This is a genomic window from Shewanella yunxiaonensis (assembly GCF_018223345.1).
In the GTDB taxonomy this organism is placed as follows: domain Bacteria; phylum Pseudomonadota; class Gammaproteobacteria; order Enterobacterales; family Shewanellaceae; genus Shewanella; species Shewanella yunxiaonensis.
Genome location: NZ_CP073587.1, coordinates 35,001 through 150,343 on the forward strand (window position 1 = coordinate 35,001; position 115,343 = coordinate 150,343).

The 115,343-nt window shown below is 49.8% G+C and carries 102 protein-coding genes, 2 tRNA genes, 2 rRNA genes, 2 pseudogenes and 2 riboswitches (2 of these 110 cut by a window edge); of the genes and pseudogenes, 55 read left to right on the top strand and 53 right to left on the bottom strand.

The window, feature by feature from the left end; genetic code table 11:
- From KDN34_RS00170 to KDN34_RS00190, 5 genes are all read left to right on the top strand, one after another.
- Positions 1 to 2,330, top strand: a 23S ribosomal RNA gene (locus KDN34_RS00170); it begins 559 nt to the left of the window's first position.
- 87 nt (positions 2,331 to 2,417) lie between these two features.
- Positions 2,418 to 2,533, top strand: a 5S ribosomal RNA gene (gene rrf / locus KDN34_RS00175).
- A 55-nt stretch (positions 2,534 to 2,588) separates the two neighbouring features.
- Positions 2,589 to 2,665, top strand: a tRNA-Asp gene (locus KDN34_RS00180).
- Between the two features lie 349 nt (positions 2,666 to 3,014).
- Complete coding sequence (locus tag KDN34_RS00185; RefSeq protein WP_212594976.1) at positions 3,015 to 3,266, top strand: YkgJ family cysteine cluster protein; 252 nt, start codon at positions 3,015 to 3,017, stop codon at positions 3,264 to 3,266.
- Positions 3,267 to 3,280: 14 nt separating this feature from the next.
- Entirely contained in the window at positions 3,281 to 3,733 is a 453-nt protein-coding gene (locus KDN34_RS00190; protein ID WP_212594977.1) for an Rrf2 family transcriptional regulator, read from the top strand.
- Between the two features lie 20 nt (positions 3,734 to 3,753).
- On the opposite strand, the gene KDN34_RS00195 is transcribed toward KDN34_RS00190, so the two are convergent.
- From KDN34_RS00195 to gpmM, 4 genes are read right to left on the bottom strand one after another with little or no spacing between them, the layout of a single operon-like run.
- Positions 3,754 to 4,509, bottom strand: a complete 756-nt coding sequence (locus KDN34_RS00195; RefSeq protein WP_407695779.1) for a divergent polysaccharide deacetylase family protein — start codon at positions 4,507 to 4,509, stop codon at positions 3,754 to 3,756.
- A 4-nt stretch (positions 4,510 to 4,513) separates the two neighbouring features.
- Positions 4,514 to 5,725, bottom strand: a complete 1,212-nt coding sequence (locus tag KDN34_RS00200) for a S41 family peptidase (RefSeq protein ID WP_212594979.1) — start codon at positions 5,723 to 5,725, stop codon at positions 4,514 to 4,516.
- A gap of 24 nt (positions 5,726 to 5,749) precedes the next feature.
- Entirely contained in the window at positions 5,750 to 6,886 is a 1,137-nt protein-coding gene (locus tag KDN34_RS00205) for a murein hydrolase activator EnvC family protein (protein WP_212594980.1), read from the bottom strand.
- 10 nt (positions 6,887 to 6,896) lie between these two features.
- On the bottom strand, positions 6,897 to 8,438 hold the full coding sequence (gpmM, locus tag KDN34_RS00210; RefSeq protein WP_212594981.1) for a 2,3-bisphosphoglycerate-independent phosphoglycerate mutase: 1,542 nt from the start codon (positions 8,436 to 8,438) through the stop codon (positions 6,897 to 6,899).
- Positions 8,439 to 8,671: 233 nt separating this feature from the next.
- Between gpmM and KDN34_RS00215 the strand changes: the two genes are divergently transcribed.
- From KDN34_RS00215 to gpsA, 3 genes are all read left to right on the top strand, one after another.
- Positions 8,672 to 9,106, top strand: coding sequence for a rhodanese-like domain-containing protein (locus KDN34_RS00215; RefSeq protein ID WP_212594982.1), 435 nt, complete (start codon positions 8,672 to 8,674; stop codon positions 9,104 to 9,106).
- A 149-nt stretch (positions 9,107 to 9,255) separates the two neighbouring features.
- Positions 9,256 to 9,735 carry a protein-export chaperone SecB gene (gene secB / locus KDN34_RS00220; RefSeq protein WP_212594983.1) on the top strand — a complete coding sequence of 160 codons (480 nt, stop codon included), beginning with the start codon at positions 9,256 to 9,258 and terminating at the stop codon, positions 9,733 to 9,735.
- A 3-nt stretch (positions 9,736 to 9,738) separates the two neighbouring features.
- Positions 9,739 to 10,755 carry an NAD(P)H-dependent glycerol-3-phosphate dehydrogenase gene (gpsA, locus tag KDN34_RS00225; RefSeq protein WP_212594984.1) on the top strand — a complete coding sequence of 339 codons (1,017 nt, stop codon included), beginning with the start codon at positions 9,739 to 9,741 and terminating at the stop codon, positions 10,753 to 10,755.
- 55 nt (positions 10,756 to 10,810) lie between these two features.
- Here the strand turns inward: gpsA and KDN34_RS00230 are convergent, their stop codons facing one another.
- The 5 genes from KDN34_RS00230 to KDN34_RS00250 form a co-directional block, all read right to left on the bottom strand.
- Positions 10,811 to 13,957, bottom strand: coding sequence for an efflux RND transporter permease subunit (locus tag KDN34_RS00230; protein WP_212594985.1), 3,147 nt, complete (start codon positions 13,955 to 13,957; stop codon positions 10,811 to 10,813).
- Positions 13,938 to 15,677, bottom strand: coding sequence for an efflux RND transporter periplasmic adaptor subunit (locus KDN34_RS00235; RefSeq protein WP_212594986.1), 1,740 nt, complete (start codon positions 15,675 to 15,677; stop codon positions 13,938 to 13,940). Before KDN34_RS00235 ends, KDN34_RS00230 begins: the two co-directional genes overlap by 20 nt.
- Positions 15,678 to 15,704: 27 nt before the next feature.
- Positions 15,705 to 16,049: a heavy metal-binding domain-containing protein gene (locus KDN34_RS00240; RefSeq protein WP_212594987.1), complete on the bottom strand. Its 345-nt coding sequence runs from the start codon at positions 16,047 to 16,049 to the stop codon at positions 15,705 to 15,707.
- 109 nt (positions 16,050 to 16,158) lie between these two features.
- Positions 16,159 to 16,587: a hypothetical protein gene (locus KDN34_RS00245; RefSeq protein ID WP_212594988.1), complete on the bottom strand. Its 429-nt coding sequence runs from the start codon at positions 16,585 to 16,587 to the stop codon at positions 16,159 to 16,161.
- 660 nt (positions 16,588 to 17,247) lie between these two features.
- Positions 17,248 to 17,607 carry a hypothetical protein gene (locus tag KDN34_RS00250; RefSeq protein ID WP_212594989.1) on the bottom strand — a complete coding sequence of 120 codons (360 nt, stop codon included), beginning with the start codon at positions 17,605 to 17,607 and terminating at the stop codon, positions 17,248 to 17,250.
- 337 nt (positions 17,608 to 17,944) lie between these two features.
- Here KDN34_RS00250 and KDN34_RS00255 point away from each other — a divergent pair, with 337 nt between their 5' ends.
- Positions 17,945 to 18,508: a NapC/NirT family cytochrome c gene (locus KDN34_RS00255; protein ID WP_212594990.1), complete on the top strand. Its 564-nt coding sequence runs from the start codon at positions 17,945 to 17,947 to the stop codon at positions 18,506 to 18,508.
- A 165-nt stretch (positions 18,509 to 18,673) separates the two neighbouring features.
- A complete protein-coding gene (locus KDN34_RS00260) occupies positions 18,674 to 21,025 on the top strand; it encodes a Tex family protein (RefSeq protein WP_212596463.1) in 2,352 nt (783 codons plus the stop codon).
- A gap of 47 nt (positions 21,026 to 21,072) precedes the next feature.
- Here the strand turns inward: KDN34_RS00260 and KDN34_RS00265 are convergent, their stop codons facing one another.
- Both KDN34_RS00265 and bioH read right to left on the bottom strand, forming a co-directional pair.
- A complete protein-coding gene (locus KDN34_RS00265; RefSeq protein ID WP_212594991.1) occupies positions 21,073 to 21,573 on the bottom strand; it encodes a hypothetical protein in 501 nt (166 codons plus the stop codon).
- Positions 21,574 to 21,610: 37 nt separating this feature from the next.
- Positions 21,611 to 22,396 carry a pimeloyl-ACP methyl ester esterase BioH gene (gene bioH / locus KDN34_RS00270; RefSeq protein WP_212594992.1) on the bottom strand — a complete coding sequence of 262 codons (786 nt, stop codon included), beginning with the start codon at positions 22,394 to 22,396 and terminating at the stop codon, positions 21,611 to 21,613.
- Positions 22,397 to 22,420: 24 nt separating this feature from the next.
- Between bioH and KDN34_RS00275 the strand changes: the two genes are divergently transcribed.
- Together KDN34_RS00275 and nfuA are read left to right on the top strand one after the other, a co-directional pair.
- Complete coding sequence (locus KDN34_RS00275) at positions 22,421 to 23,152, top strand: ComF family protein (RefSeq protein ID WP_228730385.1); 732 nt, start codon at positions 22,421 to 22,423, stop codon at positions 23,150 to 23,152.
- Positions 23,153 to 23,294: 142 nt separating this feature from the next.
- A complete protein-coding gene (nfuA, locus tag KDN34_RS00280; RefSeq protein WP_212594993.1) occupies positions 23,295 to 23,873 on the top strand; it encodes a Fe-S biogenesis protein NfuA in 579 nt (192 codons plus the stop codon).
- A gap of 72 nt (positions 23,874 to 23,945) precedes the next feature.
- Here the strand turns inward: nfuA and KDN34_RS00285 are convergent, their stop codons facing one another.
- Positions 23,946 to 25,301, bottom strand: a complete 1,356-nt coding sequence (locus KDN34_RS00285) for an MATE family efflux transporter (protein ID WP_212594994.1) — start codon at positions 25,299 to 25,301, stop codon at positions 23,946 to 23,948.
- 20 nt (positions 25,302 to 25,321) lie between these two features.
- Between KDN34_RS00285 and KDN34_RS00290 the strand changes: the two genes are divergently transcribed.
- The 4 genes from KDN34_RS00290 (at position 25,322) to KDN34_RS00305 (ending at position 29,709) form a co-directional block, all read left to right on the top strand.
- The gene (locus tag KDN34_RS00290; RefSeq protein WP_212594995.1) at positions 25,322 to 26,377 is read left to right on the top strand and encodes a polysaccharide deacetylase family protein; all 1,056 of its coding nucleotides are present in this window, start codon (positions 25,322 to 25,324) and stop codon (positions 26,375 to 26,377) included.
- Between the two features lie 203 nt (positions 26,378 to 26,580).
- Positions 26,581 to 27,306 (top strand): glycosyltransferase family 2 protein, encoded by a 726-nt coding sequence (locus KDN34_RS00295; RefSeq protein ID WP_212594996.1) that lies wholly within the window; start codon positions 26,581 to 26,583, stop codon positions 27,304 to 27,306.
- The gene (locus tag KDN34_RS00300; protein WP_228730386.1) at positions 27,290 to 27,991 is read left to right on the top strand and encodes a TVP38/TMEM64 family protein; all 702 of its coding nucleotides are present in this window, start codon (positions 27,290 to 27,292) and stop codon (positions 27,989 to 27,991) included. Before KDN34_RS00295 ends, KDN34_RS00300 begins: the two co-directional genes overlap by 17 nt.
- Positions 27,988 to 29,709, top strand: coding sequence for an ArnT family glycosyltransferase (locus KDN34_RS00305; protein WP_212594997.1), 1,722 nt, complete (start codon positions 27,988 to 27,990; stop codon positions 29,707 to 29,709). The genes KDN34_RS00300 and KDN34_RS00305 overlap by 4 nt, the downstream gene beginning before the upstream one ends.
- 92 nt (positions 29,710 to 29,801) lie before the next feature.
- On the opposite strand, the gene KDN34_RS00310 is transcribed toward KDN34_RS00305, so the two are convergent.
- The gene (locus tag KDN34_RS00310) at positions 29,802 to 30,287 is read right to left on the bottom strand and encodes a cell division inhibitor SulA (RefSeq protein ID WP_212594998.1); all 486 of its coding nucleotides are present in this window, start codon (positions 30,285 to 30,287) and stop codon (positions 29,802 to 29,804) included.
- On the bottom strand, positions 30,284 to 30,904 hold the full coding sequence (gene lexA, locus KDN34_RS00315; protein WP_212594999.1) for a transcriptional repressor LexA: 621 nt from the start codon (positions 30,902 to 30,904) through the stop codon (positions 30,284 to 30,286). Before lexA ends, KDN34_RS00310 begins: the two co-directional genes overlap by 4 nt.
- 151 nt (positions 30,905 to 31,055) lie before the next feature.
- Between lexA and plsB the strand changes: the two genes are divergently transcribed.
- The 4 genes from plsB (at position 31,056) to KDN34_RS00335 (ending at position 35,776) form a co-directional block, all read left to right on the top strand.
- Entirely contained in the window at positions 31,056 to 33,476 is a 2,421-nt protein-coding gene (plsB, locus tag KDN34_RS00320; protein ID WP_212595000.1) for a glycerol-3-phosphate 1-O-acyltransferase PlsB, read from the top strand.
- Positions 33,476 to 34,723: a tryptophan permease gene (mtr, locus tag KDN34_RS00325; protein WP_212595001.1), complete on the top strand. Its 1,248-nt coding sequence runs from the start codon at positions 33,476 to 33,478 to the stop codon at positions 34,721 to 34,723. The genes plsB and mtr overlap by 1 nt, the downstream gene beginning before the upstream one ends.
- A 113-nt stretch (positions 34,724 to 34,836) precedes the next feature.
- Positions 34,837 to 34,910: transfer RNA gene (locus KDN34_RS00330), tRNA-Gly, on the top strand.
- 92 nt (positions 34,911 to 35,002) lie between these two features.
- Positions 35,003 to 35,776, top strand: coding sequence for a VOC family protein (locus tag KDN34_RS00335; protein ID WP_212595002.1), 774 nt, complete (start codon positions 35,003 to 35,005; stop codon positions 35,774 to 35,776).
- Here KDN34_RS00335 and KDN34_RS00340 read toward each other — a convergent pair.
- The 3 genes from KDN34_RS00340 to KDN34_RS00350 form a co-directional block, all read right to left on the bottom strand.
- A complete protein-coding gene (locus KDN34_RS00340; RefSeq protein ID WP_212595003.1) occupies positions 35,773 to 36,789 on the bottom strand; it encodes a ribonuclease T2 family protein in 1,017 nt (338 codons plus the stop codon). The genes KDN34_RS00335 and KDN34_RS00340 overlap by 4 nt on opposite strands.
- A 220-nt stretch (positions 36,790 to 37,009) precedes the next feature.
- Positions 37,010 to 37,504 carry a transcription elongation factor GreB gene (greB, locus tag KDN34_RS00345; protein WP_212595004.1) on the bottom strand — a complete coding sequence of 165 codons (495 nt, stop codon included), beginning with the start codon at positions 37,502 to 37,504 and terminating at the stop codon, positions 37,010 to 37,012.
- Between the two features lie 34 nt (positions 37,505 to 37,538).
- Positions 37,539 to 38,318 (bottom strand): TOBE domain-containing protein, encoded by a 780-nt coding sequence (locus tag KDN34_RS00350; RefSeq protein WP_212595005.1) that lies wholly within the window; start codon positions 38,316 to 38,318, stop codon positions 37,539 to 37,541.
- A gap of 169 nt (positions 38,319 to 38,487) precedes the next feature.
- Between KDN34_RS00350 and modA (KDN34_RS00355) the strand changes: the two genes are divergently transcribed.
- The 5 genes from modA (KDN34_RS00355) to envZ all read left to right on the top strand — a co-directional run bounded on the left by modA (KDN34_RS00355) (position 38,488) and on the right by envZ (position 43,288).
- On the top strand, positions 38,488 to 39,255 hold the full coding sequence (gene modA / locus KDN34_RS00355) for a molybdate ABC transporter substrate-binding protein (RefSeq protein WP_212595006.1): 768 nt from the start codon (positions 38,488 to 38,490) through the stop codon (positions 39,253 to 39,255).
- Positions 39,256 to 39,268: 13 nt separating this feature from the next.
- Positions 39,269 to 39,967 carry a molybdate ABC transporter permease subunit gene (gene modB, locus KDN34_RS00360; RefSeq protein WP_212595007.1) on the top strand — a complete coding sequence of 233 codons (699 nt, stop codon included), beginning with the start codon at positions 39,269 to 39,271 and terminating at the stop codon, positions 39,965 to 39,967.
- Positions 39,961 to 41,049 (top strand): molybdenum ABC transporter ATP-binding protein ModC, encoded by a 1,089-nt coding sequence (gene modC / locus KDN34_RS00365; protein WP_212595008.1) that lies wholly within the window; start codon positions 39,961 to 39,963, stop codon positions 41,047 to 41,049. Before modB (KDN34_RS00360) ends, modC begins: the two co-directional genes overlap by 7 nt.
- A 197-nt stretch (positions 41,050 to 41,246) precedes the next feature.
- Complete coding sequence (gene ompR / locus KDN34_RS00370; RefSeq protein ID WP_212595009.1) at positions 41,247 to 41,972, top strand: osmolarity response regulator transcription factor OmpR; 726 nt, start codon at positions 41,247 to 41,249, stop codon at positions 41,970 to 41,972.
- Complete coding sequence (gene envZ / locus KDN34_RS00375; RefSeq protein WP_212595010.1) at positions 41,969 to 43,288, top strand: two-component system sensor histidine kinase EnvZ; 1,320 nt, start codon at positions 41,969 to 41,971, stop codon at positions 43,286 to 43,288. The genes ompR and envZ overlap by 4 nt, the downstream gene beginning before the upstream one ends.
- Here the strand turns inward: envZ and KDN34_RS00380 are convergent, their stop codons facing one another.
- From KDN34_RS00380 to KDN34_RS00390, 3 genes are read right to left on the bottom strand one after another with little or no spacing between them, the layout of a single operon-like run.
- A complete protein-coding gene (locus tag KDN34_RS00380; RefSeq protein ID WP_212595011.1) occupies positions 43,289 to 43,762 on the bottom strand; it encodes a peroxiredoxin in 474 nt (157 codons plus the stop codon).
- 28 nt (positions 43,763 to 43,790) lie between these two features.
- The gene (locus KDN34_RS00385; protein WP_212595012.1) at positions 43,791 to 44,312 is read right to left on the bottom strand and encodes a DUF2937 family protein; all 522 of its coding nucleotides are present in this window, start codon (positions 44,310 to 44,312) and stop codon (positions 43,791 to 43,793) included.
- A 24-nt stretch (positions 44,313 to 44,336) separates the two neighbouring features.
- Positions 44,337 to 45,038: a class I SAM-dependent methyltransferase gene (locus tag KDN34_RS00390; protein ID WP_212596466.1), complete on the bottom strand. Its 702-nt coding sequence runs from the start codon at positions 45,036 to 45,038 to the stop codon at positions 44,337 to 44,339.
- A 192-nt stretch (positions 45,039 to 45,230) separates the two neighbouring features.
- On the opposite strand from KDN34_RS00390, the gene KDN34_RS00395 reads away from it, so the two are divergent.
- The gene (locus tag KDN34_RS00395; RefSeq protein WP_212595013.1) at positions 45,231 to 46,079 is read left to right on the top strand and encodes a 23S rRNA (adenine(2030)-N(6))-methyltransferase RlmJ; all 849 of its coding nucleotides are present in this window, start codon (positions 45,231 to 45,233) and stop codon (positions 46,077 to 46,079) included.
- Position 46,080: 1 nt separating this feature from the next.
- On the opposite strand, the gene KDN34_RS00400 is transcribed toward KDN34_RS00395, so the two are convergent.
- From KDN34_RS00400 to KDN34_RS00415, 4 genes and pseudogenes are all read right to left on the bottom strand, one after another.
- Entirely contained in the window at positions 46,081 to 46,734 is a 654-nt protein-coding gene (locus KDN34_RS00400) for a lytic transglycosylase domain-containing protein (RefSeq protein ID WP_407695787.1), read from the bottom strand.
- A 790-nt stretch (positions 46,735 to 47,524) separates the two neighbouring features.
- Positions 47,525 to 48,559 (bottom strand): annotated as a pseudogene (locus KDN34_RS00405) (IS110 family RNA-guided transposase).
- 104 nt (positions 48,560 to 48,663) lie between these two features.
- On the bottom strand, positions 48,664 to 51,780 hold the full coding sequence (locus KDN34_RS00410) for an efflux RND transporter permease subunit (protein WP_212595015.1): 3,117 nt from the start codon (positions 51,778 to 51,780) through the stop codon (positions 48,664 to 48,666).
- A 13-nt stretch (positions 51,781 to 51,793) separates the two neighbouring features.
- On the bottom strand, positions 51,794 to 52,933 hold the full coding sequence (locus KDN34_RS00415; RefSeq protein WP_212595016.1) for an efflux RND transporter periplasmic adaptor subunit: 1,140 nt from the start codon (positions 52,931 to 52,933) through the stop codon (positions 51,794 to 51,796).
- 421 nt (positions 52,934 to 53,354) lie between these two features.
- On the opposite strand from KDN34_RS00415, the gene KDN34_RS00420 reads away from it, so the two are divergent.
- On the top strand, positions 53,355 to 54,389 hold the full coding sequence (locus tag KDN34_RS00420; protein ID WP_212595017.1) for a LysR family transcriptional regulator: 1,035 nt from the start codon (positions 53,355 to 53,357) through the stop codon (positions 54,387 to 54,389).
- Between the two features lie 141 nt (positions 54,390 to 54,530).
- On the opposite strand, the gene KDN34_RS00425 is transcribed toward KDN34_RS00420, so the two are convergent.
- Entirely contained in the window at positions 54,531 to 55,190 is a 660-nt protein-coding gene (locus KDN34_RS00425; protein ID WP_212595018.1) for a 7-cyano-7-deazaguanine/7-aminomethyl-7-deazaguanine transporter, read from the bottom strand.
- Between the two features lie 102 nt (positions 55,191 to 55,292).
- Positions 55,293 to 56,651: an isochorismate synthase gene (locus tag KDN34_RS00430; RefSeq protein WP_212595019.1), complete on the bottom strand. Its 1,359-nt coding sequence runs from the start codon at positions 56,649 to 56,651 to the stop codon at positions 55,293 to 55,295.
- Positions 56,652 to 56,999: 348 nt separating this feature from the next.
- On the opposite strand from KDN34_RS00430, the gene KDN34_RS00435 reads away from it, so the two are divergent.
- The 8 genes from KDN34_RS00435 to KDN34_RS00470 all read left to right on the top strand — a co-directional run bounded on the left by KDN34_RS00435 (position 57,000) and on the right by KDN34_RS00470 (position 64,635).
- Positions 57,000 to 59,069, top strand: coding sequence for a TonB-dependent receptor (locus KDN34_RS00435; protein ID WP_212595020.1), 2,070 nt, complete (start codon positions 57,000 to 57,002; stop codon positions 59,067 to 59,069).
- Between the two features lie 2 nt (positions 59,070 to 59,071).
- Positions 59,072 to 60,418 (top strand): ATP-binding cassette domain-containing protein, encoded by a 1,347-nt coding sequence (locus tag KDN34_RS00440; RefSeq protein WP_212595021.1) that lies wholly within the window; start codon positions 59,072 to 59,074, stop codon positions 60,416 to 60,418.
- Complete coding sequence (locus KDN34_RS00445) at positions 60,408 to 61,094, top strand: energy-coupling factor transporter transmembrane component T (protein WP_228730387.1); 687 nt, start codon at positions 60,408 to 60,410, stop codon at positions 61,092 to 61,094. Before KDN34_RS00440 ends, KDN34_RS00445 begins: the two co-directional genes overlap by 11 nt.
- Complete coding sequence (locus KDN34_RS00450; RefSeq protein ID WP_212595022.1) at positions 61,078 to 61,635, top strand: core component of ECF transporter; 558 nt, start codon at positions 61,078 to 61,080, stop codon at positions 61,633 to 61,635. Before KDN34_RS00445 ends, KDN34_RS00450 begins: the two co-directional genes overlap by 17 nt.
- Positions 61,636 to 61,642: 7 nt before the next feature.
- Positions 61,643 to 62,374, top strand: coding sequence for a DNA-binding protein (locus KDN34_RS00455; protein WP_212595023.1), 732 nt, complete (start codon positions 61,643 to 61,645; stop codon positions 62,372 to 62,374).
- Complete coding sequence (locus tag KDN34_RS00460) at positions 62,374 to 62,604, top strand: hypothetical protein (protein WP_212595024.1); 231 nt, start codon at positions 62,374 to 62,376, stop codon at positions 62,602 to 62,604. The genes KDN34_RS00455 and KDN34_RS00460 overlap by 1 nt, the downstream gene beginning before the upstream one ends.
- 138 nt (positions 62,605 to 62,742) lie before the next feature.
- Positions 62,743 to 63,921, top strand: coding sequence for an HD-GYP domain-containing protein (locus tag KDN34_RS00465; protein WP_212595025.1), 1,179 nt, complete (start codon positions 62,743 to 62,745; stop codon positions 63,919 to 63,921).
- Between the two features lie 75 nt (positions 63,922 to 63,996).
- The gene (locus tag KDN34_RS00470) at positions 63,997 to 64,635 is read left to right on the top strand and encodes a paraquat-inducible protein A (RefSeq protein WP_212595026.1); all 639 of its coding nucleotides are present in this window, start codon (positions 63,997 to 63,999) and stop codon (positions 64,633 to 64,635) included.
- Between the two features lie 432 nt (positions 64,636 to 65,067).
- Here the strand turns inward: KDN34_RS00470 and KDN34_RS00475 are convergent, their stop codons facing one another.
- From KDN34_RS00475 to KDN34_RS00490, 4 genes are read right to left on the bottom strand one after another with little or no spacing between them, the layout of a single operon-like run.
- Complete coding sequence (locus KDN34_RS00475; RefSeq protein ID WP_212595027.1) at positions 65,068 to 65,373, bottom strand: DUF3240 family protein; 306 nt, start codon at positions 65,371 to 65,373, stop codon at positions 65,068 to 65,070.
- On the bottom strand, positions 65,370 to 68,423 hold the full coding sequence (locus KDN34_RS00480) for an efflux RND transporter permease subunit (protein WP_212595028.1): 3,054 nt from the start codon (positions 68,421 to 68,423) through the stop codon (positions 65,370 to 65,372). The genes KDN34_RS00475 and KDN34_RS00480 overlap by 4 nt, the downstream gene beginning before the upstream one ends.
- Position 68,424: 1 nt before the next feature.
- Entirely contained in the window at positions 68,425 to 69,441 is a 1,017-nt protein-coding gene (locus tag KDN34_RS00485) for an efflux RND transporter periplasmic adaptor subunit (protein ID WP_212595029.1), read from the bottom strand.
- Positions 69,438 to 70,616 carry a metal transporter gene (locus KDN34_RS00490; RefSeq protein ID WP_212595030.1) on the bottom strand — a complete coding sequence of 393 codons (1,179 nt, stop codon included), beginning with the start codon at positions 70,614 to 70,616 and terminating at the stop codon, positions 69,438 to 69,440. Before KDN34_RS00490 ends, KDN34_RS00485 begins: the two co-directional genes overlap by 4 nt.
- Positions 70,617 to 70,770: 154 nt before the next feature.
- On the opposite strand from KDN34_RS00490, the gene KDN34_RS00495 reads away from it, so the two are divergent.
- Positions 70,771 to 71,292, top strand: a complete 522-nt coding sequence (locus tag KDN34_RS00495; RefSeq protein ID WP_212595031.1) for a helix-turn-helix transcriptional regulator — start codon at positions 70,771 to 70,773, stop codon at positions 71,290 to 71,292.
- Positions 71,293 to 71,302: 10 nt separating this feature from the next.
- Here KDN34_RS00495 and KDN34_RS00500 read toward each other — a convergent pair whose 3' ends face one another.
- Both KDN34_RS00500 and KDN34_RS00505 read right to left on the bottom strand, forming a co-directional pair.
- The gene (locus KDN34_RS00500) at positions 71,303 to 72,244 is read right to left on the bottom strand and encodes a YeiH family protein (RefSeq protein ID WP_212595032.1); all 942 of its coding nucleotides are present in this window, start codon (positions 72,242 to 72,244) and stop codon (positions 71,303 to 71,305) included.
- 181 nt (positions 72,245 to 72,425) lie between these two features.
- A complete protein-coding gene (locus KDN34_RS00505; RefSeq protein WP_212595033.1) occupies positions 72,426 to 72,944 on the bottom strand; it encodes an aldolase/citrate lyase/malate synthase family protein in 519 nt (172 codons plus the stop codon).
- Between the two features lie 129 nt (positions 72,945 to 73,073).
- Between KDN34_RS00505 and KDN34_RS00510 the strand changes: the two genes are divergently transcribed.
- Positions 73,074 to 74,570: a DUF3612 domain-containing protein gene (locus KDN34_RS00510; RefSeq protein ID WP_212595034.1), complete on the top strand. Its 1,497-nt coding sequence runs from the start codon at positions 73,074 to 73,076 to the stop codon at positions 74,568 to 74,570.
- A 12-nt stretch (positions 74,571 to 74,582) separates the two neighbouring features.
- Here the strand turns inward: KDN34_RS00510 and KDN34_RS00515 are convergent, their stop codons facing one another.
- Together KDN34_RS00515 and KDN34_RS00520 are read right to left on the bottom strand one after the other, a co-directional pair.
- Entirely contained in the window at positions 74,583 to 76,499 is a 1,917-nt protein-coding gene (locus KDN34_RS00515; protein ID WP_212596468.1) for a methyl-accepting chemotaxis protein, read from the bottom strand.
- Positions 76,500 to 76,663: 164 nt separating this feature from the next.
- Positions 76,664 to 78,310 carry an electron transfer flavoprotein-ubiquinone oxidoreductase gene (locus tag KDN34_RS00520; RefSeq protein WP_212596469.1) on the bottom strand — a complete coding sequence of 549 codons (1,647 nt, stop codon included), beginning with the start codon at positions 78,308 to 78,310 and terminating at the stop codon, positions 76,664 to 76,666.
- Between the two features lie 190 nt (positions 78,311 to 78,500).
- Positions 78,501 to 78,639: riboswitch (molybdenum cofactor riboswitch) on the top strand.
- Here KDN34_RS00520 and moaA point away from each other — a divergent pair.
- From moaA to KDN34_RS00580, 12 genes are all read left to right on the top strand, one after another.
- Complete coding sequence (gene moaA, locus KDN34_RS00525) at positions 78,627 to 79,610, top strand: GTP 3',8-cyclase MoaA (protein WP_212595035.1); 984 nt, start codon at positions 78,627 to 78,629, stop codon at positions 79,608 to 79,610. Its footprint overlaps the riboswitch before it by 13 nt.
- A 98-nt stretch (positions 79,611 to 79,708) precedes the next feature.
- Positions 79,709 to 80,140 carry a cyclic pyranopterin monophosphate synthase MoaC gene (moaC, locus tag KDN34_RS00530; RefSeq protein ID WP_407695788.1) on the top strand — a complete coding sequence of 144 codons (432 nt, stop codon included), beginning with the start codon at positions 79,709 to 79,711 and terminating at the stop codon, positions 80,138 to 80,140.
- Positions 80,141 to 80,144: 4 nt separating this feature from the next.
- Positions 80,145 to 80,396 (top strand): molybdopterin synthase sulfur carrier subunit, encoded by a 252-nt coding sequence (moaD, locus tag KDN34_RS00535; protein WP_212595037.1) that lies wholly within the window; start codon positions 80,145 to 80,147, stop codon positions 80,394 to 80,396.
- Complete coding sequence (gene moaE / locus KDN34_RS00540; RefSeq protein WP_212595038.1) at positions 80,396 to 80,860, top strand: molybdopterin synthase catalytic subunit MoaE; 465 nt, start codon at positions 80,396 to 80,398, stop codon at positions 80,858 to 80,860. The genes moaD and moaE overlap by 1 nt, the downstream gene beginning before the upstream one ends.
- Entirely contained in the window at positions 80,860 to 81,636 is a 777-nt protein-coding gene (gene modA, locus KDN34_RS00545) for a molybdate ABC transporter substrate-binding protein (protein ID WP_212595039.1), read from the top strand. The genes moaE and modA (KDN34_RS00545) overlap by 1 nt, the downstream gene beginning before the upstream one ends.
- Positions 81,636 to 82,301: a molybdate ABC transporter permease subunit gene (gene modB, locus KDN34_RS00550; RefSeq protein ID WP_212595040.1), complete on the top strand. Its 666-nt coding sequence runs from the start codon at positions 81,636 to 81,638 to the stop codon at positions 82,299 to 82,301. Before modA (KDN34_RS00545) ends, modB (KDN34_RS00550) begins: the two co-directional genes overlap by 1 nt.
- Positions 82,298 to 83,419 (top strand): ABC transporter ATP-binding protein, encoded by a 1,122-nt coding sequence (locus KDN34_RS00555; protein WP_212595041.1) that lies wholly within the window; start codon positions 82,298 to 82,300, stop codon positions 83,417 to 83,419. The genes modB (KDN34_RS00550) and KDN34_RS00555 overlap by 4 nt, the downstream gene beginning before the upstream one ends.
- Positions 83,420 to 83,501: 82 nt before the next feature.
- A complete protein-coding gene (locus KDN34_RS00560) occupies positions 83,502 to 83,831 on the top strand; it encodes a YgiW/YdeI family stress tolerance OB fold protein (protein WP_212595042.1) in 330 nt (109 codons plus the stop codon).
- Between the two features lie 56 nt (positions 83,832 to 83,887).
- Positions 83,888 to 84,409, top strand: coding sequence for a PepSY domain-containing protein (locus KDN34_RS00565; RefSeq protein WP_212595043.1), 522 nt, complete (start codon positions 83,888 to 83,890; stop codon positions 84,407 to 84,409).
- Positions 84,410 to 84,412: 3 nt separating this feature from the next.
- The gene (locus KDN34_RS00570) at positions 84,413 to 85,090 is read left to right on the top strand and encodes a response regulator transcription factor (RefSeq protein WP_212595044.1); all 678 of its coding nucleotides are present in this window, start codon (positions 84,413 to 84,415) and stop codon (positions 85,088 to 85,090) included.
- A gap of 49 nt (positions 85,091 to 85,139) precedes the next feature.
- A complete protein-coding gene (locus KDN34_RS00575) occupies positions 85,140 to 86,405 on the top strand; it encodes a sensor histidine kinase (protein ID WP_212596470.1) in 1,266 nt (421 codons plus the stop codon).
- A gap of 11 nt (positions 86,406 to 86,416) precedes the next feature.
- On the top strand, positions 86,417 to 87,124 hold the full coding sequence (locus KDN34_RS00580; protein WP_212595045.1) for a TIGR01621 family pseudouridine synthase: 708 nt from the start codon (positions 86,417 to 86,419) through the stop codon (positions 87,122 to 87,124).
- A gap of 67 nt (positions 87,125 to 87,191) precedes the next feature.
- On the opposite strand, the gene KDN34_RS00585 is transcribed toward KDN34_RS00580, so the two are convergent.
- From KDN34_RS00585 to ribB, 5 genes are all read right to left on the bottom strand, one after another.
- Positions 87,192 to 87,692, bottom strand: a complete 501-nt coding sequence (locus KDN34_RS00585) for a hypothetical protein (RefSeq protein ID WP_212595046.1) — start codon at positions 87,690 to 87,692, stop codon at positions 87,192 to 87,194.
- Positions 87,693 to 87,953: 261 nt separating this feature from the next.
- Complete coding sequence (locus KDN34_RS00590) at positions 87,954 to 88,613, bottom strand: Bax inhibitor-1 family protein (protein WP_212595047.1); 660 nt, start codon at positions 88,611 to 88,613, stop codon at positions 87,954 to 87,956.
- Between the two features lie 73 nt (positions 88,614 to 88,686).
- Complete coding sequence (moeB, locus tag KDN34_RS00595) at positions 88,687 to 89,451, bottom strand: molybdopterin-synthase adenylyltransferase MoeB (protein ID WP_212595048.1); 765 nt, start codon at positions 89,449 to 89,451, stop codon at positions 88,687 to 88,689.
- 13 nt (positions 89,452 to 89,464) lie between these two features.
- Positions 89,465 to 90,709, bottom strand: coding sequence for a molybdopterin molybdotransferase MoeA (gene moeA / locus KDN34_RS00600; protein ID WP_212595049.1), 1,245 nt, complete (start codon positions 90,707 to 90,709; stop codon positions 89,465 to 89,467).
- A gap of 178 nt (positions 90,710 to 90,887) precedes the next feature.
- A complete protein-coding gene (gene ribB, locus KDN34_RS00605; RefSeq protein ID WP_212595050.1) occupies positions 90,888 to 91,541 on the bottom strand; it encodes a 3,4-dihydroxy-2-butanone-4-phosphate synthase in 654 nt (217 codons plus the stop codon).
- A 114-nt stretch (positions 91,542 to 91,655) separates the two neighbouring features.
- Positions 91,656 to 91,838: riboswitch (FMN riboswitch) on the bottom strand.
- A gap of 182 nt (positions 91,839 to 92,020) precedes the next feature.
- Between ribB and KDN34_RS00610 the strand changes: the two genes are divergently transcribed.
- Together KDN34_RS00610 and KDN34_RS00615 are read left to right on the top strand one after the other, a co-directional pair.
- Positions 92,021 to 94,159 carry a S9 family peptidase gene (locus tag KDN34_RS00610; RefSeq protein WP_212595051.1) on the top strand — a complete coding sequence of 713 codons (2,139 nt, stop codon included), beginning with the start codon at positions 92,021 to 92,023 and terminating at the stop codon, positions 94,157 to 94,159.
- A 5-nt stretch (positions 94,160 to 94,164) separates the two neighbouring features.
- Positions 94,165 to 94,419 (top strand): annotated as a pseudogene (locus KDN34_RS00615) (GIY-YIG nuclease family protein); the annotation flags it as partial.
- Positions 94,420 to 94,746: 327 nt separating this feature from the next.
- Here the strand turns inward: KDN34_RS00615 and KDN34_RS00620 are convergent.
- From KDN34_RS00620 to KDN34_RS00655, 8 genes are all read right to left on the bottom strand, one after another.
- Positions 94,747 to 95,217, bottom strand: a complete 471-nt coding sequence (locus tag KDN34_RS00620; protein ID WP_212595053.1) for a GNAT family N-acetyltransferase — start codon at positions 95,215 to 95,217, stop codon at positions 94,747 to 94,749.
- 15 nt (positions 95,218 to 95,232) lie between these two features.
- Positions 95,233 to 95,616, bottom strand: coding sequence for a GFA family protein (locus KDN34_RS00625; protein ID WP_212595054.1), 384 nt, complete (start codon positions 95,614 to 95,616; stop codon positions 95,233 to 95,235).
- Positions 95,617 to 95,702: 86 nt separating this feature from the next.
- Entirely contained in the window at positions 95,703 to 96,227 is a 525-nt protein-coding gene (locus KDN34_RS00630; RefSeq protein WP_228730388.1) for an O-acetyl-ADP-ribose deacetylase, read from the bottom strand.
- A 39-nt stretch (positions 96,228 to 96,266) separates the two neighbouring features.
- Positions 96,267 to 96,701 (bottom strand): GNAT family N-acetyltransferase, encoded by a 435-nt coding sequence (locus tag KDN34_RS00635; RefSeq protein WP_212595055.1) that lies wholly within the window; start codon positions 96,699 to 96,701, stop codon positions 96,267 to 96,269.
- 17 nt (positions 96,702 to 96,718) lie between these two features.
- Entirely contained in the window at positions 96,719 to 97,102 is a 384-nt protein-coding gene (gloA2, locus tag KDN34_RS00640) for an SMU1112c/YaeR family gloxylase I-like metalloprotein (protein ID WP_212595056.1), read from the bottom strand.
- 228 nt (positions 97,103 to 97,330) lie between these two features.
- Positions 97,331 to 99,445 carry a M13 family metallopeptidase gene (locus KDN34_RS00645; RefSeq protein ID WP_212595057.1) on the bottom strand — a complete coding sequence of 705 codons (2,115 nt, stop codon included), beginning with the start codon at positions 99,443 to 99,445 and terminating at the stop codon, positions 97,331 to 97,333.
- Positions 99,446 to 99,565: 120 nt separating this feature from the next.
- Positions 99,566 to 99,859, bottom strand: coding sequence for a hypothetical protein (locus KDN34_RS00650; protein ID WP_212595058.1), 294 nt, complete (start codon positions 99,857 to 99,859; stop codon positions 99,566 to 99,568).
- Between the two features lie 143 nt (positions 99,860 to 100,002).
- On the bottom strand, positions 100,003 to 101,583 hold the full coding sequence (locus KDN34_RS00655) for a tetratricopeptide repeat-containing sulfotransferase family protein (protein WP_212595059.1): 1,581 nt from the start codon (positions 101,581 to 101,583) through the stop codon (positions 100,003 to 100,005).
- 862 nt (positions 101,584 to 102,445) lie between these two features.
- Between KDN34_RS00655 and KDN34_RS00660 the strand changes: the two genes are divergently transcribed.
- The gene (locus KDN34_RS00660; RefSeq protein ID WP_212595060.1) at positions 102,446 to 104,689 is read left to right on the top strand and encodes a TonB-dependent receptor; all 2,244 of its coding nucleotides are present in this window, start codon (positions 102,446 to 102,448) and stop codon (positions 104,687 to 104,689) included.
- A gap of 115 nt (positions 104,690 to 104,804) precedes the next feature.
- On the opposite strand, the gene KDN34_RS00665 is transcribed toward KDN34_RS00660, so the two are convergent.
- From KDN34_RS00665 to hslR, 6 genes are all read right to left on the bottom strand, one after another.
- Positions 104,805 to 105,212 carry a Fur family transcriptional regulator gene (locus KDN34_RS00665; RefSeq protein WP_212595061.1) on the bottom strand — a complete coding sequence of 136 codons (408 nt, stop codon included), beginning with the start codon at positions 105,210 to 105,212 and terminating at the stop codon, positions 104,805 to 104,807.
- 24 nt (positions 105,213 to 105,236) lie between these two features.
- On the bottom strand, positions 105,237 to 105,833 hold the full coding sequence (locus tag KDN34_RS00670) for a PadR family transcriptional regulator (protein WP_212595062.1): 597 nt from the start codon (positions 105,831 to 105,833) through the stop codon (positions 105,237 to 105,239).
- Positions 105,834 to 106,121: 288 nt separating this feature from the next.
- Positions 106,122 to 106,856, bottom strand: coding sequence for an SDR family oxidoreductase (locus KDN34_RS00675; protein ID WP_212595063.1), 735 nt, complete (start codon positions 106,854 to 106,856; stop codon positions 106,122 to 106,124).
- A gap of 526 nt (positions 106,857 to 107,382) precedes the next feature.
- Positions 107,383 to 109,164 carry a M14 family metallopeptidase gene (locus KDN34_RS00680; RefSeq protein ID WP_228730463.1) on the bottom strand — a complete coding sequence of 594 codons (1,782 nt, stop codon included), beginning with the start codon at positions 109,162 to 109,164 and terminating at the stop codon, positions 107,383 to 107,385.
- A 191-nt stretch (positions 109,165 to 109,355) separates the two neighbouring features.
- Positions 109,356 to 110,216 (bottom strand): Hsp33 family molecular chaperone HslO, encoded by an 861-nt coding sequence (gene hslO / locus KDN34_RS00685; RefSeq protein ID WP_212595065.1) that lies wholly within the window; start codon positions 110,214 to 110,216, stop codon positions 109,356 to 109,358.
- Between the two features lie 14 nt (positions 110,217 to 110,230).
- Positions 110,231 to 110,623 (bottom strand): ribosome-associated heat shock protein Hsp15, encoded by a 393-nt coding sequence (hslR, locus tag KDN34_RS00690; RefSeq protein WP_407695780.1) that lies wholly within the window; start codon positions 110,621 to 110,623, stop codon positions 110,231 to 110,233.
- Positions 110,624 to 110,892: 269 nt separating this feature from the next.
- Here hslR and gspC point away from each other — a divergent pair, with 269 nt between their 5' ends.
- The 3 genes in view from gspC to gspE are tightly spaced (at most 24 nt apart) and all read left to right on the top strand, a layout consistent with a single transcriptional unit that may run on beyond the window.
- A complete protein-coding gene (gene gspC, locus KDN34_RS00695) occupies positions 110,893 to 111,804 on the top strand; it encodes a type II secretion system protein GspC (protein ID WP_212595066.1) in 912 nt (303 codons plus the stop codon).
- A gap of 24 nt (positions 111,805 to 111,828) precedes the next feature.
- The gene (gspD, locus tag KDN34_RS00700; protein ID WP_212595067.1) at positions 111,829 to 113,955 is read left to right on the top strand and encodes a type II secretion system secretin GspD; all 2,127 of its coding nucleotides are present in this window, start codon (positions 111,829 to 111,831) and stop codon (positions 113,953 to 113,955) included.
- Positions 113,948 to 115,343, top strand: partial view of a type II secretion system ATPase GspE gene (gene gspE, locus KDN34_RS00705; RefSeq protein WP_212595068.1) — the 5' portion only. The gene runs 170 nt beyond the window's last position; the window shows 1,396 of its 1,566 coding nt (coding positions 1-1,396); it begins with the start codon at positions 113,948 to 113,950; its stop codon lies off the right edge, out of view. Before gspD ends, gspE begins: the two co-directional genes overlap by 8 nt.

Genomic DNA, 115,343 nt, shown 5'->3' on the forward strand with positions numbered 1-115,343 from the left:
GTATAATGGGTCAGCGACTTACATTTAGTAGCGAGGTTAAGCGAATAGCGGAGCCGTAGGGAAACCGAGTGTTAACTGCGCGAATAGTTGCTAGGTGTAGACCCGAACCCCGGTGATCTAGCCATGGGCAGGTTGAAGATTGAGTAACATCAATTGGAGGACCGAACACACGTCTGTTGAAAAAGACGGTGATGACCTGTGGCTGGGGGTGAAAGGCCAATCAAACCGGGAGATATCTGGTTCTCCTCGAAAGCTATTTAGGTAGCGCCTCGAGCGAATACCATTGGGGGTAGAGCACTGTTAAGACTAGGGGGTCATCCCGACTTACCAACTCTTTGCAAACTCCGAATACCAATGAGTACTACTCGGGAGACAGACGGCGGGTGCTAACGTCCGTCGTCAAAAGGGAAACAACCCAGACCGTCAGCTAAGGTCCCAAAGTTATTGCTAAGTGGGAAACGATGTGGGAAGGCTTAGACAGCTAGGATGTTGGCTTAGAAGCAGCCATCATTTAAAGAAAGCGTAATAGCTCACTAGTCGAGTCGGCCTGCGCGGAAGATGTAACGGGGCTAAGCAATACACCGAAGCTACGGGTTCATACTATGTATGAGCGGTAGAGGAGCGTTCTGTAAGCGGATGAAGGTGAAGGGGTAACCCACACTGGACGTATCAGAAGTGCGAATGCTGACATGAGTAACGATAATGGGGGTGAAAAACCTCCACGCCGAAAGACCAAGGGTTCCTGTCCAACGTTAATCGGGGCAGGGTGAGTCGACCCCTAAGGCGAGGCCGAAAGGCGTAGTCGATGGGAAACGGGTTAATATTCCCGTACTTCTGCTAACTGCGATGGAGAGACGGAGAAGGCTAGGCCAGCGCGGCGACGGTCGTCCGCGTTTAAGGTTGTAGGTAGTGTGCTTAGGCAAATCCGGGCACATAATACTGAGGGCTGATGACGAGTCACTAAGGTGATGAAGTGGTTAATGCCAAGCTTCCAGGAAAATCTTCTAAGCTTCAGGTTAGCAGGAATCGTACCCCAAACCGACACAGGTGGTCGGGTAGAGAATACCAAGGCGCTTGAGAGAACTCGGCTGAAGGAACTAGGCAAAATGGTACCGTAACTTCGGGAGAAGGTACGCTCTTGTTGGTGATGAGACTTGCTCTCTAAGCTGACGGGAGTCGCAGATACCAGCTGGCTGCAACTGTTTATCAAAAACACAGCACTGTGCGAACTCGCAAGAGGAAGTATACGGTGTGACGCCTGCCCGGTGCCGGAAGGTTAATTGATTGGGTCATCTTCGGAGAAGCTCATGATCGAAGCCCCGGTAAACGGCGGCCGTAACTATAACGGTCCTAAGGTAGCGAAATTCCTTGTCGGGTAAGTTCCGACCTGCACGAATGGCGTAATGATGGCCAGGCTGTCTCCAGCCGAGACTCAGTGAAGTTGAAATTGCGGTGAAGATGCCGTATACCCGCGGCTAGACGGAAAGACCCCGTGAACCTTTACTATAGCTTGGCACTGAACATTGACCCTGCATGTGTAGGATAGGTGGGAGACTAAGAAGTTGGGACGCTAGTCCTGATGGAGTCGACCTTGAAATACCACCCTTGCAGTGTTGATGTTCTAACCTTGGTCCCTTATCGGGATTAGGGACAGTGCCTGGTGGGTAGTTTGACTGGGGCGGTCTCCTCCTAAAGAGTAACGGAGGAGCACGAAGGTTGGCTAAGTACGGTCGGACATCGTACGGTTAGTGTAATGGCACAAGCCAGCTTAACTGCGAGACAGACACGTCGAGCAGGTGCGAAAGCAGGTCATAGTGATCCGGTGGTTCTGAATGGAAGGGCCATCGCTCAACGGATAAAAGGTACTCCGGGGATAACAGGCTGATACCGCCCAAGAGTTCATATCGACGGCGGTGTTTGGCACCTCGATGTCGGCTCATCACATCCTGGGGCTGAAGTCGGTCCCAAGGGTATGGCTGTTCGCCATTTAAAGTGGTACGCGAGCTGGGTTCAGAACGTCGTGAGACAGTTCGGTCCCTATCTGCCGTGGGCGTTGGAAGATTGAGGGGGGTTGCTCCTAGTACGAGAGGACCGGAGTGAACGAACCGCTGGTGTTCGGGTTGTCATGCCAATGGCATTGCCCGGTAGCTATGTTCGGAATTGATAAACGCTGAAAGCATCTAAGCGTGAAGCGAGCCCCAAGATGAGTCTTCCCTTGGACCTTGAGTCCACTGAAGAGCCGTTCGAGACCAGGACGTAGATAGGCAGGGTGTGTAAGCGTTGTGAGGCGTTTAGCTAACCTGTACTAATGACTCGAGAGGCTTAACCATACAACCCAGATGGGTTTTAACCTTGAATGAATATGAATGCTTGGTTGAAGTAGAGAACGAAGCAGCTTTCCGAATTGACCGAATTTGCTTGGTGACAATAGCATTGTGGTCCCACCTGACTCCATTCCGAACTCAGAAGTGAAACACAATCGCGCCGATGGTAGTGTGGGGTCTCCCCATGTGAGAGTAGGTCATCGCCAAGCGCCTATTTAGTCAGATGCGCAGCGTCTGGCAGTAAGAATTGGGCTTCGGCCCAGTGGGGTGGTAGTTCAGTTGGTTAGAATACCGGCCTGTCACGCCGGGGGTCGCGGGTTCGAGTCCCGTCCATCCCGCCACTAATAGCAAGGCCTCGTCTCACGACGAGGCCTTTTGCTTTTTACTCTCTTGCGTTATCTCTGTGAACTTTCTTATTACTAGCGCTATCGGATTTGTCATAATTTAAATGACACAGTGTGATATTTTTTGCTTTTATTACAACAGTTATGGCGTCATTAGCACTAATTTAGTGCGAATTTTCAGCATATTATTGGATGTGTATCTATTCTTGCCTAGAAATGATTAAAAAATCTTCTGTTACAAAAGATGGCACTTCTTGACGTATGTAATATAACAACACTGTGATTTGCATAGTTATCCGCTAATTTAAAGTCGCTATAATATGCAATCTGAATAAAGGTAATAGATGTGAACTGTAGAGTTGGATGTGGCGCTTGTTGTATTGCGCCGTCAATCACTAGTCCCATTCCGGGTATGCCTGAAGGTAAGCCAGCAGGTGTAAGATGTATCCAATTGGATCAGCATAATCTTTGCCTATTATTTGGCAAGCCTGAGCGTCCTCAGGTATGTAGTCAGTTTCATGCAACTCCAGATGTATGTGGTGATAACCGGGAGATAGCGATATGGTTGATAACCAGTTTGGAACAGCAAACATCTTAACGGTAGGGTGAGCCATGCAATTAACACGTTATACAGATTTTGGCGTGCGCACTCTGATGTATCTCGCCATGCAACCAGAGCGGGAGACCCTGTTCAGGATTGCGGAGATTACAGACGTCTTTGATCTATCGCCAAATCATGTTTCCAAGATAGTGCACCATCTTGGCAAGTTAGGCTATTTGCAGACAGTTCGTGGCAAGAGCGGTGGTTTTCGTCTAGGAATGGCGCCAGAAGCGATTAATGTTGGGCAGTTGGTGCGTTCATTAGAGCATTCGCTGGCACCGATCGACTGTGGCAAGCCTTACTGTCGGTTTGCGCCAGCCTGTAAATTGCAGGGAGTGTTAGGTAGAGCGGTTAAAGCGTACCTCGCGGTTTTGGATCAGTATACGCTTGCCGATGTTGTCTCTAATCGTAATGAATTGGTCGCGTTGTTACCTGAATTTACATTAGCGGATATTGAGGACTAGCATCGCCCACTTTTCGCTTGTCATAGCTGCTTTTTAGCTTCCGTAGCCATGTCGGCTTTTTGCGCGAGTTGCAGCGGCAATAAACTGGATGCGTGCACCAACTGCACGCCTTCTTCTGGCAATTGTTTAAGCTGCTTTTTCAGGAAGGCGATGGTTTCAGGATAAGGGTGTGCGATTAATACCACTTGCCCTTCTTTTCTTGCCAAGTGCACCGCTTCTTTTAATTGATGTTTTAGCGCTGCTAATGATGTTTGGTTATCCAGGAATACCTGGCGTTTCAATAACGGCACATCGTGTGTCTCTGCTTCATCTCCGGCCTTGGTATAGCGGGTTGTGACACTGTCTACGAAGTAAAGATTTTGTTGCTTTAGGACTGACATCAGCCATCCCATGGGTCTATCAAGCTGAGTTAACAGACTGCCCATATGATTATTCGTACCTTTGGCGAAGGGGATGCTTCCGATAGCGTCTTCGACAGCTTGCTTGAACTGAGTTTCTGACATCTGGTTATTCAGACCGCCTGGTCCCATCGTCCTGCCATCCAACGCCTGCATTGGTATATGTACCATGATTTCATGACCTTTAGCGTGCGCAGCTCGGGCCATTTTTTCACCAAGAGGAGTGTGCGGTAATATTGAAAAAGTGATCCCGGGCGGCAAAGACAGTGCCGCTTCATCTGTATGACGATAACCAATGTCATCCATGATAATGGCTAGTTTGGCGGCCATGGTTTGCGAACTAAAGCATAGTAGTATTGAGAGGAGTAATGAGCGCACGCGTCTAATTATGGTTATGGGTTTCAATCCAGCTGATAGCGGCGTCAAACTGATGGTCGTGATTAGGTTGACCGGCAGTTTTGGCTACATCTTTTGCCACTTCCAATGAATTGTCTCCGTTTTCTTGTGTCACTTTTATATCAGGTTCAATCCCCTTGGTGTCAAGCATTTTACCGTTTGGTGTGGTGTATCTGGCGGTTGTCAGCTTAATCATGGAACCACGGTCATAAAGATTTGGGATCAGACTCTGTACCGTGCCTTTGCCAAAGCTTTTTTCGCCAACAACGGTTGCTCGTTGATGATCACGTAAGGCCGCGGTAAGAATTTCTGCCGCAGATGCAGAATCTTGATTGATAATAACCACCAAAGGTACATTTGCTAATAAGCGGCCAGTAGTGGCATAGAAGGTCTCGTTGGCATTGATATAGCGTCCTTGCGTTGCAACGATGACGCCTTGATCTAAAAACATATCGGCAATCGCGACTGCCTGTTCCAGTAGTCCACCGGGATTATCCCTGACATCGATGATCAGACCATTAATCTCAGTTTGCTGCCAATGTTCCAGCCAAGACTTTACGTCCTTAGCGGTATCTTGCTGAAAATGAGTGATCCGCAGATAGCCAATGTTATCGGCCAGTAATTTGGCTTGCACTGAGTGCAAGCGAATATCCGCAGGTTGCAGCGTGACCGTAAAAGTTGAGTTTTGGCGTTTAACCTCTAGCGCAATGGCTTGCCTGCCCTGTGACGCTTGTTTGATGAGATCCAGAACTTGTGGTTGATTGGCTGCGGTGACGCGGTGTTGATTTAAGGTAAATAAGATATCTCCCTTTTGTAGTCCTGCATTAGCTGCCGGTGAGCCTGGGAACGCCGTTTGAATGACTAATTGCGTTTGATCAGGGCTGACTTCAAAACCGAAACCGTAATATTGGCCGCGATTACTGCTCTGGAGGTCATTAGCCTGATCTACGTTGAGGAAGGTGGAATGGCTATCGAGCGTTTTGAATATGCCGTCAATTGCGGCACTCACCAGTTGCTCACGGCTGATCTTGTCGACATAGTAAGTTTCAACGGTTTCAATCACTTCATGCAGCAAAATTAAATCGGAGTGATCCTCTTTCACTGGATGATTGTAGCGCGAATAGCTGGCAACGCTTAAGGAAACCCCAATGATGATCCCTATCAGCAGAATGAGCATATTGCGTATCAATTTTGTCATATGCTCCTCCTGCGATTTATCAGGTTATCGACGACAATATTGGGCGGGGTCGATCGCTTCCCCTTTATGGCGTATCTCAAAGTATAGGCCAGGTTCAGACTGACCACCTGAGCGTCCGACCAGTGCTACTGTTTCACCTTTACGGACGATATCCCCCACATCCTTGAGTAAGGCTTGCGCATGACCGTAAAGACTCATATAGCCCTTGCCATGGTCAACCACCAGTAGCAGACCAAAACCGCGTAACCAGTCGGCGTAAATCACTTTTCCAGGTGCGATAGCTTTAATCGGTTGGCCTTCAGCGGCACCAATCATCACGCCTTTCCAGTTAACATTTCCGGAACGACGACTACCAAAACTGCTGTTCATCGTGCCATTCGTTGGCCAGGAAAGCTTACCGCTAACATTGCCTAGCCCGTCCATTGATGGCATATCCCGCATCGCTTTCATCGCGGCGTCTACCACGCGTTTTAACGAGGCTTCTTCAATTTGTAGCTGTTCAAGATCAGAAGCTTTACTGTTAATGACTCGCTGCAGTTCGCTTAACGTATTTTGTCGCTGTCGCTGCTCCTGCTTTAGCTGTGCGGATTGCGCCCGTTGATCCATCGCCAATTGGTTAAGCCGATCATTTTCCTGTTGCTGTTGCTGCTGCACGGCAACCAATTCTTCACGCGTTTTCTTTAATTCGTTGATCGCATCCATACGTGCTTTGTTCAGCAGGTCATAATAGGCGAGCATCCGCTCAACTGTGGCTGGATCTTCTTGATGTAATAACAGTTTGGTGTAATCGTGGTTACCCGCAAGGAAGGCACTTTTAAGTTGTTTGGCAAGGGTTTGTTGTTGTGTCTTTTGTAGGCGTGCCAGATCTGCTTCTCGCTGATCTAAAGCCATCAATTTCTTCTGGCTGTCTGCCAGTCGTGATTCGGTTTCTGTTACCTGGCGAGCCGCCGTGCCAATCGCTTGTTCATCCTGCTTCAATAGTGACAGCAACTTTTCGCGTTGCTTACTGCTGTCTTGCAGATCATTTTGCTGGGCAGCAATCTGCTGCTGAATTTGCTTCAGTTCCGATTGCCGCCGCTCCAGATCAGATGCCAGTAGCGTTTGGCTGAATATAAGAAAGCCAGCAACAATGCTGGCTTTGGCGATCACATGCTTATGCACCAGTCTGTATTTACTCTTCTGTGTGGATCAAAGGGTGTCCGGTCATTTCCGCCGGTATCTGTTGCCCCAGTAACGTCAGCATGGTCGGCGCGATGTCACTTAAGCGACCACCTTCATCGATATGCGCTTTTCTGCCTACATAGATGAAAGGTACCAAATCGCTCGTGTGAGCTGTATGTGGCTGTCCGGTTGTATCATCTACCATTTTTTCGGCGTTGCCATGATCAGCGGTAATAATGCATTCCCCGCCGACCTGTTGCAGTGCTGATACGACTCGACCGATACAAGCGTCTACAGCTTCACATGCTTTCACCGCCGCGTCGAAATTGCCAGTATGGCCGACCATATCGCCGTTGGGGTAATTACAGATGATGACATCATATTGAGATGATTCAATGGCTTCAACTAGCTTATCGGTCAATTCTGTGGAACTCATCTCCGGTTGCAGATCATAGGTTGCCACTTTCGGTGAGTTAATCAAAATCCGGTCTTCGCCGTTGAAGGGCTGTTCCAGACCGCCATTGAAGAAGAAGGTCACATGGGCATACTTCTCGGTTTCGGAGATCCGTAGCTGACGCATACCGAGTTTTTGCAACGTTTCCCCCAGGGTATTGACCAATTCTTCCTTTGGAAAAGCAATCGGGGCTTTGATATCGGCAGCATATTCCGTGAGTGTGACAAAATTCACCTTACGTACTACGTGGCGCGGAAAACCGTCAAAGTCGGCGTTGATAAATGCGCGGGTCAACTGGCGCGCGCGATCGGCGCGGAAGTTCATAAAAATCAGCGCATCATTATCGTGTAATGTTGCGACTTGACCATTATCTGATATCGCTGTCGCTGCAACGAACTCGTCGTTTTCGTCGCGGTCATAAGCTTGTTGCAACGCTTCAATGGCGTTGTTACAAGTGTATTTGCCTTTACCTTCGGTGATCAGTGCATAAGCTTGAGCAACCCGATCCCAGCGGTTGTCGCGATCCATGGCATAATAACGCCCGATAATAGAGGCAATGCGACCAGTGCCTAACTGAGAAAATAGCGTTTCAAACATTTCCAAGCTCTGTTTGGCACTACGCGGCGGCGTGTCGCGACCATCTAGAAACGCATGCAGATAAACCTGTTTGGCTCCACGTTGTACTGCCATGCGACAGATGGCGGCAATGTGCTCTTCATGGCTATGTACACCGCCGGGCGACAGCAATCCCATAACATGAACCGCGCCATTAGCCTTCACGGCATTATCGATCGCGGCAATCAGTACTGGGTTTTCGAAGAAATCGCCCTCTTCTATCGCTTTTCCAATTCTGGTCAGCTCCTGATAGACGATACGGCCAGAACCGATATTGATATGGCCGACTTCGGAATTGCCCATCTGTCCATCGGGTAATCCGACGTCTGTTCCTGATCCGGAAATCAGACTGTGGGCATACTCAGTATTGAGTTGGTCCAGCACGGGCGTGTGTGCATGGAAAATGGCATTGCTATTGGTGTGCTCAGAATAGCCCCAGCCATCCAGGATCAACAGCGCCAGAGGACCTTTGATTGTCTTCATGTGGATTACCCGTTAACAGTGAAATCAAAATCTAAATGGAAATTGATTAGATGGTACTACAGTCATAGCGCAGGAAAAAAGTCATGGTGAAGCGATTGTCTTGATAGTTTCCCTCTGTTGACCAGTGAGCTTGCCCGCCATTCTGTGGTCGAAACAGCTGCAATCTGCTATGGCTATGGGTATACTCTGCGCTGGTTCTTAGCTGCCCAATAACAATACAGGCTGTCAAAAACATGCAGGAATATATCGAATTTTTTAAAGCTCATCCGGTACTGACACTGGCGTGGGTGGGATTATTTATCGCAGTGCTCGTTACTTGGTTGAAGGGTGCGGTGTCAAAAGTAAAAAATGTTAACGCTCAGGAAGCCACGTTATTGATCAACAAGCAGGATGCCCAAGTGGTCGATGTACGTTCCAAAGAGGAATTTCGTAAGGGACACATTGTTAACGCTGTTAACATTCCGATGGCAGAAATTAAAAATAAAACCAACACTAACCTTGAAAAGTATAAAGCGAAACCCATTATACTGGTATGCAACGCTGGCATGACTTCAGTGCAAGCCGGTGAATTGCTTGTGAAAGACGGCTTTGAGCAAGTATTCAGCCTCAAAGGCGGTATGGGCGAGTGGCAATCCGCCAATATGCCGATATCAAAAGCCAAGCGTTAAATTTTGTCGATGGTCGTTTTCATAACGACTGGCGTCTCGAGCTGTTCCGCTAATCCGGAATAGATAATTCAAGAGATAGTGAAATGAATCACCATCTCCCGCAATAACAACGGCTCATGAAGGCCGGGACCAATTGGATAGGTAGCATTATGGCTGAAGTAGCAAATAACGAACAACAAGCCCCACAGTTCAGCATTCAACGTGTTTATATTAAAGATGTGTCTTTCGAAACACCTAACAGCCCAGCCGTGTTCCAGAAAGAATGGACGCCGGAGATTAAACTGGATTTGGACACCCGCAGCGCCAAACTTGCTGATGATGTCTATGAGGTGATCCTGTCATTGACTGTGACTGCACAAAACGGCGAAGAAGTTGGCTTTCTGTGTGAAGTACAGCAAGCCGGCATCTTTGGTATTTCCGGCCTGACTGAACCACAATTGGCTCATTCACTAGGCGCTTTCTGCCCTAACGTCTTGTTCCCTTATGCTCGTGAAGCTGTGTCCAGTCTGGTCTCTCGTGGTACCTTCCCGCAATTGAATTTGGCACCAGTGAATTTCGACGCACTGTTTGCCCAGTATGTGCAGTCTCGCCAAGCTCAGGCATCACAAACTGAAGCGGCTGAAGCTTAAGTCATGACTGATTCTGCTGAAATCTCGGTGCTTGGCGCCGGTTCTTATGGAACTGCACTGGCGATTTCCCTAGCGAGTAATGGTCACAAAACCGTGTTATGGGGACATGAGCCCGAGCATGTCGCCCGTCTTGGTGCCTCGCGCAGCAACGAAGAGTTTTTGCCTGGCATTCCGTTCCCAGACAGTCTGGTGATGGAAGCCGATCTTGGCAAAGCGCTTGCGGCTTCCCGTAATGTGCTGCTAGTAGTACCCAGCCATGTGTTTGGTGAGGTACTGCGAACTGCTAAGCCACTGTTGCGTAAGGATGCCCGCATTGTTTGGGCGACCAAAGGATTAGAGCCTGATACCGGCCGGTTGTTGCAGGACGTGGCGCGAGATGTGCTAGGCGATGATTATCCGTTGGCGGTACTCTCTGGGCCGACGTTTGCAAAAGAGCTCGCAGCCGGTTTGCCAACGGCGATATCTATTGCGGGTACAGATCCCGAATTTACCGAAGATCTCGTCGGTCTGCTGCATAGTCCTAAAAGCTTGCGAGTGTATGCCAACGATGACTTCATTGGATTGCAGTTGGGTGGCGCCGTAAAAAACGTTATCGCAATTGGTGCGGGAATGTCTGATGGCATCGGTTTCGGTGCCAACGCAAGAACGGCACTCATTACCCGCGGACTGGTAGAGCTCACACGCCTTGGTTGTGCGTTAGGTGCTAAAAGTGACACCTTTATGGGCATGGCTGGCTTGGGTGACTTAGTGCTGACATGCACTGATAACCAGTCACGCAATCGTCGGTTTGGCTTGGCGCTTGGCCAAGGTTGTGATGTGGCAACGGCGCAGCAACAGATTGGTCAGGTGGTTGAGGGATATCGCAACACCAAAGAGGTCTTTACCCTGGCGCAGCGATTGGGCGTAGAAATGCCAATCACCGAGCAGATCTATCAGGTGCTATATCAAGGTAAATCACCACTGGATGCTGCCAAAGAACTGTTAGCGCGTGACAAAAAATCAGAAACGACCGACGACTAATCCCGTTTTTGCCGACAAAAGGATGCCTAATGGCATCCTTTTTTAATCGCGATATTTACGCCGAGGTTTCTGAATTAGCTAACTTACGACGATATATCAGCAGATATAACGCTGGCAGTACAAACAAGGACAATACCGGCGCGGTGATCATGCCGCCAACCATAGGTGCAGCAATTTTCTGCATCACATCATTGCCCGAACCTGCCCCCCACATGATAGGTAACAAGCCAAAGAAGATGGTCGCTACCGTCATGGCTTTGGGGCGTACGCGCATTACTGCGCCTTCAATCAAGGCCGCTTTCAGGTCGCTGACACTTTGATACATACCATTGTCCTGACGATGCTTAATTGCATTGTCCAGATACACTAGCATCACCACCCCAAATTCTGCCGCCACACCGGCGAGCGCGATCATCCCCACCGCGACCGCAACAGACATGTTGTAATGAAGGGCATAAAGCACCCAGGTACTGCCGACCAATGCAAATGGCAGCGATAACATGATCATGCTGGCCTGTAATGCGGAGTTAAAGGTCAGCATCAACAGAATAAAGATGACGGCGAGCGCCATCGGAATAACCTGTTTTAACTTGTCGGCAACCCGCTGCATATATTCATACTGACCGGCAAAACTGTAGCTGTAACGCGGCGGCAGTTTCACTTGGCTGGCCAGAATGGGCTTCACGGTGTTGATGTATTCACCGATAGACGTGCCACTGATATCCACAAATACCCAGGAGATCAGTCGTCCGTTTTCACTTTTGAGCATCGGCGCGCCGTCGGTGATTTCGATATCCGCAAGATTGCGCAGTGGCAGATAGTTACCGGATTTGGTGATGACCGGCAAATCGCGTAACTTTTCAATATTGTCACGTAAATCTCGGGGATAGCGCAGGTTGATCGGATAGCGCTCAGCGCCCTGCACCGATTCGCCAACATCGGCACCACCAATGGCGTAACGTACAATGTCCTGAATGTCGCTCAGGGTCATGCCATAGCGTGAAGCGACATCGAGCTTTGGCGTAATGTCGATGTAACGACCACCGCCAACGCGTTCTGCATATGCCGAGCGAGTATGCGGTTGTTGCGACAAAATGGCTTCAATTTGTGCGCCGATACGTTGTAGTTCATCGACACTGTCACCGGTGATTTTGATGCCAACCGGTGTCTTGATCCCGGTAGACAGCATATCAATACGCGTCTGGATGGGTTGTACCCAGGCATTGGTTAAGCCGGGGACTTTGACCGTTTTCTGTAATTGCGTAATCACGTCTTCCAGTTTGACGCCGGGACGCCATTCCTCCTTGGGCTTCAGCATAATGGTGGTTTCCAGCATCGTCAGTGGTGCTGGGTCAGTGGCGGTTTCTGCGCGGCCAACTTTACCAAATACCCGTTTTACTTCGGGGACGGTTTTGATCAGCCGGTCCGTCTGTTGTAGCAGTTCTGCGGCTTTACCGGCACTGATCCCCGGCAGCGTGGTGGGCATGTACAACAGATCGCCTTCTTCCAGGCTGGGCATAAATTCACTGCCCATTCGGGTGGCGGGATACCAGGCACTTGCGAGCGCCACTAGGGCGGCCAGGATCGTCACCTTAGGAAAGCGCAATACCAGATTTAATGCCGGTTTATAGCCGGCGATTAACACCCGGCTGATGGGGTTGGCCGTTTCAGAAGGAATTTTGCCACGAATAAATAGCCCCATCAGAATGGGCACTACCGTGACTGAAAGTATCGCCGCTGACGCCATAGCAAAGGTTTTGGTGTAGGCCAGCGGTGTGAATAGCCGACCTTCCTGATCTTCCAACGCAAACACCGGTAAGAAGCTCAAGGTAATAATCAGCAGTGAGAAAAATAACGCCGGCCCCACTTCCTTGGAAGCTTCCGCCACTATTTGCCAGTGTTCAGGGCCTTGCGGTGCACGATCATGTTCATGCCGGAAATGTTCCAGATGTTTGTGCATGTTCTCGATCATGACAATGGCACCATCGACCACCGCACCAATCGCAATGGCAATGCCGCCTAGGCTCATAATGTTGGCGTTCACTCCCATGTGATTCATGACGATAAAGGCCATCAGAATCGACATTGGCAGCGTAAAAATGGCAACCAGGGTCGAACGGGCATGCAGCAAAAACAGCAGGCAGACTAAACTGACGACCACCATCTCTTCAATGACCTTGTGGACCAGGTTATCGACAGAATTCTGGATCAGGTGTGAACGATCATAGGTTGGGACGATTTCGACGCCTTCCGGTAAACCAGCTTTCAACTGTTCCAGTTTGGCCTTGACGGCTTTAATGGTTGCCAGGGCATTTTCGCCATAACGCATCACGATAATGCCGCCGACAGTTTCGCCTTCACCATCAAGTTCGGCAATTCCACGGCGGGCCGCGGGACCTTTACGAATGGTGGCAACATCGCGCAGCAACAGTGGGGTTCCGGATGGACTGGCAATACCTAACGGAATTTCACCAAAATCTTTCAGGGTCTGACGATAACCTTTGGCGCGCACCATATATTCTGCTTCCGCCATTTCGACCACTGAGCCACCGACTTCGCTGTTGGCCTTGGTAATGGCAGATTTCACGCTGGCAATGTCTAGCTTATAGATGGCCAGTTTGTCCGGGTCGAGCACGATTTGATAGGTCTGCTCCATACCGCCAACGGTGGCGACTTCGGAAACCCCAGGGACACTCTGTAATTCCAGCTTCAAGTACCAGTCTTGTAAACTCTTGAGTTGCGACAGATCCAGCTTGCCGGTCTTATCGACTAATGCATATTCGAAAATCCAGCCGACACCGGAAGCATCGGGCCCCAGCGACGGCTGGACGCCATCCGGTAGCCGACTACTGATTTGACTCAGGTATTCCAGCACGCGTGAACGCGCCCAATAGATGTCGGTACCATCTTCAAAAATCACATACACATACGAGTCGCCAAACATGGAATAACCGCGGACGGTCTTCGCCCCCGGGACGGCTAACATGGCGGTCGACAACGGATAAGTGATCTGATCTTCTACCAGCTTGGGGGCCTGACCGGGATAAGAGGTTTTGATGATGACCTGCACATCCGAGAGATCCGGCAAGGCATCCAGCGGCGTTTTTTGTAACGCATGAATGCCCAGCACTGCCACAATCAACGCGATGATGAGGACCATCACGCGCTGACGGATAGCCATATCAATGATGGTCTTCAGCATTATGTGCCTCCTGATGCTGGCTGCTCAGACGCATCAAACTGCCTTTGAGACTGGCTTCAGAATCCAACAGGAACTGGCCGGAAATCACCACGTTTTCACCGTCACTGAGACCGTTGAGGATCTGCACCATGCCGCGGCTCATCATCCCTACATCCACCCGGCGTGCGACAAAATCGTTGTCTGCGGTTTTCACAATGACGCGGTTTTCTTTACCGGTCTGGATCAGTGCTTCTTGTGGCACGACCAGCGCATTTTCGTTCGCGCCGCCAAACAGGGATACCTTGGCGAGGGTATTGGGGCGCAGATGTTCGCCTTTATTTGGCAACACGACGCGCACCCGCAGACTGCGGGTCACCGGATCCAACTCGGGATAGATATAATCAATTTTCCCTTGCAGGCCCTTTATCCCCATGGCGGGAATGCTGACTTCCGCCGGTTGACCTACCGCCAGCCAGCTCTGTTCATTTTCAAACACGTCGGCTATCACCCAGACCTTATCCAAATCCACCATTGACAGAATTTCAGTTGATGGCTGCAAATACATACCGTCACGAATATCGAGATTTTTCACGTAACCATTGGACTCGGCATAAAAAGGTACGCGGAATTGCGTTTTGCCCGTTTTAGCTAACTGCTTAATCTGCTCTGGATTTAATCCCAGCAGCTCCAGTCGCGTTCCTGCTTTACGCAATAATTCCTGATAACGGTCGCTGTTACCGGAGCGCTTGAGCGTATCTTGCGCCAACAGATAATCGTCCTGTGCGTTAACTAAATCCGGCGAATAGATTTCGTAGAGCAGTTGTCCTTTTTTAATCTCGTCACCTTCAGATTGCACTGTGAGCTTCTCTACCCAGCCAGTAACGCGCGAGTGAATGTGGGTGATCTGGCTTTCGTCATAGCCGACTTCGCCGACGGTATCGACAAAGCGCCACATGGTTTGTCGGGTGGCTTTGGCGACTTTGAGTGCCAGCGCTTGCTGCATCTGGCCTGACACGTTGACTTGAACCGTATCCTGATGTCCCCCCATCTCCACTTTTTCTAGGGTCATGCCGCAGATAGGACAGGTTCCGGGGGTATCACTGACAATCTGTGGATGCATCGGGCAGACATATTTAATGGTGCCACCGTGAGAGGGCTGCGCTTTGTCGACACTACTGAAGACCTTTTGCACATTGGCCACTTGTTTGGCAGTTGTTGGCTTTACGGACATATCCATCGTCGCGGTTTTATCCTTGCCCTGTGACATGTCCATCTGCATCTTGGCATGATCATCGGGATCTGCTGGGGCCGAGGTCTGTGGTTGTGCCATGTCCATTTGAGGTTTGGCATCTGCATCAGCGTCCTTTTCGACCAGAAACATACCGCAAATCGGACAGCGTCCCGGCTCATGACTCACGATTTGTGGGTGCATGGGACAGACATAGGTTTTCTGGTGCTCTGCTGTAGTTGTAGCACTCGGCTTGGCCGGTGATTGTTTGGGTTCAGTTGCTTCGTCCTTTACCAGAAACATGCCGCATATAGGACAGCGTCCCGGTTTGTCGCTGCGTTCTTGCGGATGCATTGGGCAATAATATGCTCCCTGCGCAGCCGTCGTTGTCTGGTGCTGGTGATCTTGGTGCTCATCGGTAACCGCCAGGGCTTGTAGACTCCACTGTGACCCCGTGGCCAGCGCCAGACTGAGGACGCAAGCCAGGTTTCGACGTGTTTGTTTAGTACTCATATGCCTCATCTCCACCTGCGCCTAAATTTATTGTTGCTGCATGTGCATCGCGTGCATAGCACTGTCACCCTGCGATTGTGCTGGCACCAGCTTCATACCACATTTCGGGCAGCTGTCGCCTTTATGTCCAGTCACTTCTGGATGCATTGGGCAGTGATACACCACAGCATCAGCTTTGGCTTTCACTAGCTTCATGCCACATTTCGGGCAGGAATCGCCTTTGTGTCCGGTCACTTCCGGATGCATTGGGCAGTGATAAACCTCGGCTGTGTCAGCAGCTTTAGTTTGTTGAACGGCTTCACCAGCGTAACTGTAGCTGGTTAGGCCAAGACTTAACATTAGGGCAAAAAACAGGGTAAAAAGGATTTTCATAAGTCACTCCATAGCGGGCAAGACTGAGATCGCTAAGACATCAGTAACAGACCCAAAAATTAATTCAGCTTGTGTTTAGTAGATTTCGGGCACAGGTGTGCCGTAGCAGTTATGCAATGGGGGGTTTTAAACTGGGATTAACGTCAACAGAGTGGAAATGAGGCATAGGGGTTGCAACGGCAACTTCAGGCTGCTTGGCTGTCGGCCAGGAAACGGCTGCCAGAAGAGTACCTGTCACGGATATCACTAAACAATGACCACCTTTACAGAGTCCCTTGCCGTCACAGCAGTGATGGGTTGCAGTGTCGGGAAGCACTTGTGCAACATGGTGCCCATCACAACAGTCGGGAGTCATAGTCTTTTGAGTGTGACAATCCATTGAAGCAGCCATTGGCTGGCTGCTTGTCGCCGACATCATCATTGTGGGTTCTGTAGCATTAGCAGATGGAATCATCCAATGGTCATTAGATAGCAACCCCTGCCCGATAAACGCGAGCATGGTGAGTATCAATCCCATATGACGACGCAGCCGTTGCATAAGATGTCCCAAAATAATGATCGCCTAAATTTTAACACGTCCTAAACAGACTAACTTGATTAAATTCACAATTATCTGAATCTATTCTAAAACTTTAGGCAATCTCAACGCCTATCTTCATGGTTCCTCAATAATTGACCTTGAGTGGTCAGCAAGTTGGCGATAATGCCAGCTTCGCGTTGTAGCGGTAACGTGATGATATTGTTATTGATATCGATGACGTTAACGAATGGTCGTCGCAGATAGGCTTTTGCTGTCGCTGCATCATTCAGGTGGGTAAGTTTAGTGAGACCTGCTTTTTGATCCCCAACGTTTACCTGTAAATGCAGCGGTTCTGACGTGACCCAAGTGCTGGCGTCATCTGCGCTGTAACGAAATAAATTACGGTACCACCAGGAGATTCGAACCTCTGGTCAGTTGTAGCCTGTCGCTGTGGTTTGTATTGGGGAGACCATCAACGCCGCCAAGTTGTAAAACCTCGGGCCATGAGAGTTGTGCCGCTTGCAGTTGTGTGGCGATAAGTACGGTTGATGTCGCGAGAAAGGCGGCGACAGTCGCTGTTAAGGAGACTTTCGTAAACATAGTCATTACTCCAAAATATCGGTAACCAATAATAAGATGTGATGAAGTCGTTTAGACTTAGATACGCGTTATTGATGATTACAGCGAATCTGGAGGCGGAGTTTTTAGGCCGTTGATAACGGTTTGCACACTCCAGCTATTATGGGAAATGGCTTGAGTAGCCGTATCGTCTAGCGTCGCTAAGCCAATGGGGAGTGGTGCCGATATCAAATTAGCACAGTGAGTCACACAGGTTCCTGCCGGGCTACAGTTGGCTGTAACGGCACTGCATTGCCGACCGTGCATTTGTCCCTGACAGCAATGCTTCATTGTCTGCGGCTCAACTAACATTTGGGCAAATGTGTGCTGAGCCACTGGCATCGCCACCGCTTGTCGCGGCGAAAGCGCCTGACTGAACAGCATCATCAGTACAGTGATGGTTAACAGCAAATTTCGCATTATTGGCATGATGTCAGTATGACAAACCTGTTATTAAGAGGCGTTGTATCGGAAAAAGTTGCATTGAAGAAAAAACCTTAACCGGGATTAAATTGAGCAGGATCAAGGAATAATTTTGCGATTAAGCCATTTGCGCAGAATTGCCAAAATAAAAAAATAGTGGGCAGCAATAGATGCGCTAAATTAGCTAAGTTGATTAAGCAGAGTTAGACCTCCGTCGCATTTTAGCTTATTAAGGTCAGATTAATTAAATAAAGTTGGTTTATAATCCGTTTCGGAAAAAGGTATTGTTAAATACTAAAAAAAGAAATTGCATATTCCATATTGGAGAAGAGTGATGAATTGGCGTGCACTATTCAAACCCAGCGCAAAGTATTCCATCGTTTCACTGTTGATTGTCGGTGTAGTGATCGGTGTCATTGGTTACTTTGCCACACAGCAGACATTACATTTTACTAGCTCAGATGCTTTCTGTATGAGCTGCCACAGCCACCATTCTATTCAGAAAGAGTTGATGGCATCGCCTCACGGCAGCAACCCTCAGGGTATCACCGTGACCTGTGAAGATTGTCACTTGCCACATAACCCTATCAAATACCTGATGAAAAAGATCGTGGTATCTAAGGATCTGTATGGCTTCCTGACTATCGATGGTTTTAATACTCAGGCATGGTTGGACGCAAACCGCAAAGAACAGGCAGATAAAGCTCTGGCTGACTTCCGCGCCAATGATTCTGAAAACTGTCAGCACTGCCATACTCGTATTTTCGAAAATCAGCCTGAATCTATGAAGAAGATTGCGGTAACCATGCACAGCATGAACTTCAAGAAAGATCCGGATAAGCGTAAAACTTGTGTGGATTGCCACAAGGGTGTAGCGCATTTCTATCCAAAGGGCTAAGTAATCGTCGCTCTTCATTGAAAGCCGGTGCAGCGCACCGGCTTTTTTTATGTCGTTATCGACTAAAAGCCAACACCTTGTAGGCTAACAGGTCATAAACCTTTATGGCGCTCTGTGGTATTGTTGGCGCATTTAACGCTAGTGAACAAACTGATTGTTGGATTTATGCACAATATTGCTCAAATCATCGCTCAGGAACTGGATGTTCGTGAGCAACAGGTAGCAGCAACCATAACGCTGCTGGATGAAGGTTCTACGGTGCCATTTATTGCCCGTTACCGTAAGGAAGTTACCGGAGGCCTAGACGATACCCAGTTGCGTACCCTTTATAGCCGCCTCGGTTATTTGCGGGAACTGAATGAGCGCCGCGAAGTCATTCTGAAGTCAATTAGCGAGCAGGGCAAGATGACGCCGGAATTGGAAAAAGCGTTGCATGACGCGGATACCAAAACTCGCCTCGAAGATCTTTACCTGCCCTTTAAGCCTAAACGCCGAACCAAAGGACAGATTGCGATTGAAGCCGGTATTGAACCGCTGGCTGAGCAATTGTTTGCGGCTGTGGGGGATCACCATCTCGACCCAGAGCAATTAAGCAGCGCATACCTTAATGCTGACGCTGGCTTTTCTGACGAGAAGGCGGTACTGGATGGTGCCCGCTATATCCTGATGGAACGTTTTGCAGAAGATGCAGATCTACTCGCGAAAGTAAGACGCTATTTGACAGAAAATGCGTTGCTGGAAAGTAAAGTGATCAGCGGTAAGAAGCAGGAAGGGGCTAAATTCCGCGATTATTTTGAACATAGAGAACCCGTCAGTCAGGTGCCCTCACATCGCGCGCTGGCGATGCTACGCGGTCGCAATGAAGGTGTGCTCAGTTTGGCACTAAATGCTGATCCCGGCACTGAGGCTAAAGAAGGCAGTTACTGTGAGCAGATAATTGCCGCGCATCTGGGTTGGCAATTATCTGACTGCGCGGTTGATCGTTGGTTACGAACTGTAGTGACTGCAACCTGGCGCATTAAAATTGCACTGCAGATGGAAACCGAATTTATCGCGCAGATGCGTGAAGCTGCGGAAACGGAAGCTATCAAAGTGTTCGCCCGTAATCTTGGCGATTTGTTGATGGCAGCGCCGGCAGGTGCCAAAGCGACAATGGGATTAGATCCCGGTTTGCGTACCGGTGTGAAAGTGGCTGTAGTGAACGATACCGGTAAGCTGGTGGCTCACACCACCATTTTCCCACATGCGCCACAAAACCAGTGGGACAAGTCGGTAAGAACCTTGGCAACGCTGGCTAACATGCATCAGGTGGAGTTGATCGCTATCGGTAATGGCACTGCTTCTCGGGAAACGGATAAATTGGCGGCAGATGTTATCGCCGCAGTTAAAGAACAGCGCCCACATCTGACCAAAGTGGTGGTGAGTGAAGCCGGGGCTTCGGTGTATTCAGCTTCCGAATTTGCGGCCAATGAATTCCCGGATTTAGACGTGTCACTGCGGGGCGCGGTGTCTATTGCCCGCCGTTTGCAGGACCCGCTTGCCGAACTGGTAAAAATTGAACCCAAATCAATTGGGGTGGGTCAGTATCAGCATGATGTCAGCCAAAGTCAGTTGTCCACGTCACTGGAAGCGGTGGTAGAAGACTGTGTAAACAGTGTCGGTGTAGACGTGAATATGGCGTCGGTTCCATTATTGAGCCAGGTGGCAGGACTTAACCGCACATTGGCAAAAAATATCGTCGATTATCGCGATGAAAATGGCCGCTTCAATAATCGTAAAGCGTTACTTAACGTGCCTCGCCTTGGGCCGAAAGCGTTCGAGCAGGCGGCTGGCTTCTTGCGTATTCATGGTGGCGATAATCCATTGGATGAGTCAGCTGTGCATCCTGAAGCCTACATGCTGGTGGAAAATATCTCGCAAGCCAAAAGCACGCCATTAGCAGCGATCATCGGTAACTCCGCACTGCTAGCCAGTCTGAACCCACAGGATTTCACGACTGCAGATTTTGGGCTGCCAACGGTTACCGATATTCTCAAAGAGCTGGATAAACCGGGTCGTGACCCGCGCGGAGAATTTAAAACCGCGAGCTTTAAAGATGGTGTTGAAGCTATCACCGATCTAAATCCAGAAATGGTGCTGGAAGGGGTTGTCACCAATGTGACTAACTTTGGTGCGTTTGTGGATATCGGGGTGCATCAGGATGGACTGGTACATATCTCGTCGCTCACGGATAAATTTGTGAGCGATCCACACACAGTTGTGAAAGCCGGTGATGTGGTCAAAGTGAAGGTGCTGGAAGTAGACGTACCGCGCAAACGCATTAGTCTTACCATGCGACTCGATGAGAAGGCCGAACCTAAAGTGGTGCAGCCAAAAGCCAATTCGCAGCCGCCTGTGCATAAACCTGCCGCGAAAGCCAATAAGGCCCCTGCACATAAAGCACAGGAAAAAGCTAAGCCGTTAAATGCGGCGATGGGAAACGCTTTTGCTGAGGCATTTGCCAAACTTAAAAAATAGTTCAGCAACCCAAAGCCGAAGTAAATACTTCGGCTTTTTGACCGCTGTCATGCCAATGCCTCTAAATTTGCGGTAGTCAATGGCGAGGTTTGCTGTTGGTAATATTCCGCAATACGGTTACCCAACGCCCGGTAAAAATCGTCAGATTCATCGGGCATTGGATGTTCACTACTGTCTGACGTGGCGGTTTGGCGGTTGTTCAGCGGCGTTGGGTCTACCCGATTACGGATATCTTTGCGATCCAATGCCGGTTTGATAAAGACCGCCGCTAATAGAGATTTCCCCTGCTGCTTTTGTTGCTGGGAACTCTGCTGCTGTTGCTGATTTGATTGTTGCTGTTCATGTACCAGCGTTGCTTGCTTGGCATTTTGTTGCGCGGCATCTGCTGTTCGTTCATTTTGCGCGTTAAAGGCTCTTTCTTCATGGCCTTTAGCGGGCTCTTGTGGCGGGATGACCGGCGGCCGTTGCTGACCCTCAACCCTTGCAGCATCTGTCGCTGGGTTGCTGGTTGCAAGTGGCACTTGTGGATAATTGGAAACAAGTTGCATGGCAAATCCTTTCGGTCATTGCACAAATTGTAAGCAACTATCGGCTGGAATTAAACCCCTTTTCGTACAACCAGCTACGCAAATACCGTAAAAAATCCTCCGGATGGGAAATAAAAGGCGCGTGAGACGACTTGGGTAATATTACGTCTTCGATTTGCGGTGTCACCGGCAACAACGGCACAATTTTTTGCGGTACTAAGCCGTCCAGTCGCCCCCAAACCCTTAACCACGGTAATGTTAAAGAGGATAAGCTGTCACGCAGGTCGACCTGTTTGAGCATAGAAAGCCCCTGAGCGAGGGCGAAAGCGTCGGGCAATGGCTTGGATAGCACCAATTCCTTGAGATGGCGAATATCTTCGCGCGCTGTGTCGCTACCCATCGCCTGGATCGCTAAAAAGCGTTCTACGGTGCGTTGCAGATCCTGCTGCAGTTGCGATTCAAACTGTTGCAGTACCGAGGGCGCAATGCCTGGCCACGCATTATCGGGACGCGCCATAAAACAGGGTGAAGAGGCTACCGTTACTAGCGCTTTGACTTTGTCTGGCCATCGCTGAGCAACGCGTGTCGCCAATAAGCCACCCAGCGACCAACCGATCCAGATGGCATTGCCGGGCAGTTCGGCAATTAATCTCTCCGCCCAATCATCCAAAGTGCCGAACTGAGGTTGGCTGTCACCAAATCCCGGCAAATCAACACAGTAACTTCTATACTGGGGAAGTTGCGTCACCGTTGGCAGGAACACACTGCCGTTAACTCCCCAACCATGAAGCCATACCAGAGGTTGACCATCACCAGCTATGTGGCAAAACAGGGACGATGTCATTAATCACAGCCTGAATTCAATAAAGTGAACAAATTTAGCCCTTTCCTGGCAGGATGCCGGGCGTTAATAGCCGCCAGTTTACCTAATCGTTGTCTGCTGTGTCATCAGCGGCTGCTGTCTGCAAGCTCCGGTATCTGCGACGTCTGCCTGCAAAGTTGTCTGTATCAGACGCCGGTTTGTCTGGGCTGTGGTCTGCCATTAACAACCCCCTGCCGCTACTGTGGCAGTTGTCTGTCCAGACAGCCAATACCGGTGGTGGCTCCTGCGAGTTATCACTCATTGCTGGGACCGTTAATTCCACAAATCAAATACCACGCTCAGTTCGCCGCATTGCCACCGTTGGTGAAGGCACTGGCAGACCGCGTAACACAAGCGCTAAGCGATGAGTTGATCATCTTGCCGCAAGTGCTAGTGCCTGTGCCCCTGCATCCGCATCGATTACGTCAGCGTGGCTTTAATCAGGCCACCGTGATTGCCAAATTATTGGGACAGTACTTACAGTTGCCAGTGGACGAACAACTTGTGCAGCGGCAAACTGAAACATTACCGCAAGCCGGGTTGGACGGGCAGGCGCGCCGAAGCAATTTGCAGGGAGCGTTCCTGGTGACACAGGCGGTGTCGTGGCAGCGGATTGCGCTGATCGATGATGTGGTCACTACCGGAACCACAATCAATGAACTTGCACGTTCACTTTCACCTTGGACCCCTGATTTGCAGGTCTGGTGTCTGGCGCGAGCAGAAGCCCCGGGAATGTGATCCAGATGCCAAGATAATTTAAACCGCCACCTTAAAAACTTAACCTGTAGATGGGGGGACTACAAAGCTGGCTTCATCAGGAGTATCATAAGCCTAATTCTTACCAATTCACTCAGGTTTATCCTGACGGAGCAGGTTTTTCATGATTAGCATTTCTGAATCAGCACAGGCCCACTTTGTCAAACTGCTGGCCGATCAGCCGGAAGGCACTAACATCCGTGTATTTGTTATCAGTCCTGGTACCCCACAGGCCGAGTGTGGCGTTTCATACTGCCCGCCAGATGCCATTGAAAGCGACGATATTGAACTGGAGTTCAATGGCTTCAACGCAATGGTTGATGAAAAAAGCGCTCCATTTCTGGAAGATGCCAGCATCGATCTGGTAACTGATCAGTTGGGTTCACAGTTAACCCTGAAAGCCCCTAACGCTAAAATGCGTAAAGTCGCTGATGATGCGCCGCTGCGGGAGCGGGTGGAGTATCTAATCCAGTCAGAAATCAATCCACAACTGGCCAGTCATGGTGGTCATATTATGCTGGTGGAAATCACTGATGACGGGATTGCGGTATTGCAGTTCGGCGGGGGTTGTAACGGTTGTTCCATGGTCGACGTCACGCTGAAAGATGGCATCGAAACTCAGATGCTGGAGCGTTTCCCTGGTGAACTGACTGGCGTGCAGGACGTGACTGAACATCAGCACGGCTCTCATTCCTATCAGTAACATGCTGCCGAATAAAAATGGCGCCCAAGGGCGCCATTTTTATTCGGCCAGGCTGTGGTTATGCGGGATAATCTAGGATCGCTGCCTGACGAGCTTACCACTGATAAAGTGGTCGCGGTTGACCCAATAATGACCACCGAGTGTCAGTGTGCGCGCCAACATAAATCCGCTAAGTGCAGCCCATAAACCATGATTGCCCCAGTGTTGTAATAACCACCAAATCGGTAAAAATACTCCGAGCGATGCCGTTAACATACTGTTGCGCATTACCGCGCCTTTAGCGGCACCAATATAGACGCCATCAAACAGATAACAGCCAAATGCCAACAACGGCATAAATGTCAGCCAGGGCAGGTAGCTATCCGCAGTGTTGCGTACACTGGCAATATTGGTAAGTAAGGCGACCAGTTGCACCCCGCCGACCATAAACACTAAGCAAAAGCCACAGGCAACCACCAGTGACCAGCCAAATGCGAGTGATACCGCGGCTTTCACCTCATCGTCTCGGCCTTTACCACTCGCCTGACCGACTTCGGCCTCGGCGTAATATGCTATACCGTCAAGGGCGTATGCGATCAGCAACAGTAAATTCAGCAACACTGCGTTAGCGGCGACGATTTCATCACTGATCCCCGCCCCCTTGAAGGTCATAAAGGCAAAGGTTCCCTGGAGACAGAGACTACGAATGAAAATGTCCCGATTAAGTCTTAATAGCTGGGCGAATCCCTGAAGATTAAGCCGTTCCAAAATTGAGGTTAGCGCGATAGATGGCATCTGCTTCAATTCGCAGATCACCACATAAACTGCGACGCCACAGGCGAGCAGATCCGATGCTACCGATGCCAATGCGGCCCCGGCGACGCCCAGATTGAGTCCGAGTACCAGGAATAAGTCCAGCAAAATATTCGCGAGGTTAGCAATGATAAGTTGCCACATCGCCGCCTTGGGTCGCTGCCGCCCTAGCAGCCAGCCGAGTAACACAAGGTTGAGTAAGGCAAATGGTGCGGACCAGATGCGGATCAGAAAATAGCTCTTGGCATAGCTGGCGACTTCTGGACTGGCATTATTCAGGTAATCAGCCAAGGCCCAGATAGGATTTTGTAGCACCAACAGTAGCATCCCTAACCCCAACGCCAGCAGTCCGGACTGCAATAACACTAGCTGCTGTTTACTGCTATCACCGGCACCAAAGGCGTGAGCCGTCAGGCCAGTGGTTGCCATGCGCAGAAATGCCAATAACCAGAACAGCAATGTTATAATGGTCGACCCTAATGCCACGCCGCCAAGAAACCAGGCATCACTCAGATGACCGATAACGGCAGTATCTACCAGTCCCAGTAGTGGCACGGTAATGTTGGACAAAATCATTGGCACAGCCAGCGCCAACAAGCGTCGGTTTTTTTGTCGATCAAACAGGCTGAACAGCATAATTCCCCGGAGGTTGGTAAATGTTAAGTGGTAAACGTGTGTTAGTTGCTTTGGCGCTAATGCTTGCCGCACCCTTGTGTCAGGCGGTGGTCATTCTACAGTACCATCATGTTTCAGAAACCACACCTAAAGTCACCAGCGTGACTCCGGCGCAATTCAAACAGCAGATGCAGTATCTGGCAGAGAATGGATTCAAGGTTGTACCGTTAACAACGGTTGTTGACACCATTAAAAAAGGTGAGGATTTGCCGGTCAAAACCGTGGCCATTACCTTCGACGATGGTTATCGGAGTATTTTTGAAACCGCGCGTCCAATCCTTAAATCTTATGGATTTCCTTATACTTTGTTTGTGTCGATAGCACCCACCGCAAAAGGTTACCGTGAAATGATGAGCTGGCAACAATTGCAGCAACTCGCGAAAGAGGGGGTAACCATTGCTAACCATAGCTATGGTCATGAACATCTTATTCGTAAACTCCCCGGTGAAACCGAGTCGCAGTGGCTCGCCCGAGTGAAGCAAAATATTCTTGATACTGAAGCTGAGTTGAAAGCCAGAACCGGGCAGGATGTCAAAATGCTGGCCTATCCCTACGGTGAGTACAATACCGCATTGCAACAACTGTTGACCCAATTAGGCTATGTTGGCTTTGGTCAGCAATCCGGTGCAGCGGGCCCTTATTCAGAGTTGACCGCGTTACCAAGATTTCCCGCCGCGGGAGTCTATGCCGAAATGAATACGCTAAAGGTTAAACTGCTTGCACGCAATATGCCGGTGGTCAGCAGTTCTCCAACCAATCCAGAACTGGCTGCGGGTCAATGGCAACCGCAATTGCGTGTAACCTTAAAACTCGATGATATCAATCCATCGCAGATGTTATGTTATTTGCCGGGGCAGCCCGCTACTGCACCGCAATGGTTAACCAACGATACCTTTATGATCCAGGCACAGAAGCCTCTGCCAGCAGGTCGCTCGCGTTATAACTGTACCGTACCCAGCAAGCAGGGGAGCGGTTATTACTGGTTTTCGCAAGCGTGGGTCCGGCCGGATGATCGGGGACAGTGGTTAGCGGAATAACCAGATTGCAATTACCTGATTGTTATTAATGACCCAATTATCGGGAAAGCGTCATAAAACGGCGATAGGATGGCGGCTTAAGACTTGCTCCAACGTGCGGGTTTTAGGCATCATATGCAGATCATAATATTTCGCTAATAATTGGCCATTATGCTGAGCGGCGAAATGTCAGAGACCTATTGTTAAGGTTCGGGAGTATATCGTTGATTTCTGTAGTAATACCTGCCAAAGATGAAGCTGGCAACATCGGTCCGCTAATGGATGAAATATGTCAATCACTGAATGGTCTGTGCGATTTTGAAATTCTGGTGGTCGATGATGGCAGCAGTGACGGTACTGCTCAGGAAGTTATCGACACCGCGAATAAAAATCATTGCAGTGCCAAGGCGATTGTTCATAACCGTAGTACCGGACAGAGTACCGCTGTCGCTACCGGGGTTCGCCAGGCATCTGGGAAGTATATTGTGACGCTGGATGCCGATGGCCAAAATGATCCCGCTGATATCCCGGCGATGCTGAAATTGACCGAAAATATTACTGCTGAACATTTTTGTATCGCTGGCTATCGTAAAAACCGCAAAGACACTGCCTGGAAACGCTTCCAATCTCGATTTGCTAACAAAGTTCGCGATGCCATGTTGCACGACGGGGTGCCAGACACCGGTTGTGGTCTGAAACTGTTTCCGCGCGAGACTTTTTTAAGGTTGCCATATTTTAATCACATGCACCGTTATATTCCTGCATTGGTAAGATGTCTTGGTGGCGAAGTCTATATCTCGGTAGTGCATCATCGTGATCGTGGCGTCGGTGTTTCCAAGTACACCGCCTGGAATAGAATGTGGGTTGGCATTGTCGACATTCTGGGGGTGATGTGGCTTATCCGCAGAGCAAAAATAGCAGAGATTAAACGCATTGATAGCACCCAATAATGGACTCAAGCGGCTGGCTAAGGCCGGTGTCGTCGTTGTCATTTTATTGTTACTGACCTGGGCGGTAAAAGAAGGGTGGTTTGAACACCTGACCGATAGTAACTGGGTCGCACGCTTTGTGAAAACTAATGGGCTTTACGGCTGGGGTATTCTATTACTCGCCGGCGGCTTTTTCACCGCAGTTGGCGGCCCACGTCAGGTCATTGCCTTTGTCTTTGGCTTTGCCATCGGAGGCTGGCAAGGCGCGCTATATTCCACGTTAGCGGCGTTGCTGGGATGTGCCATCAGTTTCTATGTGGCACGACTGACCTTCCGCAGTAGTCTGCAACGTCGTTTTGGTCGCAGACTGCAAAAGTTTGAAAATCTGGTGATCCGCAATACCTGGCTCAAAGTCTTGATGATCCGCTTGTTACCGGTTGGCAGCAATTTGTTGACTAACCTGTTCGCGGGGGCTACCCACGTACCCGCCAGAGGCTTTATGGTTGGCAGTACCATCGGCTATTTACCGCAGATGCTGATTTTTTCCTTTGCAGGTGCCGGGTTGGGGTTATCGGATCATATTCAACTAAGCATCAGCATCGTGCTGTTTTTAGTGTCCAGTATTATCGGCGCCTATCTATATCGCAGTCGTTTACAACATCAGGTAGACGAGCTGATTACCGAAGATAAAGAGACTGTTAAATGAATTTCCTGTTCAAACCGTTTGACTCAGACGACTATCGCCGAGTGTTCTGGGCCCTGTTCTGGCTGACCCTCGTGGTCATGCTGATCGGTGTCGGTCTGCGCTCTCCTTGGCCAGCTGATGAACCGAGATTCGTAGAAGCAGCCCGTGAAATGGTGGCTAATGGCCAGTGGCTGTTTCCCAGTCGCGGTGGTGAATTTTATCCGGACAAACCACCGGTATTCATGTGGGCCATTGCACTTTGTTATCTGATTTTAGGAAACCTCAAATTAGCTTTCCTGTTACCCAACGCATTTTGTGGCTTACTGACCGTGATGCTGGTGTATGACCTTGGTGCCAAATTGTGGAATGTTCGCACCGGACGCAACGCTGCATTGTTGCTGTTATTGGTACCACAGTTTCTGGTGCAAGTGAAAAGTGCCCAGATAGATGCCATGGTGATGTGTTGGATTACCGTAGGTTGTTACGGACTGATCCGTCACTTTATGCTTGGTCCGAATTGGCGGTGGTATTTTGTTTCTTGGGCGTTTATGGGCCTTGGCGTCATCACCAAAGGGGTTGGCTTTCTGCCATTATTGATGTTGTTGCCTTTAGGGTTCTATGCTTGGCGCCAACAACTTTATCGCCCTAGTTGGAAGTGGCGGGCGGCATTGGGGCCTTTGGTCATGTTGGCTGTTATTGCTGCTTGGTTGGTGCCAATGGTGTTGACGGTGTTACACAATGGCTCGCCGGAATACACCGCTTACATGAACAATATTCTGTTTAAGCAAACCGGTCATCGTTACGCTAATGCCTGGCACCATATTAAACCGTGGTATTTCTTTATTGTCAGTGTGATCCCTTGGTTATGGTTTCCGCTGCCATTTCTCGCGGTCGCGCACTGGAAGACGTTTGTTGCAAAAATAAAGGCTGATCCGCAGATTGTCATTCTGTTGGCTTGGGTAGCGCTGGTCGTGCTGTTTTTTAGTATCAGTCCAGGCAAACGTAACCTTTATATTTTACCGGCACTACCTATCGCCTCTCTGGCCGTTGCTGCTGCATTGCAAGGTGTGGGACAAAGACGCTGGTTTGAATGGCTAGTGACCGGACTGCTGTGGCTGGTCAGTGGGTTAACCCTGGCACTGGGCGTGATGGCCGTGATGGAAATGCCCTGGCTGCTGAACAAATTGGATGAGTACACTGACAACCTAGCGGCGTTTGGTTACTTCCTCATAGTGATGGCCGTGCTATGGTTGGTGATACTGGGATGGGCACGCCGTTCATTTTCCCTAATCCGCGCCGGAGCCATGACATTTGTTGGTTGGATGTTGTTTGCTACCTGGGGTTATCAGCTATTAGATTCAGTTCGTACACCCAAAGCGGTGTTGCAGCATACGGCTGAAGTCATAGGTAACGACGCCCAACTCGGTTTGCTCCATTTTAAAGAGCAGTTCATTTTGTTTTCACCGCTCGACATTACGCATTTCAGTTATCTGGCACCGCTATCTGAGCAAGAACGTAACGCCTGGCGTTGGATGCTACAGGGTGATAAACGTTATTTGCTGCTACCTGGTGATGACAAATTGCAGTGTTTTGATATGTCGAAAGGGCAAAATATGGGCACAGCTCATCGTATCGATTGGTACTTGTTGGGCGCGGACGCGTTGCTGCCGACATGCCCTGAACCTGAGCGCGTTGAGATTTATCATACTGAGCGTCCGGGGAAATGGATGGCAGAATAAGTGGACTATCAGTGAGATGACAGGCAATAAAAAACCGCAGTGACATCTGCGGTTTTTTATTGCTGTATGAGGAATCAAATTAATAGGTGCGGTTAATGCACGGCCTGCAATCGGGGAAGTGGAGTTGCATTATCCGCACAGGAACTGGTTTCTAGCACAATTCCCATGGCCCGTGCACTTTTGGCAACAAGCTGCAATCGACGTTTATCTTTGTGATCCAGCTGTTCGACCCAACTGATCACCGCACTGGAAGTGCCGCTGGTCAGTGCTTTTTCTGTGGCCCACAAGGCTTCAACTTCGTCGCGGGCGCGAACCTGCAATACGCGATCCATCCTCACTCCAGCCCGCGCGAGCAGTTCTTTGTAACCTATGGCATTCTCAGGATTAATCAGCACAATCCAGCGGCCCTGCTGACTTAATTGTGCCAATTGTGCACTCAGCTGCTGTAATTCCTGACGTCCATGACTGCGTGTCGTTAAATTGGCAATCCCCATTTGCTGCCAGGCGCTATCAGTCGGATAAATCGCTTCCTGCCATAACCCCGGATGTCTGGGGGCGTTACCCATCACAATGCTCATAGCCAGTCTCCATTACGAATTACGCCTACGGCCAGACCTTCAATGGTCAGTGGCTGACAGGTGAGGTCCACTCTAATCGGTTGATAATCATCATTTTCAGGATGTAGTAAAACGATGTTGCCTTTCTTTTCAAACCGCTTAACGGTGACATCATCTTCAACGCGGGCAACCACAACTTGTCCATTACGCGCTTCTTGCACTTTGTGCACGGCAAGCAGATCGCCTTCAAGAATGCCGATGTTTTTCATACTGTCACCGCGTACGCGTAACAGAAAATCAGCACTGGGATGAAACATGGCCGGATCCACCTGGTAATATTGCTCTACGTGTTGCTGCGCCAGAATAGGTTCACCAGCGGCTACCTGGCCAATTAGCGGCAAGCCGGTTTCTTCTTGAGCGGTTTCATCCATAGGTAATCGGATACCGCGGGAGGTGCCCGGCATGATTTCAATACACCCTTTTTTGGCCAGTGCTTTAAGGTGTTCTTCTGCCGCGTTTGCGCTTTTAAAGCCTAAACGACTGGCAATTTCGGCCCGTGTTGGCGGCATACCGGTCTCGGCAATATTGTGCTTAATCAGCTCCAGTATTTGCGCTTGTCGTGGTGTCAGTGGTCTCATATTGATTCCTGTTTTTTCATACAGTAACTGTTAGTATATACAGTATTTTTGATAGCGCAAGTATTAACCAGTTATCAGACTGTTGGCTAAGCCTTAGCGTATTCTGGTATTCTACGGGGTCATTGACCGAGGTTTAGATTCTAACAACACGATGTCCAAACAAGACTCAATCTGGCGCACATCGCTGCGTTGGCTGCAGCGGCAGCTGGTGCACACAGTGGTTGTGCCACAGGATCCATTCACTGACTTGAATCTGGATCCATCAAAACCAATGGCGTATGTGGTGAAAACCGAATCCCTCAGTGATATTGCTGCATTAGCAGATGTCACCGATAAGCTGGGATTGCCAAGTCCGTACGCTCCTCTCGTGGTGGGTGATGAACACTTGCCACGTGTGGTTTGCCTGGAAGGGGCTAAACCGCTGTTCGGGAGCCGCAAAGGTATACTGCCGTTTCTTAACAGCTTTACCCAACTGTTAAATCTGCATAAATCTGACCGTTCACTGGATATCCAGCTGGTGCCGGTAAGCCTTTATTGGGGACGTACCCCTGGCAAAGAAGACGACTCGATGCGCGCTGCGGTATTTGAGCGGGAGAACCCTACCTGGCTGCGTAAGTTTCTGATGATCCTTTTTCTTGGTCGTGACAACTTTGTGCAGTTTTCCAATGCGGTGTCATTGCGCTTCATGGCGGATGAACATGGCACCGACCAAGCGATTGCACACAAATTATCGCGGGTGGCTCGGGTACATTTCCGCCGTCAGCGTAAAGTGATGACCGGTCCGGTATTGCCCAATCGGCAGGCACTGTTTGCCGACCTGCTGCAGTCAGAAAATCTGATCAAGGCAATCAAAGAGGAAGCGGACAGCAAGAAGAGCACCGAAATAGAAGCGCGTTCTCAGGCCGAAGCTTATCTGGACGAAATCGCCGCTGACTATTCTGATAGTCTCATTCGCGTCTCCAAACGACTACTCACGCTGTTGTGGCACAAGCTCTATCGCGGGATTTCTATTCGAGGCGCGGAGCATGTGCGGCAACTGCATCATGATGGCCATGAAATTGTCTATGTACCGTGCCATCGTAGCCACATGGATTATCTGTTGCTGTCTTACCTGCTGTATTTCGAAGGCATGGTGCCACCGCATATTGCCGCAGGGATTAACCTCAATTTTTGGCCGGCCGGGCCGTTATTCCGACGGGGTGGGGCATTCTTCATTCGGCGGAGTTTCAATGGCAATAAGCTCTATACCGCCGTATTTAAAGAATATCTCGATCAACTGTTTGCTAAGGGCTACTCGGTAGAGTATTTCACCGAAGGTGGCCGTTCCCGCACTGGCAGATTGCTGTCACCTAAAACCGGGATGCTGGCGATGACGGTCAATTCTGTACTGCGTGGCATTGATCGGCCTGTAACCTTAGTCCCGGTTTATCTGGGCTATGACCATGTGATGGAAGTGGCGACCTATCTGAAAGAGCTTAGCGGACGGAAGAAGCAAAAAGAGTCAGTATGGCAGGTCCTCGGTGCTGTGCGTAAATTAGGTAACTTTGGCCGGGTATATGTGAACTTTGGCGAACCGATTAACCTGCAAAGCTTTTTAACCGCTGCGGCTCCTGATTGGCGTGATGAAATGTCCGCTGAGCCGGATCAAAAGCCCGTATGGCTGACCCCGATGGTGAATAATCTTGCCAGTCGAGTGATGACACATATCAACGATGCGGCTGCGGCCACGTCGGTTGCCCTGATTAGTCTGGTGTTGTTGTCCACCAAGCAACATGCCTTAGCGCGTAAGACGTTAGAAGCGCAACTGGATTTCTATTTGGATCTGCTGCAGCAGGTGCCTTATACCAGTTATGGTTCGGTGGCCGAAGGCGATGGTCATGAATTATTGCGCCAGGGCATAGAGCTGAATAAATTTTGTGTAGATAATGATGGACTTGGTGATATTGTTTCGATTGACGAAAAAGTCGCAATTACCATGACTTATTATCGCAACAACGTGCTGCATTTGTTTGCGATCCCGGCATTGGTTGCCAGCTGTTTGCTGCGTGCAGAACTGAGCAGTCGGGAACAGCTACGGGACGTTTTGCCGAAGTTTTTCGCGTTACTGCAGGCGGAACTGTTCATGGGACAAAAGGCGTTGCCGCATTATATCGATGCGATATTACAACGTTTTGAAGCAGCCGGTTACCTGACACCGGGGACGTTAAAGGTAACCGAAAGCGGTATTAACACCTTAGGCTTGCTTGCCGAGACAATGGGCGAGACCTTACAGCGTTATGCCATTATTTTTAATTTATTATCGGCGCATCCGGAAATTGAGCGGGGCGATTTGGAAAGCGAGAGTCATCTGCTAGCCAGTCGTTTGGGGGCTTTGCACGGTATCACTGCGCCAGAGTTTTACGATAAGAAGCTTTATGCCATGCTCAGCATCCGTTTGAAGGAGCTGGGGTATTTATGCGGCTCTGACAACCAGCAGGCAATCCACCAGATGCGGGATTACACCAATCTGCTGTTGCGGCCAGAGATCCGTAAAACCATTGAGGATAGTATCCAGATAAGACAGGAGTCTTGATGAACACTCAGGATGTCAGCGCCAAAGCCCCCTCCCTGCTTGGCGGTGCAATGATTATTGCGGGTACCACTGTCGGTGCCGGCATGTTTTCTCTGCCAGTGGTTGGCGCCGGTATGTGGTTTGGTTATTCGGTCGTCATGTTGCTGGTGGTGTGGTTCTGCATGTTAATGTCCGGGCTGTTACTGCTGGAAACTAACCTGCATTTTGAACCCGGCGCCAGCTTTGACACCCTGACCCGCAAGACCCTCGGACAGTTCTGGCGGGTCCTGAATGGGGCCTCCATTGCCTTTGTGCTATACATCCTGACTTATGCCTATATCAGCGGCGGCGGTTCTATCGTCAATCACTATCTCGCCGGCTCTGGGGTGAGTCTGCCGCAGAGCGCCGCAGCGCTGATGTTTGCGCTGGTGTTGTCGGTAATTGTATTTATCAGTACCAAAGCCGTTGATCGCGTGACCTCCATTATGATCGGCGGCATGGTGATTAGTTTCCTGTTGGCGATTGGTCATCTATTTTCCGGGGTAGACAGTGTGAAATTGTGGCAGCCTGACGGACCACAACACTTTACACCTTACCTGTGGGCAGCCATTCCGTTCGGGCTGGCAAGCTTCGGTTATCACGGCAACGTCCCATCTTTGGTGAAGTATTACGGCCATCGTCCAGCATTGATCGTTAAGGCACTGTTTATCGGGACCTTCATCGCCTTGGTTATCTATCTTGGGTGGCTGGTGGCGACCATGGGGAACCTGCAACGTAGTGCTTTTTCGGCAATTATTGAGCAGGGTGGCAACATGGGCGTACTGGTGGCGGCATTGAGTAAAACTATGCCCTCCGGAATGCTGGATACCATGTTGACCTTATTCGCAAACCTGGCGGTTGCATCGTCTTTCCTAGGAGTAACGCTGGGCTTGTTCGATTATGTGGCAGATCTGTTTGGCTTCGATGATAGCCGCATTGGTCGGATTAAAACCGCGTTGGTCACCTTTATTCCCCCAACAGTTATGGGGGTGTTGTTTCCGAACGGCTTCCTGATCGCAATCGGTTTCGCAGCGCTCGCGGCCACTATCTGGGCTGTGATAGTGCCAGCGCTGATGGCTTACCGTTCTCGGCAGATGTTTGCCGAAGCTAAACGTTTCCAGGTACCTGGTGGCACCGCGTTAATTGTGGTAATCGTCGCGTTTGGCGTATTAACCGCAGCATGTCATCTGTTGGTGATGGCGGATATTTTGCCGCAATTTCGCGGATAACGCGGATAATTTGAGCGGTTGTCGGTACGGCTTGTCAGTGTGATGGCAAGCCGCTTGACTTTGTGCTTAAAGTCAGTAATTTATGGTGCCACTGCGATGCAGTCACGTCATTTGCGGGTGTAGTTCAATGGTAGAACGGCAGCTTCCCAAGCTGCATACGAGGGTTCGATTCCCTTCACCCGCTCCAATCGATTTCTCTTGATATTTCCTCACTCATGCGTGCGTTAGCGCTATCTTCTGCTTTAATAAAAATGCGACTCAGCCAAGCAGGATTGCGTTATGAAGATTGCACATTATGAACAGGGATACCCCTGCTGGAGTGAACTGGCCAGTACCCAGTACGAGCAAGCTAAGGTGTTTTACCAGCGTCTCTTTAATTGGCAGTATCAGGATATGCCATTACCGCAAGGGGCATATGCTATTGCCAGTCTGCATGGTGAGGATGTCGGTGCTATTTATCAACAACAAGCGCAGCAAAACATGCCGAGCCAATGGATCGCCTATTTCGCCGTAGATAGTGTGGATGCAACGATAACGGCGGTACATGCGGCTGGTGGTCAGTTATTACTGGGACCACATCAAGTGGGGGACGCGGGGCGCATGGCGATGTTTACCGATCCAGACGGCGCCAAATTTGCGGTATGGCAGGCCAACAATCATCCTGGCGCAGGACGCTTTGATGAAACCAACAGTTTGTGTTGGGTCGAGTTGGTGTGCAAAAATCCAAAGACTGCCCGTGATTTTTATCCGCAGATTTTTGGCTGGCTGCCGCGTATCAGTAGCAATCCTGATTTTGACTATACCGAGTGGCAGTTGGCCGATGTGAGCCTGGGCGGTATGATGCAAATGCCGCGGGAATGGGGGGCGATGGCGCCTTATTGGATGCTGTATTTTGCGGTTGACGATTGTGATGCCACCGTGGAAGTCGCATCGGAGATGGGAGGCACGATATTGGTGCCTCCCAATGACATCCCAGAGGTGGGGCGATTCGCTGTGCTCAACGACCCAACCGGCGCGACTTTTGCCATTATCCGTTTGTCGCCAGTGCTTTAAGGGCGGTCGATACGGAATTTTCGGCCACAATTGCCTGGGCGAACTGCTGCAGCTTCAGTCAATAATTGTGTCAGTGGGGCGTCATCCGCAATGGTTGCTGGCAGTGAGATGCGGATTTCAGTCAACATCTGGTTATCACATTTCAGCGTCAGCTTATGCTCACTTCCGGCGCCAAAAGCTTGTTTCCAGGCGTTGATAAAATCCTGCTTTTTCACTGTGCCGCCGAGGTGATAACTGATGAAACTGATAAGTGGTGTCGCATCATTGACCTGTTGGGCGAGCTCGGTGGCGAGTTGGAAATAGTGATTGGGCTGTTCATCGCGGCAACTACCGTGTTTCCAATACTCATGTCGTTCCAGACAGCTGCCGTAAGCATAGCTGGGCATCAGCTGTTTTAACGTCGAAGATGTTTTGTCATCGAGAGGCAGTGCTGGATAATCGCAGAAATTTTTCGGTTGCTGTTTGACCGCACCACAATAACCATAGCTGTTGCCACAATTGCTGTTATTGGGCCATAAGCCGTGCAGCGTGAAATGTCCCGCCGCATAACTCTTGCGAGATATCGCTTTGCATTCCGGCTTATTGCTGCCATGTAACTCACAAAAAGCACTTTGCCAGGATAGGGCTAATACCTGACTGTCGAAGTGCTGCTGCAGATTACATTTGTTAGCGACTGGGGCCGCAACAATCGCCGGGGTCTTGAGATGACCGCATTCAGCGGCAATCCAGCGTAAAGGCGCTTGAGGCGACTCGGTTGTTACCCTAAACCAGTGTGGGTTCGGCGTTCCAAGCACTTCTTTAACAATAAACTCTTGTCCGGGCGTACTGAACAGGTTGTTAGGGTTGGTGTGCTTGTTTTTCGATTGATATAACGGACATTTGCGATCGGCGATAAAGCTACCGTCATCGACAGGTGCAGCCAGGCTGTTGTGGCAGATCCCCAGTAACAGCGTGATGCTTAATATGGTTTTAACCTTACCGCTCAGATTAAAACGATATTCAGTGATTGGCATTAGTGAAATCCTGGTTTCAAGTCTTTGATAAAGCCAATTAAAATTATTGATTTCCCTTAGTATTTTGACCGAAAACAGCGGGTACTGATATTACGGCAATGCTCGCAGGTGTTGATTTGATGTCAGGCGCAATTGTTCTACTGCGATAGCCGCTGGCCTAGGGTAATTAACTTAACCCTTGGCGATAATGGCTATCGTTGATTGCGTTGTTACTACGGCATCACTCCTCTTCTGGTTTAAAGGGCTGGTATTGAATTGCATTAACATACCATTCTTTTAGGCCCGATGGCGTCTGAACTCTGACTTCATCATCTACCTGTTTACCAATAAGCGCTCTGGCCATCGGGGAATCGATAGTGATGTAGCCCTTCTTGGTGTCGATCTCGTCTTTGCCAACAATCCGGTACTGCACGACTGTGCCCGCGTCATTCTCCAACTCGACCCAGGCACCAAAAAAGATTTTGCCTTCCTGTTTGTGGGAGTAATCAACGATAGTCAGTTCGTCCAGACGTTTAGCCAGGTAACGTACCCGGCGATCAATTTGTCGCAAAAGACGCTTATTGTAGGTGTAATCGGCGTTCTCTGAGCGATCACCTTGTGCGGCAGCTTCCTGAACTTTTAGCGTAATTTCAGGGCGATACTGTTTCCAGAGATATTTCAGTTCCCGATCCAGCGCTTCCCATCCCTTGCGGGTGATCAGATGTGCATTACTCATTGAGGTTCGTGCTAATCCTGCGATACGTCATGTGTTAATTCATCGTGGCGATAATGGTGTTTTCTGGACTGAAGCCGGCGTAGAAATAATCACCCAGTTGCAGTTCGATGTCTTGTAGTAATTCATTTGCGACTGAAGCATACACCTTTTCGCCATTGCCAATGTCGAGAGTGATTTCACTCTTATCCTGATTGCGTTTGATATTCAGCAATTGTCCCTGCAAACAGTTACCATTTTTCACGGCTTGCTTATGGATTAATACCGTTGGTGCTTTTACCAGTAGTAGTACCTTTTTCCCTGGATGCAATCCCAGTCGATCGGTGCTGGCATGGGTTATCGCGGCGTGTACCTGCTGCCCGCTGCTGAGCTGTACCAACACATTGTCACTTAAGGTGTCACCTTGCAGACCCACGATTTCTCCTGACAATTGATTACGAGCACTGGTTTTGAGCGAAAAATGTGCCATGAGCTCCAGCAAGTTATCCATGGGGACGGCTTCATCAAGCAAGGCTTCCAGCGCCATATCCTGCATCTGATCCATTAAGTCATACACTTTAAGCAATCGATGGCCGAAAGGGGTCAACTGCGCGCCACCACCGCCTTTGCCGCCTTTTTCACTGCTAACCAGAGGCATATCTGCTTGCAAGTTCATATCGTTCACCGCATCCCAGGCGGCTTTATAACTGATACCGGCTTCACGCGCTCCCTGGCTGATAGAGCCGGTATCGCGGATTTGCTGTAATAACTTAATCCGGCGCGGATTCGCAAACAGCTGCTGTTGATCATTCAGTGTCAGTAGGGCTTTGAGATTCATCTTCTTTTTACCGGCTTGGTGTTGACCGTATTTTCGTTCAAACCCGCACGAAAAACCACCTCAGATCACGAAACTTGTCGAATCTGTTGTTTATCGATATATAGTGATGTATATATCGAATAGGTTTAGACCCGTTTTCCTACACTGATTGCTCGATTAAGGATAAAAAATGAAATCACTGGTGCGTGTATTACTCGCCTCGGCGCTGGGGCTGGTATTGAGCTTTGGCGTCAGTGCCAAAGAGAAGTTGACCGTGTTTGCGGCCGCGTCATTGACCAACGCGTTGACAGATATTGGTCAGAATTTTGATAAAGCACACGGGAGCGAAACCGTCTTTTCGTTTGCCTCTTCCTCAACATTAGCCCGGCAAATCGCGGAAGGCGCTCCGGCAGAATTGTTTTTATCTGCTAATCAGAAATGGATGGACTATCTGGTTGATAACAAGGCCGTTGACAGCAGCAGTCGGGTAACCTTGTTGCACAATGCCCTGGTGCTGATCGCTCCCAAAACCAGTGCTGCAAAGGACGTAACCATTTCTGCATCTTGGGACCTGAAAGCCGCCGTGGCGGACAGCCGTTTAGCCGTAGGCGATCCTGACCATGTGCCAGCCGGACGTTATGCCAAACAGTCGCTGGAAAATCTGGGATTGTGGCCGCAGGCAGAACCGCTATTGGCGCGCGCTAACAACGTGAGAGCGGCGCTGGCACTGGTGGAACGTGGAGAAGCACAGCTAGGCATTGTCTATGCCACTGACGCGCTGATTTCTAAAGATGTGAAGACTCTAGGCGTATTCCCCGAAAGCAGTCACAAACCGATCAGTTATCCGTTAGCGTTGGTAAGCAGTAAACCCAGCGCTACCGCAAAAGCATTTTATGACTACCTGCAAACTGATGCGGCCAAAGCAGTTTTTGTTAAGTACGGTTTTGTTATCAAGTAAAGGATATTGAGCCTTGGCGTTACTGACAGAGTATGAAGTCGCCGCTTTATTATTAAGCCTGAAAGTCTCGCTGACAGCGGTTTGTTGCAGTCTGCCAGCGGGGATTTTGATTGCTTGGGTGCTGGCGCGCTTCGATTTTCCCGGTAAATCGCTATTGGACGGCGTGATCCATCTGCCTTTGGTGCTGCCGCCGGTGGTCGTCGGGTATCTGTTGTTGATCTCCATGGGACGCTCGGGCTGGCTTGGTCACTGGCTGTATGAAACCTTTGGCATCAGTTTCGCCTTTAGCTGGCGCGGTGCGGCATTGGCGGCAGCCGTGGTTTCGTTTCCCTTGATGGTACGCGCAATACGACAAGCGTTTGAGGCTGTAGATACTCGACTGGAACAAGCCGCTCGCACCTTGGGCGCCGGACGGTTAAGGGTGTTTTTTACCATTAGCCTACCATTGACAGCGCCGGGGATCGTTTCCGGTATGGTATTGGCTTTCGCCCGCAGTCTTGGCGAATTCGGTTCGACCATCACCTTTGTGTCTAATATCCCGGGAGAAACGCGTACGCTGCCATTGGCGATGTATTCGTTTATTGAAACCCCGGGTGCTGAAGCGCAAGCCGGACGCCTGTGTGTTATCGCCATCATTATCTCACTGTTATCGTTGGTAGCGTCACAATGGCTGGGTAAAAAAGCCCAACAGAGGGCACACGGACAATGCTAACTATCAAGGTAAAGCGGCAGTTGGGCGAAACACTGCTGGATGTGGACGTGGCCTTGCCATTACAGGGCGTCAGTGCGGTGTTTGGTCGCAGTGGTGCGGGTAAAACCTCATTAGTGAATATCTTAGGTGGGTTAGCTGCGCCGGACAGCGGTGAAGTCAGACTCGGGGAGCGCTGGCTTTACCATTCCGGCAAACATATCAATTTACGACCCGAACAACGCAATGCGGGATTTGTCTTCCAAGATGCCCGGTTGTTTCCGCATTATCGGGTGCGTGGCAATCTCAATTATGGTCGTAAAGGCAATAAATCGGTGGCGCAGTTTGACGCCGTGGTGCAACTGTTAGGATTGGAGCATTTGCTGGAGCGCTATCCAACAAGCCTGTCCGGGGGAGAAAAGCAGCGTGTGGCAATCGGCCGTGCGCTGCTGACTAATCCGGAGATTCTGCTGATGGACGAACCGTTGGCATCGCTGGATCTACCGCGCAAACGCGAGTTGTTACCCTACCTGCAACGATTGACGCGAGAGCTGAAATTGCCAATCGTCTATGTCAGTCACAGCCTGGATGAAATTCTGCAACTGGCGGATTACATGCTGGTGATCGACAAAGGTAAAACGGTGATCAGTGGCCCATTAGAAACTGTCTGGGACAGTGATGAATTGCGGCCTTGGCTGAGTCAGCAGGAGCAAAGTTCACTGCTGCTGGCGACGGTAGCAGAAACGCATGCAGATTACGCCATGACCCGATTACAGCTGGACAATGGTGCTAGCCTCTGGGTGAGCCAGACGCATCGGGAACCCGGCGAACGGATCCGGGTACGGGTACATAGCAATCAGGTGTCCGTGTGCACCACCATGCCGGTGGGAAGCAGTATTCGTAATATCCTGCCGGTCACCGTTGCACAGATTAATACTACGGCCAACAGCGATTACGTGCAGCTGCGTTTGTCGCTATCCAATATGCCGTTGTGGGCCAACATTACCCGCTGGTCGCTGGATGAGTTGGCTCTCAAGCCGGGGACCGAATTGTTTGCACAAATCAAAGGGGTCAGCCTTACCGAGGCTGATATTGCCCATTCGTAATTTTTTAAGCATTAAAATCTGCATAAAATTAATGAACTTGACGCGGCTATCTTAAATTCCTGTTACAAAGTATCGGGTGGCTTTTTGCGGGTTAACTCGCTAAATTTTGGCCGGACTTTCCACTTTTCGGTTACTATGGTGCAAAATCAGGCCATACGCCGCGTAGCGGCTTTCCGTTTGCTTTAAGGAACACTCGCATGGGACAAGAAACTTCCAAGATTCTGGTGGTTGACGATGATATGAGGCTAAGAGCCTTATTGGAGCGTTATCTGGTAGAGCAAGGGTTCCAGGTGCGCAGTGCTGCCAATGCTGAACAGATGGATCGGTTGCTGGAGCGGGAAAATTTTCACCTGCTAGTGCTGGATTTGATGTTGCCCGGCGAAGACGGCCTGTCGATTTGCCGCCGTTTGCGCCAGCAAGGCAGTGTGTTGCCAATCGTGATGCTGACCGCCAAAGGTGATGAAGTTGACCGAATTATCGGCCTTGAACTCGGTGCCGATGATTACCTGCCCAAGCCCTTCAATCCGCGTGAATTATTAGCGCGTATCAAAGCGGTCATGCGCCGTCAGACGCAGGACATCCCCGGTGCGCCATCACAACAGGAAGAGTTAGTCGAATTTGGCGAATTCAGCCTGAATCTTGCGACTCGCGAGATGTACCACAATGATGAGTCTATCGCGTTGACCAGCGGCGAATTCGCCGTTTTGAAAGTATTAGTGACTCATCCGCGAGAACCTTTATCCCGCGATAAACTGATGAATCTGGCACGTGGTCGTGATTATTCTGCGCTGGAACGGTCCATTGACGTTCAGGTGTCGCGTCTGCGCCGTTTGATTGAAAAAGACCCAGCCAATCCACGCTATATCCAGACGGTCTGGGGACTGGGATATGTCTTCGTGCCGGATGGTGCGCAACGGAAATGAAACTTCGCTGGTGGCAGCGGCTGCTGCCGCGTAGCGCCTTCAGCCAGACGGTGATGCTGATAGGCTGCCTGCTGTTGATCAATCAGTTGGTGTCCTATCTGACGGTTACGGTCTATTTCATCAAGCCCAGTTACCAGCAAATCAACCAGTTGATTGCGCGGCAGATCAATCTGTTGTTTGCCGATGGTGTCGATATCGGTCGTGAGCATTTGACCATGGTTGATGCCTTGAATGCCAAAGTGCATAGCGACGAGATGCAGGTTTATAACCAGCAGCAGGCGCGTGCAGCCGGAATTGAACACACGACCTATTACGGCTTTCTGTCGAGCCAGATGTCCCAATATCTGGGCGGCGATGCTGAAGTAAGGATCTCGCAGCATGATAGAGGCTTGCAGATCTGGATCCGACCACCGCAGGCGCCCTCAGTGTGGATTAAGGTGCCACTTAATAGCTGGAATGAAAACGCGCTCTCGCCCCTAAATCTGTATCTGCTGGTAATTGGTGCCTTGAGTGTCGCCGGTGGTTGGTGGTTTGCCCGCCAGCAAAACCGCCCATTGCGACGTTTGCAGAAGGCTGCCGTAGCCGTATCCCGCGGCGACTTCCCCGAACCGTTACCGCTGACCGGATCATCGGAAATTATCGAAGTCACCAGCACCTTTAACCAGATGGCGCAGAGTATGCGGCAGTTGGAACAGGACCGGGCGCTGTTGATGGCCGGGATTTCACACGATCTGCGTACGCCGTTAACTCGCATCCGTTTGGCCTCGGAGATGATGGCACCGGAAGATGCCTACCTGCAGGAAGGGATCATCAAAGATATTGAGGATATGGATGCCATCATCAACCAATTCATTGCTTACATCCGTCAGGATCAGCAGGCGCATGAACCGGCACAGATTAATCAGCTGATTGAAGACCTAGTGCAACTTGAAGGTAAACGTACTGAAGGGATTGAGATGGTATTAAGTCCCGATTGCCCGGTCATCAATATTAACGTGATTGCCATAAAACGGGTATTGGCCAATCTGGTGGAAAATGCGCGCCGTTACGGTAATGGCTGGATCCGCATCTCATCCGGCTGGGATCGGGATTGGGTACGCTTCTGCGTGGAAGACAACGGCCCGGGCATTTTGCCGGAACAGGTTAAAACGTTGTTTCAACCTTTTACCCAAGGTGACAGCGCACGTGGCAGTGTCGGCTCCGGACTCGGCTTGGCCATTATCAAGCGGATCATTGAACGCCATCAGGGGCAGATAATACTGGATAATCGCCGTGAAGGTGGCTTGCGCGCCACCATCAGATTACCGCGAGACTAATTACAGTGCCGCCAGAATGGTGCGCGCATCGCTGACTTTAAACACTTTGGGCTCATCGACATTCAGCAGTGTCACCACGCCATCGTCTACGATCATGGCGTAGCGACGCGAGCGTATGCCACCGAAATGACCAGTATCAAAATGCAGACCCAATGCCGTTGTAAATGCGGCATCGCCATCAGCGGCCATCATAATTTCTGTGGCATTTTGCGTTTCACCCCAGGCTTTCATCACAAATGCATCATTGACCGCAAGGCAGATGATTAAATCGACGCCTTTGGCTTTTATCTCATCTGCCAGTGCCACAAAGCCGGGTAGGTGGGCATTAGAACAGGTGGGGGTGAAGGCGCCTGGGACGGCAAACATGACCACTTTTTTCTTGGCAAACAGCTCTCGGATCTGATGTTCGACGACACCTTCTGCGGTAAGTTCGCTGAGCTTGCCTTCTGGTAAACGCTGACCTTGAGTAATCATATCGAGAGTCCTTGTTAAGTGATTGAATTTATGCAGACAGCCGTCTTCTGAATGGCAACCGACACAACAGCCAAATGAGACTGAGCAGCGCTTCAGTCAGCATCGCCAGCAGTAACCCGGACACCAGTCCAAAAGCCATCGCATCGGGTTTCAGTAACACATTGTGGCTATAGTGTTGCCAAACTTCTTGGCGGATATCGGGTAATGGGTGTAACAAGATTTCAGTATATGGCGTGTAAATCGCTTTATTGAAACGTTGCCAGGCATCCTGTAACACGTATTGACGTTGTGCCATCGTACTCACATTATTACCGCCAGCACTGAATATCGGGTCTGGACTGGCAGCGTAATGAGCGATGAGCTGTTCGAGGTTGCCGCCGAAATAGCGATCGGCATCCTGTTGAAAGCCTGCTAGCTGCTGTTTTGCTTCGGCCAAGTGTGCCTGCAGACTTTTGCCATATTGATCAACAAAACCTGGCACCTGTAGTCCGGCTAAAGTTCCTGTGAAGAACAGCAGCAGGCGCAGATAATCTCGTAGCATTTTCAGCATTATCACCTCCATACCCGCAGATGGTTAAATCATGGCGGCTTTTACATATACGTCAAAACGATTTTTCTTACAGGCCATCACCAGTGTGGGCACTTTCCCTGCAAGATCTTCTGCATAATCAGGCCGTTTAACGACTACGCGTTTGCTTGCCAAGGCTAATGCGGGCTCGAGTAGCTGTGCCGCATCGTCATCGGCACCGACTAATTGCTGAAATACCCGCATCTCCTTTTTCACCAGCGCTGATTTGTCGCGATGTGGATACATGGGGTCGAGATACACCACTTCAATTGCTAATTGCGGCAAGGCTTCACTCATCAGGGTGGTGCCCCAAGGAAGCAACTGCATCCGCTGCTGCATCCACTCGCCAATTTCGGCATCTGCATAAGCACGGCGTAAGCCATCTGCCAATAATGCGGCCACTACCGGGTGTCGTTCAATCATCCACACTTTACAACCTAAACTGGCTAATACAAATGCGTCACGTCCGAGCCCGGCAGTCGCGTCGAGCACTGTCGGACAAGCGCCTTGTTTGAGACCGGCAGCTTTGGCGATTTCCTGACCGCGTCCACCACCAAATTTGCGCCGGTGTGCCACCGCGCCACCAGTAAAATCTACGTGAATACCGCCGAGCTTGGGTTCATCCCGTTTAAAGAGATTAAGCATACCGTCAACCAGTGCCATTTCAAACGGTGAATCGGTCGCATATTGCAGCGGATAGCGTGCCATTAACTCGACGAGCTGAGGCTGCTGTTGGTCAAAGTAAATTGTGGGTTCGGGAGATTTCAAAAGCGTACTCTGGCTTTAAACCGCGTTAGCCACATTATGCCAAAGCCAGCATGTAACAGATACAGCCGCTCGGGTGCTTTTTAGTGCAATGAATCTTATAATGCCGCCCTCAGAAGACTGTTGGAAGCCCTTATGCTCAGCTATCGTCACGGATACCATGCCGGCAACTACGCCGATGTACTGAAACATGCAGTGTTGTTGCAGGCGCTGACCTTATTACAGAAAAAAGATAAAGGACTGGTCTATATCGACACTCATGCGGGGGCGGGTGGCTATAGTCTGAGTGACGAGTTTTCCGAAAAAACCGGAGAATTTCGCGATGGTATTGGTCGTTTGTGGCAACGCGACGATTTACCGGAAAGTCTGCAGCTATATCTCGAGAATGTCCGTCATTTCAATGAAAGCAGTGATGAACTCGGTTTCTATCCTGGTTCGCCAGCGCTGGTGGATATGAATTTGCGCCCCCAGGACAGAATGTTGATCCATGAATTGCATCCTTCGGATCAACAGTTGCTCACAGAGTATTTCGGTAAAGATCCTCAGGTAAAATGTATCGAAGGTGATGGTCTGCATGGGCTACTGGCCGCCGTGCCTCCCAAGGAGCGCCGAGGGCTGGTATTGATTGATCCCAGTTACGAAATTAAAAGTGATTATGAACTGGTGGCAGAAACTCTGATTAAGGCTTATCGCAAATTTGCTACCGGCGTTTATATGTTGTGGTATCCGGTTGTGCATCGTCAGCAGACTGAAGCGATGTTGTCGCGTTTGAGAGAAAGTGGCATTCGACGGCAATTACGCATTGAACAAGCCATCAAGCCTGACAGTGAAGAGTTTGGGATGACTGCCGCCGGATTGTGGATTATTAATCCGCCCTGGCAGTTGGATGAGATTGCCAAGGAGATGTTGGCTACCTTACAGCCTTTGTTGGCCTCAGACGCAGAGCCGGGGAATTATCGCGTTGTCTGGGAAGTCGGCGAGTAGCTTACAGCGCACGATAACGTTGTAGAAGAATCCCCACCCGCTCGACATAGGCTTTAGTTTCCGGGTAAGGCGGAATGCCGTTGTAATTGCTGACCGTCGTGGGACCTGCATTATAGGCGGCGCACGCCAGTGAGATATTGCCATTAAACCGCTGTAACATCTGTGCCAAATAACGACTGCCAGCATCAATATTTTCTGGCGCAGAGAAAGCGTTAGCGACGCCAAGCGCTTTAGCGGTTTTGGGCATCAGTTGCATCAAGCCTATGGCACCCGTACGGGATTCGGCGGCGCTATTAAATGCCGACTCGGCATGGATTACGGCGCGGATCAGTGCTGGGTCTAATTGGTAGGCTTTAGCCGCTTTAGCGATTTCGGTTTTGTAGCTGCTGCGAAATAGCGGGGTGGTGCGCCAGTTAATGGTCGAGCTCGGATTACAGGCATAACAGTCAAACAGCAATACTTCATAATTGTCGTTGCTGGGGATGCGATCACTGAACACCGTGATGCCATCATGGGAGGAACGATAGACTTTTTCCTGCTGCAATTGCTGACTAGTACCCTGCGCCGAGTAATGGGCAATAATCTTACGTTTTGGCGGGTTTGTTTCCGCATGCACGAGCGTAATTACCAGCAAGGTAGCGACAAAAATCAGCAGGTGCTTCAACGTTAGGCTCCGTTATTGCGCTCAAAGTGCCTTCATCTTAGCAAATGTTATTCAAATGTATCGATACGCATCATACAAACAGTTTAATTAATGATTAAATATCAAACATTTTTATAATTATCCGCTTAAAAAACCGCACAAAAATATTAAGATAACTATCATTTTTAACATTTTGTTTTCATATTTAGGTCACGATATCTTATTTCTATCATTTAAGTGCTGTTGAGTTTCATAATTGTCTGAAAATTTTGATAAAAATATATTATTTTAGTGTGTTTAATGTGCTGATATTAAAATTATCATTAACAATTCTTAGTTAAAACCGTAGGCATAAATGTAAAAAACTGGTGTTTTTATTATTCTCATGCGTTTGGCTTAACTTTTCTGGACTCACTGTTCAGCTTTTATTCAGTCTTTTAGGTTTAAATTGAATCGGTACATGGTTTAGGCGAAAGCGATTAGTTCAATAGTTTGCCTTTTCAGACCCTCTCCGGGTCTTTTTTTTGCCTGATTTTCAGCCTGAGGGCAATCAGCGCCGCCATGTAATCCCCAATAAAGCCCATAAAAAATGTATGGTCCGCCTCGTTGTTGCAAGAATAAAATTCAATAACGAGGTGGGTCTGCGCTAATGTATTCGGAGTCTCTGTTGGAAGCTCTCGCCTACCGCTCCACGATGAGTTCCGCGCCGGAATATCCTCAAAAAAGCTAAAGCATTTTACTGCTGTTTTTTATGTCAGGTTTTACCCCGGTGGTACTACCGTTTTCGTCATCTTCACTCTATTCATGCAAACTCAGGTTGCAGCTTTGCTGCGTTAAATTGCGCTTTTGTTCTTAACACTGACCACACGATGCGCGCCAGTTTGTTTGCCAACGCCACACACGCCACATTGAATGGCTTGGTTGCCCTGAGCTTTATCAGCCATTCGCCAAACACCGCGCCCGTCTTCTCGGGTCTCGATAAAATCGCTCTTGCACCGTGAATGAGTAACGTGCGTAGATGCTTGTTACCACGTTTGCTTATCCCGAGTAATCGGGGCTTACCTCCGGTGGAGTGTTGATGAGGCACCAAGCCTAACCAGGCAGCTAAATTTCGGCCATTACTGAATTGCTTTGCTGAACCTAGTTCCGTTACACACTAACTGGCCGTGATATCTCCAATCCCCGGAATGGATTTCAGCAATTGTGCATCTTCATGTTGTGCCAAATGGTGTTGCAGCTTCACCTCTTGCTCACTTATCCGGGCTGACAGATAGTCGTAATAGTCATGGAGCCCTTTCAACTCTGTCATCAACATCTCTGGTAAAGGTTGGGCATGCTCATCCAGCCACTGAAATAACCGCTTCATCACGCTGTGGCCTTTAGGAAAACTTATCCCAAACTCCAGCAGTAACGCGCCCACCCGGGACATACAAGCCGTACGTTCTTTGATATAGCCCTGACGTACACGATGGATAGCCGAAATTATCTGCGCTTCCTCGGATTTCACTTCCACAAAGCGCATCGATGGCCGTCCGGCAGCTTCAGCTATCGCATCGGCATCAATAAAATCATTCTTGTTGCCTTTGACGTACGGCTTTACATACTGCGGTGGGATGAGTTTGACGTGATGCTCAAACTGCTGACAAAGACGCCCGAGCCAATGAGCACCACCACAAGCTTCAAAGGCGATAGTGGTAGATGGTAGTTGCTGAAGAAAAACAATGAGTTGTTTACGGGAAAGCTTCTTACGCACAACCGTTTTACCTGCACGGTCATGGCCTACAAGATGAAAGTTTGACTTGCCTAAATCGATACCAAGTACTTGAATAAACAGGATGGTCTACCTCCTGTCTAGCCTAATCTCAGCATAGTCGCTGAGAAGGGAGGCGGACCATCACATTAAGCCACCCGATAAGAGTGGCCTTTTTTACTAGTAAGTTGCTACTGGTCAGTTCCCGATTCTTCTCGTTTGCTGAACAGCCGCTCAACGACGACGAAAAATACCGGAATGAAGAAGATACCCAAGAAGGTTGAACTCATCATCCCCCCTAAGACACCTGTGCCAATGGCGTGCTGACTACCGGAACCTGCGCCATTGCTGACGGTTAACGGTACCACCCCAAGGCCGAAAGCCAGGGATGTCATCAGAATAGGCCGAAGCCTCACGCGAACGGCATGCAGTGTTGCTTCGATTAAGCCGGCACCTTTCTCATAGAAGTCTTTGGCGAATTCCACAATAAGAATCGCGTTCTTAGTGGCTAGCCCCACAGTAGTCAACAGACCGACTTGGAAGAACACGTCGTTAGACAATCCTCGGCCATTCATTGCCAGGAGTGCACCGATTACTCCTAGTGGTACCACCAAGATCACCGCGATGGGTACTGACCAGCTTTCATACAAGGCTGCCAATACCAGGAACACCACCAACAGTGACAGGGCATATAAGCCAGGTGCCTGGTTACCGGAGAGTTGTTCCTCGTATGAGACCCCATTCCAAGAAATCCCGAATCCAGGTGGTAACTGGCTGGCTAATTGCTTCATGGTTTCTATGGCCTCGCCGGTACTGTATCCGGGCGCTGCTGAACCCTGAATGTTCACTGCTGACAAGCCGTTAAAACGTTCCAGTCGTGGTGAACCGTACTCCCAGTAGCCCTTGGCAAAGGCCGAGAACGGTACCATGTCGCCACTGCTGTTACGCACATACCACTTGTCGAGATCGTCAGGTTGCATACGGTACTTGGCTTCACCCTGCACATAGACTTTCTTAACCCGGCCGCGATCAATAAAGTCGTTGACGTATGAACCGCCCCAGGCGGTGGCTAAGGTACTGTTGACGGTACTTATTTCGACGCCAAGTGCTTTTAGCTTCTCGTAATCGATATCCAGTTTGTACATCGGCGCATCTTCCTGGCCGTTAGGTCGTACAGCCATCAGCTTAGGATTCTGTGCTGCCATTCCCAACAACTGATTACGTGCCTGGATCAGTTTGTCATGGCCTTGTCCGGTCAAATCTTGCAGATACATATCGAAGCCATTCGCTGTACCCAGTTCAATCACCGCTGGTGGCACAAACGCAAACACCATCGCGTCTTTAAACTGAGAAAATGCCCCCATGGCTCTGCCGACTACCGCCTGGACACTTTGTCCCGGTCCGGTACGTTCTGACCAGTCCTTCAGGTTAACGAAGGCCATCCCCATGTTCTGTCCCTGACCGGCGAAACTGAAGCCCGCAACGGTAAACACCGATTTTACAACCGATTCTTTCTGGAACTGATCTGAGACCTTTTTCAGTACTTTTTCGGTACTTTCCTGAGTGGAGTTTGGCGGCAATATCACCATAGATACTGCAATCCCCTGATCTTCATCAGGTAGGAAGGCAGTTGGCATCCGCGTAAACATCCAGGCAACCACACCCACCAGCGCCACGTAAATAATCAGCATCCGGAAAGAACGTTTAAGGATTTTCGCCACTGAAGATTGATAGCCAGAGGTGAAGCGTTCAAAGCCACGGTTGAACCAACCAAAAAATCCACGCTTTTCATGTCCTTCGCCTTGGTGGATCGGCTTCAGCATGGTGGCACAAAGTGCCGGTGTTAGCACGATTGCCACGATAACTGACAACGCCATGGCCGAGACGATAGTGATAGAGAACTGTCGGTAAATAACCCCGGTGGAACCTGACATAAATGCCATCGGCACAAACACCGCAGACAGCGTGGCACCGATACCAATCAAGGCGCCGGTGATCTGTCCCATCGATTTCTTGGTGGCTTCTTTAGGGCTAAGTCCCTCTTCCGACATCACACGTTCGACGTTTTCTACCACCACAATGGCATCGTCTACCAGCAAACCAATCGCCAGTACCATGGCGAACATCGTCAAGGTGTTAATGGAGTAACCGGCAAATGACAGGATGGCAAAGGTACCCAGCAACACGACTGGAACGGCAATGGTAGGAATTAATGTGGCACGGAAGTTCTGCAAGAACAGGTACATGATGACGAACACCAGTACGATGGCTTCCAGCAGCGTATGTACTACGCCTTCAATCGACTTTTCGACGAATGGAGTGGTGTCATAAGGGTAAATAACCTTTAACCCCTCAGGAAAAATCGGTTGTAACTCTGCTAACTTTGCTCTCACGGCCGCGGCGGTATCCAGAGCGTTGGCTCCTGATGCCAGGCTGATCGCCAGACCACTGGAGGGTTGTCCGTTGTAGAGCGAGGAGATGTTGTAGTTCTGCGCTCCCAGTTCTACGCGGGCTACGTCTGACAAATACACATTTGCGCCGCTGCTGTTCGACTTCAGAATGATCTTACGGAACTGTTCTGGTGTCTGTAACCGGCTCTGTGCGGTAATGGTGGCGTTCAGTTCCTGGCCTTTTACCGCAGGTGCACCGCCGAACTGGCCCGCCGCCACCTGTGCGTTTTGCGAACTAATGGCAGAAACAACATCGGCAGTCGTCAAATCATATTGGGTAAGCTTGAGGGGATCGAGCCATATACGCATGGCGTACTGGGCACCAAACAAGCGGGTTTCTCCCACGCCGGGTACACGGCTGAGGGGATCTTTGATACTTGAACCAATGAAATCGGCAATATCGGCTTTATTCATGGAGCCATCGGTGGAGATAAAACCTACCACCATCAAGAATCCTGAGGTCGACTTGTTAACGCTGACCCCTTGCTGCTGTACCTCCTGCGGTAACAGTGTCATCGCAGTCTGCAGTTTGTTCTGCACTTGCACCTGAGCAATGTCAGGATCTGCCTCAGCGTTAAAGGTAATGGTTACCTGTGCATTCCCGAAACTGTCGCTGGTAGAGGTGATATAGCGCATGTGGTCAAGACCGGTCATGCTCTGTTCAATGATCTGCGTGACCGAATCTTCTACTGTCTTGGCAGAAGCGCCAGGATAAGTTGCAGAAATCACCACGGTTGGCGGCGCAATTTTCGGGTATTGGGAGACTGGCAATGACTTAATCGCCAGCACCCCAGCTAACATCAATAATATTGCGATCACCCACGCAAAGATGGGGCGATCGATAAAGAAACGTGCCATAAGTTCCGCCCTGTTATTGCTGGTTTGAAAGCTCTTTCGGAGTGACTGGGGCCCCCGGACGAATTTTTTGCAAGCCTTCGACAATCAGCTTATCGCCAGCGTTGAGACCACTGGTGATGCGCCATTGATTACCGATAACTTCTGCGGTAGTCACAATGCGGGCTTCGACTTGATTCTGCGGATTGACCACCATTGCCACGGCTTGCCCCTTGGAGTTACGGCTGATCGCTTTTTGCGGCACCAAAATCGCGTTGGGGTCGATGCCAGTGCTTAACACCGCACGGACATACATTCCAGGTAACAACAATCCTTCGGGATTGGGAAACTCGGCGCGCATGGTGACTGAACCGGTGCTTTCGTCAACACTGACTTCAGAAAATTTCAGCGTACCTTCATGGCTATATTGGCTGCCATCTTCCAGCATTAATTTCACTTTGGCATTATCCGCCGCTTTTAATTGACCGGCCTTGAGACTGCTCTTCAGTTGCAGCATCTGGGTGCTGGACTGCACGATATCTACGTTGATGGGGTCCAACTGCTGAATCGTAGCCAGGGCAGTTGTCTGATTGGCGGTGACGAGCGCCCCTGGGGTAACGCTGGACTTGCCGACGTGGCCAGAAATCGGTGCCCGCACTTCGGTATATTCCAGATTAATTTTAGCGGTATTCAGTGCGGCTTTGGCTGTTAATACAGTCGCTTTGGCTTGTTTGTAGGCGGCTTCCGCAGTATCGAAATCTTCTTTACTGATGAAGTCTGTCTTTAACAATTTTTGATAACGCTGATAAGTGGCCGTTGCCGATTGGAGGCTGGCGTCTGCATTTGCTAACGCGGCTTCAGCACTCTGGACGCTAGCTTTGTAAGTGGCTGGGTCTATCTGATAGAGGGACTGTCCCTTTTTCACATAGCCGCCTTCAGTAAAACTGCGCTTCAAAATGATGCCACTCACCTGCGGCCGCACTTCAGCTTCCAGATAGGCGACGCTGCGACCGGGCAACACCGTGGTGAGTTCCTGAGACGCTGTTTTGACAGGAATGATCCCCACTTCAGTGGCTGGTGCCGTCTGTTGTCCTTTCACTGGCTCCTTTTCTGCACCGCAGGCGTTAAGCCATAGTGCCATGCTTACAACTGAGGCAACTTTCAATATCTGCCGCATGAGAACTCCTATCAATAATCGACTTGTTTGAGAGACCGTCCGGTCATCCCATATCCTGATACAGGCAATTGAATTCCATGACTGCCGAAATCAGTGTATAGGCAATCATTATTAACAAGTGCGAATAAAAGGGAAAATTTAAAATGGTAAAATTTCATTAAAGTGTCAGTTTATTACCACTCATTTCGTGGTAATCCGCTTACTTCCATATCCTATAGATCCTTGAATGTCGCCAGGCATTCAGGCCCTTCGACGCCGTGCACTATGTTCGTCGCAGTCATTACATACCGCATTGCATCATTTGCGCGCGACTAGAAAAAGCAACTGGTTCACTTCTTCAGGGTAGGTTATTCTACAACTGTGCCAAAAATTTTATTAGTAGTTTAATAATTCACTCACTGTTGCATAGGCGAAACAATTAATGGATCTGAATCGGGTACAAATTTTTGCCCAGGTAGTGGAGCAAGGAAGTTTCACTGGGGCAGCTAATGCGTTGGGATTGACCAAAACCACTGTCAGCCGCAAAGTGGCCGAGTTGGAAAAGCAAACCGGTGTACAGCTGTTATTTCGTACCACACGGGCATTGCGCCTGACTGAAGCTGGTGCGGAATATTACAACAAAATTACTAAGATTCTGTTGGATCTGGAAAATGCCGAGGCACAACTGAGTGCCAGCCAACAGCGAGTAAAAGGTAATCTCCATGTGGTGTGTCCATTTGAGATGGGTCAGTTATTCATGGGGCCGGTATTTGCGTGTTTCTTGGAGTCCTATCCCGATATCCGTATTGACACCGAATTAAGCAACCGCAATGTGGATCTTATCGCCGAAGGCGTGGACATTCTGTTCCATGTGGGGATGGTGGAAGATTCTAGATTGCAAACTTACCGACTGTTCAATACCTCTACGGTGTTAGTTGCCAGTCCTAGTTATCTGAAACGCTTCGGCCATCCGCAGCAGCCGGAGGAGCTGTGGCAACATAAATATATTGACCTGTACACCTCCCTCGCGAAGTTGCCGTCAGAAGGGCAGATCCGTATTTTTGATGGTCAGCAATGGCAGAGTATTACGCCGAAAATTCAATTCAGAGTAAACAACATTACTTTAGCCCGGGAAGTGGCAATTGCCGGGTTGGGTATTGCAGCATTGCCGCCGATGATTGTCGAAGAAGCGATTAAGAGCGGCGAATTGGTGCCTTTGTTAGAAGATTTCCCTATGGAACATAATGTGCTGGGGGTATCTTTTCCAAAACGGGCTTACTTGCCACGTAAATATATTATTTTTATCGACTTTGTTTATCAGGTACTGTTCCGCTATAAGGCCGATGAACTGCTGGAAAAGCCTGATTTTGTGCATTTTGACGATGAAAAACAAAGTAAATGCAAAGCCGATCAATATGTTTGTGATGGTGCCGAGGTTGCCGCTTGGGGTACTAAGCTCAGAGAGGCATTGGTATAACGCATAGCGTCGTGGTGTGCTGGCAAGGCCGATATCTTGCCGAGCCACTCTTATCATTGGCAAGATAAACGGGGATCAGGCTCATTAATAAGTTGAATGACGGGGTACCGGCCATTCAACTTAACTGAGGCTTTGGCGGGTTCAGGATAACTGGGTCTGCGTCCCCGTATCCAGGATCCAGTCCTGTAAATAACGTAACAACACCCCATAAGCGGGCAGAAACAGCGCAAAGCTGATCAGCAGTTTAAAGCTGTAATCCACCGTGGCAATTTCTGGCCAATTAGCTGCCATAAAGGCGTTACTGGATGCATAGAACGCCACACTGAAAAATATCAGGGTATCAATCAGATTGCCGAAAATAGTGGATGCTGAAGGGGCTACCCACCAGGCACATTTAGCGCGAATGGCCGCAAACACTTTGATGTCCATCAGTTGCCCCATCAGATAAGCGGCAAAACTGGCAAAGGCGATGCGAAAGACAACGTCATTGGTTGATGCCAACGCCGCTAAGCCCTGAAATTGCCCATCGTGGAACAACACGCCAATGGCGTAAGACACCACTAACGCCGGAAGCATGGCAAAAAAGATAATACGTCGTGCGGGTTGCTGACCAAAAATGCGCACTGTTAAATCGGTAGCAAGATAGACGAATGGAAAACTGAAAGCGCCCCAAGTGGTATGCCAACCGAAAATTTGAAACGGTAGCTGCACTAGATAGTTACTGGCACTGATGATCAGAATATGGAAGCTGACTAATAGCCATAAAGCGCGTTTTACTTGCGCTGGAGTTAACAAAAGCATCTTGTGACCTTTTTGGTTAGTTACGCGGGGTGAGGGAACCCGCTGCCCGAATTGCCCGGGCGGCGCACATTATAGTCGGCGATATGCAGATTACAAGCGCTGCTAGAAATCCACCAGAATCGACATGATGGTCGCTAATTTGTTTTCCAGTTCCTGCCACTCTAGCACTGGATCGGAACCGGTGAGTATCCCGGCGCCAGCGTACAGATTAATGCAACCCGGCTCTAGCAGTGCGCTGCGAATTGCCACAGCGAACTCGCTGAGTTGGGAACTGAGGAAACCACAGGCCCCGGCGTACCAACCCCGAGTATAGCCCTCATGGCTGGCAATATATTGCAAGGCGGATGCCTTAGGAAAACCACCCACCGCTGGCGTCGGATGCAATGCCTGCAACAATTGAAAGTCACTGACCTCCGTGCGCAAACGTGCCTTGATCACCCGATGCAGATGTTGGATGTGGTTCAACTTAAAGATTTTTAGCGGTTCATCGGCAAAGACCTGTGCACTGAGTGGCCGCAATTCTGACTCAATATGGGTGCCAACAAACTGATTTTCATGACTGTTCTTATGATCATCCAGCAGCTGTTGTGCTAACTGTTCATCTTCTTCTTCGGTCAACCCCCGGACAGTCGTACCTGCCAGTGCCTCGGTAACCAATTCGTTCAGCTGCCGACGATATAAACGTTCCGGAGTACAGGAGATAAAACTGCGTTCCGGACTGAACTGAAACCCAAACTGAAAACTGGTGGGATTGCGCCCCTGCCAGCAAGCCAGCACCGTCCAGGGATCGGGCGTCTGCGCTACTTGCAGTTTGGTTTGCCGTGATAACACCACTTTGGGCGTGTCCCGATTGAAGTTTGGTGACGTTACCTCGGTCACTAGTTCTGACCAGCGCGCAAAATCGGGAATATCCACCCGCGTCTGCACATCAGTTTTTATCGGTGGCGGTAAGGGTTGTGCAGCTTGCAACGCCGCCAACGCCTCTTGGGCACTGGAAATTTGCTCGGAAAGTGGTTGTGCGCTGAGGTTGAGATTAACAATCAACAACCCTTTATCTTCGCAACGGCGCAATTCTATGCGAGGCACCAAAAAACGCGCGCGACCGAATTCGGGCCAGGATTCTAACCGACGATCGAATGCTACCCCGCCATAAAAACGCACATCAGCAGTGCGCGGTAGTGATCTTTGTTGTTGGTAAAATTGCAGCAGTTTTTCATCATCAACCGCCTCGGCAAACTGCAGATCCAGACAACTACCTACGCCTGCAACTTCCTCATAGCGATCGCGACCTTGCCAGTAAATTTTGGGAAATTGCTGCTGTGCAGCCAGCCATGACATCAGCGGCGGCAGACTCACTTCCTCTACCAGCTGCAGAATGCCCGCGGTTTGGGAATGGTCAAATAACTGGGAAAGTCTGTCGCTTAAGGAGCTGACAGCCTTCGACAGGGGTAGTACAGACAAATGGTGCTCCGGATGGTTTTACAACAACCTGGATCGGCACAACGACACCGACGATAGGAATATGCGACACAAACTAAAGTCAGCAGCCAACACTGTCAAGTTATGGCGTATTTCGGCGTGAATTTTTGCGTGATCTTTATCAGTTTTTACTTATTTTCGATTTGAAAAATATGGACATATTTACGTGATACATCGCACATGTGAGACATTTTGGCCGGCATTTAACATATCCGCTACGGTGTTTCTCCGTAATAGTCGATCCTGGTCAGTTTTTTGCTTGGCATTTGTTGAGCCTTTTACAGGCATCGCGAAAATAAGCAAATACTTCACTACCAATAAGGCATAAAAATGTCACGAGTACCACTGAAAATTTCAGCTGTTGCGCTAGCGATGGCGGCTATGGGATATGGCATAACCGCACAAGCAGAAGAAACTGCTAAGGATCCGCTGTTAAACATTAATGAAGTCATGGTTGTTCATGGCGAACGCGGTAGCGCAGTCAAAAACTCCACTACACAATGGTACATCACGGAAGATGAGATCCAGGCCCTGGGGGCACAAAGCCTGGATGAAGTGTTGAAAACTGTTCCCGGTGTTTATGTGCGTTATGGTGGTGAGGGGTCTCCTCGTGTTGATATCCGGGGGTTCAAAACCCGCCATGTCATGCTGTTGATCAACGGTGTCCCGGCCAACGGTGCCGATGACGGTCAGTTTGACCCAAGTATTATTCCGACCAGCCAGATTGCTTCAATTGAAGTTTCTGTCGGTCCTACCTCAGTGCTGTATGGTCCTGGTGGGGCCGGCGGTGTTATCAACATCATCACCAAGCAGGGCAATAGTGCGCCAGCCTTAGCCGGCAACATTGAAGCCAGTAGCAACGATACTTACAAAGGAGATGTCAGTGCTGCCGGTTCAGGTGCCAACTGGCAGGGATTTGTCAGCGGTAGCTACCAGACCACTGATGGATATGACCTGTCTTCTGATTACCAAGCAACGGCTATTCAGGATGAAGGTGTTCGTCTTAACTCTGATAAAACATTGCGCAATTTTTACGCGCAGGGTAGCTACTGGTTTAACGACGATACGCAGTTGATCGCCAATATGGCAATACGTTCCGGTGATTGGGGTAAACCACCGCGTGATGGCAGTGGCACTGGTACGGTTAAGTATGAGCGGGTTGATGATTACGACGCTAAAACCTATCAGTTAGGTTTGGCACATAAATTCAATGAGTTACTGACATTGCGCGGCTTTGGTTATTACAACGAAGCGGCAACCTATGACTCCGTTTATACTGACGCAAGCTATGACACCCTCAGTGAATATCAAGACGGTACCTCTAAAACGCAGGGGGCCAATGTTCAGCTAATTGCCGATTTCAATGATCTGGGCATTCTGACGACTTCGGTCATTGCCGAGAAGCAGAGCTGGGACGCGGTTTCTGGGACTTTTAGCACGACTTCGTCTGGCAGTGGTTCCGGTTCAGGCTCAGGCTCTGGTTCTGGCAGTGGTTCAGGTTCAGGTTCTGGCTCAGGCTCAGGCTCAGGCAGCAGTTCCAGCAGTACAGTCGATTCCTTCAATGATTCAGCCTGGGTATATAGCGGCGCTGCTGAATACCAGTATCAGGCAGCTAGCAACTGGGGCTATACCCTAGGTGCGGCATACCACGACATGGACCGTGAGAAAAATTCTGACAACGATTACTCTGCTATGGCCTCGAGCTATTGGCAGCCACTGGATAGCACTAAACTAACCTTGAGTGCTGCCCGCAAAATTCGTTTCCCTTCCATGTCAGATCTGTATGACCTGTCGTCCGGCAACGAAGATTTGAAAACCGAAGTGTCTAAAACTATTGAACTTGGCCTGAACCAGGGCTTGGGCATGGACACCGATTTTGAAATCCATCTGTTCCATACCGATACCGACAATTTCATCGCCAAAGATAGCAACAGTATTTCCCAGAACCTTGGCGATTACCGCTTCCAGGGCTTTGATACCGTATTAAGCAACCACAGTATCGATAAACTGAATTTGAGTCTGGCGTACAGTTATCTCGATTCTAAAGACAAAACTGCGGATGACACCAAAAATGACGGTCTCAATTACCGACCAAAACACCAGATCCGCTTTGAATTGGGTTATCAGTTACCTACTAACACCCGCTTCCATCTGAATGTTGAACGGATCATCGACCAGGTTTACTACCAGAATGTGAAGGTCAACAACGTTAAGACGCTGACTGAATTCTCGCTGGGTAATTTCACCGTAGTGGATGTTAATTTGACTCAGCCGGTGATTGGTACCGGGGTAGAGTTCTACCTGCGTGCCACTAACCTGCTGGATGAGAATTACTACCAAGCCGATTCATTACCGCAACCAGGTCGGCAGGTATTTGTTGGGGTTAACTGGCAGATCTGACCATGAGATTACTGGAGCTCGACGGCGTCTGTTTTAACTATGGCAGTTTGGAACCCTGGATCTTCAGGGATCTGACCATGTCAGTAGAATCTGGAAGTTGTCACTGTATCAGTGGGCCAACGGGCTCCGGTAAGTCGACGTTGCTGCGGCTGTTATCTGGACTGCAGACGCGTCCGTTTGAAGGTGGGGTTTATCGACGTAGTCAACTACTCTGCGGTCTAGTGATGCAAGATCCGCAGGTTCAGTTGCTGCGACAAACCGTAGGCGCCGAAGTTGCCTTTGCATTGGAAAACATCGGCGTTGACACTGAGGCAATGATCCCCAGAGTGCAGAAGGCATTGCGTCGCGTCGGACTGTTTGTCAGTCTCGATTGTCCTATCGGGAATCTGTCGCTCGGGCAGAAATACCGTTTGATGATTGCCGCGCAGTTGGTGAGTGAGCCAGCCGTCTTGCTCCTCGATGAACCTTGGGCACAATTGGATAATTCTGGCGTCGAAGAACTACAAGCCGTCATTCGTAGTTTACTGGCAGAAGACATTGCCGTGGTGATGTCAGAGCATAACCCTGGCGCATTTGCGGATATTGTCAGCCATTACTGGCAACTGCACGCCGGGCATTTAGTACCCGGGCAGTTCCACTGTGGTCATCAACTGACGGTGACAGAAGTAAAGCCTGGTCATCAGGTGATCTTGAGTGCGGAACCATTCGAGTTTCGTTATCAGGGTGACAATGTGTTGTTTCGCAGTAAGCAACCATTGACGGTTCGTGATGGTGAGCTAGTGATGTTGTGTGGTGATAACGGTGCTGGCAAAAGTAGTTTGCTCAAAGCCATCGCGGGTATCCAGTCCAACGTTAACCCGTTACCTGTTAAAGTGTTTGGTCAGCGTCCCAAAACTGGCGTATTTGGCGGACAACTGGGATTGCTCATGCAGCGTCCCAATCGACAGCTATTTGAATCAACGGTTATTGATGAGATGAGCTTCAGTCTGCGGCGTTTCGGTTTGCCGGTTTCTTTCGCCAGTGAGCTGCTACAGCAACTGGATCTGTTGTCTCTGGCACAGCGGTCTCCCCATACCTTGTCCTACGGCCAACAGCATTTGGTGGCCTTGGCTTCTTTAGTATGTTATCGCCCATCACTGTTGTTGTTAGATGATCCGTTAGCAGGGTTGGATGGTGCGCATTTAGACAAATTATGGTTTATGATCAACTATTTACGTTCTATGGGTGGCACGGTGATCCTCAGCAGCCACCGTGCTTTGTCGCTGGCATCAGTGACGCAGGAATGGCAGCTTACCCAGCAAGCGTTGCGCGTGAGCGCATTATCCTCGGAGCAACGCTATGCGGGCTAAGCGTCTACAAGCATTCATGAGCGCCAATGCGGCTGTTGACGGTGACCTATGGTTAACCGCGGCCGCAATGTTGTTAGTTACCTTACTGTCTTCCGCCGCATTTTTGGCTCCACAATCAAGTTTGCTGTATTTGGCGTTTATCAATTTGTTGTTGCTGGTTCATGGACTCATCAAGCGCGGTGATATTCGCGGTATTATCCGTTATATCGTGCTGCAATTAGGTTTCACGTTACTGCTTTATGCGTTAATTCATGGCGGCAAGCAGATGAATCAAGGGGCGTGGGCCGTTGCCAGAATGCTGTTGGCACTATTACCGGGCTGGTGGCTTACGGTGGTGATTAAGCCGCAATTGATTGGTGTGGTTCTGGCCAAAGTGATGCCGGCACAATGGGCATTTGTGGTTGCAGCGTCGATTAATCTATTGCCCTTTATGACTAATGAACTGCGCGATATTTACCAGCTGCAGTTATTGCGCGGCGCCAGAATCGCACCTCGACAACTGTTGAATCCGTTGAACTGGTATGAACTGGCATACTGCGTGATTTTCCCTTTATTTGTGCAATTGCTAAAGCTGGCGCAGCAAACCGCTACTGCTGCGCGTAGTCGCCATTTCGGCAGTCAGCCGCAGGTGACATATTGGCGTGAGCCGCGGAGTCCACATGACACAGACAGATAACAAATTAGGTTTTCAGTTGCAGGATGCATTGTTTATCGGCTTTTGCGCGACCTTGCTGGTGGCATTAAAAGGGATGTTACGGATAAAGCTGGGATTGTCGGGCCATTCCATGCTGCTGATGAGCTTTTTTTATCTCATTTGCTACGGTGCTGTCGGTCGAAAAGGCGCGATTACCACCTGTGGCGCGCTGGCGGGGGCGGTCGCGGCCATTCTTGGGATAGGAAAAGGTGGACCGTTAATTTTTCTTAAATTTTTCATTCCTGCATTATCGATGGATTTAGCCTTAATCGTTTTAGGTACTTTGCTCACCTTGCGTTGGCGCTTTGTCATTGTGGCATTGGTGGGCTGCTTGGCCTGGTCAGCCAAAGGACTGGTAGAAGATTTGCTGATAGGGATGAGCCAGCAGGTAGCGTTAGTACGTTTTGGTCTCAAATTTCTTATGGGCGCGCTGTTTTCCGTTGCCGGGGCGTTACTGGTGATCCCGGTGATCCGTCGCCTAAAAGCGCATGATTTGCTTTATAAAGAAACCCTCATCAAGTAGGTAATATATGGCTCAATGGTTAATTTGTATTGATGACACGGATGATATTGGCACCAAAGGGACGGGTGAAATTGCCGGTGAAATTGCGGACTTATTGCAAGTTCATGGTGGTTCTGCGTCATTGGTAACGCGTCACCAGTTATTTGTACATGAAGATATTCCTTATACGTCCCACAACAGTGCCATGTGTTTTGCGTATGAGGGCCCGCTGTCTGGCGAGGAGATCAAGGCCATCGCCGTGGCACATCTGTGTCAGGAAAGTGCGGCAGCGGCAGATCCCGGCTTGGCCTTCGTCTATCTGCCGCACCTGAAAAATGCGTTGGCGTTGCAAGCGTTTGGTCAGTCAGCGAAGCAACAGGTACTCACTAAAGCGGCGGCGTACGAACTGGCCCGCGAGCTACAAATCGATTTGAGTGAACACGGCGGCACGGGGCAGGGTGTGATTGGGGCTTTAGCGGGGCTAGGATTACGTTTGTCTGGCAATGATGGCCGTGTGAAAGGTCAGCTGAAATTTGGGCAAGGCGAGACGCCTCAGCCCTTCAGTGTCGCTGATATTTTACAACAGGGGGCCTTGGACGGTGTGCTAACAACCGACGGTGATTGGTTAGCACCTGAAACTCAAGTCTGGCTAAGTGGTAAGGTTAAAGCGGTGATGGCGCAAGGGCGCTTTGCGCTATTGGTATCCCAGCAAAACGGTGACTGGCACAATGCTACCAAGCAGCAGCTTAAGGACTACTGATGAGCGAACTTGCAGGATTTGAATTGCAGGAAGACCGTTGGGTATTTCGTGCCGGACGCGAAAACGTCACAGCCGCGCGAGCTCAGGCCGCCAATTGCCAGGCGTTTGCCGAAGATGATGAAGATGAACAGATAGATGATGTTGTTCGCAGTTGTCATAACTGCGCCTTCAGAAGGTGGACTCCGTCAAGTTTTCAATGCCTTGCGATCAAACCGACAAGAAAAAAGTAGAAGTTGAATCCGACCATAGGTAAAACGTAAATTTATCTATAATATAGTGCTGTCGAAATTTGACCCGTTGGACAAGTTAGCCTGTGCTCAGGTGCGAGGGTCGCAATGGATGCGCCAGCCTATTGTCGGAGCAACTGCATGACTGAGACTTTGCGAAAAGCCGATCTGATCAAACTGCCAGTTTCCAGTTTGGAAGTGGGTATGTTTGTGTCGGCTATTGAAAACAGCCAACAGCTCACGGTTGCGAACGCTGGACGCATTACTCAGCTGGATCTGGTGACCAAGCTAAAAAGCAAAGGTGTGCAGTTCGTCTGGATTGATCCTGCCCGCAGTACGTTTACTGCCGAAAAAGTCCCGGCAAATAGCCGTGCGGCCATTTCACCACCCACTATAAAAAATCGCGAACAAGCGCAAAAGCAGGCCAGTGAGTTGCTTCATGAAGCGAAGGGGCTCGTGCGCAAAGTGCTGTCAGAGACCTTTGAAGGCAAAGCCATAGAAGTTGCCAAAGTCGAAGCCCTCGCTGAAAACATGATTGAGTCGGTGATGGACAACGCTGATGCATTCAAATGTGTATCGGCCTTACGTACCAAAGATGCTTATCTGCTGGAGCACTCGGTTAACGTTGCGGTTTTGCTGGTTACTTTCGGGCGTTACTTGGGGCTAGAACGCGACATGCTCAGGCAACTTGCGGTGGGCGGAATTTTGCATGACGTGGGCAAAATTAAAGTCGACAGTTCGGTGCTGAATAAACCGGGTAAGCTGACGCCGGAAGAGTTTGAGCACATGAAGTTACATCAGGTCTACGCCATACCGATCATGTCAGAAGCGCAAGGGCTATCTCAGGTGAGTCGAGATGTTTGCCTGATGCACCATGAAAAGCTCGATGGTCGTGGTTATCCTCGTGGCTTAAAAGGCGAACAGTTGCCGCAGCATGGGCGCATGAGCTGCATTGTTGATATTTATGATGCGCTGACCGCTACCCGCTGCTACAAAGAAGCGATGAGCCCGGCCGCAGCGTTTAAAATCTTGCTGAGTCTGACGCCCTTTCACCTTGATGAAAGTCTGGTGTATGAATTTATTCGTTGTATAGGTGTTTACCCGGTCGGCTCATTGGTCGAGCTGTCGGATGGGCGCGTAGGTATTGTTTGGGAAACCGAAGGCCGTGATGTGTTGCACCCGGTAGTGAAATGTTTCTATTCGAATAAACATAAGCATTACACCGACGTTGTGCTGGTCGATTTGAAAAAATCAGATCTCAATATTGAGCGTGGTATTTCACCTTCTGCGATGGCGGTTGACCCGACACCTTTCTATTAGCACCTGACGTGCTTAGCCAAAATCGGTAGACTGAGCGAGTCTGCACATAGCAGACCCTGAGTTGTTGGAGGCCGAATGTCAAACTGGAAAGCTTTATTGCTGTTACTGTTGTCGCTGGCACTGCTGGTGCCTGGAGTAACCATGCCAATCTTAACGATTGATGGGCATGTGGAAAAAGCGAAACTGTCCGCAACCGGCATGGATATGATCGCCGAAAGCGTTAGCAACGACTCCGACGAAGGCCAACAGCGTACCCGCAATATGTTGGGGATGGTGGCGGGGTTGCTCGGGCTCAATCATCTGCAAGGTGAAGTGGCGGTATTTCACAAAAGTCGCAGTATCTGGGGCACGGTGACAGAATTACAGCAGCACGGCAATCTGCTGGTTGCGGTGCTGGTGGCCTTGTTTTCTGTAGTTATTCCGGCATTAAAGTTACTCATGTTACTGGCGTCAGTAATTTTGCCCTTACGTGCGGGAGCCCAACGCAATCTTGCGTTGGTAACCAATGCGATTGCCAAGTGGTCGATGGCGGATGTGTTTGTGGTGGCTTTGATCGTCACCTATATGGCGGGCGATGCCTCAGCGGGTATGGGCGACATGGTGCGTACCAGTGCCAAATTTGAAAGCGGTTTCTGGTTTTTCCTGGGTTATTGCGTATTGGCGATTGCGGGTCAAGCACTGCTGGGCAAAGGTCGCACGCTCCAGCGCAATTAGGACTGGCTCCCCTTAGCCCGTCATAACACATTGTAATCAATTACAATCTCGCAATACCGTAGCGGTTATCTCAAGAATTTTGGTTAACGCTTGTCATCGCAACGAAGTGGGCTTTTAATAATTTATTATTATTAAAATATAATTAGTTATTAGATATTGTTTTTAAATATTGGTCTGGAAATAACGCGCCATCAATAATTAACAGCGTTATTAATGAAGGAAAGACCATGAAGCCCATCATTGCTGTTGTTGTCATTTTTTTTGTGGCCATTGCGACGCTGATAGTCGTAGATCGGTCGCTGACAGGCCTGTGGCGCTCACTGTTGGAATGTGCGGTATTTTTATGTTTGTGGGGATATTTTTCGGGCTGGTTTCAATGTAAAAAACCCCCGGAATAATGTTCCGAGGGTTTAAGCTAATCACCGTGTCCAGTTACGCCTTGCCCAGCACTCCGTTACTGGCGATGGGGACTATCCAGTAACGGCAAGGGTTATGTTGGCAAACTTTCGCCAGGATGGTCAGTAACTCCTGCTGGAATTCTTGTGGATGCATGATCTCAAACTTATAGAATTCCCGGTAACCTTCCACCTGTTCCTTCAAGTTGTATTGGCTGTGCTCGCGGCTGAATCCACAGATATCCACCAGACTGAAGCCGGAAAGATAGTCCAGCGACATCAGCGTATCGACAATATCATCTTTAATATTGTGTTGGGCGATCAGTACCAGCAGTTGTTTCATTTACGTTTCTCCAGAGTTTCATACAACAGCGGCAACAGATACAAAGTGGTAATGGTTGAGGTGATAAGTCCACCGATCACCACAATTGCCAATGGTCGTTGAATTTCTGCGCCAGGGCCGGTCGCAAACGCCAGCGGGATCAGACCGAACATCGCGGTGGTTGCGGTCATCATGATCGGCCTTAATCGGCGAGCAGCCCCTTGTTTTACCCGCTCTTCAAGTGTGGCAAACATATGTCGCGATTGCTCGTAATAACTCACCATTACTACCCCATTAAGTACCGCTACCCCCAGCAAGGCAATAAAGCCTACCGATGCCGGTACCGACAAGTATTCTCCCGACAGATAGAGACTGATAATCCCGCCCATCATGGCAAATGGCACGTTGGCTAAAATCAGCAAGGCTTTGGAAATCGTGCCAAAGGTGGTAAACAGAATGAGGTTAATCAGCATAATGGCTACCGGCACTACCAGCAGCAGGTTGTTAGTCGCGCGTTGCTGGTTTTCAAATTCGCCGCCATAACTGAGGCTGAAACCACTCGGCAGTTTCACTTGTTGGGCTAACTTGCCTTTCAGCTCTTCAACAAAGCTGACGATATCTCGGCCACTAACGTTGGTTGTGACCACTGCAAAGCGGTTACCCTGTTCGCGGTCGATTCGGATTGGTCCTTGTTGATAATTGATGTCAGCCAATTCACTTAACGGTTTAAGGCTGGCATCAGGCATCAGGATCACTTGCTGCTGTAGTTGCGCCAAGCTGGCAATATTGTCCCGTGGGTAGGCAATCAATACCGGCGTGCGTTTTTTACCTTGGATCACTTCGGTGACCGCAACGCCTTCGAGCTGGCTCTTCAGATAACTGCCAAACTCGGTAGCATTCATGCCATAACGACTGGCCAGTCCATCTTTCAGTTTCAGATTGATAAAGGGACTGCCTTCAGTCATGGCGGTTTTCACATCCTGAGCGCCGCTAGTGGCACTGGTAATGTCACTGATTTGCCCGGCGAGTTGGTTTAACGCGGCTAAGTCATCACCAAAAATTTTAATCGCCACATCGCCGATACTGCCGGTCAGCATCTCAGAAACACGCATCTGGATGGGCTGCGTAAAGTTGAAGTCAATACCGGGGAATTTCACTACTTCGGCCCGGATAGCGTCAATCAGCTGCTCTTTGGTTTTAAAACGCCATTCGTCAGCGGGCTTTAGCTGCAAAAATACGTCGGTTTCATTAAGACCCATAGGGTCCAAGCCCAACTCATCGGCGCCGGTACGAGCAACTAGCTGGCGGATTTCTGGCACAGTTTTCAGCAGATGGTTTTCGATCTGCGCGTCCAGATCTAATGATGATTGCAAGGAAATAGAAGGTGATTTTGCTAACTGCAGAATAATGTCGCCTTCATCCAAGGTCGGCATAAAGGTTTTACCGACGAGGGTGAACAGGCCAAAGCTCATCACCAATAATATCCCGGCCGTAATGACAAACCGTTTGCCGTGGTGCAGTACCCATTCCAACGATTGCAGGTAGTGGCGCTTTAGCCAGTGCACGAACTTCGGCTCCTCTACTGCCTTTTCATTCACTAGATAAGAGGCCACCACTGGGATAATGGTTAACGCCAGTAACAGTGCTGACAGCATGGCAAAGACAATTGTGATGGCGACTGGTGAAAACATCTTGCCTTCCAGCCCGCTTAACGTTAGCAATGGCGAAAACACAATCATCACAATCACTGTGCCGGAGACGACTGGGGTAGCCACGTCTTTGGTCGCCCGGTAGATCAGATGCAGTCTGGGCAAGCGTTGTCCACCGGCTAACTGATTCACCATGTTTTCCACGACCACCACCGACGAGTCCACCAGCATCCCGATGGCGATCACTAACCCCCCCAGACTCATCAAGTTGGCCGACAGGTGGAAGTAACGCATCAATACAAAGGTCGACAGCGCCGCCAGTGGCAATGCCAGCGACACTACCAGTGCCGCGCGCACATTACCCAGAAATAGCGCCAGCAACACAATCACCAACACCACGGCTTCCACCAGCGCTTCGGAGATGGTACCGATAGCGGTACTGATCAGATTGGCGCGATCATAAAACACATTGAGCTTACTGCCTGGTGGCAAGGTCGGCTCTATCTGCGCCAGTTTCTCTTTCACGGCTTTGACCACATCGGCCGTGTTCGAGTCCTTCAACGCGACAATCAGTGCCTCAGCGGTTTCACTGCCATTGCGGGTGACTGCGCCATAGCGGGCGAGGTGCCCGATTTCAACGGCGGCGAGATCCTGTAATCGATAAGTGCCGTGAGCGTTACTGGTGATCACCATATTGCGCAGCGCATCGATGGAGCTGACACGGCCTTCAGTACGAACCGTGAAATTATCGGTGCCGACAGTAATGCGCCCGGCACCGGTATTAGCATTATTGGCATTGATACGGGCGATCAGGTCGTCCTGGCTCAGTCCCGCTTGCGCCATCGCTTCGGGGATTGGGGTGATTTGCAGCGTTTTGGCATAGCCGCCGAGGATGTTGACGTCGGCTACACCGGCCACAGTACGTAACAATGGGCGAATTTGCCATTGCAGCATCTGTCGGCGTTCCAACAAACTCATCGAAGGATTTTCCAGTGAAAACATAAAAATTTCACTGAGCGGGGTACTCATTGGCGCAATGCCACCCTCAATATTCGCTGGTAGCTTGTCTTTTACGGCGGCCAGACGGTCACTGACCTGCTGCCGCGCCCAGTAAATATCTGTGCCTTCGTTAAAATCGAGCGTGATGGCAGTGATGGCATATTTGGTGGTGGAGCGCAGAATCGCCTGCTTAGGGATCCCCAGCAATTCAGTTTCTACCGGAACCGTCACCTGCGACTCAATCTCTTCGGCGGTCATTCCCGGGGCTTTCAGAATGATCTTCACTTGCGTGGGCGAAATGTCTGGGAACGCGTCCAACGGAATACCCAGCCAGGCATAACTGCCAGCCGCCGCCAGGATCAGCCCGGTGATCAGCATAAACAACCGCTGAGTCAGTGAGAAACGAATGATAGCATTGAGCATGTTATTCGCCTCCTAGTCCCAGCAGCATGCCTTTGGCTGCGGCCACGGACTCGCTCAATACTTCACTGTTCTGCAGTTCAGTCAGTGGCTGAAGCAGGTAATCATTGCCGTTCACGCCCAAAATAGTGACGGTGGTTGGTAGCAGTTTGTCACCCTGATGCCGCAGAACCTGGGTGCCGGTTCCCCAGGAATAAACACTTTGTTTGGGCACTTCCAACGCTTGTACCTGACGCAGCGGGATAACCTGCAATTGCTGACCGGTGGTCAAGCCACAGTTCGCGGGTACGGTTTCGGTCCAGGCACTGACGAAGCCTCCCTGAGCGAAGTTGTCGCGCCGGGTCAAAGACAATTGGCAACTGCCGGTATTGACTGACACTGTATCGTGAGCAATGGCTAATGGCAGATTGACGTGCAAGCGGATATCTTCGGCAGGGACTAGGCCGAGCAACAGGCCACCATCCGGTAGCGGTTGGCTATTGTCTCCGTAACGTAAAATACCGGCCATTGGGGCTTTCAGTAATGAGCCCTCCGGCGCTTCCTGTAGCAGTTCCATAAAGTGGTGCATGTGCTCAAACTTCAGTTTGGCATCATGGTACTGCATACTGATTTGGCTCCACACTTCGGCACCGATAGTCCCGTTGGCGTGTAATTTGCGGTTATGTTCGTAGCGGTTTTGCGCCAGGTTAAAGGCTTCTTCGGCAGCTTCAAACTGCATATGAAAATGATGAATACCTGCCCCTTGCAATAAGATCAGCGGTTGGCCAGCAGTGACTGTTGAACCATCAGCGACCAACCAGTGGCGCTGCTGAATCGTTTCCGGAACGCTCAGGTAGAAGGTATTGCCGGGTTCAACGGTGACTTCCGCAGGCACTGGGCTGGCAGGTAGTTGCTGTACCGCTTTAACGGACGCGTAGCTTAATGTCAGTTTGCCAAGCGCTGCCACAGACAGCTCTTGAGCGGTAACTGATGAACATGACAGTGCCAGAACACTGCTGCCGAGCAGTGATTTCCATCTCATAAGGTAACTCCAAGGGCTTGCAATTGTTTTGAATGCAGTTGGGACTGCGCCAATTGGTTAAGTGCCAGACGACTTTCGGTATCTAATGTATCCACATAGCTCCGCAGCCATGCCTGATATTGCGGCAGACCCTGTTGTTTTGTGGCTGCCAATGACGCGGTCAGTTGTTGGCTCAGTGTCAACGATTGCTGTAGCAACAGTTGTTGCTGTTGCAGTTGCGCCAGTTGTTGGCGCAGTTCATCCAGCTGCAGCTTGGTCTGTAACATCAGTTGCTGTTGTTGTTGTTCGAGTTGCAGTTGCTGTTCAACCAAAGTGCCGACTTCCTGTTGGCTGAGGCCACTGCTGGTCGGCAGCGGGATATCCAGTGCTAGGCCGATGGCCTGCTCTTCCATCCCCGGCGTGGCGGTGTTTTTGGCATTCACGGACAGAATCCACGGCGTGGTATCACCTTCAGCCATGGTTTTGCCCAGTAACTTCTGTCGTTGCAGTTGGATACTCGCCAGTTGCCATAACGGATTGTTGATGCCGTCATCTTGCGGTAACAAACGACTGCTTTCATCAAGGGAGGGAAGCTGTTCTAAGCCGGTCAGCCGCCGTAAGGCTTCGGCGGCACTTGCCCGTTGTTGCTTAGGCGTCAGCATCGCTAACTGGAGGTCAAGTAATTCGCGTTGCAGTACCAATAGCTGGCTGGTGGGCGCTTCACCGCTAAGGCTCAGCGCTTTCTGGCGTTCCAGCAACTGTTGCAATAGTTGCTGCTTATGCTGCAGTTGCTGCAATTCCGTGTCGGCCAGCTGTTGCTGCCACCAATATTGCCGCAACAAACCGGACAGATAGAGCTGTTGCAACCTACTCTGTTGCACAATCAACTGCTGATTGAGGGGTTTCAACGCCTCGTCTAGTCGATGCATGGCGGGGGACTTGAACGGCAGATTCAGTGACAACTGCTGCTCGTAACTGCGCCGACTGTCCAGTCCCTGCAGATGGCTTATACTGATGGTTGGTAAACCAATTAACCAGTCAGCACTCTGATAAATAGGTGTGAGTTGTGCGGCGTAATTGTGTAATCTGGATTGTGCCTGAGCCAACATGGCTTCTCGGGCATTTTCTGGGGCGGCCGACAATGGCAAAATGGGCACTAGTAGCACTAGCGCTAACGTAATCTTTCTGAATTTCATAGGCTGTGATCACCGGGGGAAACAACGATGCCAGCCTGACACAAAAACGTGTTGAATTCTTCGGGGAGCTGTATCATAAAAGCCTGCTATGGTACATATGTACCATAGTGTTAACTGTTTGATAGGAAATGATTTATTTTCAGGAGTTGTGAAAATGAAAGATTGGCTAATGATTACACTGCTCACAGTGATAATGGTGCTGAATTTCTTGGATGTATTGTCAGATTTGGAACTGGGCGTGCCCCGTTGGCACATTATTCAGGAAACATTATTGGTGACGTTATCCGCGTTGGGAGCTCTGTACATTGGAACTGATCTGCTAAACCGTACCCGTAAAATCCGACAGCTGGCCAATCAACTCAAACGGGCGGATACCCGGATCTGTAATATCTCCAGCCGGATGCAGGCGGCCAGACAAGAATATACTCAAGCGGTACAACAGCAATTTGAACTCTGGTCGCTGACTCGTAGCGAACAGGAAGTCGCGTTGTTGCTATTAAAAGGATTGAGCTTTAAAGAAATCTCCGGTGTTCGCAGCACCAAGGAAAAGACCGTCAGACAACAGGCGTCATCTATCTATACCAAAGCGGGCGTTGACGGTCGCCATAGTTTCTGTGCGTGGTTTATGGAAGATTTCATTCAGCCTGCTCCAGAAAGCAATGCGCAGGCTGCCTGAATAAGGCCAATCACTCCAGTAACAACACGCTGAGCAACGAGCCGCTGCCGATAGCCACCCACAAAATGGTTGCCATCAACAACGGACCTCGCCCGTGAGTTCGCAATTTCTTCAGCGTGATACCGCAACCAATCAGAAACAGACACACCACTAAAGACTTTTTCCCCGCCGCAAATAGCAGCTGGTACAGCGCTTGTCCTTGTGGCAACAGACTGGTGATAGCGATTGCCAGGCAGTAATAAATGATAAAAGAGGGGATCACCAGTTTCCCTTTACCACCAAAGGCCATGGCACTAAGCGCCGCTACTGGAATAATCCATAACGCCCGCGCCAGTTTAATGGTGGTGGCGGTTTTCAGCGCTTCTTCGCCATAAGCTGATGCTGCCCCCACTACCGAAGATGTATCGTGAATGGCAATTGCACTCCAGACCCCAAATTCGTGTTGGCTTAAGGCCAGCAGATGACCAATTACCGGAAATATAAACAGGGCGATGGAGTTAAGGATAAATACACAGGCTAACGCAATGGCAGTTTGTTCACTTTTGGCATTGATCGCGGGAGCGACGGCCGCAATGGCACTGCCGCCGCAAATAGCGGTTCCGCAAGCAATCAAATGGCCGGTACGCTGTTCAAGATGCAATAATTTGGTGAGCAAGGTGCCAAAGGCGATAGTAAAAATAATACTGCCGAGAATTAACGGCAGGTTGTGGGTGCTGATGCTAATTGCTTGTTGCAGTGGAATACCAAACCCCAGTCCGACAATCGACAGCGCCAACAGCTTTTTCGTGAATTTGCCAATCTCCCACTCTGCGGGTAACCAGCCGAGATTTGCCAGGATGAAGCCAAGAATTAATGCCAGCGGCGAGGTGATGCCGGGTAACAAGCACACCGCGGCTAAAAGGCAAAACAACACCTTACGGTGACTTTCCTGCAAATTGAAACTGCTAACCATTGGGAGATTTTTCCACAGTGAACGAGAGTAGCAGTATAGGAGAGAACAATAACGCAAGAAAAATCAAATAATCTTAATTGAAAGATTAAATTTTATTGAATCAAATGGGCCGTACCAAACGTAACGGCAGCCATAGGGCTGCCGTGTTTTGTCAGACAGTAACAAGCACATGGAACTGTAATTACAGGGCGTAGATCAAGCCTTCATGGTCGACAAACTGCTTTCGCATTTCCTGCGGGCTAGTATGACCGTCTATGCTTTCATGCAGCAAACTGATCCAGCGATTACCGCGATTGTGGGCCTCTTCTAGCTGCAGATCATCGAGACCTGATTGGTCATGACAGCCAATCAATCCTCCGTGATTAAAACTCATTTCTAGGTGACAGCCACTGTCATGCTTTAACAGTAACGCGTCTGGTTGGGTCTTATGGCCTGACAGTGCAATAAACTGGCGTGGATGTCGCAGACCGCTAAGGGTGGCGTCCGCAAAACAGGCCAGCAGGTGCTGATAGTACACCATATAGCCGGTAACATCGTTGTGTGACCCCTGTGCCAACGGAAACAGGATATCGAGTAATTGTTTGGCGTTAGTCAGCTTCTCAGAAATATGGCGCTTCGCGAGAGACTCGACATTGACGACGGCCATAGCAATGCATGGATGTTGACGCTGCAAATTGGTAGTGTTCAGTGGCATATTCATGGCGATCCCCTTTCACATCTCAGCTAATCTCAACCGTCCGGGAACCATTCCCGCGTTGTATATTTTGTAGACTAGCTGTTTTTCTACTAGAATTTCACAATAAAAATTTTACATTGTGAATTTTACAAAATGCGCCAAGAAAACAGCCTGCTCCGTAAGTCACATTTTCTCGGGACAAAAATCAGAAACCTGAGAAAACGTAATCACTTAACAATGGACGACCTGTCTGCCCGGTGTATTCGGTTGGATCCTGAGTCGGCACCATCGGTGTCTTACCTGTCGATGATTGAACGCGGCAAGCGCACGCCAAGCTATGCCATGCTGCGGGTGATTGCGGATGTCTTTCAAAAAGATCCGGAATGGTTTATGGATGACACACCCGAAGAGGACGCGATTGTGCCGGATAAAGGGCGCCGCGGGGGCATCAGCGGTATGCCATTAGAACCCGGTTTTCTGTTTTCTAGCGACATTCTGCAAATTGCCATTCCGGAGATGTTGTCGCAAACGGGGATTTCCGGTCGTCAATTTGCCCAATTGCTGATCCGCGCTTACCAAGAACATCATCAGAATCACTTCCCGGATCTGGAACGGGCCGCGGAAGAGACCGGTAACAAACAGTTGCCGCTGTCACAGGAAGATATGCTGGATATTGCCGCGCGACATGGACTAAAAATTCAGTGGTTTCAGACCCCTAAAAATATGGACGGCAGCCACCGATTAGTGACTTCCTTTATGGATGCCCCCGGCAAATTAATGCTTAATGAGTCGTTGAAAAGCAGTCCGACGCGGATGAAATATGACTTAGCGGTACATATTGGTCACTGTGTATTGCATAACAGCGATGGACTGATGCACGAGATGAGTATTGGCCCGGGCGCGTATGAGGTGGACTCGGCGCAACCGAGCTCTTCAGTGAATGCGCAGGATATCCTGCAAGCCTGGCGGGCATTTGAGGCCAGTTTTTTTGCTGGCGCGTTGTTATGTCCCAAAGTGCCATTTCGGCAGTTGTTGGACCGCTACGGCTATGAAGTCGATGCTCACCGTTTGGCGGGAGTGACACCATCGGTGGCGATGCGCCGGATGACCGTGGTATCGCCCTATCCTCATTGGCACTATTTTGATGCCTATACTCCGGGAAAGCTCAAAGCTGTATATCGCGGCAATGGCATTCCGTTGCCGTGGGGCAACATGCGGGAAGTGGCAGATCCCTGTCAGCATTGGTCGGTATTTCGGATGATCACTGAGCCGCGACAGGGCAGCGCGGCACAAATTTCATTGCTGGACGTTAATGGTCAACCCAGAATTTACTGTTGTGAGTCGGTCAAAGTCACCGATCTGGCAGGCAATAATCGGGTGTTATGTGCTGGAATCGATCTCAACCCGGCGATTGAAGCGCAGGGCATGGATGCGCTGTCGATGTCTCAGGAGTTGAAACAGTTATGTGTCGTGCGTGGGGGCGAATCGGATATCCCAGCGGCGATGAAACGGCAATTACTGATGTTGGCCAGGATCCTTAATATTCATTGGTTGGAGCGCGGTCTGCAGCAGCAAGCGCGACTGATCTGCTCCCGTGGCGCAGTGTGTCCACGGGAACCGAAATGTTATGGGGGTTGTACTGACGCTTAAAGATTCCGCTGCTTAGATACGAAAGCGTGATACTAACTTGTCCAAGCGTTCAGCTAACAGATTGAGTTGTGTGCTGGCATTTGATGTCGCCTCCGCGCGCTCGCTGGTGCGGTTTGACACCTCGTTGATCTCTTCCAGGTTCCGATTGATGTCCTGTACTACCGTGGCCTGTTCTTCAGTGGCTGCAGCAACCTGGACGTTCATATCGCTTATCAGCGAAATCCGTGCCGAAATCTGCTGCAGTACGTCACTGGCCTCATCGGCGGCAACCACGCCTTCTGCTGAACGACTACGGCTCTTCTCCATAGCAGTTACTGCGTTAGCGGCTTCAGTTTGCAGACTATCAATCATCTGTTGTACTTCATTGGTGGACTTGGCGGTGCGTGATGCCAGATTACGCACTTCATCGGCCACTACCGAAAATCCACGCCCGGCTTCACCGGCGCGTGCCGCTTCAATGGCGGCATTCAGTGCCAACAGGTTGGTCTGCTCAGAAATACTGCGGATCACGTCGAGAATGCTACCGATGGCTTCGGTATGCTGCGATAGTGAAGCGATAACCTCTGACATCTGCCCAACATCGTCTGACAATTGGTTGATGGTGGCGCGGGCGCGGACAACAACTTGTTGACCGCTAGCGGCCTCATCGTTGGCACTTTTGGCTGCATCGGCGGCCTGAGCGGCATTTGCTGCTATTTCACTGACGGTCGCACCCATCTGATTGACAGCAGTAACAACTGCCAGGGTGCGATCCTTCTGTTCGCGATAGTCTTGTCGACTCTCTGCAGCATGAACGGAGCCAATCGTGGCGCTCTCTGTCAGTGTCTTACTGGTATTGGCCACTTCGCTTATCGAATGATGGATTTGCGCAATAAAGCGGTTGAAGCCATGCGCCAGCTCAGTCAGCTCATCATTCCCATGCTCCGGTAAGCGTTGACGCAAATCTCCGTCACCTTTACTCAGGTCACCGAACATCGTGGCGGCACTGGCAATGGGCTGACTGATAGAACGGGCGACTAATATCGCCAAAATGATAAATCCGACAGTGATCAGTAGTGTCCAAAGCAGGATCACCCAGGATGTTTGTTCTAACGCCCCAAAAATTTCCTGCTCTGGAACCTGAGCTATCACATACCAGCCAAGGGTCGGGATGTAACTGCTGGCCACCAGCGTGTCGGTGCCACCAATTTTTAGAGTTTGCAGATTAAAATCATCATGTTGCAGCAGTGCATTGGCAGCGGTGCCATAGAGGTCACTGAGTTTGCCTTTGCCCACCAGGGTTTTGTTCTGGTGAATTTGGATCAGGCCGTTTTCATCGGTGAGAAAAACGTTGCCTGTCTGTTCAATGCGAAAGCTGTTTAGCAGCGACACCATATCGTTTAGTGACTTACCTAAACCGACTAATGCTCTGCCATGCACTTGCTGGTAATTGATAAACAGCTTGACGTCACCGGTGTCGGGCTCGGTGTACAGCTTGAGCATTTTGGCTTTGCCACTGTTGACGTAATCGAAAAACCAACCATCTTGTTGATGATTCAGGATCCGCAGTAAGCCTTTTTGTGTGTAATAGGCGGCAGACTGGCGATCGGCATAGGACGCCTGAGATAACTGGTACTGCTCTGTCAGCTGTTGCAGTTTCGCTTCAACCAGCGGCTCTTCGGCCTCTGGACGTCCCTGTGCCAACCACTGTCCGAGCATGGGATCTTCGGCCAACTGTTCTGATGCGCTTAACAAGGTCCCGATTTCAAGCTCGATACGGTTGCGGATCTGCATCAACTGGTTTGGCAATTCAGAAGTGAGCATGCGTTGGCTGATCACTTGCTTAGCACTGCTTTCCCCCAATAATGCTTGCAACACGGATGGCAGTACGACTGCCAGCACCATCGTAATAAGGAGTTTTTGTTTAATCGTTAATTTATTGAATTTAATCATTTAAAACTACAACTTAGAGATGCGGAGTTGACCTGAAGTACCGTTAACTCAAGGCCCAGATAGATTCCGGTGCAGCGTTGCCAAACCAGACGCGGCATTATCCCTATCCACCGGTGCTGCTGCAATCGCATGGATTCATAAAAATGCAGCGATGTTGCTGGCTACATACCCGAGTAATTAGGGCCACTACCACCTTCTGGCGTTACCCAATTGATATTCTGACTTGGATCTTTGATATCGCAGGTTTTACAGTGAATACAGTTTTGCGCATTGATCACAAAGCGTTTTACACCATCCTGTTCGGTAATTTCGTATACGCCCGCAGGGCAATAGCGCTGTGCTGGCTCATCATACAGCGGCAGATTGACTGCTAATGGCACCGAGGTATTTTCCAGCTGCAGATGGCACGGCTGATCTTCTTCATGTGCAATGTTGGTCAGATAGATGGAGGACAGTCTGTCGAAAGTGAGCTCGCCATCTGGTGCTGGGTAATCAATTTGGGGATAGTCACAAGCTTTACCCAGACAGGCAAAATCCGCCTTGTCATCACGTAGCGTCAACGGGAACTTACCATCAAACCAGTTCTGCTCGATAAAGTTAAAGGCACCGCCGAGTAGGGTCCCAAACTTGTGTAATGCCGGCCCGAAATTGCGGGCGCGATGCAGTTCTTCATATAGCGAACTCTGTTCCAGCCTGGTCTGGAAGCAATCGAGATCTTTGCCAGCATCTACCCCGGCTAACATCGCTTCGGCTAGCGTCTCCGCTGCCAACATGCCGCTTTTCATGGCGGTATGAATCCCTTTGATTTTGGCAAAGTTCAAGGTACCAGCATCGCAGCCAACTAATAAACCGCCAGGAAAACTCATTTTGGGCAGTGAATTGAGCCCACCTTTTGCGATCGCTCTGGCACCATAGCTTCGTCGCTCGCCGCCTTTTAATATTGCGGCGATTTGAGGGTGGGTCTTATAACGTTGAAACTCATCAAAAGGACTTAGATGTGGATTTTTGTAATTCAGATCGACTATCAGCCCTACGGCGACCTGTTGATTTTCAATATGGTAAAGATATCCGCCGCCGGAAGCTGTTGTCAGTGGCCAGCCTGCCGTATGGACGACTTTGCCTAATTGATGTCGCTCAGCCGGTATTTGCCATATTTCTTTAAAGCCCAGTGCATAATGTTGCGGGCTTTTGCCATTATCCAGATGGAAATGTTGCATGAGTTGTTTACCGAGATGGCCACGGCAGCCCTCGGCGAAAACGGTATATTTTGCCAGTAATTCCATCCCGGGCATGTAACTGTCTTTGTGACGGCCATCCTTGCTGACTCCCATATCACCCGTGAGGATACCTTTTACACTGCCGTCATCATTAAACAACAGTTCGCTGGCGGCAAATCCTGGGAAAATTTCGGCCCCGAGGGCTTCCGCCTGTTGTGCTAACCAGCGACACAGGTTTCCGGCGCTGATGATGTAATTACCGTCATTAGTCATGGTTTTTGGGATCAGCGCATGAGGCATCGGCCGTGAACTCTCGCCAGACTGCAACAGTAAAAACTCATCCGCATTCACCGCTGTCGCCAATGGTGCCCCAAGGCTTTGCCAGTCACCGAATAACTCTTCTAGCACGGTCGGCTCAAAAACTGCGCCAGACATTATGTGGGCACCGACCTCGGCACCTTTTTCCACCACACAGACACTAAGCGGCGTTTCCGCGTCTTTGGAAATCTGCAACAAACGACAGGCGGTGGCTAACCCGGCTGGACCCGCACCGACTATCACCACATCGAATTCCATGGATTCGCGTTCCATCATGTTCCTTTATCCTTCGCCTCGTGTTAACGGAATGTTGGCTTATGGTTCCACCATACCCGAAAAAATCGTTGGCGCACAGCACTTGACCGGTTCCCGCTATAGTGGACTTTAGTCACAGATCCCAGCATTGGCTAACGCACGCCCTGTTAAAGGGGTTTTGGAGATCAGGCATTTGCATTTATACTAGTAACTGACGGTTCTCCGAGCTGACGTCCCTACGTCACCACAGATAAGGGGCTTCAGCCGTGGCAATTTTGCCACCGGGGTAAGTGTAGAAATGCGCTTGCCTCCCCTTTATTTTGGAAAGGTGATCATGTCCCAGCAGTTACAAGACAATTTTGGTCGACGGTTTCACTATCTGCGGATGTCAGTGACTGATGTCTGTAATTTTAAATGCAGTTATTGCCTGCCGGATGGCTATCATCCCAATGGCAAGCAATCCTTTTTGACCCTCAGCGAAATTGAGCATCTGGTGGCCGCCTTTGCCAAGGTGGGTACTCGTAAAGTGCGCATTACTGGTGGTGAACCGACCTTACGTAAAGATTTTACCGATATTGTACGCTTATTGGCGGACAATCCCGCTATCCATACGATCGCCACAACGACCAACGGCTACCGCCTCGAGAAAAATGCCCAGGAGTGGTATGACGCGGGTCTGCGGCGTATCAATATCTCAGTAGATAGCCTGGACCCACGGATGTTTTATCAGATCACCGGTGAAAATCGGTTTGATCAGGTGATGCGTGGCGTTGATGCAGCACTTTCTGCCGGTTTTGAGCGTGTCAAAATCAACGCGGTGTTGCTAAAAGACCTGAATGATAAAGATTTGCCACGTTTCCTGCACTGGATCAAACACACGCCCATCGATTTACGCTTTATTGAGCTGATGGAAACCGGCTTAGGTCATGACTATTTCCAAGCACATCATTTGGCGGGCGAGTCAATTAAAGGCCGCTTGATGGCAGAAGGGTGGCTGTATGATCAACCTACTGCTGAAGATGGCCCGGCGCAGAATTTCAGTCACCCGGACTATCAGGGGCGTATCGGGCTGATCATGCCGTATTCCAAAGATTTCTGTGCCAGTTGTAATCGTCTACGGGTTTCCGCTATCGGCAAACTGCACTTGTGTCTGTTTACCGAACAGGGTCTCGATCTTAGGGATTTACTGCAGTCGGACGCTCAGCAGGATGAATTGATTGCGCGGTTGCATCAACAATTGCAACTGAAAAAGGAAACACACTTCCTGCATCAAGGCATCACCGGCGTAACTCAGCATCTGGCTTCTATCGGCGGTTAAGGCCGTTGGCGGTAACCGCCGCATTTTGAACGACAAATTAAGGCAGCTTTTTGATGAGCGAAACATTTACCCATATCAATGCCGATGGTAACGCCCACATGGTGGACGTTACCGCCAAGTCTGAAACAGAACGTGAGGCCCGTGCCGAAGCTTATGTGGAGATGGCCCCAGCCACGCTGGAGATGATCATCAGTGGTAAACATCACAAAGGTGATGTGTTTGCTACCGCCCGCATCGCAGGCATTATGGCCGCGAAAAAGACCTCAGAACTCATTCCGTTATGTCATCCATTGATGCTGACCAAGGTAGAGGTGGAGCTAGAAGCGCAGCCACAGCAGAACCGGGTGTGGATCACCAGTCGCTGCAAGTTATCCGGTAAAACCGGCGTAGAAATGGAAGCCCTGACCGCCGCTTCGGTGGCGGCGCTGACCATTTACGATATGTGTAAAGCGGTACAGAAAGATATGCATATTACCGGAGTGCGTCTGCTGGAAAAAAGCGGCGGTAAATCAGGACATTTTAAGGTGTAGCCCTATGATTAACGTATTGTTTTTTGCCCAGGTTCGAGAACTGCTCGGTACTCCTTCAATTCAGTTGGAGGCCGGTGAACATGTCGCTACCGCGGCGGCATTGCGTGAGCATCTGGCCGCCAAAAATGAAAAATGGGCGCGGGTACTCGAATCTGACAAGCTGCTGGTGGCAGTCAATCAAACTCTGAGCAACTGGCATGCTGAGGTGCGTGATGGTGATGAAGTCGCCTTCTTTCCTCCGGTGACAGGAGGCTAATGATGCAAGACCGGATTGTGGTGCAGCAGCCGGATTTTGATGTGCCGGCGGAATATGCCCGAATTGCCACTGACAACAGCGACGGCGCTATCGTTACCTTTGTGGGTAAGGTGCGAGATTTTAACGATGGCAGTGCGGTCACCGATCTGACGCTGGAACACTATCCGGGCATGACCGAAGCGGTGTTAAAGCAGATCACTACCCAAGCTCGTGAGCGCTGGCCGTTAAATTTCGTCACTATTATTCACCGCGTCGGCACCATGTCACTTGGTGAGCAGATTGTCTTTATCGGTGTCAGCAGTGCCCATCGAAAAGCCGCCTTCGCGGCCTGTGAGTTCCTGATTGATTTTCTAAAGACTAAAGCGCCTTTCTGGAAACTGGAAGGTACCGGTGACGATAAACGTTGGGTTGACGCGCGCGATGCTGATGAGCAAGCGGCTAAAGCCTGGGAAGAGGACGCCTGATGATAGTCTGGATCTGCCGGAGTGTACTGGTATTAGTGTTAGCGTGGACGAGTCTGCTGCAGGCCGCGGAGATCCCGAATATTGCCGCTGCCGCCAACATTAAGTTTGCCATGGAGCAGATCGTTAAAAACTACCAGCAACAGACCGGTCAGCAACTGCGGGTATCTTATGGTTCTTCGGGTAACTTTGTGGCGCAGATAAAACATGGTGCGCCGTTTCAGTTGTTCCTGTCGGCAGATGAAAAATACGTCGAAGCACTCTCTTCATCCGGCATTACTGCCGATAATGGCGTGATTTACGCTTATGGTCGCCTAGCGTTGGTGGCGCCAAATAATTCGCCGCTGACATTGGATGAAAAGCTGGACGGGGTGGCAAAGTTACTGCACGACGGACAGTTAAAACGTTTTGCTATTGCCAACCCGGAACATGCCCCCTACGGCGAACGGGCTCGGCAGCTGTTGCAGCAAAAAGGTCTGTGGCAGGCGATGCAATCCTCTATTGTGTATGGCGAAAACGTTTCGCAGGCAGCGCAGTTTGCCCTCAGCGGTTCCACACAAGGTGGCATAGTTGCGTTATCGCTGGCGATGGCACCACAATTTCGTGAACGTGGCCGCTATTTAGCGCTTCCGGTGGAACAGTACACGCCGCTGACCCAGCGAATGGTGCTACTCAATAGTGCCGGTGAAGTAACTAAAGACTTCTATCATTACCTGCAAAGCAAACCGGCCAGAGCGGTGTTCAGCTCTTTTGGTTTTGCCCTCCCAGAGGAACATTGATGGACTGGCAGTCACTGTGGTTGTCGATAAAGTTGGCTGCCATCAGTGTACTGATACTGATCCCTTTGGCCGTGATTATCGCCAGACCGCTGGCCTATGAGCGCTTTCGTGGTAAATCCTGGATTGAAGCGCTAATCATGGTGCCGCTGGTGTTGCCACCAACGGTGATTGGATACTACCTGCTCGTCAGTCTTGGCAGTGAAAGCTGGATCGGGCAGATGTTGGCGCAGTCGTTTGATATACAACTGGTCTTTCACTTTTCCGGTTTAGTGCTTGCCTCGGTGCTGGTCAATATCCCATTTGCAGTACAGCCAATTCAGCGCTCGTTTGAAGCCGTCCCCCAAGAAGTGCGTGACGCTTGTGCCTGTTGCGGTATGAATCGGTTGCAACAGCTGTTACGCGTGGAATTACCCTTGGCTTGGCCGGGGATTGTCACTGCCCTGGTATTGTGTTTTTCCCATGTGCTGGGCGAATTTGGGGTGGTGCTGATGATGGGGGGCTCCATCGCCGGTGAAACCAAGACCATCTCAATCGCTATTTACGACAGTGTGCAGGCGTTTGATTTTTCAGCCGCCGGAAATATGTCATTGCTGCTGGTGTTGTTTGCTGTTTCTACGCTGGCACTGACCACCGCTTTATCTCGGCGGATGGAGCGCAGTCGATGAATAGTCGCGGTGACTTGCATGTGAAAGTGGCACAAATCAGCGGTATTCCGCTGCAGGCAGAGTTTAGTTGCTGTGCCGGCGAGTTGCTCGCGGTCGTTGGCCCGTCGGGTGGCGGTAAAACCACGCTATTGCGAATGATTGCCGGGCTCAATCATCCGCAAACCGGAGAGATCCGCTGTGGCGAGCACGTGTGGTTTGGTAAGGGGATTAATCTCACGCCACAACAACGGCATTTGGGCTATGTGCCGCAGCATTACGGATTATTTCCTAACCTGAGTGCGCAGGCCAATATCGTGGCTGGCCTTGATCATCTGCCGAAATCACAACGACGAGCACGGGCATTGCAGTGGTTGGAATTGGTTAATCTGCATGGCTTGCCAGAGCGGTTACCGCATCAATTATCGGGCGGTCAGAAACAACGCGTGGCATTAGCGCGGGCATTAGCGCGCGAGCCATCAGTTCTGTTGCTGGATGAACCCTTTTCGGCGCTGGACAGAGAAACCCGCGAACGTTTGTATATCGAATTAGCCCGCCTTAAAAGCCAGCTGCAGATCCCGGTAATCATGGTGACCCATGATATTAACGAAGCATTATTGCTGGCGGATAAACTGGTGTTGATCAGTCAAGGGCAGATGCTGCAGGCTGGCGAACCCCGGCAAGTGTTGTTGAAACCGCGTAATGAATCTGTGGCGCGGCAGATGGGCTTGCGCAATATTTTTGATGCACAAGTGCTGCAATATGACCCAGACCAGAAACTGCTGTGGTTGCAGTTTGGCGAGCAGAAAATTGCCTGCGATGCCGATCCGCGTTTTCGCGGTGGCGATAATGTGCGCTGGGTGATCCCTAATCAAGGCATACGCTTTAACGCTATTAGCAGTGGCCGACTTAGCCGCAGCTATAACAAGCTATCGGTGACCATTGAGTCATTGTTGGTCATGGGCGAATCGGTGCGGTTAGTGGCGAGCATTGCAGGTATTGAACATCAGCTGCATGCCGAAGTCCCGCTACATTTAGTACAAAAGCTGGCGCTACGTGAAGGGCTACAGACGGAAGTGGCGTTAAAATCTGATCTTATCCATCTGCTGGAACACGACAATTCCACCCCCCACCACAGATGATCAAAACTTAATCTTGTTTCCATGCAGGTTTAAAGCAACCTTTCGTATACTGAATTGCCCAATAATTCAGGAGGTAGGCATTATGACCAACAGATTTTGCGGGTTATTGGCTATGTTGTTGATGACAACTCCTGCACTGGCTGTAACTGACCCGGCAGTAACGAGTGCACAAGCTGCCCAGCAAGCAGATATTAATACCCAGGTCACGTTACACGGTTATCTGATTAAAACGCTGGGAGATCAACATTATCTGTTCCGTGATCCCAGTGGTGAGTTGCAAGTCGAAATCGATAATGCCCTGTGGCGGGATATTAATGTTAAAGGTGATACCCCTTTGACCTTGAAGGGAAAAGTAGCCAATACCCGGTTTGGTCCTGAAGTTGAAATTGATAGTCTGCAACTGGCTGGATAATCATTAATTGTATGTAAACACTGGCCGTGCCTACGGCCGGTTGAGATGGAGGCATCATGAGGCTGATTTTAGCAACGCTGCTATTGTGGTGTTCTTCGGCCATGGCATCGACCTCACCGCTGCTGAGTTTGTTTGAAGATGGTCAACACCTCACCCCAACCGCAGCTATCAGTGATGTCGAAGCCAAGCATCTAGGTGAAATAATTGAATTTATTGCCGATATCAATGACGATAAGCTGTTATATCAGTTTACGGTGGCGGACCCTCAAAGCCATACTTTGTATAAACTGAAGCTTGATGGCTCTGACGGCAAAGTGCTTGATAAAACGGCACATACACTGACGAATGACGCACCGCAATTGGCGCTGGCGTTAAAATTAAGACAGCACCAGCAGTCGTTTTCCACCTTGACCCAACTGGCATTAGGCAATACCTCCGGGTATTTGCAACAAGCAGAGTTGGATCAGGATTTGGGGATCAGCTATCTGGAACTCAAAGTGCTGGACGAGCATGGCAGCCACAAATTAGCGTTTGATATTGAACATCAGCGACAGCTACCACTATTGAAATGGGATTAACGGATGAAAATATTACTGGTCGAAGACGACACCACCACCCAGGAATATATCGTCAAAGGATTCCTGGAACAGGGACATAGCATTGAAACCGCCGGTGACGGCCAGCAGGGCTTAATATTGGCGACCAGTAGTCAGTTTGACTTACTGATCCTCGATCGTATGTTGCCGGGACTCGATGGTCTGAAATTGCTGGCGGCGCTGCGGGCAACTGGCGATCAAACTCCCGTGTTGATCCTGTCGGCGCTGAGTCATGTCGATGAGCGCGTTAAAGGTTTACGTGCTGGTGGCGACGATTATATGACCAAGCCGTTTGCCTTCTCGGAACTGCTGGTGCGCGCAGAAAAATTGATGCAGCGCGGTTTATCACAACCGGCGAATACCGACCTGAAGGTGGGGCCGTTGCGTATGGAATTGCTGACACGCAGCGTAACGCTGGATGATGAAGAGTTATTGTTACAGCCAAAGGAATTCTTGCTGCTGAAATATCTGATGGAGCATGCCAATCAGGTCGTCAGCCGCACCTTATTATTCGAAGCGGTTTGGGACTATCACTTTGACCCGCGGACCAATGTTATTGATGTGCATATTGCGAAACTGCGGCGCAAGTTTGAAGATTTGGGCCACGGCGATTTGATCGAAACCATACGAGGTGCCGGCTATCGTCTCCGCAAAGGTTATTAAGCCTTTTAAAAGCAGCGCCTGGCGCATCACGATTATCTTTTCGGTACTGGTGACCTTAATCATCGGTACTTTGCTATTGGTGCTCTACCGACAGTTGGTCAATGAACAGCAAACGCAGGTGCGGCAGCATCTGCTGTCAGAGGCGCAACGATATCTACAACTCTCATTGACCGTCGACCGTCGCGCATTTGCGGCGCAGATCCGGGCGTCTGATTCACGCACGGCGTTGATTGCCTGGCAAGGTGGGGTCGAAATGGTGGGCTCACTCACCTTGATGCCCGAGAACATGCCGCTACTGCCGAATACCCGTGAGTTTCCCATTTTCACTGGCGGTCCGGAAAAACTGCATATTTTGACCGGTGGCGTGGTGATGACCCGCTACGGTCCGGTACTTATCGCAACTCGCACCGACCATTTAGCAGCATTGATAGATAAATTTGTCAGCGCGGCGTTAACTGCGCTTGCTCTGACCATTGTGCTGGCACTGATTGTGGGGTACCTGTTTTCCAAAGGCTTACTCAGTCGCTTGGTACATTACAACCGTCTCAGCGAACGGATCGAAAAAGGTTATTACAACACGCGATTGCCGGTAAGTGGTAAGCAGGATGAGTTTGACCTGCTGGCGGCGCAGTTCAATCGGGTGCTGGATACGCTGGAGCATAACCTCCATGCCGTGCGCGGCGTCACCGACAACATTGCCCATGATATGCGTACTCCCTTGTCGCATCTGCGCATCGGCCTGGAACAACTGCCTTATCAGCCCCCGGAGAAATTACCTGAACGTTGTGGCGAACTGACCGATGAGCTGGATCATTGTCTGGCGACCTTCAACGCCATGTTGTCCCTGACGCGCATTGAAGAGGGGCAGCAAGCATTGGAATTGCAACCGGTGAGTCTGCATGAACTGTGTGCCGATCTGCTGGAGATGGCAGACGCGTTAGCGGAAGACAGAAACCAGACATTAACGCTGGAAACGACCGAAGATTGCGTGATATCGGGTGATAAGCATCTGTTATTTCAGGCATTGTTTAATTTGGTGGATAATGCCATCAAATATGCGGGCGAGGGTGCCAGTATTCGCATTTCGCAGCAGGGGAGTAGTATCGACATCAGCGATAATGGCCCTGGTATCCCCGAAGATGCCCGGGAAAAAGTGTTTGAACGCTTGGTGCGGCTTGATCCTAGTCGCCATGAACAGGGCAGCGGTTTGGGATTATCGATGGTCAAGGCGATTTTATCGCGCCATCATGCGACAATTACCCTGACTGACAATCAGCCGGGATTAAAAGTAACCTTGAATTTCCCGCTTGCCTGAGAATACCTGCGATGACCACCGTTCCCAGTTACCGGCTGCTGGCCTCTGAAACAGATTTTATCGTTGTGGATAAAGCCCCTGGCGTGCATTTTCACAGTCAGGATGGCAGTGCCGGGTTGGTGGCACAGTTGGAAGCTGACCTCAAACTCAAACTTTATCCCGTACATAGGTTAGATACTATGACATCGGGGTTATTGTTGTTGGCCCGTTCATCTGCCGCCGCTGCGCGGTTTACGGCGATGTTTAGTCAGCATCAGGTACAAAAATATTATCTGGCGCTGGCAGGCGGTAAACCTAAGAAAAAGCAGGGTTGGGTTATCGGTGATATGGCCAAATCGCGCCGAGGTATGTATAAACTGCTGCGCACCACTGACAATCCGGCGATCACCCAGTTTTTCAGTCAGTCGGTGGCTGAAGGATTGCGACTTTACCTATTAAAGCCGTTGAGCGGTAAGACACACCAATTGCGGGTGGCGCTGAACAGCATTGGCGTGCCGATTCTGGGCGACACACTCTATGGCGCCACCGCAACCGTTGCTGAGCGCGGTTATCTGCATGCCTATGGTTTGGAATTTGTCTGGAATGGGCGACTTTGCCAGTTTTTGTGCCCACCCATAGTCGGCGAACAGTTTCTGAATGCAGCGGTAACGGCGCAAATCCAGTCCTGGGACAAACCGTGGTCGCTGCCTTGGCCACAGTCAAAATCACCGGAGCGCTAACACTGATATGACACTAGCGCCGAACTGAACGAGAGCATCGTGGGTCCAGTCCGGCCTCAGTGCCACATTAGTTGGGGGCTTTCACCACGACAAACTGTTTCCCGCCTTCCAACGGTAAATACCAGACACCATTAGCCACGTAATATAAGCGGCCATCATAAGCGACTTTTTTGGTTACACCGGCCACCACATCCACAACTGTTCCTGGGGTCAGACTAGTGTCGGAGGCCACAGTATTGGGCGCACTCACTACAGTGTAATTGCCGGCGGGTGGATTCTGCACATATACGTACTGGTCACCATTCTGCCGGTAATAGTTATTGCCAACGATCGCATAGGTGATCCCGGCAAAAACCGCAAAAGTGGCTAAATCTGCCAGTGCATTACCGTGATAATTATAAACCTTGGGCGATGGCCGATGATCGTGGTTGTTGACGACGATGACATTTCCGCGGCTGTAATGATTACCACCGCGGTGGTCATCATTGTCGTGTCCATGGGCATAAGTCAGTGTTGGCGTCAGGACTAAGCTCAACGCGGTCAATCCGGAAATCAGTAATTTTTGCATGATAAGCAGGTCCTCTTTTAATGCCTCTTAGCATTAATATTGCCACTAAAGTAAGAGGGCCAGAAGCGGTATCAGGTAACAATAGGTAAAGTCGGTGCAAAGCCGTTGCAATTGATTAACTGCTCAGTAACAAACATTGAAACAGCTTTAATTAGCAATTGCTGAATATGGAGGCTGTGCGCTAAAACACACAGCCTCTATGGGAATTGTTCTCTAGATGATGCTTGAGTTGCCGTTGTTCGATGACGATTACTGGCGTGGTTAACGGCGATTTCCCAGAATTCGCAAAATTCGCAAAAACAGGTTGATGATATCCATATACAGCGCGGCCGCACTATCAATGGCGTTATCTACGGTTTTGGGAATGGCATTGGCGCGGCCCCAGTCGTACCCGATATAACCACAGAAAATCAGCACGACAATCCAGTCGAGAATGCCATGATGGGTCTTGAAGAAAAACAGCTCTATCAATTCCACTACGATGACCAGCAACAGGGCGATGGTCAGTGCTCCGGCTATCCGCGCAAAAAAGGCCGGAAAGAGTGTGCCTAACACCATCATTCCGAGCGTCACCAGCGTGGTGATGCGCAGCGCATCAACCACTAAATCCGGTTGATACTGACTGACTACCAGATTGATGATTAGCCCGAAAGGTACAACGACCAGGTTATAACCAATAAAGCTGAACAGGGGATTATCGGATTTCTGAAACAGATAGATCCCGGCAAAACAACTGATAAAGTAACCGCCAAAAAACAGCAAGGGATTAATACTAGCAATACTCTGCGGGTCGATGCTGCTGACCATCAGATAGTTAATGGCAAAACCCCATAGTAAGGTGATGCCGATAATCAGGTTGTACAGACTATTACCAATCACTTTGTCATTGGTGCTAGTACGGTCAAAAACGCTGTGTTCCATAGCAAATAATTCCTGATAACGTGAATGTGTACCAACTCAAGATATAGAAATAATCCCTTTAAAACCAGTGGTTTCAATCAGACTGACACACCTCGCAATGTGGTTGCTTGGGCAGCTTCATTTCGCGAAATTCCATGGTCATGGCATCTACCATCAGTAGGCGACCGTATAAGGGTTTACCCAAACCGGTAATCACCTTAATCGCCTCTGTCGCTTGTAAGCATCCCATCAACCCCACGACTGGTGCCAGAATACCGGACTCTACACAGCTCAATTGCTGCTCGCCGAAAAGACTGGCAAAGCAGTGATAGCAAGGCATGTCATCCTGATAACCAAACACGGTGACGACACCTTCCATGCGGATCGCTGCAGCGGATACCAACGGCACTTTGTGATGAAAACACGCCCGGTTCAGCTGCTCACGCACTGCGACGTTGTCGGTACAGTCGAGCACAATGGTATGCGTGGCCACCAGTTCCTCTATCTCCTGATCGTCCAGCACCTGATGAATCGTACGGATGGCCACATGGGGATTGAGTTCGCTGAGAGTTTCTTTGGCAGAGGCCACTTTGGGCTGGCCGACATTACGGTCCAGATGCAGCACCTGGCGTTGCAGATTGGATAGTTCCACGGTATCGAAATCTACCAGGGTTAACTGGCCAATACCGGCTACGGTCAGATATTGAGATGCCGTGCAGCCTAGTCCCCCTGCACCAATCATCAGCACTTTTGCCAGCTTTAACTGCTCTTGCCCTTCGATGTCCATACCCTTAATGGAGATCTGGCGGCTGTAACGCAGTATTTCACTGTCGCTGAGAATATCGTCAAACTGCTCCATTATCGGTTCTCCGTCAGCAAAGTACGCTGTTAAAAGGCTCAACGGTGACTAGCTCACCTGCACCGGTATTGCCTTGTTGCTGCTCTAACACGATGAAACAGTTAGCCAGATGCATCGAACTCAACTGCGATGAATCCTGTGAGCCGGTAGTGCTGACCTGCAACGTGCCGTCGAGGTTATGACTGAGAATGCCGCGTTGATATTCGACTCGCCCAGGCTTTTTACGGATAGCACTGTTTAGTACCGCTTTAATCTGCAATGGCGCTACGGGTTTAAGCCCTTGTAACTTGCGCAGTAATGGCAACACCAGTTTGTAGAAGGTGACCATGGATGATACGGGGTTTCCTGGTAAGCCACAGAATACAGCGTCGCCAATCTTACCCATGGCAAACGGTTTACCGGGTTTCATGGCAAGCTTCCAGAAGGTGATTTTGCCTTCTTCATCTAGCACTTGCTTGGTGAAATCTGCTTCACCAACAGAGACTCCTCCAGAAGTGAGTACCATATCTGCACAGGCGGCCGCCTCACGAAATGCCTGCCGAATGGCTTCTGGGTCGTCCTTGATAACACCGAGGTCAATCCATTCGACGCCGGCTTTAATCAATAAGCCTTTGATGGAGTAGCGATTGGAATCATAAATCTGTCCAGGAGCTAATTCGCTGCCAATTGGGCGCAACTCATCGCCAGTAGAGAAAAAGGCCACTTTGGCGCGACGGAATACGCGTAGGTGGTTGATACCTAATGTCGCGATAATGCCCATCTCAGCCGCGCGGATTTCGGCGCCAGAGGTCAATACTTTGGTGCCGACCGCCATCTCTCCGCCACGCAAGCGCACGTTTTCCCACTGCTCACTGCAGGGTTCAAGCGTCACCTGATCGCCGGCTACTTCGGCATATTCCTGCATCTGTACGGTGTCATAACCATCGGGAACAGTCGCGCCGGTCATAATGCGCACACAACTGCCAGGGCGGTATTCACCTTGAAAAGGGTGACCAGCGAAGGATTTGCCGATAACCGTCAATGTGCCTGTGCTGGGTAAGTCGGCAAAACGATAGGCGTAACCGTCCATACCGGAATTGTTGAATGGTGGCAGTTCAATACTGCTGTGCAGATCTTCTGCCAGAACGCGGCCGAGCGCTTCTGCCAGTGGTACTGTTTCAGTTTCATATAACGGTAGAATCTGCTCTAGCAGCATAGGTACTGCTTCATCGGGATGCAGTAATTGCGGGCGAGCACAAGGGTCCTGAGACATGGACATAGAGCAACCTTAATCTGACAATGAACTTTTCTCTGGCGGTTATTATGCCACGCGCAAGCCAGCAGGCTAAGCTTCCACCAGAACTCTCCATTGATTTTAACGATAATTTGAACAATAACAGTGAACTAGGTCGCCAACAAAAAAAGCAGCCGTGGCTGCTTTTTCTTTGGACGCGGTATTAACCGACATTCGCCATTAACGAGTGGCGATATGCGGCAATATCTTCGATGGTCAGTACCGGCATCTGGTGCTTGTCGCCAAACTCAATGATCTCCGGTAACCGCGCCATAGTACCGTCAGGATTGGTCACTTCACATAAGACCCCGGCATGTTTTAGCCCTGCAAGTTTCATCAGATCAACCGTTGCTTCGGTATGGCCACGACGGGTAAATACGCCCCCTGGCTGCGCCCGCAAAGGGTAAACATGGCCGGGACGAACCAGATGCTCAGGTTTAGCATCATCAGCGATGGCAGCTTTGATGGTGGTTACCCGGTCAGCTGCTGAAACGCCGGTAGTGACACCATCGCGTGCTTCAATACTGACGGTAAATGGGGTGCCGTACTGGCTGGTGTTAGTGGTCACCATCGGCGGTAAATCCAGTGCTTTGACCCGTTCATCGGTCAAACACAAACAGACAATGCCACTGCCTTCACGGATTAAGAGTGCCATCTGTTCGCTGGTAAGGGTTTCGGCGGCAAAAATCATGTCGCCTTCATTTTCGCGGTCTTCGTCATCGACCACCAATACGCCGCGGCCTTGGCGCAGTGTCTGCAAGGCTGTTTCGACCCGTTTGGCGGGCGTACCAAAAGCGGCTAATAATGACTGATTCATGGTAAAAGTCCTTAAATTACAACGTGAATTTTCCAGAATCAGGGCAAGAAAGGAATAGCACAACTACCGCCATTGCGGTAATAGATGCCTGAAAGACAGCCGGTATAACAGTTGTCATATCCTCTTTCATCCGGACTGAGCCAGTACATACTGGCAACACCGTCGGCTCTGGAATAGTCACATAAGGTGAGGACACCAGATCTGCTGACCCTGACATCGTATCAGGCGCTCGCGGGCTTTCGCTGCTTAAAGCGATTTACCACCGGTGGGGAATTACACCCCGCCCTGAGAATACTGCCTGAGGGTGCTCAGGCGAAAAATAGCATGCGCCCGCAGTTATGAAATAACAAGCTTCCGCTTCACATTTCTGATCAGAGACTTGCGGTAATAAAAGTTGCCGGTCACTATAGGGTTTTCGGCCAGCAGTTTCGGCCATGAGCGCGGTGCGGTAGTGGCTGCGACTTAACAGGGAAAGGCTCATGAACAGACTGTTGACATCTATTGGGTTGGTAGGCGCAGCCATAGTGCTGTGCGGATGCGGAAGTATGAATGCAAAAGTAGAAGTCACTGCGCCAGTGGCCACTAAAATTCCTCATGAAATGACACTGCATGGGGTAACGCGAGTAGATAACTATTATTGGCTGCGTGATGACAGCCGTACCGCTCCTCAAGTCTTGGACTATTTGCATCAGGAAAACGCCTATACCCAGGCGCAGTTAGCCCCTTACAAGCCGTTAGAAAACCAGCTATTTAAAGAACTGACCTCGCGGGTCGAGCCTAACGAAAGCACGGTACCTTACCACTGGCATAACCACTGGTACTCACGGCGCTACAGTGAAGGCAAAGAATACCCGATTATTGTGCGTAGTCAGACGCAGAACGGTGCTGTGCAGTCGCTGTTGGACGCTAACGAACGCGCGGCGGGACATGACTTTTATCGCTTGGCTGCTGTCAATGTCAGCCCGGATGAAAAGCTGCTAGCCTTTGCCGAAGATACCCTGAGTCGACGCATCTATACCGTCTATTTTAAAGATCTGTCTGGTGGTCAATTACTCTCCGATAAGCTCACAGACGTTGACGGTGGCGTGGTATGGAGCAATGACAATCGTTATGTCTTCTATATTGCCAAAGACCCGCAAACCCTGTTGGGGGATAGGGTATTCCGTCACAAACTGGGGACTCAGCAGTCTGCTGATGTGCTGGTTTACCACGAAAAAGACGACTCCTATTTTCTCGACCTGGGTAAAAGCCTCGACGAAACCGAGATTGTGCTGACCCATGAAAACACCATTACCAGTGAAGTCTCCTTGCTCGATGCGAACGCGCCATTAGGCGAGTTTTTGCCGGTGCTGCCTCGAGAAGAGGGCCTCGAATACAGTGTCGCGAAACGGGGCAATGAGCTTTATATCCTGACCAACTGGCAGGCGCAGAATTTCCAGTTGATGAAAGTCAACATCAACAAAGCGGCGAACAAGGACAACTGGCAGCCAGTGATCCCGCATGATCCGGATGTATTGCTGGAGGATTTTCTGTTACTGGACGACTTTCTGGTGATACAGACTCGGGAGCAGGGGTTAAGCCACATACGTATTTACCCCGATGCGGATACGACTCGCGGCTACGAGCTGCAGTTTGATGACCCGGCGTATGTGGTGGGGTTAGATGTGAATCCTAATCAGCATAGCCGAGAGCTGCGAGTGTATTACTCCAGCCCGTCAACCCCTGAATCTATTTATGACTATCAGCTGGATTTCCCAGGGCGTCGTACCCTATTGAAACAGGAAAAAGTGCTAGGCGGCTTTAATGCCGCTAATTATCGCACAGAAAGACTACGCATCACCGCACGCGATGGCACTCCGGTACCGGTGACATTGGTGTACCGCAAAGACAAATTCCAACGTGATGGCACTAACCCGCTGTACATCTATGGCTATGGGGCCTATGGCATTGTGATGGAGCCAGCGTTTCAGGATGACATTATCAGCTTGCTCGACCGCGGCATTGTGTACGCCATTGCCCATGTGCGTGGCAGCGATATGCTGGGACGGCGTTGGTATGAAGAAGGCAAGATGTTACATAAACAGAATAGTTTCAATGATTTTGTTGATGTCACTAAGGGGTTATTGAACGAAAAATATGGCGAGCCAGGCAAAGTGTTGGCTGCAGGTGGTAGCGCGGGTGGCTTACTGATGGGGGGCGTGATCAATCAGGCGCCAGAGTTGTATCTTGCCGTCGCGGCTCATGTGCCATTTGTCGATATCGTCACGACTATGCTGGACGAATCGATTCCGCTCACTACCAATGAATACGATGAGTGGGGTAATCCGCAGCAGAAAAAATATTTCGACTACATGCTCAGCTACTCGCCTTATGACAATGTACAGCATCAGGCTTATCCCAATCTGCTGGTAACCAGCGGCCTGTATGATTCTCAGGTGCAGTATTTCGAACCGGCAAAATGGGTGGCTAAACTGCGCGACTATAAAACGGATAATCATCTGTTACTGCTGCATATGGACATGACGGCGGGTCACGGGGGCAAGAGTGGCCGTTACAGCAGTTACGAAGATACCGCGTTAGAGTACGCCTTCTTTCTCGGCTTGTTGGGATATAAATGAACCCGTGGTCGTTGTATATCATCCGTTGTCGTGACGGAGAGCTGTATACCGGTGTGACCACCGATGTCCCTCGCCGTTTTGCTGAGCACCAGCGCGGCGGTCTGCGCGCTGCTAAATATTTGCGCGGACGAGGGCCGTTGCAGTTAGCCTATCAGGAGTTGGTCGGCAGTCGCAGTGATGCCCTCAAGCGAGAACTGGCGGTGAAAAAGCTCAGTCGGCAACAGAAGCTCGCGCTATTGAATAACGCTCCAGCAGCGTAGTTGCGCTCAAAAAGGAGCGGGATTCATTGGCCACAATGCGGCCACTACAATGAATCCCGCGGTCGGGAAGTTGTCCCAGAGTTGCCATGAATGGCTTTCGGAGAACAACTCTCTATAGCAGCAATTGCGCCAATATTTATCTAATTGAAATTAAACGATAAAAATATTTCTTCGACATGAGGAAATAAGAACTTCGCCGAAAAATGGCGAATTTTCCCAATCACTTGAGGATCTTGGCAAAAATGTATATCTGCTATTGTCCGGAGCATGACGCTGGCAGGATAAGTCGGTGATGTTCCTTCATCAATTGGGCGGAGTGGTTGCGGGTTAGCGCAAAAACTTCTCCATAAATACGCTATTGGGGTCGGGCTGATAATCAGCAAACGGTGTGCATTCACTGAAGCCGAATTTTAGGTAAAGCGCCCGCGCGGGTTCAAAAAATGCCATTGAACCAGTTTCTAAACACAGTCTTGTCACGCCGAGACCCGCGGCATGTTGTAGTAGATGATTTAACAATGCGGACGCAATACCGCGACGTCTGGCGGCAACAGTGGTTCGCATCGATTTAATCTCTGCAAGCTGACTATCATGTAATTTTAGGGCAATGCATCCCAGCAACTGTTGCTGCTGCCAGGCACTCCAGAAGATAATCTTGGGTTGCTTCAGCTTGGTGATATCCAGGGCATGGACACTCTCTGGTGGCGAAGTTGCATACATATCTTCAAGATGGGCCTGCAGTAACGCCAGTATTTGAGGCGATTCGAGGTCATCAATCCGGATCGTCAGATTTTCCGTCATAAAATACCTATCACGCTATTTTTCTTGGCTTTTATGCACCAAGGTATGGGCGTGTTGTTCCCAATGTTGGCCATCAAACTGGGTGATATGCACTGCTGCTGGCTCGGTATCCAGGCAGTTCACATTGACATCGACGCCATCTGGATTGGAGCGGGGAATATAAAAAGGTTTGATGCCACAAGTTCGACAGAATGTATGTTGCGCCACGCCGGTGTTAAAGCGATAGGTGGTGAGCATCTCTTCACCGCGGATAATGCGAAATTTGCTTGTGGGTACAATCAGATGGAGATAGCCTGATTTACGGCAAATGGAACAGTTGCAATAATCGACCGCTAATTCGGAGGGGGCTTCCACTTCAAATCGCACCGCCTGGCAATGGCAACTTCCCTGGTAAATCACGCTGCTTTCCTCGTCCGAGTCACTGTGTCCTAGTTTTCCCACAATGCGCGGAGTAGGTCAAAGCCAATTTACAAGGTTTGACCATGTTAGGGCGGGTCCAGATGTGCCAGTATCTGTCGCCACACCTTTGTTATCTCAGCATTAAACAGATAAAAAACAATGTGCAGGTGTTTGAATTGCGGTTCGTTACAGGTTTGCAAGGCGATATTTGCCGCTTCCTCCAATGGGTAACCGTAAACACCACAGGAGATCGCCGGCAGCGCTACTGAATGACAGCCATGCGCCATCGCCAGTTGCAAGGAGGAGCGATAGGCTGCAGCCAGGTGCTGCGCGGGGGCTGCATCGCTGCTATAAATCGGCCCGACGGTGTGAATCACGTAACGACTCGGCAAGTTCCCCGCGCTGGTGATGCGGGCTTCACCTACCGGGCAACGTATGCCATTTACTTCAGGGATTTTGAGACATTCGGCCAACAACTGTGGCCCTGCGGCTTGATGGATCGCGCCATCCACGCCACCACCACCAAGCATACGACTATTGGCGGCATTAACGATGGCATCTTCAGATGCGAGAGTAATATCCCCTTCGATCAGTTGAATATGATTCATCATCAGTCTCCATGAGGGTGGCAGCTGTGGTTACCGGTACTGTTACTTTAGTCGGTATACGTCAGGCTGCCAGATCTGCATCAGACTTTGTGGATTTTCTACGGTATTAAAGCCAAATTGAGCGTACAAGCCATGCGCATCGCGCGTCGCTAGCATCATGCGCCGTAATCCTTGTAGCTCGGGGTGAGCAACGATGGTCTGAACCAGCCATTTGCTCAGACCTAGGCCACGATGTTCTGGCGAAATAAATACATCGGCGAGGTACGCGAACGTCGCGCGATCACTGATGATGCGGGCAAATCCCACTTGCTGACCCGCTGCGGTATACACGCCAAAACACAGCGAATTAGCAATCGCCTTACGCATCACGGCTTCTGGTATGCCTTGAGCCCAGTAACTGCTAGCGATAAATCCGCATATTACTGCGAAGTCCAATTTGTCAGGATCGCAACTGACTTCGTAACCTGACACTGTCATACAAATATTCCAATACGCTAAATTTCATAGAGTTCTAACGGCAGATTATCCGGATCGTTGAAAAAGGTAAATTGTTTACCCGTGTAGGCATCGATTCGGATGGGTTCGCAGTTTATGCCATGGGATGTAAGCCATGTAACCGCGTCGGAGACAGAAACTACGCGAAAGGCGAGGTGGCGTAATCCCTGGGCTTCCGGGAAGCTTGGACGCGTTGGCGCATCAGGGAATGAAAACAGTTCCAGTTGCGAGCCATCAGGCAGTTGCAAATCCAACTTCCAGGAGTTTCTTGCTTGCCGATAATGTTCGGCAATAACGTCTAAGCCTAAAATCTCACAATAGAAGTGTTTGGAGCGCTGATAGTCGTGGCAGATGACGGCGATATGGTGAATGCCTAAAAGCATGAAATATCCTCTGGCTAATAACTTTACCGTCACCATACCCGAGTACTGCGGCGGATCAATCTCTGTCGCCGCCGATTTGAACGCTGAACTTAATTGGTATCGCGTTTTGATACGGGCATCGTTGGCTGCCTCGGCAATTTAATTCGAACGGCTATAAGGGGTTACCTGAAGCAATCGCAGATAAAAAAGCCTGACGTTGTGGCCAGGCTTTTTAGCGAAAGAGTGCGTTTACCAGACTTTCACACGTTGCTCCGGTGCTAGGTACAGCTTGTCACCTGGCTGTACATTAAATGCTTGATACCAGGCATCTAAGTTGCGTACGGTGAGCGCACGGTACATCCCCGGGGCGTGACCGTCAGTCGCAATGCGTTGACGCAACGCCTGATCGCGCATCTTGGTCGCCCAAGTCTGGGCAAACCCGATAAAGAAGCGTTGATCACCGGTAAAGCCATCAATGACGGGCGCAGGTTTCCCATTTAATGAGGCATGGTAAGCATCCAGTGACGCAGCTAAACCCGCAACATCGGCGATGTTTTCACCCAGAGTTAACTTGCCATTGACGTGCAGATCCGGGAACGGGTAGTAGGTATCAAACTGTGCCGCTAATGCTTCCCCTTGTTGGGCAAAGCGCGCAAAGTCATCCTTGGTCCACCAGTTACGCATTGCCCCGGTTGAGTCGAATGCGGCACCGTTGTTATCAAAACTATGGCTGATTTCATGGCCGATGACGGCACCAATAGCACCATAGTTATAGGCGGCATCCGCTTTGGCATCAAAGAATGGGGGCTGTAGAATTCCTGCCGGGAAGTTCAGGGCATTTTGTACTGGCAAGTTTACCGCATTGACAATCTGCGGCACCATCCACCATTCATGCTTATCCTGTGGCTTGCCAACTTTAGCCAACTGTTGTTGATAACGGATCTGTTCCCCGGCAATTTCGTTATTGTAGGCATCGGTGGCCGATACCTGATAATGGCTATAATCGGGCCAGCTATCAGGATAACCCACGCCGACAACCAATGAATCGACTTTGGCCAAGGCCTCTTTTTTGGTGGTGGCTGCCATCCAGTCCAGCGCTTCGACTCGCTGGTGGAACGCATGAATGATCTGCTGCACCATATCGCCGACTTGTGCTTTAGCGGATGCCGGGAAATATTTTTCCACGTAATCTTTACCTACGGCATCGCCCAGGTACTCATCCAGTGCGCTTAAGGCACGTTTATCACGACTACGCTGCTGCGGGGTGCCAGAGAGTGTGGTGCCATAAAAAGCAAAATGGGCGTTATCAATCGCGCTTGGCAGTACATCGGTGTGCGCATTGATCTGATGGAATACCAGCCAGTCCTTCCAGGACTGCAGTGGCTCAGACGCGACCAGTGCGGCCAGGTGCGTAATCGCCGCAGCATGATACGCTGCAAAACGAGGTTGTTGTCCTAGATGTGCTGCATTCAGAAAAGCCTGCCAATCGATACCTGGTGCCTTCGTATCAAAGTCTGCTCGACTCCATACGGTAGAGGATTTGGCAAAGTCTTCACTTTCTTCACGAGTTTCGTGTGCGGTGGCGATTTTGGTTTCCAGGGCAAAGATACGATCGGCCTTGGCGGCAGCATCCTCAACGCCAGCTGAGGTCAGCAGCGTTTCAATGTAATTGCGATACTGTTTCCGAATGTCCACCATTTTGGGTGAATCTGACAGATAGTATTCACGCTCTGGCAGACCCAGACCGCCTTGCAGAATATATGGCAGGACTTCTCCAGGTGTTGCCAGTCCCTGAGTGACAAATAACCCAAACAGGTTTTCAGTGGCGTAATGGGTCGCATTTAGCGGATCAACATCGGCGCGCAGATTACTGCCCAACACGGCAGCTAATTGCTGTTTGTCTTTAATGGCAGCATAGCGTGCCAGATCAGCCTGCACCGGTTGCAGACCGGCAGCATCAATGGCAGCGGTATCAGTATAGGCTTTATAGAAATCTGCAATACGCGCTTCATCGCTGCCTGCGGGATGTTGGGTATTTACCAGATTGGCTATCAGCTCAGCTTTATGTTTTTCGGTGGATTCAAAAGCTACCAGAAACGCACCAGTGCTGGAGCGGTCTGCCGGAATTTCAGTGGATTTCATCCAGTTGCCGTTGGCGTACTGATAAAAATCATCACCGGGCTTGATGGCGGTGTCCATGGCCTTAAGGTTGATACCGATATCTACGTCAGTCTTGGGCGCTGCATCGGTCGTTTTTGTTGTTGCGGCGGCGGTTTCACTTTTGGTGGACGGTTCATTACATGCGGTTAAACCGCCCAAAAGGGCTGCACTGACCGCCACTGCAGTCAAAAGTCTGGTAAACATAAAGGTCCCTTGTGAGTTGCATTACTGGGGAATTCGTCAACGGCCAAGTTTACCTTGATGTGCCGAGCTTCTCATTAGCGAAACTCGGGATAATGTGTGAGTTTATGTTTCAGTCAGCGACTATCGATAAAAACCTAATGCCACCGTGAATGCCAATAACAACAGCGCGGCTGCCTTCAGCCAGTGGATGTGGCGCCGGTAACGGATTAAATACGGGCCTTGTTTTTGATTGAGCAGGCCTGCTTTAAGCGATAAATGCAGTGCCGCAATCAATCCGCCACGGGCTTTAGCAATGTCACGCCAGACATCGGGGTAGTGCTGTTGCGTATACTGCTTTGCCCGGCGATCGGCATAGCTTTTGAGGATTAAGATCAATAATGCCGCAACAATAACGGTGATCAGCAGCTGGTTCATATTATCTCGCTCATGGTTTCTTCTGGACGCTCAGCCTAACCCGGTCTTCAACGCAACGGTAGTGACTAACAACTACCAGTAGCCCGGTGAAGATCAGAAAACTATTGGGCATCACTCTCGTAATGTGAATGGGTTCATTAATTTCACTCAAAAAACTGACTATTGGCGCGCCTTGCTAAAGTCGTAAGCTGTTCATAATGCGCTAACATAAATTGTTGATAGTGAGTGCTTTGTCCAATGACTTTGGGATTCATTGGTTGACGCACTTGGCTGGCACTAGGTGTTAATACACGCCGATCAGAGTTGTAGAACTCCAGACATTGAGATACGAATGATAAGCCACAATTTGTTAGTAATTCTCTGATTTGCGACTCCGGGTTCGTAACGAGTTGCTCAAAACTCAGATGATAAATTTCTGCGCCGTAACGCTTTGCCCAATGCTCCATTAGGTGCAGATATTGTTGCCAATAAAGGCAGATATCATCCAGTGAGTAGCTATAATCATGCCCGTGGCTAAAATGCTGTTTAAAGACGCCGAGCGCATTATCACAGGCATTTCGCACCACATTAATAATTTTTGCTTCTGGAAATAGGGTCTTTATTAACCCAATATGCATGAAATTATTTGGGTTTTTATCAATTACATACGCATTGTTATCGATCGTCTTAGGTAGATACTGGGATGTTTGACTAAGGTACATAGCGCGCATGGCCTTAATCTGTGACGCGGTCAGTTGCGCCAGCCTCTCGGCATAGCCGCCATGCATTTCAAGTTGAAGGGCAAGTCTTTCAATATATGGAAGTTCATCAGTTGTATGTACTTGAGGATGACATGCGAGAATTTGCTCTGTGAGCGTTGTCCCAGAGCGCGGCATTCCGACAATGAATATTGGTGTCCAGGGGGTCTCATCAGATGAAGTTTGGGGATGGCAACGACATCGAAGTAAGCGTTCAATTAATTCGTTAAAAGGCCGTTTCTTGAAAGGTCGAAGCGGTGACATAAGTTCATTGGCACTTTTGGCTGCATTGAATGCTTCACTGTATCGATGGCGCTGTTCGTAAGCACGACAGAGGGAAAATTGAAATAGTGAGCGGCTGGCTGCGGAGAACATCTCATCTGTGGCATTCGTGTGGAGAATATCAAGTTCACTGTCCGTAAACTGGTATCTTTTTAAGTCGGCCAGGCTCCAATATCCTGTCGCTTGATGCGAGGGGGCAGTATTAATAAATTCATGGTACATTCCAGCAGCTTTTTCCACCGCCCCCATCGCCTTGTACACATGACCTAAATTTAGTTTGGCTTGCGGTGCTGAATAACCTACGTTAATGACGTTTAGTAAATTCGTTTCAGCGACCTGCATATTGCCGATACGGCAGGCAATAAGTCCGAGACGAAGTTGCCATTGGTACTGTTCTGGTTGTAATTGGCAAAGTTGTTCGAGATAGTGAAAAGCGTTAAAAAGATCTTCTTGGCGCTCGCAGATCTCCAACAGTATTTTGAGCGTTTCAATATCCTGAGGACATGACGCTAGCACTGCCAGATACGTTTGATAAGCTTCCGCGATGTTGCCTTGTCGTAATGCAATATTGGCAAGTATTTTGCGGGCCTGACTGTGCTCTGGATTAGTCTTCAATATCTTGCGTGCATAAATGCCTGCTGAAGTATATTTCTGAGCGGTAAGTAACGCTGTTGCTTCTTGTAAGTACTGTTCTTCAATTGTCAAAGCGATGCCTTTATGAATGGTTATTGAGGCTTGGCTGCAGCTTCGTTAGTATATAAATCTTGTCAGTATTTAACTGGAAAATTTAAACAGAACAATTAGTTACTAAAAATGCTAATTGCAACACCTCGGATATTACTCCAGCGTACCCCTCCCGCTAGGTTCAGCGGAAAGTTATTGCTATAAAATTCGACCTTTAAAATTTCAACATCACATTGGAAATATAAATAATTTTCATGATGTTAGGAATTTTTTGTTGGAACTAATAAGCTTTACCAAATCAAAAGTAAACTCAATATTAAACGGGACCACGCAATAGCCGTCTAACTTACGGTTAAGCTATTGTTTCTGGCATGTCAATATGGGCATGAATTCGGGCTCTGAGACGACTGCTATCAGCACTATTTATATTTTTATCAAATAGTTGTGATTAATTACGTGCTTTTCAAACGTTATTGTTAATTTACTTAGTGCCCGCATTTAGATCGGTGTCAGTTCAAATAGATTGTTAATAACTGCTCTCACTCATAGGGTGGAATTAGGGGGCTAAAGTAAGGCAACTGTCAACTTGTGCAAGCGCTAAACGCGATTATCTACATGTCCCTGTGTTAGAAAATAGCACCATAAATTTTCATGATATGGCTATAAAATCAATAAAAATCATGATGATAAATCGATTTAGACATTATCAAAGCAAACACATCTTTTAGATGTTTGTTTTATTTTGAGAATAGTCATTTCGTAAATAAATTAATTCATAATTGCAACAAACTGTTAAAATCGCGCCCGAACTACTCAGGGGGATGTTTCAGATATAAGAAACACCTTTAATTTTAAATAGTTAAATATATCAATCGGGTAATCTATGATGAGCAAACTGTCCACGCTTTTCTTAAGCATCAACGCAGCGTTGATTGCCAGCGGTTCGCTGGCCTACGCGGACGAGCAATCTACCAAGACCGACGATGGCAAATTAGAGCGGATCATGGTCACCGCACAGAAGCGTGTCCAGAACGCCCAGGATGTGCCGATGTCTATCTCTGCACTGAAAAGTGATGATCTGCAGGCGATGGGTGCTGCTGGTGATGACATCCGCTTTATGTCTTCCCGTATTCCTAGCTTGAACATCGAATCTTCTTTCGGTCGTACCTTCCCACGTTTCTATATCCGTGGCATGGGTAACACTGACTTTGATTTGAACTCTTCTCAGCCAGTATCTCTGGTGGTGGACGATGTGGTTCAGGAAAACGCCATCCTGAAAGGTTACCCGATTTTTGACCTGGAACGTGTAGAAGTACTGCGTGGTCCACAGGGGTCACTGTTCGGTCGTAACACTACTGCCGGTATCATTAAGCTGGAAACCAAGAAGCCAACTCAGGAATTCAGTGCTTACGGTAAAGTTTCTTATGGCACATACAATACTGTGAACTTGGAAGCAGCTGTCGGCGGCGGTCTGACTGATACCGTTTCTGCTCGTTTGTCTGTGCTGGACCAGCACCGTGACAACTGGGTAGACAACAAAGCCCCTGGTTATGAAGCCAATGATCAGTTAGAAGGTTATAATGACCGTGCTGCGCGTTTGCAGGTGTTATGGCAACCAAACACTGATTTCAGCGCACTGTTCAACGCTCACTATCGTAACCTGGATGGCACTCCTCGCGTGTTCCGCGCCAACATCATCAAGGCTGGCACCAATGATTTGGTTGATGGCTTCGAGCGTGACACTGTGTATCAGGATGCCGCCAGCCGTGCTGAGCAGACTGTTAAGACTCACGGCGGCAGCGCTAAACTGGAATACAATTTCGGTGATTACACTCTGACCTCTATCACTGGCTATGAATCTGCTGAGGCATTTTCTCGTGGTGATATCGATGGTGGTTACGGTGCCTCTTACCTGGCGTCTATGGGCCCTGGGTTCATTCCTTACACTTCTGAATCAGCTGACGGTCTGCCAGATCATAGCCAGTGGACTCAGGAACTGCGTTTGGCGACCAATGAACTGGGTCGTCTGGACTACCAGGTTGGTTTATTCTATTTCGACGAATCTCTGAACATCGACAGCTTTAACTACGATGAAACGGGTACTCAGAATGGTTACGCGTACCAGAAGCAGGACACTAAAGCTTGGGCAGGGTTTGGTTCTTTGGATTATGACCTGACCGATGACTTTAAGGTTACTGCTGGCATTCGTTATTCTCATGATAAGAAAGACTTTGTCGCACAGCGCCTGGTTTCTCCCGCCGGTGCCGGTGCAACTGACAAGCTGTATGCCGACCCTTCCGATGGTCAAATCAGTTGGGATCTGAGCGGTGTTTACACTGTCGATCAGGATACTAACGTATATGGCCGTATTGCCAAGGGTTTCCGGGCACCATCTATCCAGGGCCGTCTGCTCTGGGGTGACGAAGTGACTGTTGCCAATTCTGAAACCATGTACAGCAGCGAATTAGGCATTAAGTCCGACCTGCTGGATAACCGTGCTCGCGTTAACTTTGACATGTTCTACTATCAGCTAAAAGATCAGCAGCTGACTGCTGTAGGCGGTGGTGTTAACTATAACCGTCTGATCAATGCTGATAAGACTGAAGGTTACGGTTTCGAAATGGATTCTCAGTATGCGGTGACTGAAAACCTGCTAGTTACCGCGGGTGTCAGCTACAACCACACTGAAATCAAAGATGACCAGCTGGCTATCGCGGCCTGTGGTGGTGGTTGTACCGTTACTGACCCACTGGATGCTGATGGCAACGCGCTGATCAATGGCAACTCACTGCCTCAGGCACCCAACTGGACTGGCAATCTGACTGCTAACTACAGCTACCCGCTGGCTGATGGTGAACTGTTCGTGTTCACTGACTGGGCTTATCGTTCTAAGGTTTCATTCTTCCTGTATGAATCTACAGAATTTGAAAGCAAGTCACTGCTGGAAGGCGGCCTGCGTGCAGGTTATCGCTGGACCAGTGGTAGCACTGATTACGAAGTTGCCGCCTATGGTCGTAATATCACTAACACCGTACGTGTTACCGGTGCGATTGACTTCAACAACCTGACCGGTTTCGTTAACGATCCACGTGTTGTTGGTGTTGAATTCAAAGCCAGCTTCTTCTAAGTCCGAGAGTCTTCCAATTAAGCCTCGCAATTAGCGGGGCTTTTTTTCGGCAAGCTTCCGAAAAGGTATGTCGTGAATTTAATCGCGATGTGTTGCAACTGATAGGCTGCAACACTCAGGACGTGGCCTTCACATAAACATTCAACTGCATATCAACAATCTCATAACCCATTTGCTGCACGGTGCCGCGCAGTTGCATCATCAGCCTTTCATCCTGCATTTCGACAATGTCACCTTGATGAACATCCACCAGATGTACATGTGGCTGGTCATCAGCAAGTTCGTAATAAGCTTTTCCCTGTGTCAGCTGATTACGACGCAGTAAACCAGCTTTAGCAAAATCATTGAGCACCCGATACACTGTCGCCTGCCCCAACTCGTCACCCTGATTTTGCAATTGCAGATACAATTGCTCAGCCGTGAAATGTCTTTGGTTGCTGTTTAGGAGTAAATCCATTACCGCCAAACGCTGACGGGTTGGTTTAATCCGGTGTCGGTTCAACAACTGTTCGGTTTGAGTCATGGCGAAGTCTCCGAATGCGGTTGATCAGCATTGTTCAATGTCTTGAGCAGCGCGCTCTAGGAGTTGTGCTATTGCAGCCACTGACGACTCGGTGAGTTCACCATTGGCAAACTTGTTGCGTAAAGCGGTCTTTAATTGCTCCATTGCACCGTTGATTTGGGGATTATTGCGCGCGCGTTGCTTCAGCGCTTTTTGTTCCAGACGTTGCAATAACACTGACAATTGCTCGGCATGAGCTGCCAGATGGGCTTTCCCCGCCTCGGTGATCGCATAAGCCTTACGCCCTTCCTGGACACCGTCTTCACCTTCTGCACAAATAAGCGCTGCTGCTTCCAGTGCATTTAAGGTTGGATAGATAACTCCCGGACTTGGTTGATAGTCACCACCGACCTGATCGCCAATGGCCTTGATCAGCTCATATCCATGCGCCGGACCCTGAGTGAGAAGATGCAGTACTAACCCTTTTAATTCGCCGCGATGAAAACGACGATGACGCTGTGGTTCCTCCTCAGCATGCGTTTTTATGTTGGCATGTGAGCCGGTGTGTGCGCCTTTGGTGAAGAAAGGTTTACCTTGGCCGCCGTGATGTCTGTCTGATGACATTCCATGAAATGGTTTCATGATATTCTCCCTTGTTTAAGATATATCGTAATATAGAGGCAATAGTTGATATAGTCAACTATATTTCCAATGTGCTAGCGCAATAAAAAAGCGACACTGCTTAGCAGTGTCGCCATTGCAAAGTTGATCAGCCGTCATGAACCATGACTCAACGCGTCGTTACTGTTTAAGCGGTCAACAGATTCATCAGTTATCTCGAAGCGCTTACATGATGTCGTTGCGTTGTAACATGCCGAACTCAAGCAAGGCCTAGGCCTCGTCGTCGGGGATGTATTGACTGCGAACAGTCTATGCTCCCAGCATGATGCCACCATCGACCGCAATATGCTGTCCGGTGATAAAGCCATTGGTGATCAGAAACAGGTAAGCTGATGCCAATTCGTCAATCTCTGCGGTCCGCTTCATCGGGATGGCGGTTGCAAAATGCGCTTTGATTTGTGCCACTTGTTCGGCTGGCAGATCGCGCCAGAAGGGGGTTACGGTCCAGGTTGGTGATACTGCATTTACTCTGGCTTTCGGTGCCAGCTCTACGGCTAAGCCTTCCACCAATGCATTGATCCCAAGGTTGCCAATATAGCTGCCGCAGGCATCCTGCGCCCGGCCACCAGTACCGGAAGTAAACACCAGACTACCACCTTGATTGATGTGGTTGGCCGCTAACTGACCAATGCGCACATTGGTGAAAAATTTCGATTCCAGTACATGACGGATGACCGCCATATCTGCTGACAGAAAGCCACCGCCCATGACGTCGCCCACCATGGAAACTAAGTGATCGAACGCGCCAGCATTGGCAAAGAAATCTGCCAGTGCCTGATGATCATGAGCATCTACCTGTGCGGTTTCAACAATGGCACCAAGTGCAGACAATTTGTCCTGAGCTGCCGCTAAACGCTGCTGATTACGCCCGACGATCAACAGTTTTGCTCCGGCTTCTGCACAGAGTTCGGCGACTCGTAAACCAATTCCTGAACTACCGCCGATGACCACAACCCGCTTATGCTGTAATGCACTACTTGCCATAACTTACCTCGCCGTTTCAATTGGTAACTGTGCCAACGTCATGGATGAGAACGGCGCATGACGCTGCGCAACTTAGGTATTCACTCGCTCAAGACAGAAATTCATGGAGGATTTTGCATTGGGCTTAGACTGTCATCACTGCCAAATAGACCGTGACTGATGGGCTTTCGCTGCGGCAATAACGACTTTACTGAAATCATCACGGTATCGCTCAACGAGATGAAAAGTTGCGTGAATTAATCATTAAGCCGACTACGTTCAGTCGCGGTACGATTATAAACAGATGGGAATACTAAACTACTCGGTACAGTAATGGTCAATTGCAATTATGTGGATGGTTGCAGTAACAAAATCGACAGGTATTAACAACATGGCAAGGAAGGCAGCGCTTCCCGCCAAGTATGACGACGGGCAATGATGTCTTGATGTCGACGATTTCGGTTCTGCGCCTTCGAACCATCATCATGGATGCCAGTGAGTTGCCGGTGCAGTAACAAAAGCGCCACGGCCGGTGGCGCTTGCAACATTAACGGCTGCGGTAAACCGGGTAGCGCAGATACTGCTGATCATAATAGGGACTGCGTTCATAGAACCAGCGCAGGCGGGCTTTGGGATCAGCGGCAAATGCCGCATCTTTTAGTGCTGCTTCAAAAGCCTTTTTTAGGTCTGGCTGCGTAGCGAGCATTTGGGCTGCCATCGGCTCGACCGCATAGTCTTCAATGTATTCAGTGCGGTTAAAGATGGTGTTAAAAAAGCCCCACTGTAAAAATGAATCGGGCGATAGCGGCTCTAATAACATCATCGCCAAATCGCCTAAGGGTTGATCGGTGGGAACTTCCATCGTACCGGCAGGTAGCGTGAGTGTCACTTTAGTCAATTTCGCCTGTGCCGTTACCCGCTGGTGGCCTTCAAAACTGCTTTGGCTGAACGCCGGTTCACTCAGCTGGTATTGCTGTAATGACATCTTGGTCGGTTGCTCAAGTGTATTCATGCGTATCCCGTGGATCATCAGGCGATGAATAACCGTCTGCCACTGTGGCGGAATGTAATAGGCGGCAGGACGACTGACGCGTTGCCCCTCCTGTGTGGCACCGAACACCGGAAGCTGGGGGTATAATTTAGGTTCGCCGTTCCAACGTACGACGGGAGCACCAGAAATTGGGCTTGGCGCTAGCGTGTAGTCAATGCCTTTAAAATCTTGTGTCAGCGGTTGTTGTTGCTGTTCCCAAGTTAATGTCACCAGTTGTGGGTAACGATAACGATCTTTTTCAATCGCCGCCTGCAAGCGGGTGGCCTCCGCCCCAACCGTTTCTAAGGTTTGTTGTAGCATCACATAGGTGCCCAACACCCGCTGTTTAAAAGGTTTCAGACTGTGATTTTCAATGAGTACTGTGGGTAGATGACGGGCATCGCCATAACCGTCTGAGTAGCGTTGGCTGGGGTGCCATTGTTCCAGTCCCTTAGATAAATCGGTATTGTCGACGGTAAATACCAAGGGCCCTGGTGTGTGTCCTGCGGCAGTGAGCGCCTGTTCTATCTGCGGTCGATAACGCTGGGAAAACCATTGATAAATATTGGGGCTAAACCCTTGTGCGGTGTTGTAACCGAAGGTGATATCGTATTGATAGTCCAGACCATCAGTGACATGCACGTCAATATACAACTGTGGGTCCCAGCGATTGATGGCTCCGAGAATATCCTGAATTTCCAGGGTATCCGCTTTGGCGTAATCCCGGTTAAGATTCAGGTTCTGGCTGTTGCTGCGCCATCCCATTTCCACCGGACCGCGTTGGTTCACCCGATTATATTCACCACTGCGTTCATGGCCGTCGACGTTCAGTATCGGCACAAACAGCAGGTTAACATGTTCCAGTAGTTGTCGTTTCTCACCTTGGAAGATATCGCGCAGCAGCATCATGCCAGCGTCTTTGCCATCTATCTCACCCCCATGGATGCCCGCTTGTACCAGTACTGTCGGTTTATGGTTCGCCTTGAGTTGCTGCGGAGTTTTGGCATCTTCATCGCTGGCGATATACATCCAGATATCGCGTCCCTGCGGGCTCTTGCCGAGGCTCACTTTCTCCAGCCCGCTGCTGTCACTCATGAGTTTATCGAGCCAGGCAATGGTGTCGCCGTAACTCGGGCTGCGCATTCCACTGCTTTGTTCAAATGGTGTCGCCCAATCGCTTTCCTGCGCTTGCATCAAGGATTCATCTGCACCATGCCAGGGTTGGACTGCTGGCAGGATGTTATCATTGACATAAGTGGTAGCGGGTGCTGTTTGTGCCATAGCTGATAGCGGCAGCATGGCTGCATAGATGGCCAACAGCGGGATAAGGCGCATGAGAAACTCCGAAGACAGATAGAAAAATCAGTCACTGATGGTTCAATAATTTCACGGCGCTTTCAAGAGGCAACCGTCGTTTTGCTGGAAGAAATGGTTACGGAAGTTTTCCGTAAAAAAGCCAGCGTAGGATGCTGGCTTTTTGATAGGAAAACTTATTGTTGTCTTTCAGGTGCGCTACTGATTTTGAAAATCGCTTCGATGTCGATCGCATCAAAATGATAATGACTGTTGCAATATTCGCAGTCCATATCAACGGCGCCACGTTCTGCAATAATGCTATCGATTTCGGCTTTGTCGATGGTACGGATAGCACCGGCACAACGTTCACGAGAACAGGTACAGCGGAAACTCACATCAATAGGATCAAACAGCCGCAGATCTTCCTGGTGATACAAACGGTGCAACACTTCGCGGGCTGATAACTGATAGAGTTCATCGGCGGTGATGGTGGCTGTCAGTTGCATTAGATGTTCAAACGCATCGTTTTCAGCGTGTTGACTGGGAAGAACCTGCAGCATCATGCCTGCGGCCTGACGGCCGTCGGCGAACAACCAGATGCCGGTGGGCAGCTGCTCCGACTGGGCAAAGTAGCCTTCCAAACACTGTGCGACCGTAGGTTTATCTAAGGCCACGACTCCTTGATAGCGCTCACCATCTTCCGGGGTGATGGTGATAGCCATGTAGCCTTGAGGAAACAGCTGTTCCAGCGACGCATCGTCGGCAATTTCCCCTTCCCAGCGGGCCACACCACGCAGTTGTTGCTTATTGGTACCATTAATTACTGCCAGTGATACCGGCCCTTGGCTTTGCAATTGCACGCTGATGTCGCCATCAAATTTCAAGGTGGCGGTTAATAGCGATGTTGCCGCGAGCAGTTCGCCCAGCAGCACTTGCAGCCGGGGTGGGTATTGGTGGGTCCCCAATACCTGCTGATAACTCTGTTGCAACTGCACCAGTTCGCCGCGCACATCGGCATTGTCGAACAGGTAACGATGAAGTTGGTCTTGGTTCATTCACTTTCTCACAATCAGGATTCTTTAAACCGGATAAGCTGACGCCGCTGCTTTTTATCCGGTTTGCTATCAGGTGCCGGGTTAAGCAGGATATTCAGTCGCCTGGCTTCAGCATTTGCTTGCCGTTTACTGATACTCTCAGCGGTTTCCTCATATAACGTCTGTGCAATGATCGCACTCTGCCGGACGCCAGAAATTTTTTTGATCACGATCTCTTTTTCGTCATATCCCTGACGTAATTTGATGTGGGCCTCAATTTCGGCAATTTTACTGGATTTGGCCCGTTGACCGTTATAGTGCACTTTACCACTATTAATCATCTCTTTGGCCAAGGCGCGGGTCTTGTAAAAACGTGCAGCCCACAGCCACTTATCCAACCGAACAGCCTCTTCAGTATGGCTTTCCACTATAGTGGTGCTCCTGTGTACAGATGAAGATGGACGACTTCACAGTGTTAATAATATCGGCAACTTATAACATTAACCGGCTTCAAAGAGTGGGGCGCATCACACCCTTTTTTGGCGCGAAAAGGTAGCATAATCCAGCTATATTAGCCAATTGTGGGTTCGGTGTGCTCTTGTTGCCAACTAAGCTCTAGGTTAGCATGGCGCAGGATTTAATTAGTAAATCAGATAATAATATAGAAACAGTGCCTGACTGAGAGGCCCGGGAAATTATGGATTCTCTGGATAAGATTATCGCCAAGGTAACGGCTATTCCGTCAAAACCAGCCAGCAACGCTGTATTCTGGTTATTGTTACTGTTGGTGTTGTATCTGGCTGCGCAAATCACCTGGAAACTGATCCCCGTCACCACTCCGCCAGTGGCCTGGAAAGCGGCGCCGATGGGGCAGGTTCAGCAACAGAACATCGATTTGTCGGCCATTAAAGGGCTGGCATTGTTTGGCAAAGCCGACGCAACCGGCGCGCCAGTCAAAGCGACAGCGCCGGAACTGATCACCGATGCGCCAAAAACCTCATTGTCTATTCTTCTCACCGGCGTAGTCGCTTCGACTGCGCAGCAGCGTGGTCTGGCGGTTATTGAATCGCAAGGAAGTCAGGATACCTACAGTCCGGGGGATAAGATCAAGGGGACCTCGGCCTCGCTCAAAGAGGTCTATGCTGACCGTATCATCATCACCAACGCTGGCCGTTATGAAACCCTGATGTTAGATGGATTGGAATTCACTACATCCTCTGGTGATGCCAATGAGCAGCTGCAACAAGCCAGAAGCCAACCGGCGCTAAAAGTTGATCGTCGTGACGCAAATTTGGGACGGGATATTCAGCAATCGCGTGACGAGCTGATCGCTGATCCTGGCAAGATCAGTGACTATTTGGCGATCTCCCCGGTACAACAAGATGGCCAGATGTTGGGGTATCGCATTAATCCAGGCAAAAATCCGGAACTGTTCCAAAAGGCCGGATTCAAAGCAAATGACTTAGCGAAAGCCATTAACGGCTATGATTTAACAGAGATGTCTCAGGCGCTTGATATTATGGGCCAGTTGTCTGACCTGACGGATATCACCGTCACCGTAGAGCGGGATGGTCAGCTCGTCGAAATTATGTTCAGTTTGCCGCAGTAACGCAGGTTTAGGGGAAGTTGAAGAATGAATAAAAAACGGATTCGAACCAAGCTGATCGCGGGGTTAGTGGCATCGGTCGCCTTATTTATGCAACCTTGCGCTTGGTCAGAACAGTATGCGGCCAACTTCAAAGGCACAGATATTCAAGAGTTTATCAACATCGTTGGTAAAAACCTGAATAAAACCATCATTGTTGATCCGACCGTGCGCGGCAAAATCAATGTGCGCAGTTATGACATGCTCAATGATCAACAGTACTACCAGTTCTTCCTGAACGTGCTGCAAGTATACGGCTATGCAGTCGTCGAGATGGATAATAACGTCATCAAAGTGGTGAAGGATAAAGACGCCAAAGTCTCCTCCATCCGCTTGGCTAATGATAATGCTCCTGGTTTAGGGGATGAGATGGTGACCCGTATCGTCGCACTCTATAACACAGAAGCCAAACAGCTAGCCCCCTTGTTACGGCAGTTAAACGATAATGCGGGTGGCGGTAACGTAGTTAACTATGACCCGTCCAACGTCATCATGATCACCGGTCGTGCAGCCGTCGTGAATAAACTGGTTGATATTGTTAAGCAGGTCGATAAGCAGGGCGATGTTGATACTCAGGTGGTACAGCTGAAGTATGCTTCTGCAGGTGAAATTGTGCGTATCATTGATAACCTGTATCGCTCTTCGGCCAATCAGGCGCAGATGCCCGGACAGGCACCCAAAGTGGTTGCTGATGAGCGCACCAATGCCGTGGTTGTCAGTGGCGATAAGCGCAGCCGTGAACGTGCGGTAGAATTGATTTCCCGGTTGGATGCTGAGCAGGCAACCACCGGAAATACCAAAGTGCGTTATCTGAAATATGCGAAAGCCAAAGATTTGGTGGAAGTGCTGACCGGGTTTGCACAAAAGCTCCAGAGCAAAGAAGGCGGTGCGGCTAGCAGCAGTCCTTCTGCCGCAGGGGCAGCCGGGGCGCGCAACAACAATATTACGATCATGGCGCATGAAGAGACCAACTCACTGGTGATCAGTGCCGAACCGGATCAGATGCGCACATTGGATAGCGTCATTGATCAGCTCGATATCCGCAGAGCCCAGGTACTGGTAGAGGCGATTATTGTTGAATTGAGTGAAAACGACAGCATCGGTCTTGGGGTGCAGATGGGCTCTCTGTCTGGAGGTCTGACCCAGTTTAATAACGTCGGCTCCACCATTTCGGATATCGGCGCTGGTATCTGGAGTGCACGTACAGTGTCAGGCAGTACCACCACTACCGCGACCAGCAGTGGTGTCGTAACCACTACCACACCAGACACCTATGGTGACACCACCGCTCTGGCTTCTGCATTAAGTAATGTCTCAGGTATGGCTTGGGCCGTAGTTTCTGGTGATTTTGGTGCATTGATTCAGGCGACTGCTGCCGATACGAACTCCAATGTGTTGGCAACACCGTCAATTACCACCATGGATAACCAGGAAGCGTCGTTCATCGTCGGTGACGAAGTGCCGGTCATCACGGGTTCCCAGAGTTCTCAAAACGGCAATAGTAACCCTTTCACTACTGTAGAGCGTAAGGAAGTAGGGGTGAAGCTGAAAGTCGTGCCACAAATTAACGAAGGTAACTCAGTTAAACTGACGATTGAGCAGGAAGTCTCTGGTGTGAATGGTAACACCAGCGTTGACGTGACTTTTGCAACACGTAAGTTGTCGACCACCGTTATGGCTGACTCCGGTCAAATCGTGGTACTCGGTGGTCTGATCAACAAAGAAACTCAGGAAAGCGTGCAAAAAGTGCCATTGCTGGGAGATATTCCATTCCTTGGCCAGTTGTTCCGTTCTTCTAACAGCAAGACAGTTAAAAAGAATTTGATGGTATTTATCCGACCAACCATTATCCGTGAAGGCGTGGTGATGGAAGGGATTGCCGGTCGTAAGTACAACTATTTCCGGGCCTTGCAGTTGGAGCAGCAGCAACGTGGTGTGAACCTGATGCCAGATGCTGAAGTGCCGGTGATGGATAAGTTAACTCCCGCTGATCAGATCCCACCAGAAGTGAATAAACTTTTGGAACAGTATAAAAGTGGTAAAGCGTTAAATACTGATCCTTCAGCATCTGATAGCCACCAAGACACTAAACAAGACGGCAGTGACCATGAGTGAGATTGAAACTCAGACAGAGGAATTGACCCAGCTCTCCAGTGACCTGGGATTGGTGGCCGAGTCCGAAAGTGATGAGATGTTTCACTCCGAGAGCAGTGAACGGTTACCGTTTGCGTTTGCTCATCGCTACGGGCTGGTGCTAAGCAAAGACGGCGAACAGCTGGTGCTATACTACACCACTCGGGCGCCGATGTCTGCATTGCTGGAAGCTCGGCGTTATGCTGGCAGTGAGTTGCCGTTAGTGAAAGTTGACGAGGCAACGTTTGAAGCGCGCCTCACCCAGACTTATCAGAGCAACTCTTCCGAAGCGCAGCAACTGATGGAAGACATCGGTAATGAGATGGACCTGTTTACGCTGGCTGAAGAGTTACCGCAAACAGAAGATTTGTTGGAAGGTGACGATGATGCGCCAATCATCCGCCTGATCAACGCACTGTTATCCGAAGCCATTAAGGAAGAAGCGTCAGATATCCATATTGAAACCTATGAAAAGCAGCTGGTTGTGCGTTTCCGGGTTGATGGGGTGCTGCGCGAAGTATTGCGGCCCAACCGCAAGTTATCGTCATTGCTGGTATCGCGTATCAAGGTCATGGCACGGCTGGATATTGCCGAAAAACGTGTGCCTCAGGACGGTCGTATCTCGTTACGCATCGGTGGTCGGGCCGTGGATGTGCGTGTGTCTACTATGCCTTCCAGTCACGGCGAACGGGTGGTGTTACGTCTGCTGGATAAAAATGCCGGTAATCTGGATCTGGTGCAGTTGGGGATGACCGAAGATATCCGCGTGGTGTTTGAAGATCTCATCCGCAAACCGCACGGCATTATTTTGGTAACCGGTCCTACAGGTTCCGGTAAAAGTACCACCTTGTATGCCGGGTTAACCGATATTAATCATAAAGATATCAATATCCTGACGGTAGAAGACCCCATCGAATATGAAATTGATGGCATCGGTCAGACGCAGGTGAATACCAAAGTGGACATGACCTTTGCCCGTGGCTTGCGAGCAATTCTGCGTCAGGACCCAGATGTGGTGATGATTGGGGAAATCCGTGACCTCGAAACTGCCCAAATTGCGGTGCAGGCATCGTTAACCGGACATCTGGTGTTATCAACCCTGCATACCAATACCGCTTCCGGAGCTATTACCCGTCTGCAGGATATGGGCGTTGAACCTTTCCTGGTGTCTTCCAGTTTGTTGGGCGTACTGGCGCAGCGGCTGGTACGTACTTTATGTGATGAATGTAAAGAACCGCATCTGCCAAGCAAGCAGGAGCGGGAATTGCTCGGTTTATCCAAAAAAGACGAAACCCCTATTTATCGAGCCAAAGGTTGTAAGGCCTGCGGTTTCAATGGTTACAAAGGGCGTACCGGTATCCACGAGTTAT

Excerpts from the sequence above, each read along its gene's own strand:
- KDN34_RS00190 (WP_212594977.1), top strand. The coding sequence starts at position 3,281 with ATGCAATTAACACGTTATACAGATTTTGGCGTGCGCACTCTGATGTAT.
- KDN34_RS00200 (WP_212594979.1), bottom strand. The coding sequence starts at position 5,725 with ATGACAAAATTGATACGCAATATGCTCATTCTGCTGATAGGGATCATC.
- gpmM (WP_212594981.1), bottom strand. The coding sequence starts at position 8,438 with ATGAAGACAATCAAAGGTCCTCTGGCGCTGTTGATCCTGGATGGCTGG.
- KDN34_RS00215 (WP_212594982.1), top strand. The coding sequence starts at position 8,672 with ATGCAGGAATATATCGAATTTTTTAAAGCTCATCCGGTACTGACACTG.
- secB (WP_212594983.1), top strand. The coding sequence starts at position 9,256 with ATGGCTGAAGTAGCAAATAACGAACAACAAGCCCCACAGTTCAGCATT.
- gpsA (WP_212594984.1), top strand. The coding sequence starts at position 9,739 with ATGACTGATTCTGCTGAAATCTCGGTGCTTGGCGCCGGTTCTTATGGA.
- KDN34_RS00230 (WP_212594985.1), bottom strand. The coding sequence starts at position 13,957 with ATGCTGAAGACCATCATTGATATGGCTATCCGTCAGCGCGTGATGGTC.
- KDN34_RS00235 (WP_212594986.1), bottom strand. The coding sequence starts at position 15,677 with ATGAGTACTAAACAAACACGTCGAAACCTGGCTTGCGTCCTCAGTCTG.
- KDN34_RS00240 (WP_212594987.1), bottom strand. The coding sequence starts at position 16,049 with ATGAAAATCCTTTTTACCCTGTTTTTTGCCCTAATGTTAAGTCTTGGC.
- KDN34_RS00245 (WP_212594988.1), bottom strand. The coding sequence starts at position 16,587 with ATGCAACGGCTGCGTCGTCATATGGGATTGATACTCACCATGCTCGCG.
- KDN34_RS00250 (WP_212594989.1), bottom strand. The coding sequence starts at position 17,607 with ATGCGAAATTTGCTGTTAACCATCACTGTACTGATGATGCTGTTCAGT.
- KDN34_RS00255 (WP_212594990.1), top strand. The coding sequence starts at position 17,945 with ATGAATTGGCGTGCACTATTCAAACCCAGCGCAAAGTATTCCATCGTT.
- KDN34_RS00260 (WP_212596463.1), top strand. The coding sequence starts at position 18,674 with ATGCACAATATTGCTCAAATCATCGCTCAGGAACTGGATGTTCGTGAG.
- KDN34_RS00265 (WP_212594991.1), bottom strand. The coding sequence starts at position 21,573 with ATGCAACTTGTTTCCAATTATCCACAAGTGCCACTTGCAACCAGCAAC.
- bioH (WP_212594992.1), bottom strand. The coding sequence starts at position 22,396 with ATGACATCGTCCCTGTTTTGCCACATAGCTGGTGATGGTCAACCTCTG.
- nfuA (WP_212594993.1), top strand. The coding sequence starts at position 23,295 with ATGATTAGCATTTCTGAATCAGCACAGGCCCACTTTGTCAAACTGCTG.
- KDN34_RS00285 (WP_212594994.1), bottom strand. The coding sequence starts at position 25,301 with ATGCTGTTCAGCCTGTTTGATCGACAAAAAAACCGACGCTTGTTGGCG.
- KDN34_RS00290 (WP_212594995.1), top strand. The coding sequence starts at position 25,322 with ATGTTAAGTGGTAAACGTGTGTTAGTTGCTTTGGCGCTAATGCTTGCC.
- KDN34_RS00305 (WP_212594997.1), top strand. The coding sequence starts at position 27,988 with ATGAATTTCCTGTTCAAACCGTTTGACTCAGACGACTATCGCCGAGTG.
- KDN34_RS00310 (WP_212594998.1), bottom strand. The coding sequence starts at position 30,287 with ATGAGCATTGTGATGGGTAACGCCCCCAGACATCCGGGGTTATGGCAG.
- lexA (WP_212594999.1), bottom strand. The coding sequence starts at position 30,904 with ATGAGACCACTGACACCACGACAAGCGCAAATACTGGAGCTGATTAAG.
- plsB (WP_212595000.1), top strand. The coding sequence starts at position 31,056 with ATGTCCAAACAAGACTCAATCTGGCGCACATCGCTGCGTTGGCTGCAG.
- mtr (WP_212595001.1), top strand. The coding sequence starts at position 33,476 with ATGAACACTCAGGATGTCAGCGCCAAAGCCCCCTCCCTGCTTGGCGGT.
- KDN34_RS00335 (WP_212595002.1), top strand. The coding sequence starts at position 35,003 with ATGAAGATTGCACATTATGAACAGGGATACCCCTGCTGGAGTGAACTG.
- KDN34_RS00340 (WP_212595003.1), bottom strand. The coding sequence starts at position 36,789 with ATGCCAATCACTGAATATCGTTTTAATCTGAGCGGTAAGGTTAAAACC.
- greB (WP_212595004.1), bottom strand. The coding sequence starts at position 37,504 with ATGAGTAATGCACATCTGATCACCCGCAAGGGATGGGAAGCGCTGGAT.
- KDN34_RS00350 (WP_212595005.1), bottom strand. The coding sequence starts at position 38,318 with ATGAATCTCAAAGCCCTACTGACACTGAATGATCAACAGCAGCTGTTT.
- modA (WP_212595006.1), top strand. The coding sequence starts at position 38,488 with ATGAAATCACTGGTGCGTGTATTACTCGCCTCGGCGCTGGGGCTGGTA.
- modC (WP_212595008.1), top strand. The coding sequence starts at position 39,961 with ATGCTAACTATCAAGGTAAAGCGGCAGTTGGGCGAAACACTGCTGGAT.
- ompR (WP_212595009.1), top strand. The coding sequence starts at position 41,247 with ATGGGACAAGAAACTTCCAAGATTCTGGTGGTTGACGATGATATGAGG.
- envZ (WP_212595010.1), top strand. The coding sequence starts at position 41,969 with ATGAAACTTCGCTGGTGGCAGCGGCTGCTGCCGCGTAGCGCCTTCAGC.
- KDN34_RS00380 (WP_212595011.1), bottom strand. The coding sequence starts at position 43,762 with ATGATTACTCAAGGTCAGCGTTTACCAGAAGGCAAGCTCAGCGAACTT.
- KDN34_RS00385 (WP_212595012.1), bottom strand. The coding sequence starts at position 44,312 with ATGCTGAAAATGCTACGAGATTATCTGCGCCTGCTGCTGTTCTTCACA.
- KDN34_RS00390 (WP_212596466.1), bottom strand. The coding sequence starts at position 45,038 with ATGGCACGCTATCCGCTGCAATATGCGACCGATTCACCGTTTGAAATG.
- KDN34_RS00395 (WP_212595013.1), top strand. The coding sequence starts at position 45,231 with ATGCTCAGCTATCGTCACGGATACCATGCCGGCAACTACGCCGATGTA.
- KDN34_RS00410 (WP_212595015.1), bottom strand. The coding sequence starts at position 51,780 with ATGGCACGTTTCTTTATCGATCGCCCCATCTTTGCGTGGGTGATCGCA.
- KDN34_RS00415 (WP_212595016.1), bottom strand. The coding sequence starts at position 52,933 with ATGCGGCAGATATTGAAAGTTGCCTCAGTTGTAAGCATGGCACTATGG.
- KDN34_RS00420 (WP_212595017.1), top strand. The coding sequence starts at position 53,355 with ATGGATCTGAATCGGGTACAAATTTTTGCCCAGGTAGTGGAGCAAGGA.
- KDN34_RS00425 (WP_212595018.1), bottom strand. The coding sequence starts at position 55,190 with ATGCTTTTGTTAACTCCAGCGCAAGTAAAACGCGCTTTATGGCTATTA.
- KDN34_RS00435 (WP_212595020.1), top strand. The coding sequence starts at position 57,000 with ATGTCACGAGTACCACTGAAAATTTCAGCTGTTGCGCTAGCGATGGCG.
- KDN34_RS00440 (WP_212595021.1), top strand. The coding sequence starts at position 59,072 with ATGAGATTACTGGAGCTCGACGGCGTCTGTTTTAACTATGGCAGTTTG.
- KDN34_RS00445 (WP_228730387.1), top strand. The coding sequence starts at position 60,408 with ATGCGGGCTAAGCGTCTACAAGCATTCATGAGCGCCAATGCGGCTGTT.
- KDN34_RS00450 (WP_212595022.1), top strand. The coding sequence starts at position 61,078 with ATGACACAGACAGATAACAAATTAGGTTTTCAGTTGCAGGATGCATTG.
- KDN34_RS00455 (WP_212595023.1), top strand. The coding sequence starts at position 61,643 with ATGGCTCAATGGTTAATTTGTATTGATGACACGGATGATATTGGCACC.
- KDN34_RS00460 (WP_212595024.1), top strand. The coding sequence starts at position 62,374 with ATGAGCGAACTTGCAGGATTTGAATTGCAGGAAGACCGTTGGGTATTT.
- KDN34_RS00465 (WP_212595025.1), top strand. The coding sequence starts at position 62,743 with ATGACTGAGACTTTGCGAAAAGCCGATCTGATCAAACTGCCAGTTTCC.
- KDN34_RS00470 (WP_212595026.1), top strand. The coding sequence starts at position 63,997 with ATGTCAAACTGGAAAGCTTTATTGCTGTTACTGTTGTCGCTGGCACTG.
- KDN34_RS00475 (WP_212595027.1), bottom strand. The coding sequence starts at position 65,373 with ATGAAACAACTGCTGGTACTGATCGCCCAACACAATATTAAAGATGAT.
- KDN34_RS00480 (WP_212595028.1), bottom strand. The coding sequence starts at position 68,423 with ATGCTCAATGCTATCATTCGTTTCTCACTGACTCAGCGGTTGTTTATG.
- KDN34_RS00485 (WP_212595029.1), bottom strand. The coding sequence starts at position 69,441 with ATGAGATGGAAATCACTGCTCGGCAGCAGTGTTCTGGCACTGTCATGT.
- KDN34_RS00490 (WP_212595030.1), bottom strand. The coding sequence starts at position 70,616 with ATGAAATTCAGAAAGATTACGTTAGCGCTAGTGCTACTAGTGCCCATT.
- KDN34_RS00495 (WP_212595031.1), top strand. The coding sequence starts at position 70,771 with ATGAAAGATTGGCTAATGATTACACTGCTCACAGTGATAATGGTGCTG.
- KDN34_RS00500 (WP_212595032.1), bottom strand. The coding sequence starts at position 72,244 with ATGGTTAGCAGTTTCAATTTGCAGGAAAGTCACCGTAAGGTGTTGTTT.
- KDN34_RS00505 (WP_212595033.1), bottom strand. The coding sequence starts at position 72,944 with ATGAATATGCCACTGAACACTACCAATTTGCAGCGTCAACATCCATGC.
- KDN34_RS00510 (WP_212595034.1), top strand. The coding sequence starts at position 73,074 with ATGCGCCAAGAAAACAGCCTGCTCCGTAAGTCACATTTTCTCGGGACA.
- KDN34_RS00520 (WP_212596469.1), bottom strand. The coding sequence starts at position 78,310 with ATGGAACGCGAATCCATGGAATTCGATGTGGTGATAGTCGGTGCGGGT.
- moaA (WP_212595035.1), top strand. The coding sequence starts at position 78,627 with ATGTCCCAGCAGTTACAAGACAATTTTGGTCGACGGTTTCACTATCTG.
- moaC (WP_407695788.1), top strand. The coding sequence starts at position 79,709 with ATGGTGGACGTTACCGCCAAGTCTGAAACAGAACGTGAGGCCCGTGCC.
- moaD (WP_212595037.1), top strand. The coding sequence starts at position 80,145 with ATGATTAACGTATTGTTTTTTGCCCAGGTTCGAGAACTGCTCGGTACT.
- moaE (WP_212595038.1), top strand. The coding sequence starts at position 80,396 with ATGATGCAAGACCGGATTGTGGTGCAGCAGCCGGATTTTGATGTGCCG.
- modA (WP_212595039.1), top strand. The coding sequence starts at position 80,860 with ATGATAGTCTGGATCTGCCGGAGTGTACTGGTATTAGTGTTAGCGTGG.
- modB (WP_212595040.1), top strand. The coding sequence starts at position 81,636 with ATGGACTGGCAGTCACTGTGGTTGTCGATAAAGTTGGCTGCCATCAGT.
- KDN34_RS00555 (WP_212595041.1), top strand. The coding sequence starts at position 82,298 with ATGAATAGTCGCGGTGACTTGCATGTGAAAGTGGCACAAATCAGCGGT.
- KDN34_RS00560 (WP_212595042.1), top strand. The coding sequence starts at position 83,502 with ATGACCAACAGATTTTGCGGGTTATTGGCTATGTTGTTGATGACAACT.
- KDN34_RS00565 (WP_212595043.1), top strand. The coding sequence starts at position 83,888 with ATGAGGCTGATTTTAGCAACGCTGCTATTGTGGTGTTCTTCGGCCATG.
- KDN34_RS00570 (WP_212595044.1), top strand. The coding sequence starts at position 84,413 with ATGAAAATATTACTGGTCGAAGACGACACCACCACCCAGGAATATATC.
- KDN34_RS00580 (WP_212595045.1), top strand. The coding sequence starts at position 86,417 with ATGACCACCGTTCCCAGTTACCGGCTGCTGGCCTCTGAAACAGATTTT.
- KDN34_RS00585 (WP_212595046.1), bottom strand. The coding sequence starts at position 87,692 with ATGCAAAAATTACTGATTTCCGGATTGACCGCGTTGAGCTTAGTCCTG.
- KDN34_RS00590 (WP_212595047.1), bottom strand. The coding sequence starts at position 88,613 with ATGGAACACAGCGTTTTTGACCGTACTAGCACCAATGACAAAGTGATT.
- moeB (WP_212595048.1), bottom strand. The coding sequence starts at position 89,451 with ATGGAGCAGTTTGACGATATTCTCAGCGACAGTGAAATACTGCGTTAC.
- moeA (WP_212595049.1), bottom strand. The coding sequence starts at position 90,709 with ATGTCCATGTCTCAGGACCCTTGTGCTCGCCCGCAATTACTGCATCCC.
- ribB (WP_212595050.1), bottom strand. The coding sequence starts at position 91,541 with ATGAATCAGTCATTATTAGCCGCTTTTGGTACGCCCGCCAAACGGGTC.
- KDN34_RS00610 (WP_212595051.1), top strand. The coding sequence starts at position 92,021 with ATGAACAGACTGTTGACATCTATTGGGTTGGTAGGCGCAGCCATAGTG.
- KDN34_RS00620 (WP_212595053.1), bottom strand. The coding sequence starts at position 95,217 with ATGACGGAAAATCTGACGATCCGGATTGATGACCTCGAATCGCCTCAA.
- KDN34_RS00630 (WP_228730388.1), bottom strand. The coding sequence starts at position 96,227 with ATGATGAATCATATTCAACTGATCGAAGGGGATATTACTCTCGCATCT.
- KDN34_RS00635 (WP_212595055.1), bottom strand. The coding sequence starts at position 96,701 with ATGACAGTGTCAGGTTACGAAGTCAGTTGCGATCCTGACAAATTGGAC.
- gloA2 (WP_212595056.1), bottom strand. The coding sequence starts at position 97,102 with ATGCTTTTAGGCATTCACCATATCGCCGTCATCTGCCACGACTATCAG.
- KDN34_RS00645 (WP_212595057.1), bottom strand. The coding sequence starts at position 99,445 with ATGTTTACCAGACTTTTGACTGCAGTGGCGGTCAGTGCAGCCCTTTTG.
- KDN34_RS00650 (WP_212595058.1), bottom strand. The coding sequence starts at position 99,859 with ATGAACCAGCTGCTGATCACCGTTATTGTTGCGGCATTATTGATCTTA.
- KDN34_RS00660 (WP_212595060.1), top strand. The coding sequence starts at position 102,446 with ATGATGAGCAAACTGTCCACGCTTTTCTTAAGCATCAACGCAGCGTTG.
- KDN34_RS00665 (WP_212595061.1), bottom strand. The coding sequence starts at position 105,212 with ATGACTCAAACCGAACAGTTGTTGAACCGACACCGGATTAAACCAACC.
- KDN34_RS00670 (WP_212595062.1), bottom strand. The coding sequence starts at position 105,833 with ATGAAACCATTTCATGGAATGTCATCAGACAGACATCACGGCGGCCAA.
- KDN34_RS00675 (WP_212595063.1), bottom strand. The coding sequence starts at position 106,856 with ATGGCAAGTAGTGCATTACAGCATAAGCGGGTTGTGGTCATCGGCGGT.
- KDN34_RS00680 (WP_228730463.1), bottom strand. The coding sequence starts at position 109,164 with ATGCTGCCGCTATCAGCTATGGCACAAACAGCACCCGCTACCACTTAT.
- hslO (WP_212595065.1), bottom strand. The coding sequence starts at position 110,216 with ATGAACCAAGACCAACTTCATCGTTACCTGTTCGACAATGCCGATGTG.
- gspC (WP_212595066.1), top strand. The coding sequence starts at position 110,893 with ATGGATTCTCTGGATAAGATTATCGCCAAGGTAACGGCTATTCCGTCA.
- gspD (WP_212595067.1), top strand. The coding sequence starts at position 111,829 with ATGAATAAAAAACGGATTCGAACCAAGCTGATCGCGGGGTTAGTGGCA.